Here is a 115,343-nt window from a genome sequence, read left to right on the forward strand (position 1 = left end):
TTGCATGTGTTAAGCCTGCCGCTAGCGTTCATCCTGAGCCAGGATCAAACTCTTCATCGTATATTTTAATATTATATTGCGACGAATACCTATCGGTTCTTTTCGAATCTTAAAAGATTCCATTACTCTTATTCTTTTTGTCTTGAGATCACTCTCAAAACGGCTGTCAATTCAATATGTCTACGAACGTGTATTTCTTTTTTATTCTCGCTTTTCGTTTGTTTCTCAAAGCGGGTGCAAAAGTAGAAAACTTATTTTTAACTGGCAAATCTTTTTTGAAGTTTTTTTTTAGAAATTTTTCATTCCGTTTTCCTCATTTTATTTACCAACCTTTCAATGAACTTTCCCTGTTTTGCGGGGTGCAAATGTAAAAAGCATTTTCAAACTGCGCAAGCTTTTTTGAATCTTTTTTTGAAAATTTCTTCTCTCTTAAAATTCGTTTGCCTGTCAGTATTTCGATGAACGCCTTCGCTGTTGCGGGTGCAAAAGTACACAACAATTCCAGTTAAGCAAGCTTTTTTATTGCCTTTTTTTCTCTTTTTTCAAATCTTTTCCTTAACTCACTGATAACTTATTCTTTACAAATCAACTTTTTTTGACTAGCTGTAAGGATTTTCCTTTTTAGCGTAAGGTTTTGACAATTTCACCAACTTTTTATTTCCTTTTTTACCGAGTTTTTATCCTTTTGGAACGTTTTCTGATTTTTTTACGGCTTTCAAATCATCTTTCCCCTTTTAAACCCTAAACTCATCCTGAAAACAGAAGCCAATAGCCCCGATAGAAGCGAAAATCCTTTTTATGGCGGGGTTCGCCATGAAAAGATTGAAGCGCAGAGCGGGAAATAGCTCCTGAATAACTAAAAAAAACTTCGTCTTCGCTCACCCGACATTCTGGTACTTATATATGATAGTAAAATTTCATACTTATTTTATACAAAAACAATCCTGATAGGATTAAAAACATATCAAACCAGAATTATAAACAACCAATAGAACAGAAAAACTATACATATATATAATAGACTAAACTTGTACTTATATATTGTATGTATTTTTGTAAACGTGTATATTTGCATTCACAAAATTATAAACAATGATCAAGATTACTTTACCCGATGGGTCAATTAGAGAGTTCGCTCAAGGCGTAACTCCAATGGAGGTCGCTAAAAACATTAGCGAAGGTTTTGCACGAAATGTTATTTCTGCATCTTTTAATGGTACAACTATTGAAACCGAAACTCCATTAACGACCGACGGTAATCTTATATTATATACATGGAATGATGCGGAAGGCAAAAAAGCTTTCTGGCATTCAACATCGCACGTCATGGCACAGGCCCTTGAGGAATTATACCCTGGAATTAAACTAACTCTTGGACCTGCAATTGCTAATGGATTCTATTATGATGTAGATTTTGAAGATCAGAAAATCTCTGAAGCTGATTTTAAAAAGATCGAAGATCGTATTCTTGAGATTTCAAGAGGAAAATACGATTTCAAAATGCGTCCTGTAACTAAAGCAGAAGCTTTAGAAATGTATAAGGACAATGTTTACAAAACGGAATTAATTTCCAATCTTGAAGACGGAACAATTACTTTTTGCGATCATGATACTTTTACTGATTTATGTCGTGGCGGACATATTCCGAATACTGGGATTATCAAAGCCGTGAAAATTATGAGTGTTGCCGGTGCTTACTGGAGAGGTGATGAGAAAAACAAGCAGTTAACCCGTGTTTACGGAACGTCCTTCCCTAAACAAAAAGACCTGACTGAATATCTTGAACTACTTGAAGAAGCGAAACGCCGAGATCACCGTAAATTAGGAAAAGAACTGGAATTGTTTTCTTTTTCTCAGAAAGTCGGACAAGGTCTGCCTCTTTGGCTACCGAAAGGTGCTGCGCTTAGAGATCGTTTGGAGCAATTTTTAAAGAGAGCTCAAAAGAAAGCCGGATACGAGCAGGTTGTTACTCCACATATTGGTCAAAAGGAGCTTTATGTAACTTCTGGCCACTATGCAAAATATGGTGCAGATAGTTTTCAGCCAATAAATACTCCTGCAGAAGGTGAAGAGTTCTTACTGAAGCCTATGAACTGCCCTCACCATTGTGAAATATATAATGTAAGACCCTGGTCTTATAAAGATTTACCAAAACGCTATGCTGAATTTGGCACCGTATATAGATATGAACAGTCTGGAGAATTACATGGTTTAACTCGTGTTAGAGGATTTACTCAGGATGACGCACACATTTTCTGTACTCCAGAGCAATTGGATGAAGAATTTAAAAAAGTTATTGACCTTGTATTATATGTATTTGGCTCATTAGGCTTTGAAAACTTCACTGCCCAAATTTCGTTGAGAGATCAGGAAAACAGAGAAAAGTATATTGGTACAGATGAAAACTGGGAGAAAGCTGAAAATGCGATCATCAATGCAGCAAAAGACAAGGGGTTAAATACTGTAGTAGAATATGGAGAGGCAGCTTTTTACGGCCCTAAACTTGACTTTATGGTAAAAGATGCATTAGGAAGACAATGGCAATTGGGGACAATTCAGGTTGACTACAATTTACCTGAGCGCTTTGAGTTAACTTATAAAGGTTCTGATAACGAATTACACAGACCTGTAATGATCCACAGAGCTCCTTTCGGATCCATGGAGCGTTTTATTGCAATTTTACTGGAACACACAGCAGGAAATTTCCCACTTTGGCTAATGCCTGAGCAAGCTATTATCTTGTCTTTGAGCGAGAAATACGAAAATTATGCTAAAAAAGTTTTAGATTTGCTGGAAAATCACGAAATTCGCGCCCTAATTGATAACCGAAATGAAACAATCGGTAAAAAAATTAGAGACGCAGAAATGCAGAAACTACCATTTATGCTAATTGTTGGCGAGGAAGAAGAGAATAACAACACCATATCTATTCGTCGTCACGGACAAGAAGGAAAAGGGAATATTACAGTTACAATTGACGAGTTTGTCAGAATTGTAAACGAAGAAATAAATAAAACATTAAAAGTTTTTACAGTTTAACTTAAATTATAAAGCCATAGCAATAAGAAGCAACAGAGGTTTTCAACCTCGCGTAGAAAAAAAAGATGCACACAGAATAAACAATAATATTCGTGGTGTACAAGAAGTAAGACTGGTAGGTGAAAATATTGAGCCTGGTGTATTTAAATTAGCAGACGCATTACGTTTAGCTGATCAGTTTGAATTGGATCTAGTTGAGATTTCACCAAATGCTGAGCCACCTGTTTGTAAAATCATGGATTACAAGAAATTTGTTTACGAACAAAAGAAGCGTGATAAGGTATTAAAAGCTAAATCATCTCAGGTTGTGGTAAAAGAAATTCGTTTTGGTCCTCAGACTGATGAGCATGATTATGAATTTAAAAGAAAGAATGCCGAGAAGTTCCTAAAAGAAGGTGCTAAATTAAAAGCATTCGTATTCTTTAAAGGGCGTTCAATCATATACAAAGATCAGGGTCAGATTTTATTATTACGTCTTGCTCAAGATTTAGAAGAACATGGTAAAGTGGAAGCTTTGCCTGTTTTGGAAGGAAAGAGAATGATTATGTTCATTGCTCCGAAAAAGAAAAAATAGTCTCAGTTAATAGTTTCTGTATTCAGTTTTTAAAGCTGGAACTATAAACCTGAAGCAAAATATAAGTAAGTAAGAATAAATTAAAAAACTAGGAAAAATGCCTAAAATGAAAACAAAATCTAGCGCTAAGAAACGTTTTAAAGTTACTGGCTCTGGAAAGATTAAAAGAAAGCATGCTTTTAAAAGTCATATCCTGACTAAAAAATCTAAAAAACGTAAATTAGCTTTGACACACTCAGCGCTAGTTCACCAAACAGATATGAAAAGCATTAAACAACAATTAAGAATTATCTAATAATTCTTTAGGTTAAAAAATATTTATATAACCTTGGAGTATGGCCTTTAAGTTCCTTTGATTCGATTCAGGACGCCTGCTACAAAAACACATTAAAATTATGCCAAGATCGGTAAATTCAGTTGCTAAAAGAGCAAGAAGAAAAAAAATAATGAAGCAAGCCAAAGGTTTCTTTGGAAGACGTAAAAACGTTTGGACAGTTGCTAAGAATGCAGTAGAGAAAGCGATGAGCTACGCTTACCGCGATAGAAAACAAAACAAAAGAAATTTCCGTTCATTATGGATTCAACGTATCAACGCTGGTGCCAGATTAGAAGGAATGTCTTACTCTCAATTCATGGGAAAAGTTAAAGCTAACGGAATTGAACTAAACCGTAAAGTTCTTGCAGATTTAGCTATGAACCACCCAGAAGCTTTCAAAGCTATTCTTAATAAAGTAAAATAAAACGTTTTATAAACTCAATTTACAATTACTTACTTATCATAGAAAACCCAATCATTCGATTGGGTTTTTGCTTTTATAATAAATCTGATTTATCTTTAAACGAAATACTCAGAAACCATTAAAATGTTTACAGCTCTTTTAGATCATATACAAAAATTCATAACATTAGATTCTGAAGAAATTGATATTCTGGAATCAGGTCTTACTCTTTCAAAAGTAAAAAAGAAAGAACATTTATTGAAAGAAGGCCAAATTTGCAACACTATATATTTTGTCACAAAAGGATGTGCCAGACAATACATAATCAACCCAAAAGGAACCGAACAAACATTGCAATTTGCAATTGAAAATTGGTGGATAACTGATTACTTAAGCTACCATAATAACACTCCTTCTCATTTTTACATACAAACCGTTGAAAACTGCGAAATTATAGCATTAGAAAAAAAAGACTTAGAAACTCTTTTAATCAAAATTCCTAAACTCGAAAAATATTTTAGAATTGTTTCCCAAAAATCATTTGGAGCTGCTCAAATGCGTATTAAATTCCTTTTCACAATGTCGGCAGAAGAAAGATATAACCATTTCAAAAAGCAACAACCAGATTTCGTACAGCGGGTTCCTCAATATATGCTTGCCTCTTATTTAGATTTTTCTGCAGAATTTATGAGTAAGATCAGAGCCGGTAAAGTCTGACCTGAATTTCTTGAAGCAGTTCAAGTTTTTTAAGGTATACATAACTGACCTTTGTAATGAACTTTTAAAACATATAAAAATGAATTCAAGAATAGTTATTCCTCAAGTTGCCCCAGATGCCTACCAAGCCTTACTGAATCTGGAAAAATACATTTCTACAACTTCATTAACATCAATACATAAAGAACTAATTAAAATTCGTGCTTCACAAGTAAACGGATGTGCTTTTTGTATTAATATGCATACCGCTGATGCGCGAAAATCAGGCGAAACAGAACAGCGTATTTACCTAATCAGTGCGTGGCGAGAAGCTGATGTATTTACAGAGGAAGAAAAAGCAATTTTAGCTTTAACAGAACAAGTAACATTAATCAGCAATCATGTTTCTGATGAAGTTTATCAAAATGCAGCCCGTTTGTTTAACGAAAGATACCTGGCTGAAATCATTCTTACGATCATTACAATAAACTCATGGAACAGATTAGCGATTACAACGGGATTAAGAGCTATTTAATATCCAATTCTAAATTAAAACCAAAAAAGGCTTTTTTCAATTCTATGAAAAAGCCTTTTTATAGTTTTTAAGATTTATTTTACGAGAAAAAATAATTACGTTTTTAATTTTTTCTTTTTCGCAGCAGGAAACAAAACATTATTTAAAATCAAGCGATAACCTGGAGAATTTGGATGCAAATCCAAAACGGTCGGAGGATCTCCAACCTGATGCTGAAAATCTTCCGGATCATGTCCTCCAAAAAAAGTAAACATACCTTTGCCTTTTTCCCCATGAATATATCGTGCTTCGCCATTAAGTTCGCAAACTCCCATTATTAAAACATTAGACTTGATCAACGCTGAATCAAATGAAGTTGTCTGTCCCATGAATCCTTTTACTAATTGGGTATGATTCTGACATAACATACTTGGTATCGGATCCCATTTTGCAGAGTATTCCATTAGAGTAAAATAATCTTTTTCCGGTGTGATTCTCCGTTTTGTGGTCATATCAATGTCCGAAAACTCATACTGCTCCGGTCTTCTTTCAAGAGTAAAATCCTTAAAGGCAAAAGAATTTCCATAGTTTAATTTTGATTGATAATTTGGTTCACTCGCATCTCCATCAAACATTGCTTCACATATATCAACTCCATCTGCTGTTAGAGAAATATCAAAACTATCGGTAGCAGAACACATGGCAAACATAAAACCTCCTCCAATAACAAAATCCCTAATTTTTTTAGCCACAGCTCCTTTTTCCTGTGAAACTTTAGAGTAACCTAATTTCGCAGCTAAGGCTTCTGAATCTTTTTTTTGCTCTATATACCAGGGCGTATTTTTATAAGCAGCATAAAACTTGCCATATTGTCCTGTAAAATCCTCATGATGTAAATGCAGCCAGTCATAAAGCAACAACTGATCACTCAAAACTTCTTCGTCATAAATTGGTGTAAAGGGAATTTCAGCATATGTTAAAACAAGCGTTACAGCATCATCCCATGGTTGTTTCCCTTTTGGGGTATATACAGCAATTTTAGGTGCTTTTTCTAAAATTACTGATTCCATATTTTGTGAAGGACTTGATATTTCATCTAAAATAGAAATTTCTTCACTATCAGAAAGTATTTCAAAACTTACTCCTCGAATCTTACACTCTTTTCGAATTTCATCAGCATCCGGTAACAAAAACGAACCTCCACGATAATTTAAGAGCCAACTGGCCTTATAATCTTTATTCAGACACCAATAAGTTATACCATACGCTTTAAGATGATTTTGTTGTGCAGTTTCATCCATAGGAAGAAGTATGAAAGACGCTTTTGCAGACAATGAGATTAAAAATACTACTATATATATAAAGCATTGTTTCATTTGATAAACTTTTTTTTGTAAAGGTATAAAGGAAGCATCAAAAAGTGTATCGAAATGTATATTATTTGACTTAATCATTATTATTTTTTTACAAAGACCTATGCAAAAACAGGTATAAATACTTACATTCAAAAAAGATATTCTGGTTAAATTTGGCAATTAAACTATAAATTTTTGAAAGGCAATGAAATTTAACAGAACAGATAAGCCACCAAAACAATTAAAGATATTGCAAAAAATAGGTATTTGCTTATTGATTATTACCGTTATTTTATATTATATTCTGTCAATTAAGTTTTTGACAAGTTAATTTAAAGAGTTAAAAGTGCTATTTCGTTTTGAATAGCATATACTACCAATCCGGCAATATTCCTTGATTCGGTTTTAAGTAATAAATTATTCCTATGCCCTTCCACCGTCCTCGGACTTAAAAAAAGTTCTTCGGCAATTTCAGCTGTTGTTTTTTGATTGCAAATAAGTTGAAGTATTTCGATTTCCCTTGGTGATAAAAAACCTGATTCTAAGTTATTGACTCTGGAATTTTTTGAAGGCAGGACGTAATCCTGGATTGTTTTTAAAGTGGTTTCATTGTAAAAAAAACCTTTTTTTGCTACTTCATTAATTGTATTTACTAAATCTTTTGGAGTTGTGTTTTTGACTAAATATGCTACTGCGCCTATCTGAATCATATTTGCGACGAATGATTTCGTATCATAACTGGTTAATGCAATTATTTTAATATCCGGGAAAAATTTCCGAATGACTTTAGTCGTCTCTACACCATTTAAAACAGGCATTTTCAAATCCATGATAACAATATCTGGTTTAGTTTCGTGATTATTAAGATTTGAAATCAATTCTTCTCCATTGGATGCTTCAAAGAGAACCTCAATATTTTCTTCTTTTTCAAGTAAAAAAGAAATTCCCTTTCGAAATAAGACTTCATCATCAACTAAAACTATTTTGATAACATCATCATTCATTTAATTTACATTTTGAGCTTTTAGAATTTCGAAAATACAAAAATTATGTTATACCAACTATTTTGGCTTATTAACAAACACAAATTAAGCATTTACTTAAAATGTAAAAAGAACCTCAATTCCTTTGTTAAGATCTGAACTTATTTTGATATTTCCATTTAAAAAAGATATTCTACTATTTATATTTTTCATACCAAGACCCTTGTGAATTTCAGGGTTATCAGGATTAAATCCTATCCCATTATCTTTGTAAAAGCATTTGCTAATTCCGTCAGCACTATCAAAAGTAATAGAAATTTCAGATGCCTTTCCATGACGCAAAGAATTATTCATTAACTCCTGTAAAATCCTGAAAACGTGCAAATGTTTGTGTTTTTCGTTATCGTCAAAATCAATTTTATTTTGATAGGTAACTTTAACCAATTTACTGCTTTCAAATTCTTCACACAATTCTTCTACACCGGCATGAAGCCCAAATTTATCAAAAACAGGTGGTAATAAATTATGTGCAATTTTTCTTGAATTGTCTAATGCTTTTGCTGTTATATTGATAATATTTGCTGTTATTTCTTTAGTTTCACTTTCCGTTAAATTTGCTGAAGTAAGTAAATAGCTATTTAAAGAAACTACATTTAGCTTTGAACTAATATCATCATGTAAATCCTGGGCTATTCTTTTCCTTTCTTCTTCCTGAGTAATAATAACAGCATGCAATTGCTCTTTTTGATGTGCTAATATTAAATCTTTTTTTTCTAATTCTTTTTGAATAATTTTCTTTCTGGAAAAATAGAAAAAAACAATTAAAGCAACTGCTACAATCATAAAAAAAAGCGAGATGTACAAAATAATTGCGACAACCTCCTTTTCAGAAATAGAATTTACATTCATATTAATTTGTGGTAAATTTTTCGAATAAATCGTATCCAAAGATATTAATTTATTTTACCAAAGAAACACCATGTGATTAGTTGAAAACAAAAAGTCTCTATTAAATTGAAAATTTAACAGAGACATAATGAATTTTCTTATTTAAACAATTATATTAAAAAGGAGGTGAAGGACGTGTACCGTCATAAACATCCACTTCTTCTACTTCTTCTTCATCTCCGCCTTCTCCTGTTCCGGTTTGTTTAGCTGTCAATACGTTTTTTTTAATTTTATTATTTTTATCTAACCCAATTAAAATAGTTGTCACTTTTTCTTGTTGGTTCAATCCCAGAAACACACCAATATTAGCAATATCTTTTGACAGCATTTCTCTAATAATTTCGGCTTCTAAAGTAAAATGGCGAAAGCGTTTTCCTTCGAAAGAAATTGCCTCTTCCACTCCGTCAACAGTATTTAATTTCTGTTGCCATTGTTCAATACCTTTAAAAGCATCTGCTGGAGACCATAAATGTGAATTTAACAACACAGTCTTTTTACTTGTTTTGCTTGCTGATAATTCCTTAATAGCACTTAACTCTGACAAATAATCTGGATTTTTTAGTATTGTAGATTTTACTGACCCTAATTCATTTCCAGACTTATCCACACCTTGCAATGTTATTTGTACTGTGTTATCTGCATATCCCAATACAAAACGCACCTGAGTTATTTCGGGAGCTTCTAATAATGGACGCATTTCTTTGACTGACAGTAGGTACGCCGTGACTAATTTTTGAGAGCCTGCAAATTTAGCATCCAGATTTGCAGACAGCCACTCTGTTTTTTGAGCATTTATTACGGCATTATCCTCTTCCTGATTAGTTTCTTTTTGGCAAGATAGCATCAAACCTATTAATACATAAAAGTAAATCTTCATTCTTTTCATAATACTATATTAATTTATAATTAAACAAAAAATTCAAGACTTGAAAAAGCTTACTTTCCATTCATATAAAATAAATAACTGGTATATCAAAAACAATATAGCATTGAATGTCCAGGAAAGGTATTTTACATCATTACTCAAACTCAAGGTGAGATTTCCCACTAAATATAAAATTGTTGAGCCTAACATAAAAAAAACTACAGCTATGGTAATGTAGTAATAAGTTTTATGTTCAGTAAGCATATTGTAAAAATGTAATAATGCAAATGTTACTATTGACAATGAGGTAATAGTTATTGCGAATAAATTAAATTTGAAGAATTGCTTATAATCAATGAAAAACTGTATACTTAAAATCAACAAAACCAAACATAGACTAATCTTTACTATTTTTTTTTGAGATTTTAATTTTAATATCGACATATAAAATAAACTTAACAAAATCATCTGTCCAATCACAAATATATTGAGTACCAACAAATTATCAAATTTTAAATGATACATAAATTCCATGATAACCTGCATTGTAAATGCAAAAAGCAAATACGAGATAAAAAAAACATTAGTTTTTCTTTTCCGAAAAAAGCTATATGTGTATAAAATCAGATTAATTAATAAGAATAGATAACCTGAATATATTAAAAAATCTATCATTAAATTGAATTATGTATTTTAAAAAGTAGGAGAAGGACGTGTTCCATCGTAAACAACCTCTATTGCAGTTTTAGCACCATCCTGATTTACTGGTGATCCATAAACGTTGATATATTAACCTGTTTCTTTGTCTAATTTTGCTCCGACAAAAAGCAATGTTTTTTCATTTTGATCATTAATACCTATTTAGGCCCTAGCAATACAATTTTTAAACTTTCTCTTAGTATTACTAAGATTTTACCTGACTGTTACTCTCTTCAAGAATAGTATCATCCTCGTATCTTTTTTTCCACTCATTTGCAACTGCTAAAGGGGGAATTAAATTTATCCCGGAAATTTATCATCTGACATAATTTGTGTTTTTTGGTTAAATTATATTAATTATTAGCTAAACTAAGGAATTATTTTATAAAATTAACATAATAATATAAAAAAAACGACAACAAAAACACCTAAAAATACTGTAATACAAATACTTATATCAAATATTTATAAAAAACAGGTATTAATACGCATATCTATTTTTTTATTATAATTTAATTTTGTTAATAAACTATTTAACAAAAAAATACATCAACAAGACTATTCAAAATTTGTGAGTTTTTTGAATTAATGCATTTAATAATTTAACTCATGCAAAGACACAAAAACCCTGCTTCATAACATAAAAAATGGGTTTAATGACATTTAGTTACTAAAAAAATCTTCAACAGCATATTTTTGAAGAATTGAAACACTTAATCTTCCTAAATTATCCTCCATCGATAATTTACATTAAACAGATCAAGGTATCAAGGTAAAAAACATATAATTTATTTTTTAACTATATAACTAAAATCTATGTCTACAGAACCATTTATCGGAGAAATTAAAATTCTTGGTTTTTACTTTGCTCCTAAAGGCTATGCTACCTGCCAGGGTCAAATTTTATCAATAGCTCAAAATACAGCTCTATTTTCTTTATTAGGGACCACTTATGGAGGAAATGGACAAACTACATTTGCTTTACCTGATTTGCAAGGCCGTGCACCAATAGGACAAGGGCAAGGACCTGGCCTTCCTTCATTCGTAATAGGGCAAAAAGCCGGAGTCAACAGTGTTACAATTCTTACTGCGAATATGCCGGCACACGTACACACATTAAATGGTGCTAAAACAAATATTGCGGTGAATACAGCAGCAGCAGATACTAATTCTCCTGAAAGTGCTTATTTAGCTACAAATAACACTACCGCTTTATATTCTGAAGGTCCGGAAAATGGAAAATTCCTAGCTCCGGCATCAATCTCCGGGACAACAGATATTACCGGTCAAACCATACCAATTGATATTACAAATCCTTATTTGACAATTAACTATTCAATTGCCTTGCAAGGTATATTCCCTAGCAGAAATTAAAATAAACATAAAAAGGGAAATTTTCACAATGAAAGTTTCCCTTTTTCATACTTAAAAAATGTATGCAAACAATAGGAATTTTATTAGCCCGTTCAACTTTTTACCATACAATAGGTTTTGACTTATACGAAGGACTACGGCAAAGATTAAAACAATTGGGAAGAAGTGACATTAAAATAGTTACAGAAAACATTGGCTTTGGAGCGGATAAACAACAATGTTATCGAAGTGCTGAAAAACTTTTACTGGAAGAAAATGTCTCATTAGTAATTGCTTATATAGGACATCGTACTGCCCAATTGCTGCGTCCACTTTTCCTTTCTGCAAATAAAATGCTGATTGTTCTGGATGCCGGTGCCAATCTTCCACAAGAATGGTCAGCATCCCCAAATATTTTTTACCATTCACTTCATAATTCTCTGGGTGCCTGGCTTGCCGCAAAACAGGCTGTAAAAGACGGATATAAAAACGGCGGAATGGTTACTGGTTATTATGATGGAGGCTATTTACAAACCTTCAGCATTTCAAAGGGGTTTGAAGGTGCTGGCGGAAAAATTTGCTTCAACCATGCCACTGGTTATAAAAAAGAGGACTTTACAATGTTACCGCTCAAAAGTTTTTTAAAAGAATTTGACAACACAGCACTATTGACATTATTTAGTGGAGACTATATGCAGTGGAATTTTGAAGAAATAAGAGAAACTATAAATAAAAACACTCCTATTTATTTATCTCCTTTTGGCTTTGAAGAAACAATGCTGGAAACAGCAATACATCCCAATACTAAAACCAAAGGTGTTGCAGCATGGGCAAAATCAATTAAAAATGATGAAAATTCATTATTCATAGAAACAATTGAATCTATTGGCAGAACACCGAATTTATTTTCTCTGTTAAGCTGGGAAAGTGCTCAAATTGCTTTAAAAGTCTTAGACCTTTTAAATGCTAACAATAACAACATCCTACTAACAGCCCAAGATTTATATACTTTTGAATTTGACAGCCCAAGGGGGAAAATTAAATTTCATGCCGAAACCAATACTTCAATAGGACAATTATACAACGCAGAAATTATAGCTTCTAATGATGGAAAATGCCAAGTCAGAATAGACGAAGCAATAATAGACACAGCTGAAGAATTTGAGACAATGACTCAGCTTGAACTGGACAACATCTCATCTGCCTGGCACAACAGTTATACATGTATCTAATGGAAAAACAAAAAAAAATAATTGTATTATGTGGAGGAAAATTTGCATTTCAATCATTGCAGGCACTTGCCTATGAAAAATTTTTATGCGGTGTAGGCATCGGTAAAGGAAATAACAGAATAACAGACGCTTTAGAAAGAGAATCACAAGATAACCACATGGCTTTTAAATCATTCCCTGACAAGAAAAGTATCAATGAAATGAGAGCCTGGTTAGATGAAGTCCAGCCTGATTATATTTTCTCTATATCTTTTCCTTTTTTAATTCCTGAAGATGTTTTGTCGTACGGACATGAGAAATTCATCAACTTTCATCCAGGTCCATTGCCGCAATACAGAGGTCCTATGCCAATTTTTGAAGTATTAAAAAATCAGGAAACCCAAACGGCAATTTGTGCACACCTAATGAGCAGCACTTTTGATCAGGGCAATATTATATTTAATGATATTGTTCAAATAGAAAATAAAGACAATTATGGCAGGCTCGCTGTAAAATTAAGTAACCGCATGGCTCATACAGTGTTAAATATGGCTAATATGGTCCAATTTGCAAGTACAATTCCTAATAAACCACAAGAAGAGTCTGAAGCTTACTATTTTGAAAAACCAGATTTTACCGATACTTATATCAATTGGAGAAGAATGGGGGCAGAAGAAATAATATCATTAATCAATGCCTGTAATCCCTGGAATATAGGAGCAGATGCAACTTTTCAGGGAGAACAAGTAAAAATTATAGCCGCTTCAATAGTTGATGAATCTCATAAAAGCAAAACACCAGGAACAATTGTTTCTCTTACCACAGAGAACAGTATAAATATTGCATGTTCTGATGATAAGCAAATTACAATAGAAATAATGAGTACTGATGACGGAATAATTGCTTCAAAACAATTCAACCCGCATCGATATTTAATTGGAGCCTGCTTCAACTGAAACTTAATTGATAAAATAAAATTTTATAAAAACTTTAAATTAATTACACATGAGAAAAAAAATTACTTTACTAATAATGTCATGCCTGTTTTATATGAATGGGTATTCACAGACTCCGTTTTGGAGCGATAGTTTTGAGGACACAGGTTCTCCTACCAGCGGTACCAGAAGTGCACCTTCTGCATTTGCTGTAAATAATAATGGCAGCAGGGTTTTTAATATTGCCAGTAATGCAGATCTTAGCATCGTAGGAGACGCAGCTCAAGGTGTTACATATTCATACATTGGAGCTGACGGAACCAAGTTTTGGGCCGGAGAAGATACGGATAATGGTGTTACACCTGTAACTATTGCTAATGTATTAAAAACAGTAACCTGGACTATTGATATTTCAGGCAAATCCAATATCAAACTGAAAGGTCTTTTCGCTGCAGGTAATACTACGAATACACCCGGCGCATATGAAAACACATCTACATCTGCAACCATTGACTACATGTCAATGCAATACAGTATAAATGGTGGACCAATTCAAGATTTATTGAATTTTTACCCTTTAGCTAATGTATCAAGTCGTTTATATCCTGATGCAGATTTTGACAAAAATGGAGATCCTGCGGCTACACCTCTAAGCAATACATTCACAGAATTTATAGGAAACATTAACGGAACAGGTACTACTTTGACACTATATATGAATATGGCAATGAGTGGTAGTGCTGAAGAAGTAGCAGTAGACAACTTAAGATTAGTTGAAATAGCTTCATGTGTATCTCCAACAGCTTATAATGTTACAGGAACAAATTCATACTGTGCTGGTGGTTCAGGGGTTGCTGTTGGATTATCTAATTCCGAAACCGGAGTTACTTATCAATTAAAAAATGGGACTACAGACATAGGAACTCCTGTTGCAGGAACTGGTTCCTCAATATCATTTGGCAATCAAATAACTGCTGCTACTTACACTGTTGTAGCTACAAGAACAGTTGGAGGCTGTACTAATAATATGAATGGCAGTGCTATAGTTACTATTACATCTCCTCCGGCTGTACCGACTGTATCGACAACTCCGGCTACATGCTCGGCTAACGGAACAGCTTCAATTGCCAACTATTCTGCGTACTTCGGCTGCTTCGGCTTCGGTTATAATTCCACTGCAATTGGCTGCACCGGCTGTACCGACTGTATCGACAACTGCGGCTACATGCTCGGCTAACGGAACAGCTTCGATTACCAACTATTCCGCTTTACTAACTTATACTTCAACTCCGGCTGGGGCAACTGTAGGCACATTAGGTGCTATTAATGGAACGGCTGGAACAGCTTATACTTTCACTGCTACAAATGCTTTGAACTGCACTTCGGCTGCTTCGGCTTCGGTTACAATTCCGCTGCAATTGGCCGCACCGGCTGAACCGACTGTATCGACAACTCCGGCTACATGCTCGGCTAACGGAAGAGCTTTGATTACCAACTATTCAGCTTTACTGACTTATACATCGACTCCGGCTGGGGCAACTGTAGGTGCGTTGGGTGCCATTTCTGGAACCCCAGGAACAGCTTATACTTTCACTGCAACTAATGCTTCAGGATGTACTTCGGCCACGTCGGCTTCGGTTACAATTCCGCTGCAATTGGCCGCACCGGCTGTACCGACTGTATCCACAACTTCGGCTACATGCTCGGCTAACGGAACAGCTTCAATTGCAAACTATTCCGCTTTACTGACTTATACATCGACTCCGGCTGGGGCAACTGTAGGTGCATTAGGTGCCATTTCTGGAACCCCAGGAACAGCTTATACTTTCACTGCAACTAATGCTTCAGGATGTACTTCGGCCACGTCGGCTTCTGTAACTATTGCCCCGAAGCTTCCGATTCCTAGTAATGGAGCAACTCTATCATCTGGTGTTATAACAGCGACCCAAACTGGTGCTTCATACCAATGGATTCAATGTCCTGCCACTATATTAATTGGGGAAAACGGGCAATCATTCACTCCAACAGCTACTGGCTCTTATGCAGTTGTTGTAACTCTAGGAAGTTGTAGTGTTATTTCATCATGTGTACCTGTAAGTAGTTTAGCTAATCCTAATATAGAAGATAAATCTAAATTTGTAATGTATCCAAACCCTAACAAGGGGATTGTAAACATACAAACTGACCATGATAGCGATTTAATCATCACAAATCAATTAGGTCAGACTATTAAAATAGCAAAAGTGACATCTGATGTAATTAATACAATTAATCTTGAGGGTAATGCTGACGGGGTTTATTTTATTACGGAAAAGAAAGGCAGTAAATTAATTACGCACAAATTGATTCTTAAAAAATAATTCAAAAAAGGTTTTTATAAAATTCTTTTAAGCAGAAAGGGAAAAGCATATAACTTTTCCCTTTCTTTTTATATCAATTTTAAATCAAATTTTAAATCAAATTTTAAAACGGCACGTCACTATCATCATCGTCATCATTCAGATTGCTTCCAAAAGCTTCGTTGGCAGATGGTAGATTTTTGGTTATATAATGATTATCATCATGATTCATTTTTGATGGTAAATCATCGTAACTACCTGAAAAGTCATCAAGATTATCAAATTTCCCGAGATGCCCTATAAATTTTAGACGGATGTTTTCGATACCACCATTACGGTGTTTTGCTATCATTATTTCGGCCTGACCAGCTGTTGGCGACGCCTCATCATCATCCCATTCATCAATTTTGTAGTATTCGGGTCTATATAAAAACGAAACGATATCAGCATCCTGCTCAATAGCACCGGATTCACGAAGATCCGATAATAATGGACGTTTACTTGAGCCACGGGTTTCTACAGCACGCGATAACTGTGAAAGTGCAATTACCGGAACGTTGAGTTCTTTTGCCAAAGCCTTTAAGTTTCGGGAAATGGTAGAAATTTCCTGTTCACGATTTCCTCCCCCTTTATTATTTCCTCCTGCAGTCATCAACTGCAAATAATCGATAATGATGATTTTAATACCGTGCTGCGAAGCTAAACGACGGCATTTTGCTCTTAAATCGAAAATAGAAAGCGATGGTGTATCATCAATATACAAAGGTGCTTTTTCTAAGTCCTTTACTTTTGTACTCAACATCGTCCATTCATGAGGCTCCAGTTTGCCTGTACGTAATTTCTCTGATGACAATCCTGTTTCAGATGAAATTAGTCTGGTAATCAACTGAACAGATGCCATCTCCAGAGAGAACAAAGCGACTCCGTGTCCAAACTGAATGGCAATATTTCTGGCCATCGAAAGTACAAACGCCGTTTTTCCCATCGCTGGTCTGGCTGCAATAATAATTAAATCACTGGGCTGCCATCCGGAAGTCAGTTTATCTAAATTGGTAAAACCGGTTTCAACACCACTTAATCCCTCTTTTTTAGAAATTTCTTCAATTTTCTTTTTAGCCTGTAAAACCAAACTTTGTGCAGTTTCAGAACTACGCTTAATGTTTCCCTGAGTTACTTCGTATAGTTTTGATTCGGCCTGATCTAATAAATCAAAAACATCTGTAGTTTCATCATAAGATGCTTCGATAATTTCTGATGAAATTCTAATCAAACTTCTCTGAATAAACTTCTGAAGAATGATACGGGAGTGGAACTCGATATGTGCAGAAGAAGCAATTTTTTGTGTCAGCTGGATCAAATAAAAGTCACCTCCGGCTAATTCTAATTTTCCATTCTTTTTTAACTGACTGGAAACGGTAAGTAGGTCAATTGGCTGTGTTTCTGTAAAAAGCTGAATAATAGCTTCAAAAATATATTTATGTGCATCTTTATAAAATGCATCAGGCTGTAGAATATCAATTACATCATCAACTCCTTTTTTATCAATCATCATAGCACCAAGAACAGCTTCTTCTAAATCAAGTGCCTGCGGTGGGAGTTTTCCTTTTTCTAAATTAATTATTGTCGTTTTATCGACCTTTACAGGGTTTATATTTTTGAAATTTTCCATTTAGCGAAATTAGCGAAATTTAAAAAAATAATACTATCTAGTTATAAGTAATGCTTGTTTATAAATAAATATTTTTTGTTCATAACCAAAAAAAAATCCGAAACTGTAAGGCTTCGGATTTTATATCATGTATTATGAATTTATTCTTTATATTCGCCCATATTACTGTACTTGTCCATTCTCTGGGCAATTAAATCGGCTGTTGATAAGTCTTTCAATTCGTTATATCCTTTTGTGATATATTCTGCTACGGTCTTAAAAGTAGTTTCTCTGTCATAATGCGCTCCACCAAGTGGTTCCGGAATAACATCATCAACCAGCTTTTGTTTTTTCATATCAGATGATGTCAATTTCAAAGCATCAGCAGCACGCTCTTTGTACTCCCAGCTTTTCCATAAAATTGAAGAACACGATTCAGGAGAAATTACAGAATACCATGTATTCTCTAACATATAAACTCTGTCTCCAACGCCAATTCCTAAAGCTCCTCCGGAAGCTCCTTCTCCAACAATGATGGTAATAATTGGCACTTTCAGACGAACCATTTCAAAAATGTTTCTCGCAATAGCTTCTCCCTGACCTCTTTCTTCAGCTTCAAGTCCAGGATAGGCACCCGGGGTATCTACTAAAGTTAAAACCGGAATTCCAAATTTCTCGGCCATTTTCATCAAACGCAAAGCTTTACGGTATCCCTCCGGATTGGCCATACCAAAATTACGGTATTGACGCGTTTTGGTATTAAAACCCTTTTGCTGCCCAACAATCATAAACGACTGACCGTTTATTTTACCAAGTCCGCCAACCATTGCTTTATCATCTTTGAATCCGCGATCTCCATGGAGTTCTAAAAATGTATCTCCGCAAATTGCTCTGATATAATCTAAAGTATAAGGCCTGTTTGGATGCCTCGATAATTGAACACGCTGCCAGGCAGTAAGATTTTTGTATATTTCTTTTTTAGTTTGCTCTAATTTTTTGTTGATTTCCTTGCAGGTAGGTGTTACATCAACATTAGATTCTTTTCCAATTATAACACACTTTTCCAGCTGTTCTTCAAGTTCTTTGATTGGAAGCTCAAAATCTAAATATTCCATGGATTTTTGAATTTTGTTTTTAAATCGAACCGCAAATATAAAAATATTATATGATTGGTGTAAATAATTCACACTAAACTATTGGTGCGTAATTTAAATATTAGTGTTTTTTCTTGTTCTGAGAATGTTTGAAAACGCCATTTAAAATAACTGTTATCACTATTATCAAGGCACCAATATAAAATTCAGTACTCATTTTTTCTTTACCGCCAAGTATAAAATAGGCCAGCACAATTCCGTAAACAGGCTCTAAATTAGTGGTTAACATTACGGTGTAGGGTGTTAATCTCTGCATTACTTTGACAGATGCTGTAAAGGCATAAGCCGTGCAAACTGAAGCTAAAATGAGCAGCAGGATCCAATTATTTAATGAGATGGCAAAAAAATCAGCGGTAAATTTTCCCTGCACCAAAAAATAAAGAGTGATAAAAAAAACACCAGCACCGAATTCATAAAATGTAATAATTGAAGGTTCATGATCTGAGATTAATTTTCCGTTCAATAAAGTAAAAACAACTCCTAAAATAATGGATGCCAAAGCATAATAGACTCCTGTAAGATATTTAATTTCTACCTGCAATATTAAAGCCAGTCCCGCAATAATTATCAGTCCGAAAAAAACTTCATACCATAATATTTTTCTTCCGTAGAAAAGCGGTTCCAACAATGAAGCAAAAAAAGCACCTAATGAAAATATAGAAAGTGTTATTGAAACGTTTGAAACATGTATAGCCTTAAAAAAGAAGATCCAGTGTAAAGCTATTAGTAAACCAACAAAAACTAACTTAAAAAGTTCCTTTACCGGAACCTGAAAAGACTGTTTTTTATAAACTATAAATGCTCCTAAAAAAATTAAGGCAAAAAGCATTCTGTACCAAACCAGATTGTCGGCATCAATGGTAATCAATGCTCCAAGTATAGCCGTAAACCCCCATATGAAAACTATTAAATGAAGATTCAAATAGCTTTTTAAATTATCGTTTCGCATTGCGTAGTAAGTAGATTGCCAGAATTCCAAAAACAATATTCGGGAACCAGACAGCTAAAAAAGGTGAGAAAGTTGATTTTTCGGCAAGGGTGCCAAATATTTTATCGAAAAATACGAATGAAAAAGCAATAGCTATTCCTATAGCCAGATTGACTCCCATTCCGCCGCGTCGCTTCATAGCCGAAACAGCCACAGCAATAATAGTCAGAATAAAAGCAGAAACCGGCACACTGTATTTTTTATAAAGCACTACCAGATAAGTATTGATATTTCCTGAACCTCTTTTGCGTTCTTTATCAATAAAATCAATTAAATCACCTAAAGAAAGCGTTTCTGCAATATAAACAACCGGAGTTAAATCTGCCAGTTCAAACTTGAATTTTACTGGTTTTTCTGGATTTTTTTCGATCACATCATTAAGTTCTCCAACCGTTCTTTTGGTATAATCATACAAAATATAAGTTTTCTTTTTAGGATCCCAGGTAATTCGGCTGGCAGTAATTTTATAAGTAAGCTTGTCTTTTTCAAAATGCTCCAGCGAAAAATTAAATGCCGTTTTAGTTTCTTCATTAAAGCTGTTTACAAAAATAAAATCGTTATCATTAATCTGCCTGTAAACATTGGTATTTTCACCTCGCATAAGCTGCTTACCGTTCCCTTTCAGATAGGTGTACCTAAAATTATTAAAACCTTCGCTGGCAGCAGGAACAATAAAAAACCCCATTAAAAGTACAAAAACCGAAACGATAGAAGCACCAATAATATAAGGCCTTAAAAATCTCGTAAATGAAATCCCTGAACTTAAAATAGCAATAATCTCCGTATTATTTGCAAGTTTGGAAGTAAACCATATTACCGATAAAAACAGAAAAATAGGAAAAAGCGAATTCGCAAAATAAACGGTGAAATTGTAATAATAAATAGCAATTTGGGTAAACGGAATCTTGTTTTCCAGCATTTTATTCACCTTTTCAGAAACGTCAATTACAATTCCGATTGGAATAAATAAAAGAATCATCACCGAAAAAGTGGCTAAATATCTTTTTAAAATGTACTTATCTATTATTGTTAACATAGATTTTGTGTGTTTTTTGTTTCAGGTTTCAAGTTTCACGTTACTTACAGAACCTGAAACTTGGAACTAAAAAAACTTGGAACTCTTTCTTAAAGTCTTTGACTCATATTTTTAACCATCATTTCTTTCCATGGCCTGAAATCACCTGCTAAGATATGTTTTCTGGCTTCTCTAACCAGCCACATGTAAAAACCAAGGTTATGAATCGTTGCAATTTGTTTTCCCAAATATTCGTTGGCTGCAAATAAGTGACGCAAATATGCTTTTGAATATTCTGTATCTACAAAAGTATATCCCATTTCGTCAAGTGGAGAAAAATCAGCTTCCCATTTTTTGTTTTTGATATTGATCGTTCCGTTTGCTGTAAAAAGCATTCCGTTTCTGGCGTTACGTGTTGGCATCACACAATCGAACATATCAATTCCTAACGCAATATTTTCTAATATATTTATCGGAGTTCCAACCCCCATCAAGTAACGTGGTTTGTCTTCCGGAAGAATTTCGCAGACCACTTCTGTCATAGCATACATTTCCTCAGCAGGCTCCCCTACTGACAAACCTCCAATTGCATTTCCCTGCTGACCTGAATTCGCAATATATTCTGCCGACTGACGGCGTAAATCTTTATAAGTACTTCCCTGAACAATCGGAAAAAAAGTTTGCTCATAACCGTATTTGTAAGGCACTTTATCCAAATGATTAATACAGCGGTCTAACCAGCGATGTGTCATGTGCATAGAGCGTTGTGCATATCTGTAATCACAAGGGTACGGCGTACATTCGTCAAAAGCCATAATAATATCAGCGCCAATGGTCCGCTGAATTTCCATTACATTTTCTGGTGTAAAAAAATGGTATGAACCATCGATATGGGATTTAAACTTCACCCCCTCTTCCTTGATTTTTCTATTGGATGAAAGAGAATATACCTGATAACCTCCGGAATCCGTCAAAATATTACGATCCCAATTCATGAATTTATGAAGTCCGCCAGCTTTCTCAAGAATTTCAGTCTGCGGACGCAAGTATAAATGATAGGTATTCCCAAGGATAATATCCGGATTAATTTCTTCCTTAAGCTCACGCTGATGTACCCCTTTTACAGAAGCCACGGTTCCGACAGGCATAAAAATAGGAGTTTCTATAACTCCGTGATCTGTAGTAATACTTCCTGCTCTCGCTTTCGATTGCGGATCTTTTTGTAATAAATCAAACTTCATCTGTTTCTTTTTTCAGGGTGCAAAGATAGGTTAATTTAGAGAATTAGATAATTTGGAAATTAGAAAATTAGATAATGATTAACAACCTGAAGCCACAACCTAAAAAATTTGGAATTTGGAATTTTGCATTTGGAGTTTTAAAATTGCTTTGGGCGCTACCAAAGGATCGGGCTTTCGCTATATTCGCTTTCAAAATACAAAATGTAAAAACTACAAGATTAACCCATTAAACATATAACAATCGGCGATATTCATTTTTTAATTTTAATAATCACAAAAAAATCGAAAATTATTTTTAATTAAATTATAGAAATCATGATAAACGCTGATGAAAAATTAGATCAAATCAAGGATGATCAAATCGAAAAAAACCTTGAAAACATGAATTATGATGCAAACGAAGACATCTACAATCAGGAAGAAAGATTAGAAGATATTGACCCTCAGGATATTTCCGGAGAAAGAATAATCAATAATGACAATCACGAGTGGAAACAAAACAGCGACAAACTCGGCAACGACTTAGACATTCCGGGATCAGAACTTGATGACGAACAAGAAGAAATCGGCTCTGAAGACGAAGAAAACAATTATTACAGTGAAGGCGACACAGAATAAAACCTTAAATTTACTTCAAAATTAAAGTCCCATTGGGGCTTTTTTTGTTTTAATTTTTACCAAAAACAACAAAACAGAAACATCTTCTTTCAAAAATTCAAATCATTTAGCTTATTTTTTTTAAGATTAATAAAAAAAGCATCTGAATATCACAATTGCATCAAACTAAAGCAGAAAATCATTTGTCAGCCCGCAAAATAAAAATTACTTTTGCACCAGTTTAACTTTTATATATAAAATGAAGCCTAACACACAACAATTAAGCGATTTAACGATCCAGGTAAGAAGAGATATTCTTAGAATGGTACATGCTGTCAACTCAGGTCACCCAGGTGGTTCATTAGGTTGCACTGAATTTTTGGTAACTCTATACCAAAATATTATGGAACGTAAAGAAGGTTTTGATATGGACGGAATCGGAGAAGATCTTTTCTTCCTTTCAAATGGTCATATTTCACCTGTATTTTATAGCGTTTTAGCGAGAAGCGGTTATTTCCCTGTTTCAGAGCTTGCTACTTTCAGATTATTAAACTCTCGTTTACAAGGACACCCAACAACTCACGAAGGATTACCAGGAGTTCGTATGGCTTCCGGATCATTAGGACAAGGTTTGTCTGTCGCTCTTGGTGCTGCTCAGGCTAAAAAATTAAATGGTGACAATCATTTGGTTTACACTTTACACGGAGACGGGGAATTACAGGAAGGTCAAAACTGGGAAGCTATCATGTATGCTTCTGCAAAAAATGTTGACAACCTTATCGCAACAGTTGACCTTAACGGAAAACAAATCGACGGAACGACAGACGAGGTTTTAGCAATGGGAAGCTTAAAAGCTAAATTCGAAGCTTTTGACTGGGAAGTTATTGAAATTACCAAAGGAAACGACATCGAATCTATCATTGGCGGAATGAATGAAGCAAAAGCAAGAACAGGAAAAGGAAAACCGGTTTGTGTTTTACTTCATACCGAGATGGGTAATGGTGTAGATTATATGATGTACAGTCATGCATGGCATGGTAAAGCACCTAATGATGCTCAGCTTGCAACTGCTTTAGAACAGAACTATAACACCGGAGGCAATTCAGATTACTAAAATAGCTTTAAGCAGTAAGCAATAAGCTTTAAGCCTATTGCATACAGCGTATTGCATATAGCAAAATATAAAATGAAAAAATATACAAATACAGGAAGTAAAGATACCCGTTCAGGTTTTGGGGCGGGAATGACTGAACTAGGTCAGAAAAACGAAAAAGTCGTAGCCTTATGTGCTGACTTGATTGGATCATTAAAATTTGATGAATTCAAAAAAAATCATCCGGAGCGTTTTTTCCAGATTGGAATTGCAGAAGCTAACATGATCGGAATCGCTGCAGGTTTAACAATTGGAGGGAAAATTCCGTTTACAGGAACTTTCGCCAACTTCTCTACAGGAAGAGTTTACGATCAAATTCGTCAGTCTGTTGCTTATTCTGATAAAAACGTAAAAATCTGTGCTTCTCACGCTGGTTTAACGCTAGGAGAAGACGGTGCTACACACCAAATCTTAGAGGATATCGGATTAATGAAAATGTTACCGGGAATGACTGTAATCAACACTTGTGACTACAATCAAACAAAAGCTGCAACTTTAGCATTGGCAGATCACCACGGTCCTGCGTATTTACGTTTCGGACGTCCGGTTGTACCTAACTTCACACCTGCTGACGAACCATTCGTAATTGGAAAAGCAATTATGTTAAACGAAGGAACTGATGTAACAATTGTTGCAACAGGTCACTTAGTTTGGGAAGCGCTTATTGCTGCCGAAGCACTTGAAGCAAAAGGAATTTCTGCAGAGGTAATCAACATCCACACCATTAAACCTTTGGACGAAGAAGCTATTTTAAAATCAGTAGCTAAAACCAAATGTATTGTGACTGCTGAAGAACACAATTACCTTGGCGGTCTTGGAGAAAGTATTGCTGGTGTATTGGCTTTAAATAATCCTACTCCTCAGGAATTTGTTGCTGTAAAAGACAGTTTCGGTGAATCTGGAACTCCGGAGCAATTAATGGAAAAATACAAATTAAACAATCAGGCGATTGTTGAAGCTGTAGAAAGAGTTATCAAAAGAAAATAATTTTTTTATATTTCTTTTCTTTCTTATAAAAAAAACCTCGAAATTCACATTTCGAGGTTTTTATTTTGGTACGATTTTTTATTTTTTTGTCGTTACCGTAGTAACTTTAGTCGTGTTGTGATCTTTATCAAGATGAATTTTTTTTCTGCCTAGTGTTTCATAATCATATACATTTCTTGTTACACCACCTACCGTTTCAGTTTTAACAAATGCAGGAATACCTTTAGGTTCAGTATTAAAAAATTCATTGGTATTTGGAGTTGCAGGATCATCTACTACATCAAACTTTTCAAAAGGAAAATATTTACTTGGTCCATAATTAACCTCTACACCATCCTCCATCACCCTACCAACTTTTCCGGTTGGTTTTGTAATTTCTAAAAGTGTAGTATAGCCATCACCATCATCATCTGTATCAATAAAATCTGCAAGACCATCGCCATCAGTATCATCAATTAATTCAGCTGGAGGATTTGCATACAATTCTTTATTACGAAAATCATAAACATATCCATCACCATTAATATCTTCGTTAATGTCTAAAATTCCATCCCCATCATGATCCAATCTTTGAATATCATATAATTTAACACTGAAAACTAAAGGCGAATAAGCTTTAATTTCACCTGAACCTCCTGAATAATAAGCTAATCCAGAAGGCAAAAACATAACTCCAGCTCCAAAATCACTATAAGTAATTGTTCCGTCATCATTTACCGGTTCTGCTTTCCCTGCTCTGAGTTTAGGAAAAATTTCTTTCCAGCCATCAATAAGATTAACACCTGCATCCAAATCAAATGTTCTGCCTAAATTATCAGATGTATCAAAGACAGTTCCATCTAATAAGTTCCCTACATAAGCTGCATTAATTCTGTCAAAATTACATGGAGACTCTCCTGTTCCTTCATTTAATACTAAATAATATACCTTATAAGTAATATTATCATTATAAACATCTCTGGTCTGCAAAGGGTATTGTGTTTGAGAAAAGATAGATTCTTGTGTCCCACCGGCAGGAATTTTAGTTATTTTTATATCAAAATCAGCAGTAACTTCTTCAATATAATGTGTTTTTAGATATTTTTCAATGGAATCGTTATCAGCCTCATACTGTTCCTGGTAATCTCTTAAAGGGACAACAACCACCTCATCATCATCATCGTCTTTATTACAAGAAACCAAAGCAGCACCGGCTATCAGTAAAATAAAAAAATATTTAATTTTATTCATTATTGTTAATTTTTTAGGTGCGCAAGATACAATATTGATTTATTTTTGTAAAGAATTTAACTCCGATTTTAGAAAAATTATGCGAATAGATAAATACCTCTGGTGTGTACGATATTACAAGACGAGAAATATGGTTACAGAAGCCTGCAAAAAAAATCAGGTAACAGTAAATGGAGTAGTTTCAAAGCCTTCGAAAGAAGTTTTTCCTACAGACAGAATTACATTCAGAAAAGATCAGATAACATATATAATTACCGTATTGGACATTCCTCAAAACCGTGTTGGTGCCAAACTTGTAGATATTTACCGTAAGGATGAAACACCTGCAGAATCTTTTGAACATTTGGAGATGATTAAACTTTCAAAAGAGCATTACAGAAAAACAGGAACCGGAAGACCAACCAAAAAAGACAGAAGGGATATTGACGATTATGGCAATGAAATTTTCGATGAAGAAGAGGAAAATTAAATTTCCATTTTTTTTAAATTACAAATTACAACTATAAAATTCTCTTCCTTACTTTGGAATTTGAAGATTTAAAATTTCCTTTATAAAATTGGAATTTGGACCCGAGCGACAGCGAATTGGCGAAGCAATTTTTATATTGGAATTTTTAAAATTGTACATTAGCAAAAAAATAAATCATGAGCAACAACATCATCTTAAGCAATCAGGAAATTGAACATAAAATAAAACGCATCGCCTATCAGATTTATGAGACTTTTGTTGATGAAGATGAAGTTGTGATTGCCGGAATAGCCACTAACGGATCTGTTTTCGCCGAAAAAATCGCTTTAGCCTTAAGCAGCATATCTACCCTTAAAATCTCTTTATGCGAAGTTATTGTTGACAAACAAAATCCTCAATTACCTATACAGACTTCTCTAGCTGTATCAGAATACGAAAACAAAGGTTTGGTACTGGTAGATGATGTACTGAATTCAGGAACCACTTTAATTTATGCTGTCCGTCATTTTCTGGACGTTCCTTTAAAGAAATTCAAAACTGCAGTTCTTGTTGACCGAAATCATAAAAAATATCCCGTAAAAGCCGATTTCAAAGGCATCTCGCTTTCTACATCTTTGTTAGAACATGTAAAGGTTGTTTTTGACGAAAACGGAGGCAATTATGCTTCACTAAGCTAATATCTTCAAAATATCCTGAACTGTTTCCTCAACAGTTTTATCATCGACAGAAACTTTATGCTGCGCATGGTTGTAATAAAAGCTTCTGTCGAACAAATGTTTCGCAATAAACTCTCTCATTTCTTCCTCGTCCATATTCGCAATTAACGGACGCTTACTTTTATTATATACTAACCTATTATATAAAGTGTCTATTGAAGCTTTTAAATAAACTGAAACAACATCATCTCTTTTTAATAATTCATGATTATTAGCGTAACATGGTGTTCCGCCACCCAGGCCAATTATACTATTTTCAGAAGACTGAAGTAATTCTAGAAAAATATCGTGTTCTAATTTACGAAAATAGATCTCCCCATACTGTTCAAAAATTTCATTTATGGATAATTCTGCTCTTTTTTCAATGCATTTGTCTAAATCCAGAAACGGAATATGGGTAGTTTTTGATAAACTTTGGGCTATTGTTGACTTTCCGCAGCCCATGTAACCTAATAATATGATTTTTTTCATTTTAATAAAACCTTATAAACTAAGGCGTTGTGAGATTTGGTTAAAAAAAGACAAATTTATAATAAATTTGCTTGCAAATAATAAAATAAACTCCTTATATTTGCACCCGCGTTCAAGAAACATAATGACTCGATAGCTCAGTCGGTAGAGCACATCACTTTTAATGATGGGGTCCTGGGTTCGAGCCCCAGTCGGGTCACAAATTTTGTGATTAACAAATTAAGTTTTTTGAAGCAATGACTCGATAGCTCAGTCGGTAGAGCACATCACTTTTAATGATGGGGTCCTGGGTTCGAGCCCCAGTCGGGTCACAAAAGGTCGGGTATTAAGTTACTCGACCTTTTTTATTTTTCGGCCATGTGGAGAAACGGTAGACTCGCCATCTTGAGGGGGTGGTGCCCGCAAGGGCGTGAGGGTTCAAATCCCTCCATGGTCACTTTTTAATCTTTATTTTAAACTAAACACCTTTATTTACAGGTGTTTTTCTTTTATATATTATTTCAAAATGCGACAATATCCCGACATCTTTGCACGAAAATAAACAAAAACAAATTAATTATTCCAGTCCTTCGTTACAAGAATTAATTGGATATTTATTAAAATCATCTTCATCATAGTTATTTCATTTTCATTATCCAGGATTATAAAAACGTCTTCACTGAATTACTTCTCCCTTTATTCAACTTTTACCTTACCAATTTTGGCACTTCGCAAAACCCTGTTTTAAATATATCTGAACATTTATGCATAGAATGTTCAGCAAACAAGAAAGGGAAAATTATCTGATGAGATTTGGATTCACACTTTTTATTTTGGTTGTTGTCTTACAAATGTATAATATGTTATTTTATCATAGCATCTACTATTATTTACATGGTTCTGATTATAATTTGATTCTTTCTTATTATTAGAAACTAAAAACATACATCTCTTTTTTTTGATAAAAAATCGTAAATCCCTTATACTTCGTGATAAATTTCTAAATCAAAAAATGATTATTCGTAATCCTTCTTTGATAAAAAAAAAACACATACTTTTACCGCCGAAAATAACCGAAAATTACTACATGAGGAAACTTTACTTCTTAAGATTACTTTTTATTTTAATCATTTCTACTGCCTACAGTTATAATCATAACGATAGAAATAATTCTATTCATAAAGATTACAGCAATATTACAGCGCCAGGCGTAGATTTCAGTTTTACCAATGATGGTTCCTGTTCAGGTACTCCTGTAACATTTACCCCAATAGTAACAGGAACTGCTCCTTTCTCTTGCAAATGGGAGTTTGGAGACGGATCAACTTCTACTGAAACGAATCCGAGTCATGTTTTTACGGCAGTTGGCTGCGGAACCCAGAATTTCAGTGTAAAATTGACCGTCAAGGATGCAACTGGTGAAACTTCTGCTACAAAAACTGTTATTGTGAAACAGAAACCCGATTTAAAGTTTACAGACCTGAATGCTCCGGGTTCTAATAAACCTTTTGAAAGATGCGGGGATAATAATTCAAATCCAAAATACACCATTAATGTTGGGAACAGTTCTGCTTCTGCTTCCTGTGTAACATCTTACAATGTTAACTGGGGAGATGGAAGTACGGAAACAAATGTCACTTTTCCAAAAAGCCATGAATACCAAAAATTGGGTTCTTTTAATATGGTAATTACTGCCGTCGGAAGCTGTAATAATTCTGTCACTTATGTAGTTAAAAATTCCAACAACCCAATTGGTGCACTTATCGCTCCCGGAAACACAACTAATTTATGTGTGCCGGTTGACCCAATGGATTTTGCAATTGGCTCATGGGCACTTAACCCTTCAGATACCAGATATGTGGTTGACTATGGCGATGGCACAACTCAAAGTTATACCCAGGCACAACTGGAAAGCTCCGTTTATTACAACAGTCTAAACCCTCAGGCTTCCCGAAATTTCCCTATTCCTCATAAGTTTACAAGAGCTAACTGTCCATCAGGAAATACAGTTACCTTAACCATAACAACATCCTGCGGAAGGACTTATCTTACTGCGGGTCCTATTATTATTTTAGATGTACCGGTAATCAGTTTCAGCGTTCCGTCTGTTGCTTGTGTGAATTCATCTGTATTCTTTAGCAATTCAACTTATGCAGGTTATACAAATGGCTGTAGTACCCAAAATGTTTATACATGGGATTTTGGGGATGGCACAACTTCCAGAGAAGTTAGTCCTTATCACTCTTATGCAGCACCTGGAACTTATAAAGTTACACTCAAAGCTACAACACCATGTGGTGTCGGATTAGATGTTCCTGCACAATATATATGTGTTGAACCTGTATTACAGCCACAATTTACTTTTGGCAATGCCTGTGCTTCAGAAGTAGTTCAGATAACAAACAATACAGATACCAATTTAAGTTGCGGTGTTTCAAGCTTCTATTGGGAAATTACAAATTATTATGAGGCTTTTTGTGGCAAGGAAACATCACCGGGATCAGGAAGAGGGCAATGGAATTTTGCCAACGGAACAAATTCTTACTCTAAAAATCCGGCTTTTAATTTTGTAACTCCTGGTGTTTATACTGTTCGATTGAGAACAATTAATTCCTGTGGAATTTACAACTACAACTCACAGCAAATTCAGGTGAAAAAGAAACCTGTTATTTCTCTAAAACCTATTTCAGATTTTTGTAAATCAGCAACCATCTATCCGGAAGGGATAGTAGAAGAAACATGTTCTCCTCCGTCAGAAATCACTTATTCATGGAGTTTCCCCGGAGGTACACCTTCAACTTCTACATCTCTTAATCCGGGAGCTGTTAATTATACCACAACCGGAAATTATGTAGCAACTTTTAGGGTTACCAATAGCTGCGGAACGACTGAAGTCTCCAGAAATTTCTCTGTAGATATGGTACTTTCGCCAGTTATCACTCCTAAAACAGCTAAAATTTGCAGCGGAAATTCTTTTAATATCACTCCAATTAGCAACGGAACGACTGATAATGTGCCATCGGGAACTACTTATGTATGGTCAACTCCTGTGGTTTCTCCCCCGGGGGCAATAAATGGTGCCACTGCACAATCGACCCCAAGAGCAAGTATCAGCCAGACTTTAATAAATAACACTGCCAGCCCTGCAACGGTGACCTATACCGTATCTCCCATATCCACTTCATGTCCGGGTCCTGATTTTACAGTTACAGTCACGGTAGATCCTTTAATAAATGTGGCAGATACTATTAAAGGCGCTACTTGTTTTGGATCTGCCGACGGTTCTATTTCTATAAATGTAACTGGTGGTATTCCTTTTACAACTGGTAATCCATACCAATTCTCATGGACAGGCCCTAATAATTTTACAAGTACAAGTGAAGATCTTTCTAATTTAAAATCAGGTTACTACAATTTAAGGGTTATTGATAATGGAAATTGTCCCTTTGTAAAAACTTATTATGTTCCTGAACCGGGATTATTCCAGTTTTTCCCAGGCAAAAATGATATAACTTGTTTTGGTTTAAATAACGGATCTATCAATCTATCAACCACAGGAGGAACACAGCCTTATAATTTTGTATGGACAAAAGACGGAAATCCATATCCTGTCAATTCAGGAAATCTAAGCAATCTGGGACAGGGAGTTTATGTCGTAACCGCTACTGAAGCTAACAATTGTAACATTCTTACCGAAACATTTACCATAATCGAACCACCACTACTGGAAGTAAAATGGGAAAGCCAGGTTGATGTTTTATGTTACGGATACAATACCGGTGAAATTAATGTAAGTTCATCAGGAGGAAGACCTGCTCATCGTTACAGCTGGACAGGTCCAAACGGATTTAGAAGTAATCTTCAGAATTTAAAGAACCTTTATGCAGGTACTTATAATTTAACAGTTACGGATAATTCCGGCTGTACTGTACAATTAACAGTTGAAATACTTCAAAACCCTGAAATTAAATTAAACTACTCTGTTACTCATTTAACTTGTTACAGCGTTAGGGACGGAGTTATAAAAATTAATTCTATCACAGGAGGAGTGCCTTTTACAACGGGCGATCCGTATATTATAAAATGGAGCAATTTAGGAACTGGTATGGAACAGTCTAATTTGTCTGCAGGAAACTATTTAATTACTATTACTGACGCCTTAGGATGTCCGAAAGATTTTCCAATAACAGTTAACAATGCGCCGGTTTTTATGATCAATCCGGACTTTCAAAACATTTCCTGTCATGGAGCAAATGATGCTCACATCCGACTTAATCTTGTTGGCGGACAGGCACCTCTTAAACTGGAATGGAGTGATGGCTCTACAGCCGGAATTGAGCGAAACAATCTTGGCCCGGGAAGTTATAAAGTAAAAATTACAGATGCCAAATTATGTGTAATTGAGGCAGAATATATTGTTGTTGATCCGCTTGAATTAGAAATAAGAGGAGATGTCTCAAACCCGCTTGATTGCGTTAAAGCAAATACAGGTGTTATTGACCTTATCGTTACTGGAGGAACTGCACCTTATACTTATACCTGGTCTAACGGTGCAAGAACTGAAGACTTAAGCGAGCTTACTCCAGACAATTACACCGTTACCGTAACAGACTCAAGAGGCTGTAAAAAATCAGATACCTTTAAAATTATCCGATTTGAACAGCTTACACCTACTATTGAAGTTTTAACTGATTTTAATTGCGATACCCGATTTGTAGATCAGACATTCGTAGGACATGTTAAAGGAGGAATTCCGCCATATACTTTAAAATGGTCCGACGGAATAGTTTCAGGTGCTAATGGCGAAATAATGAAAACCGACAATAAAGGATTAATTATTTTTACTGTCACAGATAGTTTTGGATGTACCATGGATGTGTCTCATAATGTCAATAAACCTGTTTTGGGTGTAGCAAATTTTGCTACCAGTTCTTATGGAAAAGAGTTGTTTGACCTTTATGCTATTTACGACCCTGTTAAATTTACAAATCTGGCTACAGGAGATTTCACAAGTACTTCATGGGATTTTGGAGACGGCAATTTTTCTACAGAAACAAGTCCGGAGCACATGTATACAAGAGAAGGTACTTACACAATCAAACAAGTAGTTAATTATCCTTTTGGATGCCAGTATTCTTATGAAACCAGTATTGTTGTAGAAAAAGGATACAAACTCGTTATGCCAAATGCTTTTACGCCAAATAATGACGGAATCAACGATTCATTTGCACCTGTATTTCAGGGTCTTAATAACGTGACTCTGGACATTTATGACACATGGGGAGGTATTATTTATACAGAAACCGGTGTAAACATTCATGGCTGGAGAGGAAAAATTAAAGATCTGGATGCTGAAAACGGCAATTACTATTTTAGAATAACGGCCAAAACCTTCTACAATCATACCATAACTGAAAAAGGATCATTAACATTAATTAAATAAAAGCAACAGATTAAAAAATGAGATTAAAATTACTAGTTGTTATACTGATAACATGTTGTTTTTATACCAAAACAAGAGCACAGGATCCTATTTTTACACAATATTTTTTAGTTCCAGAAACCTTAAACCCAGGTTTTACCGGTTTTATGGAAACTACTTATGCCGGAATTATTCATCGTGAGCAATGGCCTGAATTAGACCTAAGTGTTGACACAGATTATGCCTTCGTGAATACCTGGAGTGATAAACTCAATAGCGGAATTGGCTTAAATATTTTAAATCAAAGAGAAAATGCTTCCAAATATAATTATACACAAGTCAATGCCAATTATGTCTACAAGGTCAGAATAAATGATACATGGACTTTCAGACCGGGTATTGAAGCAGGATTTGGATTAAAGTCATTTGCCTTTGGCAACTTATTACTCGAAGATCAGATTAATATAAACGGACCAAATAATGGAAGTTCAATCGATCCTTTACTGGCAAATGACAAGGTTACTTTTTTTGACGTATCAGCCGGAATGGTTTTTAATACAGATGATCTTTGGATTGGCCTTTCGATGAAACACCTCAACCGACCAAACATTGCTTTGAGTGCAAACGGCAACCTGCCTCTAAACACATTTTTCTCACTAAGCAGCGGGTATGAATTTTTGGTGGCCGATTATATTGATGTATTGTTTTTTCCGTATGAAACCAAAATGTTTTTTACTTCAAACTACATGCAGCAAGGACGATATAACCGATTTGATTTAGGAGCTTCCATCTTATTCGAAAAAATGTTTTTTGGAACCACTTTCGTTACCAATCCTGCTAAAAACGGAATGAACAATGAATTATTAACCTCTGTCAATTTTTTCACAGGTTTGCAGTACGAACATTTACGATTAGGGCTTTCTTATGATCTCAATACAACCAAAATAGGAAGAACAGGAGGCGTTTATGAACTTTCATTAACCTATCAGTTTGATTTGTCACGAAAATGTTTTGGATGCCCGAATTATGGGGATAATTAACGATTAAATTTCGTTTAATATCATAAATCAAAAACCTCTCTGAACTACTTGGAGAGGTTTTTGGTATTTATAAGCGATTCTTTAGCTTTATCTTGAAGCGATGTACTTTATGCTGGCTCCCACAATTCAATTTTGTTGCCCTCCGCATCCATGATATGTAAAAATTTGCCGTAATCATAAGTAGCTATTTCATCCAGTATGGTTACTCCGTTTTCTTTAAGCTGTGTTTCTAAGCCCTCAATATTCTGAACGCGGTAATTGATCATAAAATCTTTTTTGGACGGAGAAAAATATTCATCACCCTTTTTGAAAGGACTCCATTGAAGCGAGTTTATTTCTTCTGGTTTATTGAGATCCCTGGATTCAAAACTGGAAGTACCCCAATCACTCATTTCAAAACCTAAGTTTTTGGCGTACCAGTCTTTTGTTTCCTGAGGATTGTCCGAAAAAAAGAAAATTCCCCCAATTCCTGTGACCTTTGGTATTAAATTATCTACATTACTTTTTTGATCTTCCATATATTTGTTTTGAGTTAGTCAAAATCTGAACTAATATAATCAAAATCAATTTATTATTAGCATTTTTAACCCACCATATCCAGGAACAAAATTCTTTAATGAGTTAGGGATTAATCAATATAACCTTTTGAATACTAAAAAAAAACGGAAATTACTTTTCAGTTATTTCCGTTTTTTCCCTAATTCAAAATTGTTTTTTATTTCAAGATTTTATTTATCTTTTATAAACTGTAATAACGCCAGTCACTTTTTCTTTTAATTTCAACTCTTTGTTAGTAAGATTCATAATATCAGAAGTTGTGCTTAGACTACCAAAAGTTAGAGTCAAATCATTATGAGATCTCACATAAGTTCCTGTTGTTTCAGTTTTGTTGCAATTATCATTATAATCGCCCCTAACTGCAACATTGCTCAATTTTAGTTCTAAATAATCTTTTTCAGTATCACAATCTTGTTCTACATCTGTTAAAACCTCTTGTCCATCAACTATTCCTCCAATCTGGCTTAACTCATATTTTCCCTGAATTGGTACAATTGTTTCCCCTTCGTTATCTTCATTGCTGCAAGATGTAGTTGCGAGTAATCCAAAGCTTAAGGCTAATACGTATAAAAAATTTCTAGTTTTCATGTTTTTTTGTTTTTAAAATTATAATTTGATTTTGTTATTACGAATTTACATTCGATGTAATCCAAATTTGTTTCATAATTTTTAAAATAACTTACATAATTGATATTTTATTAATAAAAACACACTTTTACTTTAATTATTCAAAGAATAAGCCAAAAAAGAACCTTCTGAAAAGAATTCTCAGAAGGTTGCCAGAATTAATTTTTATTGATTTTCCCACCCGATACTTATGTAATTCATTAAAAATGAGAATCTTGTCATTCCTTATTCTTTTTGCCTCTTCTGCAGGTTGAATACGTTTCCGGCCGGATCCTGAATCCAGTGCATATTTTTTGGAATCTCTTCAATTTCGTCGCATGTCTCCACCCCATTCGATTCCAGATAATTTGTCGCTTCTTCTACGTTTGGAACTGTAAGCTGCAGCCAGGTTTCTGAATGGGTATAATTATCTACACAGTCCAACCATATAATATTATGACCGAATTTTACTTCGAATGTCCTTGAAACTGTTGGATTTTCTATAGGCTTTTCTTCAACTTCCAGTTTTAAAACATCTCTGTAAAAAGCAACCGTTTTCTCGAATTTACTTTTTGGAATTTTTATTGCAATGTTAATTCCTGCTTCAAATTTTGGATTCATGGGATTGTTTTTTTTTAACTATTATATTCATTTACAAAACATAACCAATTTCCCAAATGTGTCCAAAAGGATCTATTAGCTTTCCAATTCTCCAGTCTTCTTCTGTAGTCATAGGGCATATTGTAGTGGCGCCAAATTTCAAGGCCTGATCAAAAAGCTTGTCTGCATTTTGGGTTGTAAGAATTAATCGGACAGGACTATTGGATTCAATTTTTGGACTTAAGTTGCCAAATTCCGGTTCTTCATCTCCAATAAAAAATGAGGCATTTTCGATAGCTAATTCAGCACTTATTTTTCCGTTTGAAAATTCATATTTCGTTTTTTCGGTTGCACCAAAAGCAGCAATATAAAAATCAAGAGCCCTTTTACCATCGCTTACTGTCAGGAAAGGTTTGATACTTATTGTAGTATTAAGAGTCATCTTATAATTATTTAATTGTTATTTATTATTTTGGGTAAAACAATTCTGGTGCTCGTTTGCAACGTGTACCTACTTACTTTTAAACCTTAACCAAAGCGTTTGCAACGCGGCTCATTTACCACAATGGCTCAACTGCAACATTACAAAAAACAGTATTATCTTCTTCGTAATTTCTATAACTGCTGTTTACATAATCACGTTCATGAAAAACAACCTCAGCGTCTACAGGATTATAATGTATGTATTTTATTCTCTGTTCTATTTTCCCTAACGTATCCAATATAACAGGATGAAAACTATCCTGCCAAAGTTTATAGTTTTTTGCTCTTCCTGTTGTTATTGCTTCAAAACTAAATTTTCGCAAAAGCCATTCACGTCTGCTTTCAGGATACTCTTTTATAGCTTCAATTAATTTTTTTGAAGTAAATTTTTTAAAATCACGGACAATGTTTTGCAATTCACCATCTGGCGCAGTTACAATTAAATGAATGTGACTACTCATATACACATAAGCGTGAACACTTAGTCCCTTTTCTTTGATACAATAATTTAATGATTCGTCTAAAATATCACAATAAACAGGTCTTATAAATAAATCTACCCAGTCAACTACTGTTATCGTTATAAAAGTGGGAACTGTACTGTCTATTACTTTGTACTTTTCTGACATTGTTTATTGTTTCAGATAATTTTTTCGTTTGTTATGACTGTTTGTTTTTGTTAGCCGCGTTGCAAACGCTACCACTATTCTTTTAATTTAAGTAGGTACTCGTTGCAAACGAGCACCAGATTGATTCAGATATTTTCGCTTGTTATGATTATTTGTTTTAGTAAGCCGCGTTGCAAACGCTAACACTATTCTTTAAGTAGGTACTCGTTGCAAACGAGCACCAGATTGAGCATAGGTTTTTAAATTTCATTTCTGTGAATCTCAGCATATTTTCGATATAAATCACGCATTGGTCCATCCGGATAATTTGAAAACTCACTATCAAGTTTGACCATTAAGTTTTCGGAGTTTTCATCTGCATTGTCAAAAAACCAACTTCCATCCTGAGGTAGCAATTCAATCGCTTGCTTTATAAATTCAGCAGATTTTGTTGCCCCAATTTCTTTTAATGCACCTACTACTTCATTAGCATATTCTGAATAATATTCTTGTAGAAAACTTAAAATAGAGTCAGCTTGTCCTGCATTTTCTATAAGCATACTAAGAAATAAAACTCTTTGAGCATGATTTAAAACAAAAGGTTTAAAATCACATTGCTTACTTAAAATTTCATACAATGCAATTGAAAAATCACTATTATCTAGTAAAAATAAACTTTCGATATCTTTGTTTTTGACAATTTTATTTCGATGACGAATCTGATTTTTTATTTCTTCTGTCATCCAAGGTAAATCCCCGAATTCTTCTGTTTCCATATATTGTTTTTTTGCTGATAGATATATACGGTGCTAAATAGTTACCTTACAAATATCTCTATGTTCTTCAATTCATGTAAATACTCATTACAAACGAGCATTAAATTGGTTTACATTTAGCAAGCTAGTGAATTTACCAAAAATCAAATTAAATGACCTTTTAAAAATTAAACCTAGAAATATGAATCGCATGAGCCCAACAAACATGGTAAGCGGTACTAACATCCCAAAAGCTCCAGGAAAACCAATTTTAAAAGCATTGTAAGAAATACCACCTATTGCAAATATAAGCATTATTGAAATTAACACTTTGAAAGGGTTATTTACTTCTCCCATAACATTAACGTAGCCATCTGAAAATCACCTCTTAATACAGTAAATGCACCAATACCAACCTCGGAGCCTATAATTTCGAAATAGTTTGCATTTATTCGTCCAATAAATTCTTTATTAGTTGATTTAGTTGAAAGACTATCAGATTCTAATGTATTCAACTTCAATAATTCAATACTATTTTCAGAATTATCTGTTAATTCATTTATAATTCATTGTTGGAAATATTTTCATGGAGATTTACTTTAAAATTAAGTATGACTTCATTTATACCTTTCATATAACAACTCCAACCCACCACATTTGGTTTTACTTTGTATCATAAGGTATCATTCAGCTAATATAACAATCTTATTATTACAAATCATTTCAACCACCAAATCATCCACAAAAAAACCTCCCGAAAATTCTAACTTTTCGGGAGGCTCAATCCTACAAAATAAAAAAAATGATATTATTTCCAGCCTCCGCCTAAGTCTTTGTAAACATAAACTGCTGCGTTGAGCTGTTCTTTTTTGGTATCTATCAATTCTAATTTTGATTCTAAAGCGTCACGCTGTGTCATCAAAACTTCGAAATAATCTACTCTTGCCGACTTAAACAAGTCATTCGAAACTTCGATCGATTTATTTAAAGCGTCCACCTGCTGTGATTTTAAATCGTAGCTTTTTTGTAAATTATCAATTTTAGAAAGCTGATTCGAAACTTCCAGATACGCATTCAAAATCGTACGGTCGTAATTGTACAACGCCTGAAGCTGTCTTGCATTAGCACTAGAAAACTCCGCTTTGATAGCATTTCTGTTAATCAGTGGCGCTGCAAGATCTCCTGCAAGCGAGTATAAAATAGATTCCGGAAACGTAAACAAATAAGACGGTTTAAAGGCCTGTACACCAAAAGCTGCCGAAATATCAAGCGAAGGATAGAATTCGGCACGGGCTACTTTTACATCTAATTTGGCTGCAACCAGTTCTAATTCGGCTTGTTTCACATCCGGGCGGTTCATCAGTAACTGAGACGGAATTCCGGAGTTGACTTCTGCAGGCAATAACGTTAAAAAGTTACTGTTGGTTCTCTTCACTTCCTGCGGATATCTTCCCAATAAGAAATTGATTTTATTCTCGTTTTCTTTAATTTTCTGGAGAATATCAAACTCTAAACTTTTTGAAGTCAAAACCTCAGCCTGAAACTTCTGAACGCCAAGTTCTGTAGCCCTGGCAGCCTGTTTCTGAATTTTTACGATGTCTAAAGCATTCGTCTGCAATTCGATCGTTTGTTTTACAATATCCAACTGACTGTCTAAAGCCAATAATTCGTAATATGAATCGGCTACCTCAGCAATTAGGTTGGTAATCACAAAATTTCTTCCTTCTACAGTTGCCAGATAACGATTTACTGCCGCTTTTTTAGAATTTCGCAGTTTTTTCCAGATATCGACTTCCCAATTGGCATAAGCAGCAATGGTAAAATCACCCAGCGGATCCGGAGTTTCTACCCCAGGTTTTATTTCTGTAGTGGCATCACCCGCTCCCTGACTGGTGTAGCGCCCAACTTTTTCTACTCCCGCTCCGGCACGTACACCAACAGACGGAAGTAAAAGTCCTTTTTTAACACGGATTTCATTTTTTGCAATTTCGATTTCCTGCAGTGTAATGTTTAATTCCTGATTGTTTTTTAAGGCTACCTCAATTAAGTCAATTAGATTTTGGTCCTTAAAAAATGTTCTCCACTTCATGGAACCCGTATTAACTGTATCCAGGTTTTTCCCTGTTCCAAAAGATTCCGGAACGGGTGCACTTGCCGTTACTGTCTCGGCTACAGGAGCTTTACAGCCCACTACAGCAAGACAAAGACTTAACGCAATACTATATTGATATGCTTTGAATTTATACATGATTATTGTCAATTTCTTCAGTTAATGAATTTTCTTCTTCATGTTTTACCAGCTTATATTTCTCGGCTATTTTTCCAAAAATGTAATACAGACCCGGAATCACAAATACCCCACAAATAGTTCCGATAAGCATCCCTCCTGCTGCAGCGGTACCAATGGTTCTGTTTCCAATTTTACCCGGACCAGTTGCAAAAGCAAGCGGTAATAATCCGGCGATAAAAGCAAACGAAGTCATCAAAATTGGACGAAAACGAGCTTTTGAACCTTCCATAGCAGCTTCCAAAACTGATTTTCCTGCGGCATGCCTTTGAATGGCAAACTCGACTATCAATACAGCATTTTTACCCAAAAGACCAATAAGCATTACCATCGCAACCTGAGCATAAATGTTGTTTTCTAATCCTGCGAATTTCAATAGAAGGAAAGCTCCGAAAATACCTACCGGTAACGAAAGAATTACAGATAAAGGCAAAATGAAACTTTCGTACTGAGCTGCTAAAACCAGATAAACGAATCCTAAACAGATTAAGAATACCCAAATAGCCTGATTTCCCTGCGCTACCTCATCGGCAGAGATACCTGCCCAGTCAATATCATACCCTCTTGGTAGTTTTTTGGCTGCCACTTCCTGAATTACTTTAATCGCAGTTCCGGAGCTATAACCCGGAGCAGGACCACCACTAATCTCTGTAGAAGTGTACATATTGTGTCTCGTAATTTCTGAAAGACCATACACTTTTTCCAGTTTCATAAAGGCTGAAAATGGCACCATTTCGTCATGATCATTTTTTACATACAATTTCAAAATATCATCCGGCTGGGCTCGATATTCCGGTGCTGCCTGGACGATAACTTTATAGTTGATTCCGTATTTAATAAAACTGATTTCGTAGTTACTACCTACAAGCGTTGATAAAGTGTTCATCGCATTTTCGATAGAAACCCCTTTTTGCTGCGCCAGATCATTATCAACTTTCATCATATACTGAGGGAAACTCGCACTAAAGAAACTGAATACGTTGGTTAATTCAGGACGTTTGTTCAGTTCTTCAACAAATTCTTTATTCACCTCTTCCAATTTTTTAAAATCACTTGTACCCGTTTTATCGAGCAAACGTAGCTCAAATCCTCCCGCTGCTCCATATCCGGGAACTGCCGGCGGCTGGAAAAATTCGATATTGGCTCCCGGAATGTCTTTCGATTTTTCTTCGAGTTCAATCATAATTTCCTGAACGGATTGCTTTCTGTCATTCCAGTCTTTCAGGTTGATCAGACAGGTTCCGGCATTTGCTCCCGTACCTTCTGTCAAAATTTCGTAACCTGCCAGTGAAGAAACTGATTTTACTCCTTCTATACCTTCGGCCACTTTTTGCAATTGCTCGGCAATATTATTGGTTCTTTCCAAAGAGGAGCCCGGAGGTGTCTGGATAATCGCATAAAACATTCCCTGATCCTCATTCGGAATAAATCCGGAAGGAACCGTACTGCTTATTAACCATGTTCCTGCACAAAATCCAAGAAGCGCAACAATGGTTACCACTCTTCTGTTTACAATTTTTGCCAGTACATTTTGGTATTTACCCTGAGCCAGGTTGAACTTATTGTTGAAACCATCGATAAATCGGTTTACCGGAGTTTTCTTCTTCGGCTTACCATGATTATTTTTTAGCATCATCGCACAAAGCGCGGGCGTTAAAGTCAAAGCCACAATACCCGAAAGTATAATTGCCGTTGCCATTGTAATCGAAAACTGTCTGTAGAAAACTCCAACTGGTCCAGACATAAACGCAACCGGAATAAATACTGCCGCCATTAAGAAAGTGATTGCAATAATGGCCCCCGCAATTTCATGCATCGCTTTTTTAGTAGCCTTAAATGGCGACAGATGTTCTTCTTCCATTTTGGCATGGACGGCTTCAATAACTACAATCGCATCATCGACGACGACTCCAATTGCCAATACTAAGGCGAATAAGGTAATTAAGTTTAGTGAAATATCGAAGAAAGTCATGAACACAAATGTTCCCACTAACGAAACCGGTACTGCAATTGCCGGAATAACTGTAGAACGCCAGTCACCCAGAAAAAGGAATACTACCAGTCCTACCAGGATAAAGGCTTCAACCAAAGTGTGAATTACTTTTTCGATAGAGGCATCAAGGAATTTTGAAACGTCATACGAGATTTCATAGTCCATTCCTTTTGGGAATTTGGTTTTAAGTTTTTCCAGTTTGGCTTTTACGTCTTCAATAACCTGATTGGCATTACTTCCAAAAGACTGCTTTAATACAATCGCCGCAGATGGTTTTCCGTTCAGGTTCGAATAAATATCGTACATCGAACTTCCGAATTCAATAGTTGCAATATCTTTTAAACGTAAAAGTTCTCCGTTAGGATTAGACCTTACGACAACATTACCGTATTGTTCTTTGGTTGTAAAACGTCCTGAATATTTCAATACATATTCAAATGCCTGGGAACGCTTACCGGAACTTTCCCCAGTTTTTCCTGGTGAAGCTTCCAGACTTTGGCTGGATAATGCTTCCATCACCTCTTCGGCAGAAATTTTATACGCCAGCATTCGGTCCGGTTTTAACCAGATACGCATCGCATACTCACGTGTTCCTAAAATATCTCCGGATCCAACACCGTTTACCCTTTTCAGTTCTGAAAGTATATTGATATCTGCATAGTTGTAAAGGAACTTCATATCGGTATTTTTATCCGTACTGTAAAGATTCACATACATCAGCATACTTGGAACTTCACGGGTAATCTTCACACCTTCCCTAACAACTAAAGGAGGTAATTTATTGGTTACCGAAGCTACACGGTTCTGAACATTTACAGCAGCCTGATTCGGGTCTGTACCCAGATTGAAGACCAGCTGAATACTGGCTTCACCGTCATTTCCGGCATCTGAGGTCATATATTTCATTCCCGGAACACCATTTAAAGCTCTTTCCAACGGAATAATAACCGACTTAATCATCAATTCTCCATTCGATCCCGGATAATCTACAGTGATATTTACCATTGGCGGAGAAATCGAAGGAAACTGAGTAATCGGTAAATTTAGTACCGATAATATTCCTAAAAAGACAATGATTAGCGATATTACAATCGACAGTACAGGTCTTTGTATAAATTTATTAAACATCTGTTTGTTTGTTTTTAATGATTGGACTAAAGAGAAAGTTTAAAATTTGTTTCAGGTTTCAGGTTTGCTCCACTAATTCACTAAAATCCTCGTGTCGAGTTTCCGTATAAACTTGAAACCTGAAACTTGAAACGAAAAAAACAAAAAAGCTACTCCGCTTTTAATCGTAAATTGTTAATGACCTTTTGCGGAGCGATATAACCGTAATTGATTTTGTCATCTTCTTTTACTTTCTGAACTCCTTCCAATAAAATTTTATCATTTTCAGTAAGTCCGCTGCTGATCACATATAAATCCGGGATATCGCCTGTAATCGTGATTTCTTTTGAACTCACTTTATTGTTTTTGCCCACTATGAATACATATTTTTTATCCTGAATTTCATAGGTCGCTTTTTGCGGAATCACAATAGCATTTTTCAACGGAACAAGCATCTGAACTTTTCCGGTTTCTCCGTTTCTAAGCAGTTTTCCATTGTTGGCAAATCTGGCTCTGAAAGCGATATTTCCGGTTTCATTATCAAATTCACTTTCAATAAGTTCTACCTTACCTTTTTCTTTAAAAATAGCACCATTGGCCAAAAGTAAGTTTATATTATTTCCGGCACGGTCTTTTACGTTCGTCTGATATTGCAGGTATTCCGGTTCAGATACATTAAAATAAGCAAACATCTGGGAGTTGTCAGAAAGGCTTGTCATCAATTCGCCTTCATCAATAAGACTTCCTAATTTTAACGGGATACGGTCGATTGTTCCGTCAAACGGCGCTCTGATTTCTGTAAATGATAAATGCAGTTTTGCCAGTGCCACTTCTGCTTTTGCAGATTGTAATTTTGCCTGAGCAAGACTTAGTTCATTTTTAGAAACGACATTTTTGTCTGCCAGCATTTTGGCATTCAGCACTTCGATTTCTGCTGATTTTTGTTCTGCCTGCGCTTTCAGCAATTCTGCCTGATATATGTTTGGCATAATTCTGAACAATAGCTGACCGGCTTTTACGAACTGACCTTCATCAACATAAATATTTTGTAAAAACCCTTTTTCCTGAGCACGGATTTCGATGTTTCGTACAGAGCGTATCTGCGAAACATACTCTTTGGAAAACGAAGTGTCAATTTTTACAGGATTGGTTACTGTAAATTTTTCTGCTTCCTCTTTTTCTTCTTTTTTAGATGTACAACTGGTTAGGCACACTAAGGCAATTAAGCCTGTGAAAACAATTCTTTTCATGATTTAAGTATGGAAATTAAGCGATTAATGACTGGAATGCAAAGATTCCATTAGAGGTAAAAAGCATCAGTAACCATCGTCAGAACAGAACTGTCCCATGTGAAGAAATAAAAATATACATCACGAGATATGAAATGCTCATAACTCAGGCAACCGATGTATAGGTATTATCAGATTCTTAAAACGCGCTGCGTAATGTAAATAGGATTTGAATAGCCACAGAATGGCACGAAGAATTTGAAATGGCTGTGATAATTAACCGTAATCTGATCCGAAAATGCCAGATACCAATTATCAAGAAGACTGTAATTTGAAGTAAAAACTTTACCGCTTAAATCACTTTTAAGAGCATCGCCGCCCTGAAATTCCTCATCAAGGTCAACGTCTGCTTCTTCAAGGATAGGAGTTCCCTGTTCGTGAGTGATATATTTTATGCGGTGTTTATGCTCGTATGTATGATGAGAATTTTGATGAGTACCGGCATTGATATATTGCCCTCCGCCCAGCAGAAGGAAATTAATGAATACCAGAAATACAATTATTCTTCTCATTTGGTTGCGAAAGTAAGCAAAGAATTGAAACTAAAAAATAAATTTTAATAAGGTTTAACAACTGGAAATAACGAAAACGTTTTCTTTGATTCATTAAAATTCAACTAATCAAATTTTCAGGTTCCATTTGTAAAAAACAGAAGATTTTTTACTTATCATCTACACAAAAGCTTTTAACCTGATTTTAAATATTTTACAAATTTTAAATTAATCACCTATGTCGCTATCGGCAAAAATCAACGTTTAAAAGATGCTTTTTTGTTGTATATTTGCCGATAACGGCATTTTTTAAAATAAATTATGAAGTATATTTCAGTTCGTGAATTCGCTAAAAAATGGAAACTGTCTGAAAGAACAGTACGTCATTATTGCGCTACAGCCAGAATAAAAGGTGCTTTCCTGACTGGTAAAACATGGAATATTCCAGATGATGCTATACTGACTGAAAAAGGAAATAAAAAATTCAGTAATAATATATTGCTCAACCATTTAAAAGAGCAAAAAGACATGAAACTGAAAGGGGGTATTTACCACCGGACTCAGATTGATTTTACTTATAATTCTAATCGTATTGAAGGAAGTAAACTTACGCAGGAGCAAACACGTTTTATTTTTGAAACTAATACAATTGGAGTTTCTAAAGAAAGTGTCAATGTAGACGATATTATTGAAACTTCCAATCATTTTCGTTGTATTGATTTGATTATTGATAAAGCAAAAAGCAAGTTAACAGAAGGTCTTATTAAAGAGTTGCACTTTTTATTGAAGTCAGGCACATCAGATAGCAGAAAAGACTGGTTTAATATTGGGGAGTATAAAAAACTTCCTAATGAAGTCGGGGGCAATGAGACTTGTACTCACAACAAAGTTAACGCAAAAATCAAAGAGCTGCTTTTTAACTATCATAAAAAAGAGAATAAAACTTTTGAAGATATTATTGCCTTCCATCACCAATTTGAAATCATTCATCCCTTTCAGGATGGCAATGGACGCGTAGGAAGATTAATTATGTTTAAAGAATGTCTTGCCAATAATATTGTTCCTTTTATAATTGATGAAGAATTAAAATTATTCTATTACAGGGGATTGCAGGAATGGAATCTTGTTCAGGAATATCTCTTAAATACTTGTCTAACCGCTCAGGATAACTATAAGTCTCTCCTTAATTACTTTGAAATAGAGTTTAAATAATTTTTTCATCATACATTAAATTAATTCTTACTTTTCATTTTTTTAAGCAAAAAGACATACGCTTACAAAAGAAATATTTATATATTCGTTTCATATTAAATTAAACCCCAAATTAGTTTTTATGAAAAACATTTTACTTACTTTATTTTTTATGGCGGCCTCGTCAGTATGGTCGCAATCAGCAAACGATTTTTTCGATAAAGCAATGAAAAAAGCCGAAGCCGGAAACACCAAAGGGGCCATCGCCGACTACACAAAAGCAATCAGCAAGAATCCAAAATTTGTAGAAGCTTATCAAAACAGAGGAGTTGCCAAATTCAAACTGAACGATTTACAGGGAGCTTTGACCGATTTCAACAAAACGCTGGAATTAGATGACTTTAATTCCGGTGCCTATTCAGGAAGAGCAAATGTTAATTACAAATTAATGAATTATCCCGATGTAATAAAGGATTGTACAATGTCAATTAGCATCAATCCGAAAGATTATGTTGCTTATAACCTTAGAGCTCTGGCTTACAACAAATCAGGAGATAAAAAAAATTGCTGCAAAGATTTCTCTAAAGCAATCGAGTTAGGAAGTCAGAGTGCTGTTAAAAACAGGGCTACTTTCTGTAAATAAGCATCCATTACGAACACAAACCTGACAATCTGTAGAGTTTACTTTTTACAGATTGTTTTTTTATTTAAAAACCGCATTAGTTTTAATTTAGCCTACTGAATTAATCCTTATTGCAACAGCGTTTTTTGAACTGAAAGGCTCCAACTCCGCTCTGCCTGACAATCTGTAATTACAATAAAAGATATCCTTACATTTGCACAAAATAAAACCAAATGGCGCTTTTAAGAAAAATAAACCACAATGTACAAACGGATGAAAATTCAGGGTTTGGTGCCAATGCCAACAGTTATGGCGGACGATTTGTAAACAAAAACGGAACCCCGAATATCGAAAAAAGAGGGATGCATTTGTTACGCCGGATCAGCTGGTACCACACCATGATTGATATGCCCAACTGGAAATTCATGCTTATACTGTTTGTTTTTTATATTGTAATCAATTTTGTTTTTGCCGTTCTTTATTATGCAATCGGAATTGAGCATCTGCACGGTATTGCACAATCCCAAAGCATACTGACACAATTTGGTCAGGCCTATTTTTTCAGCGCCCAGACTTTTACAACTGTGGGTTACGGACATATCAGTCCAACAGGATTTTTAACCAGTGCTCTTTCTTCGGCAGAAGCTTTGATCGGACTTTTAAGTTTTGCCATTGCAACAGGCTTATTCTTTGGTAGATTCAGCAAGCCAACCGCTTTCTTAAAATTTTCGCATCATGCATTAATCTCACCTTATGGAAAAGGCAAAGGGCTGATGATTCGGCTTGTTCCTTTCAAAAATACCAATTTTACTGATGCCAAAGCAAAAGTAACACTCGGAATGACCATAGAAGAAAATGGCAAAATGACGAATAAGTTCTATAACCTGGAATTAGAATTAGACAGGATTAATGCCCTTTCACTAAGCTGGACATTAGTTCATCCCATAACCGAAAACAGTCCTTTGTATAACTTTACTGAAGAAGATTTCAACAAAATTCATGGTGAAATTTTAGTATTTATCAGCACTTTCGATGATATGTTCAGCAATACAGTTGCTGCGAGGACTTCGTATACCTTCAAAGAAATTATATATGGAGCAAAATTCAAAACCATGTATAATCCAAGCAAAGATGGTTCCAGAACAATTTTGCACTTAGATTTATTAAACAGCATTGAACCGGTAACTTTCTAAAATCTATCATTTTTATTTTGTTTTAATAAGCAATATCAGATTTTATTCTATTTTTGTTTATCCAATTATAAAAAATGATAAACAACATTAAGACCGTTTTCAGTATAAAAGATCTGGAAAACTTATCCGGAATCAAAGCGCATACCATTCGTATTTGGGAAAAAAGATATAACATTCTTGAACCTATGCGAACAGATACCAATATCAGACTTTATAATCTGACCAGTCTGCAAAAACTGCTCAATATTACACTGCTTCATGAATATGGATACAAAATATCTAAAATAGCGACTTTCCCGGAAGAAAAAATTCCACAGCTGGTACGTGAAATCATTTCCATGAAAAATTCACAGAACTATGCCATCAACTCCTTCAAGATGGCGATGATGAATTTCGATCAGGAACTTTTTTTCAACACCTTTGACTGGCTCATTTCTGAAAAATCATTTCAGCGGGTTTTTAAGGAGCATTTCCTTCCTCTGTTGAAAGAATTAGGACTTTTATGGCAGTCACAAACCATAAGTCCTGCAAATGAACATTTCATGAGCCATCTGATCAAACAAAAAATATTGATTTATACGGAAGGACTTCAAATCATGAAACCTGTAAAAACAGATAAAGTATTTGTACTCTCTTTACCGCTGAACGAAATTCATCAGATAGGATTGCTATATCTTCAATACGAAATTTTACTGCAGGGTTACAAAACCATTTACCTCGGCGAAAGCATGCCAATAGAAAACCTTCAGGATCTTACTAAACATTTCAGTACGATTACTTTTGTTACCTTCATGACTGTACAGCCAGACCGCAGTATTGTGAACCAATATGTAAAAACAATGGAACAGAAATTACTCTTAAAAAACAACGAAATCTGGCTCGTCGGAAAAATGACAGAGCAAATCGAAAGAAAAAACTTATCCGAAAGAACATTTGTTTTTGATTCGATGGAAGAAACAATTAAGAAAATATAATTTTGTTTAAAGTTTTTGTATATTTGTTAAACAAATGAAAAAAACTATTTCCATAATCGGCTCAGGATTCTCTGCTTTGTCTGCTTCATGCTACCTGGCACAACTGGGGCATACCGTAACTATCTACGAAAAGAATGATTCAATTGGAGGAAGGGCAAGACAGTTTAAAAGCAACGGTTTTACCTTCGATATGGGACCAAGCTGGTACTGGATGCCGGATGTTTTCGAACGCTTTTTTCAGGATTTCGGCAAAAAACAATCTGATTATTACGAGCTTATAAAGTTAAATCCTGCTTACCGGGTTTACTTTGGAATTGATGATTTTATCAATATTTACGACAATCTCGAAGCTATAAAATCTGTTTTCGAAAACATTGAAAAAGGAAGTGCGAAAAAACTTCAGGCTTTTATCAATCAGGCCAAAAGCAATTATGATATTGCCATAAAAGATCTGGTATATCGTCCCGGGGTTTCTCCTTTAGAATTGATTACGCCAAAAACAATTTTAAAGCTCAATCAGTTTATTAGCAACGTTAGTTCTGATATACGAAAAGAATTCAAAAACGAAAGATTAATTCAGATTCTGGAATTCCCGGTTTTGTTTCTGGGTGCTAAACCTTCCAAAACCCCTTCTTTTTACAATTTTATGAATTATGCTGATTTCGGATTAGGAACCTGGCATCCCAAAACCGGAATGTTTGATGTCGTTCGCGGTATCAAAAAATTAGCTTTGGAATTAGGAGTAACAATCAAAACCAATTCTGCAATTGAAAAAATAATTGTCGAAAACAAAACGGCAAAAGGAATCGTAATTAACGGAACAGTAATCCATTCTGATATAATTTTAAGCGGAGCTGACTACCAGCATACCGAAACTTTACTCGAAAAAGAGCACCGCGCTTATTCTGACAAATACTGGGAGGGACGTGTTTTTGCACCTTCGTCCCTGCTGTTTTTTGTAGGTTTTGACAAAAAAATAGAAAATATAACCCATCACGCCTTATTCTTTGATGTCGATTTCAATCAGCACGCAGCTGATATTTATGACGAACCAAAATGGCCTGAAGCGCCATTGTTCTATGCTAATTTTCCATCAAAAACAGATTCGACAGCAGCTCCTGACGGAATGGAAACCGGCTTTTTTTTAATTCCGTTAGCACCCGGAATAGATGATAGTGAATTACTTAGGGAAAAATATTTCGAAAAAATAATTAATCGTTTTGAAGAAATCACACAACAAAAAATCAAAAAAAACATTATATTTAAGAGATCATTCTGTAAAAACGACTTTGTAGCTGACTATAATGCCTATAAAGGAAATGCTTACGGAATGGCCAATACCTTATTACAAACCGCTTTTTTGAGACCCAAACTAAAAAGCAAAAAAGTTCGTAACTTATATTTTACAGGACAATTAACTGTTCCTGGTCCGGGGGTTCCGCCTGCTTTAATTTCAGGAAAACTGGTTGCTGAGTTAATTCAAAAATCACTTTAGATCTAAAAAAATGAAATCACTATACGACAACGTTTCTTTCAAATGCAGTAAGCTGGTTACCAAAAACTACAGCACATCTTTTTCTCTTGCCGTACACATGCTCGCGCCTGGGATTCGGGATGCCATTTACAGCATTTATGGCTTTGTGCGTTTTGCAGACGAAATTGTAGATTCTTTTCATGAATATGAGAAAGAGTATCTCATTGATGATTTCGAAAAAGAGTATTACAAGGCAATGCAGTTAGGAATTAGCCTCAACCCTATTCTTAATTCTTTTCAGCATACCGTAAAGCAATTCAATATTACCGACGATCTGATTCAGGCATTTTTAAAAAGTATGAAACTAGACCTCATCAAATCAAATTACAATACTCAAACTGAATATGAAGATTACATTTACGGCTCCGCTGATGTCGTGGGCTTAATGTGCCTTAAAGTTTTTGTGAAGGGAAATAATCAAAAATACGAACAGCTGAAAAATGAAGCGATGCGATTGGGATCTGCTTTCCAAAAAGTGAATTTCCTGCGGGATTTAAAAGATGACAATCTGGTTTTAAACCGAAATTATTTCCCGGGAGTGAATCTGAACTCATTTGATGAAAATGCAAAAACCGCCATCATCAATGAAATTGAGGAAGATTTTAAAGTTGCCTATCAGGGTATTGTAAAGCTGCCAATCGAGGCAAAGTTTGGCGTTTATACCGCTTTTATCTACTACAAAAAACTATTGAAAAAGCTCAAAAACACTCCCTGCTCCGAAATTGGAAATTCCAGAATCCGTGTTTCCAATTATACCAAAGCAGGTCTTTTGGCCCAGTCTTTTGTAACTTACAAATTAAAATTAGTCTAAAATTTATTTTAAAACAAAACAAAAATGATTTCTTTTTTAATCTTTTTAGGTGTTTTTATGTTCATGGAATGTGTTACCTGGCTCACGCACAAGTACATCATGCATGGATTGATGTGGTATTTTCATGCAGATCATCATCAGCCAAAATACGAACATACTTTTGAGCGAAACGATATTTTCTTTGTCATTTTCGCCATTCCGAGTATTATCCTTTTTTATTTTGGGGTTCAGGGCGGCTTCAATTATTTGTTTTTTGTGGCTTGTGGCATCACAACTTATGGTATATGTTATTTTTTGATTCACGATGTTTTGATCCACCAACGTTTTAAATGGTTCAAAAACACTAAAAACAGATACCTTATCGGTCTTCGAAAGGCACATAAAATTCACCATAAACATTTAGGAAAAGAACATGGCGAATGTTTTGGGATGTTATTTGTTCCTTTCAAGTATTATAAAATGTAAAATGATTTGGGCGTTACCCAAGAGTCGGGTTAATCCGTTAAGAGATATTACCGTCATTTCGAGTGTTTGTTTAAAAATGCGATAGCTTTTTTTAAACAAAATGTATCGAGAACCTTGTTATTAAAAGTTTCTCGATACAATTTTTAATCATAAAGCTATCGCATTATTATTAAAAATCACTCGAAGTGACGAATGAAATTTCTTAACTTATGACTTGGAGTCTGGGTTTTCACTCCCTAGCGCAAACGTAAACAAGAACTATTCGCAATATATATTTCATGAAAATCTATAAAACAGAAGCTGTACAGCATCTTAACGCCAGTATTGAAGAATGCTGGGACTTTTTCTCAAGCCCCGAAAACCTTCAAACCATCACACCCAATGATATGAGCTTTGAGATTCAGGATTTTGATGGAAAGCGAATGTATCCCGGACAAATCATAACTTATACTTTAAAACCTTTATTCGGAATTAAAATCAATTGGGTAACCATCATTACTGTTTCTCAGGAAAACCAATATTTCATAGACGAACAGCGCTTTGGCCCTTACGCTTTATGGCATCACAAACACTTTTTTGAACCTGCAGAAAATGGCGGAACTAAAATGACTGACATTGTACATTACGCCATACCATTTGGGTATTTAGGCCGTCTTATGAATAAATTAGTTGTGAATAAAAAAATCAATGGAATTTTTGATTTTCGTCGTACCAAAATCGATGAATTGTTCAATTCAAAATTATAATAACAGATTTTAAGTTTAAACACATTGAAACATGGATTCTCTTTGCGGTTAAAGACGTTTCACTAGCATAAAAACACATAGCTATGTGTTGAGAAATGTGTTTCTCTTTTACACCCTCTTGAAAATCAGAATCTATGTATCTATGTGTTAAAAAATAATCAGTGAAAACTCATATAATGACAAAACAAAAAGTTACTTTTTTCTGGTTCCGACGCGATTTGCGATTAGAAGATAACACCGGATTGTTTCATGCCTTGCAATCTGATTTTCCTGTGATTCCGCTTTTTATATTTGATAATGAAATTCTGGATAATCTTCCAAAAAATGATGCCAGGGTCAGTTTTATTTATGATTCACTTGAGAAGGTAAATAATGAATTGAATGTTTTAGAATCTTCTATTTTAATTAAAAAAGGAAATACCAAAAACATCTGGAAATCCCTTATCGAAGAATTTGATATTCAAAACGTTTTCTTCAACAAAGACTACGAACCTTTTGCAATTAAACGTGATGCATCAATTACTCAATTATTAAAAGAAAACAATATTGAGTCCTTCACCTATAAAGATCATGTGATTTTTGAAGAAAAAGAAATCACAAAAGCCGACGGTCTTCCCTACACGGTTTACACACCGTACAAAAACAAATGGCTGGAGAAATATCATTTTTCAGGCTCAGCACCAGAATATGATACGAAATCCCACTTTTCAAATTTTGCAAAAAATAAGTTCCCTTTTCCGCATCTTTTTGAAATTGGTTTTGAAAGAAGCACTATAAAAGTACAGCCTCATAACCTGACTCAAATTACCAATTACAAAGAAACACGTGATTTTCCGGCTTTAGACAGCACTTCGTATCTTTCTCCGCATTTGCGTTTTGGAACTGTTAGTATTCGGAAATCAGTGAACTGGGCAAACGGAAAAAACCAGACTTTTTTAAGCGAGCTGATCTGGAGGGAGTTTTTCATTCAGATTCTGTTTAGCTTTCCTAATTGTGTCAATCACAATTTCAAATCAGCTTATGACGGTATTCAGTGGCGTAATAACGAAGACGATTTCAAACGCTGGTGTTCCGGAACAACGGGTTATCCAATGGTCGATGCCGGAATGCGTCAGCTCAATGAAACAGGATACATGCACAATCGCGTGCGTATGGTTGTAGCAAGTTTTTTATGCAAACATTTATTAATCAACTGGCAATGGGGCGAAGCTTATTTTGCCGAAAAACTTTTAGACTTTGAATTAGCCTCCAACGTTGGCAACTGGCAATGGGCCGCCGGAACCGGCTGTGATGCTGCTCCGTATTTCAGGGTTTTTAATCCGGAAATTCAGCAAAAGAAATTTGATGAAAAAGGAGCCTACATCCGCAAATGGATTCCAGAATTTGATTTGGGATATAATGAACCAATGATTGACCATGCTTTTGCAAGAGATCGGGCGATTGCGACTTATAAAACAGGCCTAATCAGGTAAACTCAAAAACAGCTAAGTTCAGGCCCAGCTTTCAATTCTAATATTACTGTTCGTATTTGCGGGCATTGAATGTTATAGCTGACAAATACACCTGAATATTGTAAAAGAAAAATTTTGACCGCAGGAATCCTATATCTTACATAATAAGCCTTACTCCTCCAAGTTCAGAAACCCTGTATGAGAATTTATCTCCCGGAGAACCAATAAACATAAAATTTTTAGGAATATCCCATTTAGAAGAAAGTTCATCAATAAGCTCCGGTCCAAAAACACCTTCAATTTCAATGAAATCGATATCTATTTCCGGATAAGCCCTATCCAGCACTTCAAGATCTTTTTTTAAAGCTTCATTACATTCTCCCTGCTTGCGTACATTGACAATTTTGAGTTTTCTGGTAGTTTCGTTATTCTGCACATACTGCATTACTTTATTGAGTATAGCCACATCATCTCCTTTAGTAAAAAAAACAAACTCCTGAGAATATATTTTTCGGTGAATATTTCTAAGATACCTGTTGCTTAGTACAGCAAATGAACGTATAGGCCTGTAAAAGTACTCTACTACACTAAGGCTCAGTCTTATAAGAAAAGAACGGCTCAGCATAATACCAACAGCCAATAGTGACGGTATGAGATATTTTATAAATGTCAGAAAAGCCTCTTTATTCAGTATAACATTGCCTGCAAAGCCTGTTATTATGAAACCAATAGCAATTACCACTACCAGAGCGTTGGCTTTTTCAGGACGTGGCAATTTTTTACGCTTCACTTTTAAGAGCAGATTCCCAATACCAAATAATGCCATAACAGCCAGAAACGAGAAGGTATAAACTCCGGCAAGTGATTCCAGATCGCCCCCTGTAACGATAAATACCGAAATACACAAAATAAGAAAAACAATGATAATCCTGTAGCTCGATCCTTTTTTGTTTTCCTTTAAAAAATAATTAGGCAGCACCCTGTCCAGAGTCATTCTTTTTAAAAGTCCGCATACCCCAACGAAAGAAGTTAAAACAGCACCACAAAGCACAAGCACTGCGTCTATAGATATTAGCCGGGAAAGCCACGCACCACCTGTAACATCGCCCATGTGGGAAAGTAGTGATTCTCTGTGTTCTCCCAGTTCTGCAAATGGTATAATTGAAATCAGCAATAAAGCAATTACAGGGTTAAAGAAACTAACTATGACCCACATATTCCTAAGTGTTTTTCTGAAAACACCTGGTTTCTGCTCTTCTACAAAATTGGCTGAGCTTTCAAACCCGGAAATACCAAGCATTGCCACAGAAAACCCAAGAAAAAGAGTGTATATAATTCCTTTAGGATTTATAGGCATACTCCAGTTAAGGCTAAAGGTATCAAGTCCGTGAGAGAACACAAAGAAAGCTGAAGCACCTACCAGGAGCAGCAATGAAAATAAGTGAATCGAAAAAATCACCACCGCCACTATTGCCGACTCTCCAATACCAATAATTGCCAGAATGGTAAAAATAATCAAAACAACTATTGTTGCCGTCCCTACTGCTAAGCCCTCAAAAATGGTGTGGAGATAGTGCATCGCTTCAGAAGCCGATATCACCGCTGTTGCCATATAAGACAGCACTGTTAGTACAGCTGCAACCGAGGCGATTTTTTTACTTGATGTATTAAGCAGTACATTGTAAGCTCCTCCGTTTAAAGGTAATGCACCAACAACTTCGCCATAAATCTTTCGAAACATATACAATACCAGAGCTACAATAAGCAAAGAAATCCAGGCATACTGGCCCGCAAAACCTATTGTCAGAGCTGAAACATAAAGACATGAGGAAGTGATATCATTGCCACAAATAGCCGTAGCTTTTAATTCATTGAGTTTGTGTACGGGCAATTTTTCCATAGATAAAAAATGTTGAACTGCTAATTTAACCTTTATGATTTAATTATCAAATCCTTAATAAGCTAAATTAGAATAAATTATTAAATGTCTCCAATTATTGGTTTATGCTTTCTAATAATCACTTTAAAGCTTTGTTCTTTAAAAATAAAGCCTTAACTTCGTAAATAACACTACCGGCACCCTAATTTATGCCTTTACTCTGCATGTGCAATTTGTCTTATTATAAATCAATCTCTGATTTGGAGATTTGAAATTCTTATTTCCTACCAAAAGATATATCTCTAAGCTCATGTCAGGCATCAACTCCTAAACCAGGAGCATTTATTTACATAAGCCGGTTATAAACCGAAGAATAAAAACAGATAAATAAAAAATTATGACAGGCATATTAGATTTAACTTTTTTGGGTAACAAATTATATGACTGGTTAATAGCGATTGCCATTATAGTTATTACCTTCATAGTCTTGAGAATCTTTAAATTTGTAATTTTTAAACGGCTGAAAAAATGGGCTGCAAATACAAAAACCAGCTGGGATGAATTTGTATTAGGCATCATAGAGAAAAGTGCGCTGCCCCTATTGCATATAAGTATTGTATATTTTGCTCTCCAGACCCTCAGTTTTGGAGAAAAAGTGACAAATGTGCTGCATGTTGCCTACATGATTATACTTACTTTTTATATCGTTAAAATTATCATTGCCGCTTTTAGAAAATTTGTTTTTTCTTTTATACAACGAGATGAGGACAGCGAGAGCAAAGAAAAACAGGCAGGCGGACTTATTGCTATTGTAAATATTATAATCTGGATACTTGGTGTAGTTTTCCTGATTGATAATATGGGATATAATGTAACCACAATTGTTGCAGGATTAGGTGTGGGAGGAATAGCTATTGCCCTTGCTGCACAGGCTGTTCTTGGAGATCTTTTCAGTTATTTCGTTATATTTTTTGATCGCCCATTTGAGATTGGCGACTTTGTGGTAATTGGAGATGATAACGGAATTATTGAATATATCGGAATAAAGACTACACGTATCCGGACATTAAACGGGGAGCAGCTGATTTGCTCTAATACCGATCTGACCAATTCCAGATTACACAATTTCAAGCGCATGGAGCGAAGGAGAATCGTATTTACTTTAGGCGTAACGTATCAGACAACCGCAAAACAGCTTGCAAGTATCCCTGAAACAGTTAAAGAAATAATTCTTACTGTTAATAAAGTGAGTTATGATCGTGGGCATTTTTCGGGTTTTGGCGATTTTAGCCTTAACTTCGAGTTTGTATATTATGTTGAAGATCCTGAATACAATACCTACATGGACAGCCAGCAAGCTATATATCTTGCTATATTCAGCGCTTTTGAAAAACAGGGCATAGAGTTTGCCTACCCTACACAAACCATACAAATTGATGATCCGCAATCCCTGTTTAATCCCCTGATTCAAAAGCCCGAAGAAACTAATACCGACGACAATTAAAAGACATTCATAGATACCTTTTGTGAAGGGAATCACCACAAAAGCCAGAATATCCATGCCGCTGTAAAAACTCTAATATTTCAAATACTGATCTACTACAATTTTTGCTTTCAGATCAAACATCAGATTATATAGCCCGAAGAAAGTACGGTTCATGTAAATAAAGTGCTTAGAGCCACGATTTCCATTCATTTTTTTGAGGTTGGTATCTTCTGAAAAACGTTTTCCTAATTCGGCGATAGCGTTGAAGAATTTTTCATCCGCAAAATCGAAGGTTTCGTCTTGAAAGGGTTTTGTAAAAAGCGACAATAAATCATGAAACATTGCTGTAAAGTATTCTACTTCAGCAGGTGAATCATCTGGGCGAAGGATCTCTAATTCGAATAATTTATCGTTGAAACGATTTTTATCGGTAATGACATTTTTATTGATGAGCTCAAAATACGGAATATAAAAGTCGTTCGGAATTTGTTTCATGCATCCAAAATCCAGTGCAATCAGTCGGTTTTGATCGTCCACCAGAAAATTTCCCGGATGCGGATCAGCGTGAACTTTACGTAAAACATGAATTTGATACATATAAAAATCCCAGAGCGCCTGCCCTAATTTATTTCCGGTTTCACGATCAAAATCTTTTGCCGTAAACTCAGAAAGGTGGATTCCCGTCATCCAGTCCATCGTAATGATTTTCTCTGATGAAAATTCCGGATAGTAATTCGGAAAAAGAATATTTTCAATTTTACTGCAGGCTTTTACAACTTCTTCGCTCTGTTTTAATTCCAGCAGATAATTGGTTTCTTCAATCAGTTTGTCTTCAACTTCCTTAAAATATTTATCAGAATCTTTTCCCTGCAGGTTAAACATTCGTATCGCAATTGGTTTTACCAAAGCCAGATCAGATGAAATGCTGTTGGCAACTCCCGGGTACTGAATTTTAACCGCCAGTTTTTTATCTCCTTTTTTTGCCAGATGCACCTGCCCTATACTTGCCGCATTAACAGAATTGGCATTGAACTCGTCGAAAATTTCATAAGGGGTTTTGCCAAAATTGCTCTTGAATGTTTTCAAAACCAAAGGAGCCGAAAGCGGCGGAACAGAAAACTGTGACAACGAAAATTTCTCCACATACGCCTGAGGCAAAAAGTTTTTGTCCATGCTGAGCATCTGGGCAACTTTCAGAGCGCTTCCTTTGAGGCTTTTTAGTCCGTCGTAAATGTCTTCGGCATTGTTTTCATTGAGTTTATCACGGGTTAAATCGGGGTTGACTATTTTTTCAGCATAATGTTTTACGTAGTTTACGCCAATTTTAGCCCCTGTCTGAACGAGTTTTCCTGCCCGTTCTATTTTTGACGTTGGTATATAATCGATTGTTTTCATTATTTGCTGTATATTTTTTCTTTAAAGAGAAACTTTCCTAAATCTATCAGATGGTTCATAGGTGCTACATTCATCAATTCAAAAGAAGCATTTACGGATTTTTCTATAAAAATATCTGTTTTTTCAAAAGCAGGAGAAGCATCGTCCATCCAAAATTTTATTGTCATCATCAATTGCAGCCAGGCACTTTCCTTAATGGCTTTCTCCTGGAACTTCTGCAGTTTTTCAACCTCAAGTCTATACTCATCCGTCAGGATTTCAGAAACATATTCTTTGAAACTATCTCTGAGTGCCGTAAGCTGCGTTAGGTTTTTCAAGGGATTTCTGTCTGTTTTTAGTGATTGCAGCACATAGCTTCTGTTGGCTGTCAGGATTTCGAAGAAGGTAAAATAAAAACTCAGCATTTTGTTTTTCATATCATATTCTGAATAGTCAGTGTTTTTATGCAGCAAATCAACTGTGTTGGCAAAAAACAATCTGAAAATTTCTTTTTCCAAACCTTCCAGCGTTCCAAAAAAAGAATAAAATTCTGCCTCTGTAAAATCCTTATCTTTTACAAAATGATAAACCGATTTTGGTTTTTCGCCTTTCTCCAGCACTTCATTCATGTATATGGAAACGATATCTTCTTTACTGATTATCTTATTTTTAGGAGCCATTTCTTTTAAATTTAGAATTGGGCCTAAAGATAAGGAATGTTTGAGTATCTTTACTTAGATGCACGCAAGAGACACTGTTAAATATATTGTAAACTATTATGGCTGCGACTGTACTATTAACCGGAGGAACAGGATTTATTGGGGAATACTTAACGAATATGCTTTTAGCGAATGGTTTTTTGGTCTCTGTTTTAAGCAGATCAAGCCGAAACAACACTGATTATATTACCTATTACAAATGGAATCCGGATCAGGATTACATTGATGAAGAAGCTATCACTTCTGCAGATTATATCATCCATCTGGCAGGCGAAGGAATTGTCGAGAAAAGATGGACGGCCAAACGTAAAAAAGCCATTCTGGAAAGCCGTGTAAAACCTATTGAACTCATTCATTCTGTTTTACAAAAAAAGAACAAATCTCTCAATGCCTTTATTTCTGCTTCGGCAGTTGGGATTTACGGAGCCGAAACTTCTGATGAAATTTGTACGGAAAACAGCCCTGTTGGCAATGACTTTTTAGGCACTACCTGCCAAAAATGGGAAGAAGCGGTAAATAAAATCGAATCCTTAGCTATTAGGTCTGTAAAAATCAGAACCGGAATTGTTTTAGGCAGAAACGAAGGTTTCCTTAAAAAACTGCTGCCCGTTTTTAAAATGGGTTTTGGAACCCTATTAGGAACCGGAAAACAATTTTTGCCCTGGATTCACATTCAGGATTTGTGCGAAATCTATCTAAAAGCCATTCAGGATGAGGAAGTAAATGGCCCTTGCAATGCAGCTGTCTTAGACAATACCACAAACGAAATATTATCTAAAACACTTGCAAACTTGCTCGGCTATTCAATTTGGCTTCCTAAAGTTCCGGCTTTTGTACTCAAAATTGTTCTAGGTGAAATGAGTATTGCAGTATTGAAGGGGAAAAGGGTTTCGCCTGAAAAGATTAAACAATCAGGTTTCAATTTTCAGTTTGAAGATTTAAAAACGGCACTTTCAAACTGTATTTCCTAAATTTACTTTAAGGATAACAGAACTTCCTCGTCATTTCCAATTATACCGCTTAACTCTGTTTTAGCTGTTTTTGCAATTTTAGAAGCTATTCTTTCCGGTATTTCAATATCAAAATCTGAAATGGTAATTGGGAAATCAGACTTGATTTGAATTCCTCCGTAAACTTTTTTAAATAAAGCCTTTACCAGTATGTCCTTTGATTTTCCGCGGATTAATAATTTCCCTTTTATCAGATATTCTTTCTCCGTTTCATCAATGTCTTTTAAGTCGAATTTTGCAATTTTACCCTTAAAAACAGCTTTAGGATACCGATGGCTTTGTACATAATTTTCGTTGAAATGTTCTTCCATCAAATCCAGTTTAAAATGAAAATCCTTCAATAATACAGTACACAATAATGTGCTGGTTTTTGGATCCAGGCTAATCATAACCGACTTATTTATCGCTTTAATTTCTTCAAAACAGGGAACACTGGCCTCAAAGTTTATTATTGCTTTCTCAGTAGTGATTTTTTCCTGGGCAATAATCGAACAGGCGGTAAATAATAAAATTAAAAATACAGTTCTTTTCATAATCGTCAGTATTTAACAATTATGTCATTCGGTTATTAACTTCACAAAACTCAGGTTAAAAAATCGAATGGCGATTCAGTGAAAAATTCCGCAACCTTAAATGATTACACTTAAAGTTACGGAATTTCTGTGATTTTGGCTGAAGATTTTGTGCTAAATATTTGTGAATTTTCAGCAAAAGCTATTCTCCGACTGCTGTACAAATCTCAATCAAAAAGCCATTCAAATCTCTAATATAGGCAACAATCTGCCCCCAGGGTTTCTGTTTAGGTTCTGTAACTAAAACAGCCCCTAAAGAAGTCGCCTTTTGTACCAGCTCACCTACATTTTCTGTTATAAAACCTAATTCAATTGCAAAAGGCTTATCTTCGAGACTGCTTTCGATAAAACCATCGGATAAATTTTCGGAAGCCAGTTTTTTTGAAGCGAATGATATTGTCGTTTCTCCTGTGCTTAACTCACCATAGTCATTTTCAGGAGTAATAAATTTTCTTGAAAAGCCAAATGCAGTTTCATAAAACGCAATCGACTTTTCTACATCTTCTACGTATAAAATTGTATAGCCAAACTTTACCATCTTGTTTTATTTAATGTGTTTATCACTACGAGATAGAAAATTATCCTATTTCGAGCAACACATTATATTTGTCCAGATTCACCAAATCTTCAATCGAGTTCACTTTGGCCTCTCTGGCGTGCTCTTCTATTTCTTTTTTGGTTTCAATCTGTTTGATGCATTTTCTAAAGCGGCGTACTTCATCCAGATTAGTTAAAATTAATCCCGGAACCTGAACGCTTTTGCCTTCTTTATCTTTTGCTACCATAGTAAAATAAGATGAATTACAATGTTTGACAACACCTGTCTGGATATGTTCTGCCTCTACTCTGATACCCACAATCATAGAGCTGCGCCCAACATAATTTACCGAAGCTTTCATCGTAACAAGCTCACCTACTTCAATAGGTTTTAAAAAGTTTACCGTATCTACCGAAGCCGTTACACAATAATTGCCGCAAAATTTTGAAGCACATGCAAAGGCAATCTGATCCAGCAGTTGTAAAATGTAACCTCCGTGAATTTTTCCGCTAAAATTGGTATGCGAAGGAAGCATTAATTCGGAAATACTAATTTTTGATGAAGAAACGGGTTTGAAATCTGTAGTCATTAATCTTGTAATTTATGGTTTTGTTTAGTTTATTTAATTAAAATCAATTTAATAATTGATTTTCATCTGTATTTGAAGCTCTGGAAACAATGTTCTCCGGAAGTGATTTTTTAGCCTTGGCACCCATTTTTCTTAATTTCTCAACACTTGAGATAAGGTTCCCTCTTCCATCTACCAGTTTGTTCATAGCGTTTTCGTATTCAGTTTTGGTATCTTTTATTTTATTGCCTATTCTTAACAAATCAGAAACTAAACCTTCGAATTTATCGTACAATGCCCCTGCCTGACGTGCAATTTCAAAAGCATTTTCCTGTTGTTTCTGATTGGCCCACATACTGTCAATTGTTCGTAAAGTAGCCAGTAAAGTAGTGGGTGTTACAATCACAATATTGCGCACAAAAGCTTTATTGTATAGTTCAGAATCCACGTTTAGGGCAATGGCAAAAGCGGGTTCAACGGGAATGAAAAGCAAAACAAAATCCGGGCTTTCAATTTGGTACAAATCGTGGTAATTTTTGCTTCCGAGCTGTTCGACATGTCTCTTTAAAGAATTGACGTGTTCTTTCAGAAATTCATTTTTTAGGATCTCATCTTCTTCATTGATCCATTTTTCGTAAGCAGTCAGTGAAACTTTAGAATCGACAATCATTTTTTTGCCATCGGGAAGATTAATCACCACATCCGGAAATACACGATTTCCGTCAGCATTTATAAAACTTTGCTGTACTTCGTATTCTCTTCCCTTTTCAAGTCCGGATTTTTCCAGCACACGTTCCAGAACAAGTTCGCCCCAGTTACCCTGCATTTTACTGTCACCCTTGAGAGCTTTCGTCAGATTCAGGGTTTCTTTGCTCATCTGAACATTCATTTCGCTTAAACCTAAAATCTGCTGACGCAGTGCTGCATGGTAATCAATACTCTCCTTATGTGTCTGCTCTACTTTTTGCTCAAAACCCTGAATTTTATCCTGCAAAGGCAACAGGATGTTTTTCATGTTTACGGAATTCTGTTCGGTAAATTTTGCCGACTTTTCTTCAAGGATTTTATTGGCTAAATTTTCGAATTCTTTGGTGAATTTCTGCTGCAGTTCGGTTATTTCGAGTTTCTGTTCTTTATGACGCTCCCATAAATTTTCAAAATCCACCTCTTTTTTTGAAAGCTGAATCGCCAGGCTGTCTTTCTCGTTCCGGATAGTATCTTTTTCTAAACTGATTAAATGAAGCTGTTTTTCAAAATTGTTTTTATCATTTTGAAATTGTTCTTTCTGCAATTGAAATTGTGAATTTGCCGCATTAAGTTTTTCACTTAATCCAACTTTTTCTGATTCAAATTTAGCCGATGACAATATTTTTCCTAAATAAATACCTAAGAATACAGCAATAACAAATACGGACAAAAGTGGCAGAATATCCAACATAACTACGTTAATTTTTACGTAAAAGTACGCAATAATACGTAGTTCTTAATTTTTAAAAATAAAATTTCACGAATTAGTAACCATTCTAAATTAAATAAACAATCCCTTCAATTTTAAAAAAATATTCTTCAACGCAACCATTTTAAAACAATTACATCTATTAAAAATAAACCTAATAATGAAACTCATGAAAAAGTTAATGCTAAGCTTATTTATAGCTTTTGGATTCAGTGCCTGTTCACTTAATGATGATTTGCCACAGGATACTTGTGGAGAATACACGAATGTTCCTTTCACCGGTTTTCCTCTTGACTGTAACTATACCCTTAAAGAGCAGTTTCCAAACCCTGCCGCTTTAATTATAAACAGTCAGGAAAAACTAAATCAGTATTTTACACAACATGCCAATTCATGTACGGTTGCAAGTGATCCAAATATCAATTTTACCAATAATTTTCTGGTTGGAATTTTTTCAGGACAAAAAACAACCACTGGTTATGGCATAAAAATCACTTCTATAGTAGAAAACAATTGCCAGATTATTGTCAATTTTTATGAGCACGGACCGTCAACAGGAGAGGTAACCAATCCTGCAACAACCTATCCTGCTGATTATGTTTTGATTCCAAAGACGACAAAACCTGTCTATTTTAACCGAACTACAGAAAACAAAGACAATATTGTGATTGGAACTTTTTATGGTGAATGCAGTGGTTCAGATTGTCAGCAATTTTATCAGTTAAACGATTATAATACCCTAAAATTCTTAGATGTTGCAAACGGAATTTATGAGTTTGGTCAATATAAAAATACTGCTACAATAAAAAGAGGCGAATACACGTTGTTCCTGAAAAATGTCCCAACTGAAATCTTAAACCTAAAAGGCCAGACCAAAACCTACGGATCTCCAGACTCAGCAGATCAGGGTGGTGTTTATTTTGAATTACACCAAGGTGCCAGTACAACAAAAATCTATATCGACAATACTGATACAGCAGATCAAAGTACAGAAGTGAAAGCTTTCAAGAAGGCAATTAAAGACAAAATTGTACTTTTAAAAATTTAAACCAATCATGACAAAAAAACTGTTTCTTTTCATTGTATTTATCATTTGTACAACGGCTTACCCATTAAAAAATAACACAAAAAAAACCAGTCAGATTACGGATACCTGGATCTGGGTAAAAACGACAGGCGGAGAAAATAACCCTTATGTTGCTACTCCAAAAACAATAGGATTCAATAAAAAAATAGTTTTTACTCCTGACGGAAAAATCATTACCTACAAAGATGATGTCGAAATTCGAAACAGCTTGTATGAAATCAAAAAAGGAATCAGTTTTTTTGATCAGTCTGAGAAAGACCTGATTTCTTTTGAAGGCAAAACATATATCATAGAAAACCTTGACAATCAAAACTTAACAATCATAAGTAATGACTCAGAGGGTACCCGTACTATCTATAAAAAATAGGTTAAGAGTATAAAAAAAGTTATTTTTGCAACAACAAAACTACCCTATTTTTGAAAGACGATTTAGACATATATATTAAACAATGCATACAAAATGACAGAGCAGGACAACTGAAAATTTATCAGTTGTTCTCTCCTGTTTTATATGGTATTTGCTTAAAATATATGAAAAATGAAGATGATGCCAAAGATGTTTTTCAGGAGGCTTTTGTTATTGTTTTTCAAAAAATCCATCAATATAAATTTGAAGGCAGCTTTGAAGGCTGGCTAAAGCGAATCTTTATCAATAAACTCATCGAGACATTAAGCAGGAAAAGAAAGGAAAGCTTCTTTTTGGATGTTTTTGATCCTGATACCGATTTTGTGGAAGAAGAAGAATTAGAAATTGTTCCGATACCGCAGGAAAGATTGTTAGAATATATCAGAGAATTACCAGACCAGTACCGCATGGTTTTTAACTTATATGTTTTTGAAAAAATGAAACACAGGGAAATTGCGGAACAACTCAAAATTTCAGAGGGAACTTCTAAATCCAATTTAAACAGGGCCAAACGAATTTTACAAAAAAGGATTTTGAGCATTAAAAATTTTAAAACAGCATGAAAAAGCAAAAAATAGAAGATATTTTTTCATCAATGGAAAACTTTTCCAGTGTTCCGCCACCTGAATTGTGGAATAAAATTGAAGAAGAACTTGATAAACCTAAAAAGAAAAAGAGAACAATTCTTTGGTGGTCAGCTGCTGCATGTCTGCTATTAGGATTATTGCTCCCTGCTATTGTAAATTTCAGTTCTAATTCAGAAATTGAAAAAACAAATAACGAATCGATTGGAAAAAGCGTTGTTTTTGATGAAAACAAAACCGACTTAAATAAGAATAAAGCAATTTCTGTTGAGAAAAACAATAACGAAGAAAATTCCGGTATTGTTGAAAATCCTTCTCTAGAAAACATAGCAAAGCCATCTGAAAATTCCGGAAATACTAAGAAATACAGAACAACAATTACTCCTATTAATTCTAATAAAAAAATCAATTCAGGAATTTCAAACCAGAATTTTAACATTGTAACAAAAAATACAAATCAGATTGCAGCTGAAAAAACATTCACTACAGGAAAACAAAATTCGTTCAATTCTGTTTCAAATAATCAAATGCCATCTGAAAAGAGAAATGAGAATCAGGCTGTGAAATTCGTTCAATTCTGTTATAAATAATCAAATGCCATCTGAAAAGAGAAATGAGAATCAGGCTGTGGCTGAAAAAAAATTCACTGCAGGAAAACAAAATTCGTTCAATTCTGTTTCAAATAATCAAATGCCATCTGAAAAGAGAAATGAGAATCAGGCTGTGGCTGAAAAAACATACACTGCAGGAATACAAAATTCGTTCAATTCTGTTATAAATAATCAAATGCCATCTGAAAAGAGAAATGAGAATCAGGCTGTGGCTGAAAAAACATACACTGCAGGAAAACAAAATTCGTTCAATTCTGTTTCAAATAATCAATTGCCGAATTCTTTTTGGGAAGACAAATCAGCTTCAAAAAACAATCCTGCTGTGGTTTTAAATTCTTCAAATTCAATTTCAGATCCAAAAACTAATACCCTGGAAAAAGCTTCTGATGAAACAATAACAAAATCAATATTGGCAGAAAACATTCAAAAAAACAACTCAATATCTGTTAGTTCATTGAATAGAGAAGATTCACTTCAATTGGCAGTATTACAAAATTTGGAAAAAGGCATTGTTGAAGTTAAAACTGAAAAAGACAAAGAAACTGAACCTGCATCTGATCCTGAAAAATGGTCTTTGGAAGTTTTTGCGGGAATAGCAAATTCAGAAAACTATAATAACCAAAAAACATTCGGGAATGTAAACGAGTCAAAACAAACAAGTTCATTTGGAGTAAAAACCAATTACAAACTCAATAAAAAATGGGCTGTGAGTTCCGGCTTAAAAATTAATGAATTGGGACAAAGTATTGCTAATGTTTCTTACTATAGCAATAATAATAATACTGCTTCTGCGCCAATAATGAATGAATATTTTAGCCCAAATTCATTTACAAATGGTGTCTCGCCAAGAATAACCAACAATTCAAGCTATGTTTTCGTTTCAAAAAATACCAGTAATGCTTTGAAAAGTGACAATCTTGAAAGCGGGAACATCGATCAGAGTTTAAAGTACATTGAAATGCCTCTTGAGGTTTCTTATTCTCTTTTTAGTAAAAACAAAACGAGTATCAGTTTAAATACAGGTGGCTTCGTAGGAAAATTAATTTCAAACAATATGACCTTAAACGGAAATTCTATAGGTGATAACTTAAATGCCAGTGAATTCGTTTTCGGTTCTTTGCTAAGCAGTACTTTTCAATATCGTATATACAAAAAAACACATGTATTTGTTGAGCCGGGCATGAATTATTACCTCAATCCATTAACCAATCAAACCTTTAATCAATTTCAATGGGCGTTTAATTTTGGTTTGAATGTTTCATTTTAAGTTGCAGCTAAAATGATGAAGCAGTGGAGAGAACCGGAATCAATACCAAATGATTTAATACTTGTAAAAAAACTGGTTTTTGACCGATGTGATTTAGAATGTACTCAGCCTTTACCGGAAGCAGAAAGTAATGAATACAGTGCTTATCGTTTTGAAATCAACGATAAAAAAGTCTGCTACAGAGAAGCTAAAATTACCCCGGCCAAAACAGGACAATTTGTTACTTTGTGGAAACGAAATACGGCTGGAACGATTGAACCTTTTGATTTTTCAGATTTAATCGATTTTGTGATTATCGCTGTCCGAAAAGGAAATAATTTTGGACAATTTATCTTTCCAAAAGCTGTTTTGTTAGAAAAAGGAATTTTTTCCACCTCAGCTAAAGAAGGAAAAAGAGCTACGAGAGTCTATCCGCCATGGGATTTTGCTACCAGCAAACAAGCTCAAAAAACACAGCAATGGCAAATGGATTATTTTTTAGAAATAGCAGAAAATAATCTTAATGCTTCAGGAGCTAAAAAATTATTTAGCATAGAATAGAAAAAAACAGGCAGCCTGAATTAAGCTGCCTGTTTTTTTTTATTTCACTTTTGATTTATTTTTTTATAACCTTTCCTGTAAAAATAACTTTATTATTTTCTGTCAGAGTGTAAATATAGATTCCCGAATGCAAATGACTCACCGGAATTTCTGTCGTACTTATTTCCTGACCCGCTTTTAGATCAATTGAATTTCCGGTCAAACGACCATTGATATCATAAAACCTTAATTTCAGGTTTTTATCTGAATTGGTTTTTACCAAAACATTTATCAAATCTGTTACAGGATTAGGAAATAGTTTTGCTGCGAATCTTTTATTTTCAAAATCAATTGTACTAAGGTCATCATCTTTCAGTTCAAAACGGGCAATTACCGGTCCATGGTCTGAAGTTGTGTTTGTATAGTTGGCAATATCCGTACGCGGATCATAAACGGCGATAGAATTTGGTATATATTCATTTGTTAGCTCATTAGAAACTATAATATGATCCAGAAATCCTCCCGAACTAAGAAAACTGTAAGCACCTGCCTGACTAATCCCCAGGGTAAGTGCATTGTAACGGCTGGCATCATTAACAAAAGCTTCATAAGATGAAGGATTTGGTGTAATAACAGATGCTTTTACATCATCATTAAAATCCCCTAAAATCATGAAATTTGCATTTGGATAATGAACATCCAGACTGTCTTTTAATAATTCGGCATCGTATTTACGCATATTGTATCTTGTGATATCTGTACCGCTGTTTGCACGGGCATGAATATCAATCAGGTTGATTTCTTTTTTAACACCACCAATATTGGTCTCTATCTGAACCAGATAAGGCAGGCGTCCGGATGAAAAGAAACTATCTTCATTTCCACCTGGATAACCCGTCAATGTTACTGTATTAGCACGTACCTCATCATACAAATCCTTAAACATAACACGTGTCTTTTTAACTGTAGTTGTCTGCGTATTATAAAGTACCACTAATTTTTGAGGTGGAAAATTCGGATCCGGTGCATTAAATGAATACGACCATGAAGTCGAAATAGTTTTATCAAATGTTTTACCGTTGATGTTTAATTTCTGAATCAATACATCAATTGATGGATCATCAGACACTTCCTGAACTACATATACGTCTGCATTCAATTTGTTCATTACTTTTGCTACATTCTCGATTTGCAAGGCATCATCTGTTGGACCAAATTCTTCTCCACCAGTATTTTTTACATCAGTGCCAAAAAACTCTAGATTATAAGTTACAACATCAAAAGTATCAGCTTTAGGAATGGAAGATCCTGTAAACAATCCAATTTGTTTATTCAAAGACGTACCGGTAACTGTTAAACTTCCTGAAATAGTTAATTGTTTTACAGCAGGGGCAAATTGCACATACACCGTTTTGTTGTTTGCAGCATCAGCAGCATCAACAACAACGCTTGATTGAAATGATACATTATCTAAAGACAATTTAAAATCTGCCGGTGCGGTAAGTGTGAGATCTCCATAACCCTCTGCCTTTAGAATAAATGACTGACTTGCTGAAACTGAATTTACATTAACGTCACCAAAATCCAAAACCGGATTTGCATCTACATAACCCGCATCATCTGTAATTGCGACATCATCCAGTGACCATTCTGCAGCATTATTGTTACCTCCGGCTGTTGTTTCATACACCCACGCAACATGAGTATTATTAGTCTTATATCCGCTTAAATCTATGTATTGCGATGCTGCATAAGTTCCGGTTACAGTTGGAAATTTACCGTTTAGTGCTATCCAGTTTGCTGTTTCCGGATTGCTTTTCCCGTCATAATCAGTCGAAACCATTAATTTTAACTCAGAACCCGCATAAAATTTACGGGAATAAAAAGACAACAATGCAAATTGATTGAAATTATCTAAACGCAGTCTTGGAGAAATCAGCCAGTCTTTACTTGCTCCGGTATCAGAATATCCGTTCATCAGTACCGCACCGCTTCCGGAATTTACATTCCTTGCAGTCGTTGTATGCGCCCATTTATTCAGGCTGCCCGCTGTATTGTGCTGTGTCCATCCACTGTTAGTCAAAACATTTGCATCATTGAATCCCTGAACATAAGGATTGATTCCAGTACCTGATAAAGAGATATTTTTTGAAGCACCCTTAGTCTCATGCATAATTTGTCCTGAAAAACTGCCGGTAGCTGAAGGCGTAAACCGAACATAAACAGTTAATGCTGCATCTGAAGCAAAAACTGCAGCGGGGTAAATCAAAGAAGAGCCAAACGTCATATTATCTTTCGAAATAGTAAAATCAGCCGGTGCCGTTACTGTTACAGCATCAACAAGGTTTTTTGCCTGAATTTGGTAACTTAAACTTTCAGAATCATAATTTGCTTCCGAAAAACCTAAATCCAGAGAAGAAACTGAGGTGAGCAAAGACGGAACTGCCACATTGAGAGTTGTTGCATCGACTTTATTTACAACTGACTGAATATTTCCATTAGTATCCTCTGATACAGAAAAAACAGAATATGTAGTATTCAGGTTTAGTCCTGTAAAACTTTTTATATATACCTGAGAAGCATCAGTAATATCAAAAAATCCGGATTGCAAAGCAGCTGCTCCTGTTGCATCCTGACCGGCTTTTATCTGAGTAATTGTTGGCTCTGTGCTTCCTCCTGGCAATAGCACATAATAGGTTTTACCAATTTCATTTATTTTATTCGAAAAGTCAAAGCTTTCTGACAAGATATTATCTGCTTTTGGATAACCTGCTTCACTAATCGGAGCAGCAATATCACTTTTGATATCAATGTTGTCAATTGCAAAAGACGGTCGGGATCCACTACCTGATTCCTGTCTTGAAATCCATCTGATCTGAACTACTGGCTGATTATTACATTCTGCCGGCAAAGTGACTTGTATGGTTTTAGGATTTTGTGGCGTCGTATTGCCAGAATCAGTTTGTGTCGTAGTATTATTTCTGTAAGCAGTTTCTAAAATGGATGTAAAAGACGCTGTTGTACCCACTCTGTATTGCAAAACCATTTCATTAATACGTGTATTACTACCCCCGTCATAAGGATTACGGATTGTCATGGCATCATACTTTACCTGTATCGCAGACTGTCCCGTTGCATCAAATGCAAAAGCTATGTTGAGATCTAAAGAGCCATTATTTAGAAAACCAATTTTTTCATTATAATTATGAATATTACCGCTGTTTGTACTTGCAGTGCTGTTAGCAATTAGTGATCTGTCTGTCACTGTAGCATTTGTCGCAAAACCAGATCCGGGAGACCCAGCTGTCCAACCCTGAAATCCAGATGGATAAGTTGTTGAGTTTGCGTCCAGCCCGTCAAAATTTTGAGTATAAGGTAAAGTTTGGGGTGTTGGCATCGTCTGGGCAAAAAGACTTCCTGATAAGCAAAACAAATATAAAAAAGCCATTAAATGTCTAAAGAAGTAAATGTTTTTCATAAGTTTCAAAATAAAGTTTAATACTACAAATCTATGTACATTAAAGTTAAGCGAATATTATAAAAATATGAACTTAAATAACTCATATTTATAAACATTTTATAATAAACAACTGTTTTTAAACAACTTTCATTTAATATTATTAACAAACCAGTCATTAAACAACAAAATTAACATTTTAAACCCCCTTACTCTGTTAAAAAAATATGGCGCATAAAAAAGGCCATCTGAAAAAAAAACAGACAGCCTTCTCTTAAATATTCAAAATAGTTTAAACAGCTGTATAGCCTCCATCTGCAATAATATAACTCCCAGTGGTAAAAGAAGATTTTTCAGAACTTAAAAACACAACCAACTCTGCAATTTCCTCTGAAGTTCCTAAGCGATTCATTGGAGATTTTGCAGCTACGGCATTCATCATATCTTTATTCAAATTGTCTTTTAAAAGGGCTGTTTCGATATATCCTGGTCCAACAGCATTGCAGCGAATATTTTTCTGAGCATATTCAACTGCAATATTTTTAGTCAAACCTACAACTCCATGCTTGCTTGCTGTATAGGCGACACTATTGGGTGCAGCAACCTGTCCGTGAATAGAAGCAATATTCACTATGCTGCCTCCTCCGTTTTTCTCCATTTGCTCTAACTGATAACGACAAGCATAAAAAACACCGCTTAAATTCAAAGCTATTACTTTGTCCCATGCATCCGGTTCGTATTCACCGGTTGGTTTTGCAGGCCCTCCCATTCCGGCGTTGTTAAAGGCAATATCCAGTCGCCCGTATTTTGAAACCGTAACATCAACCATGTGCTTATTATCAATAGCGCTGGACGAATCTCCTTTTACGAAAAAAGCCTCTCCTCCTTTTTCTTTTATAATTTTCACGGTCTCTTCTCCGTGTTCAACGTTGATATCAGATAATACTACTTTTGCTCCCTCTAAGGCGTATGCTTCTGCCACTGCGCGTCCAATTCCTGAACCACCGCCGGAAACATAAGCAACTTTATTTTCTAAAAGTCCCATTTTATATATTTTTTAAATTGATCCTTCTAATTTACGAAGACCTTCCTTGGTAACCTTCGCAAAACCTCAGTTTATCATAATATTAACCTGATATGCTAATCAAATGTTATTTCAGAAAAAAGAGCCTCTAATCTGTAAATTTTTCGTTATTCATTTGTCCTCATCCAATTTCATATTCCCTCTGTCTTCATGGCTTTCGGGATTAGAATTTGGATAACGGTTTGGTGTAACATCAGAATTCCGGTCTTTGTTTTCAACCGTTTTTTTTGCTTCTTCTTCTGTAGAAACACCACGGTTTGAATTTGGATTATCCGGTTTTATATCATCTTTGACTTTTCCAATATCCTCGTTTTCATTTCGGGCTCTTTCTACCACTGTTTTATTCCCGTTTTCATCAGTAACCACTTCTTTTTTCACGTTTGCATCTTCCGATTCTCCGTCATGCGAAATGTTTTTTCCTTTTGATTCGTCTATATCTTTTTGTACTCCGTTTATTTTTTTAGAGCCTAAATCATTCGTTTCCATATTATTGATTTTAAATATTCATCTTATATAATATTACGAATTCTAAATTTTAAAACTAAATGGTTTAACATTGCTTTGGGTTATTACTACATGAGCAAAAACAGAAGCAAAAAAAAAGTCCCACCGAAGCAGGACTTAAGATTTTCATCTACGGCATATAGCCTTATTGTGATAAGATTAAAGATTAGAATAAAATTATCTGTTACAAACATACTAATAATTTTTATCAAAAAACAAGTATAACTACGTGTTTTAGTTATTACAATTATTGTAGATTTATTTTTTTGAACCAAAACAAAATAAACATGACCAAAATACTCGGATTAGATTTAGGAACCAACTCTATTGGGTGGGCTATTGTTAATAAAGATAATAACGAATTTTCACTTGTAGATAAAGGTGTAAGGATATTTTCGGAAGGAGTAAAATCTGAAAAAGGAATTGAAAGTTCCCGTGCGGCTGAGCGAACAGGTTACAGAAGCGCACGAAAAATCAAGTATCGTAGAAAATTAAGAAAATATGAAACTTTAAAAGTACTTTCTGAAAACGGAATGTGTCCACTTTCTGTTGAAGAAGTAAAACTATGGAAAAAATCAGGTTTTAAAGAATATCCACAGAATCCCGAATTTCTAAAATGGTTGCGCACTAACGATGATGAAAACATCAACCCATATTTATTTAGAGATAAAGCCAGTAAACAAAAAGTTTCTTTGTTTGAACTTGGTCGTGCTTTCTATCATATCGCTCAAAGGCGAGGGTTTTTAAGCAATCGGTTAGACCAATCTGCTGAAGGGGTTTTAGAAGAACATTGCCCCGAAATTCAGTCTTTGATTGAAGATTTGAATTCAACTAAAGAAATGACAACTGAATTAAAAGAGTATTTTTTTAATAGAGGAATAATTGACGAAAGTATAAAAGGTGGTTTTGCCCATATTAGTTGTATCCCCACTTAGAACCTTCCCTGCCAAAAATTCAAATGCATTTTTTTTCCCGGTAATTTTCTCCAGCAGCTCTCCCTGATTTCTAATTTTTTCAACAACTGTCTGTTGCCACAACTGCTTTTTCAAAGGAACGGAAGCATTAACCTGATCCTTAAAGATTTCCTGCTGAATGTGATGGCTGTTCAGGTTCAGAAACATTCCGTTGGGAAGATGATTAGTATTGCATACAATCACAGCAGTATTATTTTCAATCAATAAATTCATTGCAGGCAAACTCAGATATATCTCCGGATGATCCAGAACCAAAAAACCAATGTCCTCAATGGGAATGCTGCTCTCCCTAATTTCCGACTTTATTACTAACTGAAGGTTTTTGGTAATAAGAGAAGATTTATTTTCAATCAAAATAGTTCTTTTTATCATAAATCAGCGTGAATTAATTAATGAAAATATTGAAAATCAAATAATTACTAATTTAATGAATTTTATGCAAATAAATTTACCCTCTTTTAATATGCAAAATTACTTAAGCTGAAATAACGTAAATTTGCAAAAAAAATAAACATGCACCGACACTTCGTTCTTTTTAAACCTTACGGCTACCTCAGCCAGTTCATTTATGAATTAAAAAGAAAAAAAAAACTTCTGGGCGAATTATATGATTTCCCCCAAGGTACGATGGCAATCGGAAGGCTCGACGAAGACTCTGAAGGTTTGCTTTTGCTGACTACAGACGGAAACATGAGCGAATTGGTACGAAGTAAAAAAGTAGAAAAGGAATATTACGTTCAGGTTGACGGGATTATTACTCACGAAGCGATCGAGCAGCTTAAAAATGGTGTTGAAATTGGTCTTGATGGCGGAAAATATAAAACAAAACCCTGCAAAGCTTTTATCGTTACTCAAATTCCTGATTTTGGCCCCAGAGCCAAGAAAATAAGGGACGAGCGTCACGGTCCGACATCATGGGCTTCAATTACAGTACGAGAAGGCAAATTCCGTCAGGTACGAAAAATGACGGCAGCAGTTGGTTTTCCTACTTTGAGATTAGTTCGTGTTCGGATAGGAAATGTATATTTGCAAAACTTAAAAGCGGGTGAAGTTCGAGAGGTCGATGAATTTGAGAATTAGACAATGTGGCAATTTGTAAATGAGATAATTCGAAATACCCATAACCAATAACTCATAACCAATAACTCATAACTCATAACTAAAAGATGTTAAACGTTGTTCTTGTAGAACCGGAAATACCAAATAATACCGGAAACATAGGCCGCTTGTGTGTAGGCACAGAAAGCCGTCTTCACTTAATTCACCCTTTTGGATTTGTAATTAATGACAAAAACCTGAAGCGCTCGGGGTTGGATTATTGGGTGCATCTAGATGTAACAGAATATCAAAATGTTGAGGAATGGATACAGCAGATTCCGGATCAGTCACGAGTGTTTTTAATGAGTTCACATTCTGACAAATCGTATTTAGAGAATGAATTTCAGGATGGTGACTGGCTGGTTTTCGGAAAAGAAAGTGTTGGTTTGAGCAAAGAGTTCATGGCTAGATTCGAAAATCACTTGACTATTCCGATGTCACCGCTTATTCGCAGTTTTAATATTGCAAATTCGGTTGCTTTTGTGGTTGGTGAGGCCAAGAGACAGATTGGATTGAAGAAGTAGTTAACTACCCTCCTGCAAGGTTTTTAAAACCTTGTAGGTATATTTTTTCTCGCCCAAATCTAAATTTTAAACCTACAAGGTTTTAAAAACCTTGCAGGAAGAATCGAAATCAATTCACAATAAACTTCCCTTTTTCGGCATCAAAAACAATATGTTCGTCTTTAAACAAAGCATTAAAGCTTCCTTTTGAGATTAAATTACACGGTTCATCCTGTACGACCATTTCGGGTGTCATAATAATCATTTCGTCGCTTAGCTGAATGGCGAGATCGATGTCATGAGTCGAAAACAAAATGCATTTTTGTGTTTCCTGTGTGAGCTTTTTCAGTAATTTGAATAAGGAAACTTTATGCAATAAATCAAGATGTGTGGTGGGTTCGTCAAGAATAATCAGCGGTGTATCCTGCGCCAGTGCCCTTGCAATTAAAACTTTCTGCAATTGCCCGTCGCTGATTTCAAAATGCCTTTTTGAAGCTAAATGTTCGATTTGAGTCAAGGCTAAAGCTTCGTTTACCTTTACAATATCTTCAGGAGTCAAAGTTCCTACCCAATTCGTATATGGCTGACGTCCTAAAGCCACCAGTTCAAATACGGAAAGATTACTTGGAGGCAGTTTTTCGGTTAAAACCAAGCTCAGGTTTTGTGCCAAATCCAATGGTTTATATTTTGAAATACTTTTATCATTCAGATAAACATTTCCTGCCAATGGAGACTGAATTCCGGTAATTGTTCGCAGCAAAGTCGATTTGCCAATCCCGTTTGCACCGATTAAAGCAATAAGTTTTCCTGAATCAAAAGTTAAGTTTAAATCCTGAGCAATGACCACATTTCCTTTCCTGGACTTATAGCCAATACTTAAATTTGAAGTATTCAATATCGTTTTCATTGTGACTTATTGTTTAAACACATAGAGAACATAGTTTTTTTTTCTTTGATAGTTTATTTTTAAAATTTACTTGTAAATTAGCACATAGCTGTTGTCACTAAAACTTTGGCAATAATTTGAAATATTCATTTACAAATGTTTTCTGCCCTTCTTTAAACATATTATGACAATTAAAGTTAATTATAATTCCTTTTGGTGCTTTGGATAATTTCATATAAGTCAGGAGTTGCGCTTCATGAATGGGATTTACTTCAGAAATTGTTTTTAATTCGACAACCAGACAATTTTCTATAAATAAATCACACTTTAGATCTGCTTTCAGTTCTTTATTTTTATAAATCAAAGGTACTTTCATTTCGGTGAGAAAATTTATTTTCCGATGATTTAGTTCCTCCTTTAGACATACAAAAAAGTAAGTTTTACTGTAAATTTCTTTTTCGAACTAAAAGCCATATCACAACCGGAGCACCAATAATAGATGTAATAGCATTTATAGGCAGCGTCACATCAAAACCCGGCATTTGAGAAACTATATCACAGAATAGCACGATAACGGCTCCAAAAAGCAATGTACTCCAAAACAAAATCATATGATTACTGGTTTGAAAAGTTAGTTTTGCAATGTGTGGAACTGCAAGGCCAATAAAAGCAATCGGGCCTGCGAAAGCTGTTATACTTCCGGCTAAAATGCTCGTTGCAAAAATAATGATCAAACGTGCTTTTTTGATATTTAAACCCATGCTTTTTGCATAATTTTCGCCCAGAAGCAAAGCATTCAAAGGCTTAATACTGCCGGCACTCAAAACTAAACCAAAAACAACACTCACAGCTAAAACTGTAATGGATTTCCAGGAAAGGTTTCCAAGATTTCCCAACGACCAGAAAGTAAATTTCTGAAGCTGCTCAGCTGTACTAAAATAGGTTAAAACACTAACGATTGCCGTGGTAAAACTTCCAAACATTAAGCCAACAATCAAGATTGCCATTGTATCTCTTAATCGCTGTGAAACCAATAAAACCAATAACAGAACAAGTGTACTTCCTAAAGTAGAGGCCAAAACAATTCCGTAAGATGACAAAGCTATTATTTTTAGAAATGAGGGTAAAAAACCTGCTCCCAAAATCACAAACGCTACTCCCAAACTTGCACCAGAGCTTAATCCTAAAACATAAGGTCCTGCCAGCGGATTCCTGAATAGCGTCTGCATCAGCAAACCGCTTATAGAAAGTCCCGTTCCAACTAAAACAGCAGTAATTGCTTTTGGCAAACGGTAGTTAATTATAATATACTCCCAGGTTAATTTGCTGGCCTGACCGCCTGTTAAACTTGTATAAACCTCTTTAAACGGAATATTCACGGAACCCAGACTAATGCTCGCAAAAAACATTAAAAGCAGACCTATGGCCAACGTGGCAAATAAAATGGTATTTCGTTTTTTATTGACCAATTTAATTCAGTTTTGTTGCAAAAGTAAACTCATAACCCGGAAGTAAATCCGGATGAAAAATTTTAATATAATCTTTCAGCACCAAATCCGGTCGGCTTGGAGACACTTCATAATAAATAGTCCCGCCGGTAGCACCAAACTTACTTTCTAAACAATACACTGATTTATTAGCAAAAGCATCAAATTCAGCATAATGCGGATTGGCTTTTTGCAATTCGTCTAAGGTTCTAAAGGAGCCTGAGACAATCCAAAAATTAGCTGTTTTGGCTTTATCCAGTACTTTTTCAAAAGATAAGCCCTGGCTTCCGGTTCCTTTTAAATCTGACCACAAATAATTGGTCTTAGCATCTTTCAGAAATTGGGCAACCCAGCTGTTTCCTTTGGCAACATACCATACATCTTCATACATTGATCCGTATAAAACAGTCGATGCCGCAGGTTTATCAGCCACTAATTTTAACGCCTGATTGTAACTGGTTACAATCTTATCGAATAATTCTTTTGCTTTGTCTTCCTTTCCAAATAAAGCACCGTAAAGTTTTATCCATTCGGCTTTTCCGAGTGGGGACTGCTCCATCCAGTCTGCCTGAATCAAGACGCTTAGACCGCTTTTTTTCAGATTGTCCAGCATTGGATTGTTATTATCAACACCAAAAGTCACAATTAAATCCGGTGACAATTCTATTAACTGCTCCATGTTTAGTTTTTCATTCTGACCTACGTTTTTAACCGAACCTTTGTCAATTAAGTCCCTGGTTTTTTCAGAAGAAATATAATCGGTATGCGGGAATCCTGTCAGTTTGTTTTCGACATCCAGCATTTCAAGAAACGGAATATTGGTTGTTGAAGTTACTACAACAGATTCCAGGGGGACTTTAATAGTAGTATAACTGTGCAGGCTGTCAGGCACTTCAGCATCTTTTTCTTTTAAAATATATTTGAAATTCTTATCTGCATTTGGCCATGGATTGGAAACTGTTACTATAGAATATCCTTCATGTTTTACGATAGAAAGTCCAGAAGCATACTCGATACTGTTTTGAGGAATTTCAGATGTTGTAATTGCTTCATTTTCATTTTTTTTACATCCTGTCAGAAGAAAAAATGAGGTAATGAAAATAAATTTGGGAAATAAATGTTTCATAGACTGTTGTATTGTTTCAGATGAATATGGCATCGTTATTGTTGCTAGTGTTGCCGCCTTATCAATAACACAAAGGTAACGCAATTTATATTTTTTTTATTTACCTTTATTCTTACAAATTTAAACAAACCCTTTTTTTCATATATGAATAGTATAAAAACAAAAGTTTGTTCGAGCTGTGAATCCTCTTTTGGCTGTGGAAATATTTCTCCTGAAAATAGCTGCTGGTGCAATGACTTCCCTCCTATTTTTAATCTTTCAGAAGGAGGAGACTGCCTTTGTCCCGGATGCTTTAAAGAAGCATGTGTTGACAAGATTGATGCTTATGTTGAAACGATTACCCCTAAAAAGGCGCTTAAAAATAAAGCTATATCTTTACCAAAAACCGATAAAATAATTGAAGACATTGACTATTATATCGAAAATGGCAATTATGTCTTTAAGACGTGGTTTCATTTAAAAAGAGGAAACTGCTGCGGAAATGCATGCCGCCATTGCCCTTATTAATTTTCTGAAAAAATAAATCTTACTACATTAGCCGAAATTAACCCAGGCACCGATTGCGTTAGGGATAGCAGTGAAAAGCCCGCAGTCTCGTTTTTTCACGAGACGAGGACTTGAAACGAATAGCCCGACCGGAGGGAACGCCCAAAACATTAATATTATACAAATGATTTATTTAATTACCGGTGGTGAACGTTCGGGAAAAAGCAGCTACGCTCAAAATCTGGCTTTACAGCTTTCAGATTCGCCACTATATGTAGCAACGGCGAGAAAATGGGATGATGATTTTCAGAACCGGATTGACCGCCACCAACAGGAGCGTGACGAACGGTGGACCAATATTGAAAAAGAAAAATATTTAAGTGAAATTGATTTTTCAGGTAAAACCGCATTGATTGACTGCGTAACACTTTGGTTAACTAACTTTTTTGTTGATACCAAAAATGATGTTGCCTTATCACTCAAAGAAGCAAAGAGCGAATTTGAAAAAATAGCCCTTCAGCAAAACACCAACCTGATTATTGTTACAAACGAAATTGGTATGGGCGTACATGCAGACACTCACATTGGCAGAAAATTTACCGAGCTTCAGGGCTGGATGAATCAGTTTCTGGCTTCAAATGCAGATGAAGTTGTACTTATGGTTTCAGGGATTCCTGTTAAAATAAAAGGCTAATCAATGACAATGACAATGGCAATGGCAATTTCAAAAATCAATAATTAAAGAAATTTCAAATTTTAAATTCCAAATTCCAAAGCGCTGTCTTAACTTTACATAAATTCAAACATCAGGATTATTGCAATTGATTTTTGCCATTGCAATTGATTTTTGAAATTGTAATTGATTTTTGAAAATGAGCAATCTGGACGACATATTAAAATCACGACGTGATACACGCCACTTTACAGCTGACAAAGTGCCTGATGAGGTAATTGAAAAAGCTTTGCAGGCAGGACATTGGGCGCCCTCTGTGGGGCTGACAGATGCCACGAGATATTACATCATAAAATCGGCAGAAGTAAAAAGTGCTGTTAAAAACCTGTTTTTGGATTATAATAAAAAGGCTGAAGAACTTACGGACAATCCCGAACAAAAAGAACTCTATAAATCCCTGAAACTGGAAGCTATTGATGAAGCGCCAATCGGACTTGTGATTGCTTATGACCGGTCTGTACTGAATCACTTTACGATTGGTACTATTGGAAGTAATGAGGCCGTGAAATTCAGTTCGGTCTGTGCAGCTCAAAATATCTGGCTTTCGCTGACAGAGCAGGGTTACGGAATGGGCTGGGTTTCGATTTTGAATTATTATCAGTTTAAAAAAATACTTGATTTACCTGAAAACATTGAACCTCTTGGTTATTTTTGCATAGGAAAACCGGCAACCAATTACGGTAATCAGCCCATGTTGCAGCAATTGCACTGGAAACAAAAATCAGAAGCTCCGAACTGTACCGAAATTAAAAATGTTATTGAATATCCTGTTTCAGATTTTGTTTTAAAGCCTCAGTCTGAAACTGAAAACCAAACCAATTTCAGCAGCCTTTTACAGGAAAAAATAGATTCTAAAACCAAACCTGTTGGTGCTTTGGGAACATTAGAAACACTGGCTTTTCAAATCGGAAGCGTTTTTAAAACCTTAAACCCAAAAATAATCAACCCGAATATTGTGGTTTTTGCAGCTGACCACGGAATTGCAAATCATGGCATAAGCGCATACCCGCAAGATGTGACCAGACAAATGGTCAGTAATTTTCTGGAAGGCGGCGCTGCGATTAATGTTTTTTGCAAACAGCATGATATCAAACTCTCCATTGTTGATTCGGGTGTCAATTATGATTTCCCAACGAATGCTAAACTGATCAATGCTAAAATCGCCAAAGGAACCCAATCCTTTTTACACGTGCCCGCAATGAGCGAAACCGAATTGCAGTTGTGTTTTGAAAAAGGTAAAGGCATTGTCGAAACTATTGCTCAAAATGGCTCTAACTGTATCGGTTTTGGCGAAATGGGAATTGGAAACACCTCAACAGCTTCAGTCCTCATGAGTATTTTAACTGGTTTTCCTATTGAAGAATGCGTTGGCAAAGGAACCGGAGTTACTGATGAAAAATTGATTCAAAAACAAAACCTGCTCAAAAAAGCAATTGAAAATTATTCCGGTCAAGCCGAATTAATGCCGCAGCTCGCCTATTTTGGAGGTTTTGAAATCATACAAATGGCAAGCGGAATACTGACGGCTTTCGAAAATAAAATGATTATTTTGGTGGATGGTTTTATTTGCAGCGTTGCCTTTTTAATTGCTTTTAAAATAAATCCTGCTATTATTCAAAATGCTGTTTTCTGTCATTGCTCTGCCGAAAAAGCACATCAAAAATTATTGAATTATCTACAGGCAAAACCAATTCTAAATTTAGATTTACGTTTGGGAGAAGGCACGGGCTGTGCTGTTGCTTTTCCAGTTTTAAAATCTGCAGAAGCTTTTTTAAACGAAATGGCGAGTTTTGAAAGTGCCGGAGTTAGCAGGAAATGATCAAACTATTCAAAAAACAATACAACTATTAAAAGGAGAATCTTCATACTGGATTAATAAAAATCAATTAACAAAAGAAAGATTTGAATGGCAAGATGAATATTTTGCTGTTTCCGTTTCAGAATCTATAGTTGATAAAGTTCGTGATTATATTAAAAATCAGGAGGAACATCATAAAAGGAAAACATTTCAGGAAGAATATGATGAGTTTATGATTAAATTTGGATTTCAAAAAAAATCTTAATAAAAAATTTGGCTAAAGCCTTTCTTTGAGCCTAATTTTGTACCTCCAGATAAATCTGGAGGCAATTCAAAAAATATCGACAATATTTCTCAGAAACATCTATAAATCATTATAAATTACAACAAAAAAGAAGTTCAAAAGATATTTTAAAAATACAATTTGAATTGCCAACATCTTTAGATGTTGGGAAGAAATATTGAATCCGAAAAGGGCTTTAGCCAAATTATCCACATTTAAAATGAAAAAAGAACTCCATATATTTTTTACCTGTTTGATGTTTTACACCCGGATTCCATGCCCGAAAAACATCAGTCACGCCCCTGAATATTTAAACAAAGCTACCCGTTATTTTCCTTTGATTGGCTGGATTGTGGGAAGTATTTCATTTCTTGCTTTCTATATTTCTTCTCTTTTTCTTTCTATAGAAACTGCTGTGATTTTAGGAATTATTGCTTCTATATTAACAACAGGTGCTTTTCACGAAGATGGCTTTGCTGATGTGTGTGATGGTTTTGGCGGAGGCTGGACGAAAGAAAAAATCCTGATGATTATGAAAGATAGTGCCATTGGCGCTTATGGTGCTATTGGGCTGGTTTTACTTTTTTTATTGAAATTCAAATTGCTTTCAGAATCTGTTTTACTTTTTTCAAATCACAATTATTTGATTTTCCTGCTGTTCATTTCTGCTCATTCCGTAAGCCGCATCGTAGCAATTTCTATTATTTTCACTCATGAATATTCAAGGGATGATGCTTCAAGTAAAAGCAAACCCATTGCAAACAAGTATAGCTGGAAAGAAGTTTTAGGTTCTTTTTTCTTTGGATTACTTCCTTTATTTGCCCTCTCCTTTTTTCAATATCAAATTCTTTTAGTTCTGATTCCGGTTTTCATAACCCGTTATTTTCTGGCTCGTTATTTTCAAAAATGGATTGACGGCTATACGGGTGATTGTCTCGGTGCAACACAACAGGTTTGCGAAGCGGTTTATTATTTAAGTATTCTTTTATTATGGAAATTTATTTAGTCCGTCATACCGAAACGATCTGTGAAAAAGGAATCTGCTACGGACAATCGGATGTCGATATTGCTGAACCTTTTGATACTGTTTTTAAAAACATTCTTTCCCATTTACCCTCTGAAGCAATAATTTTTTCCAGTCCGCTGAAGCGATGTGTTACTTTAGCCAAATATATTCAGAATAACATCAAAACCATTTCTTACCAAGAAGACAAGCGCCTGATGGAAATGAATTTTGGCGATTGGGAAATGAAAATGTGGAATGACATTCCGCCAGAAGAACTTAATCCGTGGATGGAAGATTTTGTCAATATTAAAGTTTCAAATGGAGAATCTTTTGTTGAATTACACAAAAGGGTTGAGGGTTTCTTAATTGAAAAAAAATCAAACAACATAGATTTTCCTATAATTATCGTCGCTCATGCCGGAATTATCAGAAGTCTTTTATGCCATCATTCTTCTCTGCCATTAAGAGATGCTTTCCACAATAAAGTCGATTTTGGAGAAGTCATCAAAATAGATTTTTAAAACTCCTTTTGTTTAGAATTTCTTTTAAAAAGTAAAACAAATTTGATATTTACATATTTTTAACTTTATCTTTGCAGCCAATTAAGGTTGTGTTTTAATTACCAAAACACATTAAAAGGGAATCAAGTTACTGATTTTAAATTATTTAAAACCAAAAATCTTGAGCTGTACCCGCAACTGTAAGCTTAGTTCTTTAATAAGAATGCTTGTTGTTAGCTACAAAACCACTGTCATATTCATGATGGGAAGGTAAACAACAAGACGCAAGCCAGGAGACCTGCCTTATTAACAAATATCGAACTCTCGGGAAAAAGAGTGTAGAAATTATGATTTTTAAAAAACGATTTCCTTTTTGTTTTCTGCTTTTGTGCCAGATTATTTCGGCGCAGCATGATTCTATTACCAAATTAAAAGAGGTTTTAGTTTCTGATACCAATCTTAAAAAATACTCCAATTCACAATCGGTTTTAAAACTCAGTGATTCAATAATCAATAAAAACGAGACCTTATTAACCGATTTATTAAACTTCAATTCAACCCTTTATTTCAAGGAATATGGTCGTGGAATGCTTTCTACAGTTTCTTTCAGAGGAACAACTTCTTCTCAGACAGCTGTAATCTGGAACGGAATCAACATTAATTCTCAAATGAACGGAAGTACTGATTTTAACACAATTTCAGGCACTGATTATAATTCGGTAAGTATAAAAGCCGGAGGCGGAGGCGTAATTTATGGCAGTGGCGCTATTGGAGGAACAGTACATTTAAATAACGATTTGGACTTTGATAATCGTTTTGATAATAATTTAAAACTGGATTACGGAAGTTTTAATACAATTGGAGTTAATTACAAAACTAATATTTCAAACAAAAAATGGAGTGCGCAGATTGGGCTTTCAAACAACAGCTCTACAAATGATTACAAATACCTGAATAAATATACCTGGAAAGGAGAACAGCGCCGGAACCTCAATGGCGAATACAATATTTTTACAATGAGTGCCAATTTAGGTTACAAACTTAACGCTAAGAACATTCTAAAATTATACAGTCAAACATCCAGCACAGACCGAAATACTTCTTTAATTACAGAAAATGAAACTCCAAGTAAATACATCAATGGTTTCAATAGAAATTTATTAGAATATGATGGTAATTTTGGCAAACTCACGGCAAATCTCAAAACAGGATATATATTTGAAAACTACCAATATTACGCAGATAATTCAACAAACAATTACACTTACGGAAAAACAGAGAGCTTAATTACAAAGGCTGATTTTGGATATACTGTTTTTAAATCAACTCAGATAAACGCAATTGTTGATTATAATAAAACTACAGGAACCGGAACCGGTTTTGGAACCAATACACGGGAAATCAGTTCCGCATCTCTACTCATGAAACAAGATATTTCTGCCAATTGGAAAAATGAATTTGGTATTCGAAAAGAATTTACAGACAATTACAAATCACCTGTTTTATTTTCTTTAGGTTCCTCTTATCAATTTGGGCAGTTATATAATTTGAAATTGAATCTATCACGTAATTTCAGAATACCGACCTTTAATGACTTGTATTGGGAACCAGGGGGAAATCGGAATTTAAAACCTGAAAGTTCCTATCAGGCTGAAATTGGAAACGTATTCACATTCAGTACTATTACACTGACACAGACCTTTTATTACATTAAAATAAAAGATTTGCTACAATGGGTTCCGGGCAATAATGGCATTTGGACTCCGCAAAATACAGACAATGTAAGCAGTTACGGCGCAGAAACTTTGCTTGGATGGAAAAAGCAGTTTGGAAAAAATATTTTTGCCGCTAATGCTACCTATGCGCATACCATTTCTGAAAACATTGACACCAAAAAACAGCTCTTTTTTGTTCCCTTTGATAAAGCGACAGCTTCAGTTTCTTATTCAAGAAATAAAATTTCGGCTTATTATCAATTTTTATATAACGGATTTGTCTATACCAGAGCAGACAACGATCCTGATGAAATTATAAATGACTATATGATATCCAATATTGGAGTCGATTATGATTTTAAATTTTTAGACTCTTTTAAATTAGGCTTTCAGGTGTTGAACTTATTCAACGAAGTTTACGAAAGTCTCGAAAACAGACCTATGCCGGGTCGCAATTTTAATATGTATATAACCTTAAAATTTTAATATAATGAAATTTAGTAAATTGTTTTTAATAGCACTTAGTGCCACTCTATTCGTTTCGTGCTCAAACGATGATGACGATTCAAACGAACCTCAGGGAGCTTATGATAACGGTGTGTTCATTTTGAATGAAGGAAGTTCAGATCAGGGAACTGTTTCTTTTTTAAGTGAAGATTTCAGCGTTTTTACGAAAGATGTTTACACTGAAGCTAATAATGATGACTTACTTGGGAAATACGCACAAAATATTTTCTTTTATGAAGATAATGCTTATATCATTGCGGGAGGTTCAGACGTAATTAATGTGGTTAACAGATATACTTTTAAATTAGTTGATAAAATAGAAACAGGTCTTAAAAATCCAAGATATGGCGTCGTAAAAGACGGAAAAGCGTATGTTACCAACGCAAATTCTTATGCTGCCTGGCAAGCTCCAGCTGATGCCCCTGGTAATACTGACGATTACGTTGCTATTATTGACTTAAAAACCAATAAATACGAATCTAAAATTGATCTGAATGCAACTGGAAATCGTTTGGTTTTGGAAAATGATAAATTATATATTACTGAACCTGTGACAAGCACCAAATTATTAGTAATAAATATTATCTCCAAAAAACTGGAAGCACCAATCGAAATTGGCTCAAATGCCGATTGTATCGAAGAAGAAGATGGTTTTTTATACATTTTAAGAAGTCCTTACACAGACAGAAGCGAAATTGTAAAAGTGAAATTATCTGATAAATCGGTTTCTAAAATTACTTTCCCGGAGACTTTAGACGGAGCCGGTTTTATGGATATCGAAGATGATAAAGTTTATTACACTGTAGGAAGTTCAGTTTATGCAATTAATGCTAATGCTACTACAGCTTCAACCACTCCAATTGTTACTTCTCCTGCAGGTTATACATACGGATTTGCTGTAAATGACAACCGTATTTACATAGCTGACGGAGTTTTCACAAAAGACGGTTCAGCCTATGTTTATGATTTAAGCGGGAACTTACTAAAAGAATTAACAACAGGTGTAGGAACAAACGGTTTTTACTTTAATGACTAAAACTTAAAATGCCCTTTACCAACAAAATTGTAAGGGCATTTTAAAAAACATGAAATGATAAAAAAAATTACTTTTTACTTAATCACTTCATTTATAATTTGTTTTTTTTTTATAATTTGTTTTTTTAGGCTTCCTTAACGGAAGCCTTTTTTTATGCCATCAGAATAAACATTAAATTCTGATTCCAGGAGGAAGTAATTCCTTATATTTTGGATTTTTCCTGAAAAAAGTAGCCACTTTTGGATGAATGGGAACAACCCTGAACTTTTTCTCCGTACTCAATTCCATTATATTTTTGAGCATTGTGTCAATCATGGGCTGATTTTCAAAATTTTCAGGCGTATTGATTTTGGTCAGGAAAATCTTTTTTTCCTGAAATGAATACTCAACGCTTAATAAACCCTCAGCTACTGTGGCTTCAAATTGTCTTGCGAAAGTATTGTCTTTAATTTCCATTACGGCAGGTTCCATATTTATTGTTTTTGGGGTGAATAAAAAATATTAGAATGAATGTGAAATAATTCAGATAAAATCCTGTGACAAAATCATTATCTGTAAAGATTTGGATTGCAAAGATAATCATTTGATTTTCAATACAACACATTTTCTTTAGATAAAAAAATGATTAAGCTTTCACAGATTCATGATTTATCTGAATTAAGTTCCGGGAATTTGCCTTGCATATAAGTAAAAAGAGGTAATTTTATCATATAATTAAAAACTCTCTGGATAATGAGTAAGATTGCTGTTTATTTTATGCCCGGATTAGCTGCCAGTCCAACCATTTTTGAAAGAATTAAATTGGATGAAACCGTTTTTGAAACGTTACTGCTCGAATGGGAAATACCAAATCCAAAAGAGTCATTATCTGATTATGCACTTCGGATCACAAAAAAAATCAAACACGAAAATCCGGTTTTGATCGGCGTTTCTTTCGGGGGAATTTTAGTTCAGGAAATGGCCAGACATATCGACGCCCGAAAAGTGATCATTATTTCGAGTGTTAGAAGTAATGCAGAGTTTCCAAGAAGAATGAAAATCGGAAAAACTACAAAAGCTTATAAACTGATTCCGATGAAATTGATTTTGAATATTGAGAATCTTGCCAAATATTCTTTTTGGGAAAAAGTAAATAAACGTATTAAATTGTATGAGAAGTTTTTGGCTGTCCGTGATTTGAATTATTTGCAATGGGCAGTTGAGTCTGTCATTTTATGGAATCGAAATCAAATTGATGAAAAGGTAATTCATATTCATGGCGATCAGGATGATGTTTTCCCTATAAAATACATCAATAAATGCATTGTTGTAAAAGGCGGCACTCACATTATGATTCTAAACAAATACAAATGGCTGAATGAGAATTTGCCATCTATCATCCTAGAGGATTAAATTTCAATTTAAAAGCTCCAAATTCCAATTCTCTTCTACAAGTAAAATTAGGAGAAAAATCTAAAATAGAAAACAAAAAATCCCAAACTCCATATAAAATTGAAATTTGGGATTTAAAATATTGTAATTTTTGAGAATTTAGATTTTCTTCATTTGTTCCTTCATCATCGAAATCTGCTCTTTCAGCATTCCCTGCTTGTCTAACTTCTTTGCTTCATTTAGTAAATTAGTCGCTTCCAGTTTTCTTCTGCGTGACATGGCAACTCCGGCAAGGTTAAGTTTAGCAACAGCTAAATCCATATCCATAGATAAGCCTAATTCGATTGCTTTTTTGAAATGTTTCTCAGCCTGGTTGATATTAGTCTGGGACAACATAATTCCGTGCAGGTAATTGAAGTATCCTTGTTGTTTTCTTACTAGCGCAGCTTCAGGATTTTTGATATATGCCAGCCATTTTTTAGCCCCTTCAAAGTCTTGTTTTCTTAATTTAAGAAAAGCTAAAAGGATGAATTCATTTTTAAAGTATAAAAAAACCGGAATAGCAGTCAGCAAAATAAGGAAAATTCCATTCCCGATATTACTCTCTGTAAATTGCCAAATGCCAGCGACTACAAGAAGTCCGGCTAAAATAAGTTTAATATTTTTGTGAAACATAACAGGTATATATTTGTGACTGCAAATATAGTAAAATGAATTAAAAATATTTTTATTAAAGTACTTGCCAGAAAAAAAAGTCTTTGTATATTTGCACTCGGTTTTTGAATAACGATATCCAAAACCAAGAAAGAGTTAATTAGATACCATTTTTAAAGATACAAAGCAATGAGCAAAAGAACATTTCAACCATCGAAAAGAAAAAGAAGAAATAAGCACGGATTTATGGACAGAATGGCTTCTGCGAATGGAAGAAAAGTTCTAGCGCGTAGAAGAGCTAAAGGAAGACATAAATTAACTGTTTCTAGCGAACCTAGACACAAAAAATAATGTTTGTATAAACATACATAAGGCGATTACTTTTTTAGTATCGCCTTTTTTTATACCTTGTCGGTAAAATTTTCCCAACATTCTAGTTTATAGCACACTAGAATCGTTTTTAAAATCGTAAATAACTACACAATACATACAAAATGCCTAAAGACACATCAATAAAATCAGTTTTAATTATAGGTTCAGGACCTATTGTTATTGGCCAGGCTTGCGAATTCGATTATGCGGGATCTCAATCTGCACGCTCGATTCGTGAAGAAGGAATTGAAGTTATCTTGATCAACTCAAATCCAGCGACAATTATGACCGACCCCTCAATGGCCGATCATATTTATTTGAAACCATTAACTACAAAATCGATTATTGAAATTCTGAAGGAACATCCACAAATTGATGCTGTTTTACCAACAATGGGTGGTCAGACTGCTTTGAACTTGTGTCTGGAAGCAGATGAAAAAGGAATCTGGCAGGATTTTGGAGTAAAATTAATCGGTGTTGACGTTAACGCCATCAATATCACTGAGGACAGAGAACAGTTTAAACAGCTTTTACAAAAAATAAATGTACCAACAGCACCGGCAAAAACAGCTACTTCTTATTTAGAAGGAAAAGAAATTGCTCAGGAGTTTGGTTTTCCGCTTGTAATTCGTCCTTCGTTTACACTTGGAGGAACCGGAGCAGCTGTGGTTTACAAAAAAGAAGATTTTGATGAGCTTTTGACAAGAGGTCTTGAAGCTTCTCCAATTCATGAAGTTTTGATTGACAAAGCTTTGATGGGATGGAAAGAATACGAATTAGAACTTTTAAGAGATAAAAATGATAACGTTGTAATTATCTGTTCTATCGAAAATATGGATCCAATGGGAATCCATACCGGAGATTCGATTACAGTTGCGCCGGCGATGACATTATCAGATACAACTTTCCAAAAATTACGTGACTACGCTATATTAATGATGAGAAGTATCGGAAACTTTGCGGGAGGATGTAACGTACAATTCGCAGTTTCGCCAGACGAAAAAGAAGATATCGTGGCAATCGAGATCAACCCTCGTGTATCCCGTTCATCTGCTTTAGCATCAAAAGCAACCGGATATCCAATTGCTAAAATTGCTTCTAAACTGGCTTTAGGATATAACTTAGATGAATTACAAAACCAAATTACTAAATCTACTTCGGCTCTTTTTGAACCAACTTTAGATTATGTAATCGTAAAAATACCACGCTGGAACTTTGATAAATTTGAAGGTTCAGACAGAACTTTAGGACTTCAGATGAAATCTGTAGGTGAAGTTATGGGAATCGGACGTTCTTTCCAGGAGGCTCTTCACAAAGCAACTCAGTCTTTAGAGATTAAGAGAAATGGTTTAGGCGCTGACGGAAAAGGATACAAAGATTACGAATTGATTATCGATAAACTGACTTACGCAAGCTGGGATCGTGTTTTTGTAATCTACGATGCAATTGCTATGGGAATTCCGTTGAGCACCATTCACGAAATTACAAGAATCGATATGTGGTTCTTAAAACAATACGAAGATCTTTATATTTTAGAAAAAGAGATCTCAAACTACAAAGTTGCCGATCTTCCTAAAGAACTATTGCTTGAAGCAAAACAAAAAGGATTTGCCGACAGACAATTAGCACACATGATGAATTGTTTAGAAAGTGAAGTTCACACTTTACGTATGGAGCAAAAAATCAACCGTGTGTTTAAATTGGTTGACACCTGTGCGGCTGAATTTAAAGCTCAGACTCCTTACTACTACTCTACTTTTGAAGCTGAAATCGAGAAAGCAAACGGAGAGCGTTTTGTAGATAACGAAAGCATTGTAACAGAGAAAAAGAAAGTAATTGTTTTAGGTTCAGGACCAAACAGAATCGGGCAGGGAATCGAGTTTGATTACTCTTGTGTACACGGCGTTTTGGCCGCTAAAGAATGTGGTTACGAAACAATAATGATCAACTGTAATCCTGAAACAGTTTCTACAGACTTTGATACGGCTGATAAATTATACTTCGAACCGGTTTTCTGGGAACATATTTATGATATCATCCAACATGAAAAACCAGAAGGTGTTATTGTACAGTTAGGTGGTCAGACTGCTTTGAAATTAGCTGAAAAACTTTCTAAATATGGTGTAAAAATCATCGGAACAAGTTTTGATGCGCTTGATTTAGCAGAAGACAGAGGACGTTTCTCTGACTTGTTAACGGAATTACACATTCCTTTCCCAAGATTCGGAATCGCTGAAACGGCTGATGAAGCTTCAAAATTAGCTGATAGTTTAGATTTTCCGCTTTTAATTCGTCCTTCTTATGTATTAGGAGGTCAGGGAATGAAGATTGTAATCAACAAAAAAGAATTAGAAGAACACGTAATCGATTTGTTGAAAGCAATTCCGGGAAATAAATTATTATTAGATCACTACCTAGCCGGTGCAATCGAAGCCGAAGCGGATGCAATTTGTGATGCTGATGGAAATGTTTACATCATCGGGATTATGGAGCACATCGAGCCTTGCGGAGTTCACTCCGGAGACAGTAATGCCACATTGCCTCCTTTCAACTTAGGAGAATTTGTAATGCAGCAAATTAAAGATCACACGCATAAAATTGCGAGAGCTTTAAAAACGGTTGGATTAATCAATATTCAGTTTGCGATTAAAGATGATACGGTTTACATCATCGAGGCAAACCCAAGAGCTTCAAGAACAGTTCCGTTCATTGCGAAAGCTTACGGAGAACCGTATGTAAACTACGCTACAAAAGTAATGTTAGGCCATAATAAAGTAACTGATTTTGATTTCAACCCGCAATTAAACGGTTATGCGATCAAACAGCCGGTTTTCTCTTTCAGCAAATTCCCGAATGTAAACAAAGCATTAGGACCAGAAATGAAATCAACAGGAGAAAGCATCTTGTTTATTGATGACTTAAAAGACGATCAGTTCTACGAATTGTACTCCAGAAGAAAAATGTATTTGAGTAAATAAGCTCAGATCCTATTATAAAAGAAAAGCCCCAATGTGAAAAATTGGGGCTTTTTGTTTGATATATATTTTGCGCATAAGGCGCACAGCTGTGCATCTCTACGATATACTTTGTGTAATTTTGATTTTCTAATAATAAACATATTCATCCAAATTTTCTGTAGAGGCGCACAGCAGTGCGTCTACGTCCAGTATTCAAGATCGTTTTTTAGCTTTGCGCATAAGACGCACTGCTGTGCGCCTCTACAATATGATTTGCAAAAAGGACGAAAAAAAAGCTCCAAATAATTTTGGAACTTTTTCTGATTATAAGTAAGATTGATGATTATTTAATCAATTCCTGCAAAGGTTTTAACTGTTCCATATCAATGTTTGATTCTTTCAATACCGACATCAAAGTCATAACATTATTCGGGTTCATGTTTTTTCCTAAAACACGAACGACTGCAAATCCATTTTCTTTTCTGTTGGCAAAAATCACAAATTCTTCAATATTTTCATCAGTACCAACAAAACTGACAGAAGCGCCATCCTTCCCGGAGCCCACCTTCATTAATTCCTGATATTTTGGATTTTTCAAAATAGCTTTTACTTTTGCCCTTTCTGCTTCAAATTGCACTTGATTTTTATCATTTGCCCTGAAAGCCAGAATATTCATTTTATCAAAAGAATTTAAAGCTTCGCTTTGTTCTGCTGATAATTTTGCTTTATCAACATTTAAAATACCGGGCGAGATATCGAGCGCAATAAAATCTTTATTCTCTGTATTCTCTACAAAATATTTTTGCAGTGAAGGCTCGGAATTACAACTTACTAAAGTTAGCAACACCAAAATGACTGAAGTAAAAACATTGGCTTTCATACTATTTTTTACCTTTTGAAGCCTTTTTTAAATCTGATCCACCCGGAAGCTGCATTTTGTCTGTCAGTACGGATATTTCATTTAAATCGAAGTTCCCCGTTAAAGACAACAGAACAGTATCTTCATTTTTCGCACCATCAATAAACATAAATAATTCTTTTATCTTAGTGTCACTGGCACCGGACTTAACGTAGATTTTTACATTTTTACCACTATCATTGATACGCATCAGCTCTTCTAAACTGGCAGTCCTGATGTATTTATCAGCAGAGAGTTTCATGTCGGCTTCAATTTTTGGGTTTTTGGTAGTAAACACTTTCAAATTATCCAGCTTTTTAATCAGATTCATGTATTGCTGGGTTTCTTTATCAGAAGCATCTACTTTAACCTTACTCATTATGTCAAACATTTTTTTATTTACTATCACAGATGTTACATCGTCCTGACCATCAAATTTATCAAACGCATTTTGTGCATAAAAAGCATGAGTGAAAAAGGCTAAAATTACTGTTAGGATGAAATTTTTCATATTCTATAAATTAAGTTTATTGTTTAAAAATTTTATTTTTAGATTGTTCGTATTCTTTAATATAGTGCACACTTTCAATACCTACATTAACATTGTTTGATAATAAAGCCAAAGCTTTTTGTGTTGCTTTTAAAGCTTCTTCGGGATCATCGTAAGTTCCTAATTCTTTTTGCGAAGCTACTACAGCTGCATTATTTTGTTCGCTAACCAAAAAGTAAGTTCCTATTCCCAGTAAAAGAACAGCTGATGCCGCAATCGATAACCACCCTACTTTAAGTCTCTTAGATTGTAGTGGAACCTCATACGTTGATTTCTGTTCTTTTACCTGAGAGAAATAACCAAAAACTGGTTTATATTGCTCCAAATGCTGCGCAACATCTGACGAAGAAAAGTATTTTCTTAATTCATTTTCTTCAGCAATAGTAGTTTCTCCCTGAAAGTATTTTTCTAATATATTTTCTATTTTATCTAATTCCATAATTGTGTGCATTAAGCATTGATTCTCTAATTTTTTTTCTTGCTCTTGAAAGCGCAACCCTAATAGCCGTTTCATTCATGTTGACAATTTTTGCAATTTCTTCAAATTCATATTGCTCAACATCCCGTAGCTGAATTAATATCTGTAATTGTTCCGGTAATTGACCGATTATTTTTTCTACCCACTCGAGACTATCAGTATCTTCTATTTTTTTATCTAACTGAGGCTGTCGGTCCGTAAAATTATTATGTACGATTTTAAGATTATCTGCTCTTTTGGACTTTAACTGATCCAGACAATAATTTTTTGTCATTGTCATCGCCATCGCTTCGATACTATTATAGGCATGCAAACTGTCTTTTTTGTTCCATAGTTTAACCATTACTTCCTGAGTTGCATCTTCAGCTTCTTCAGTGCTTGTTAATAATCTTTTCGCCAGACGAAAAACTTTGTCTTTAAAAGGATTTATCAATTCTATAAACACATTTTGGTTCATAAATTACATGGTTATTCGTTAGCTTATATAGTCAAGACGAAAGATTATTATTTTTGTTACAAAGAAAAGTTTAAAATAAATATTGTAAAAAAATCTGCACATTTGTAATAGTTAAAACTAAAGATACTATTTTTACGTTTATACTATATTGAAACCCCTATTTTATGAAAACAACAATAAGAAGTCTCGTTTATTTTTTTCTAATTGCATTTAGCCTGCAATCTTGTGATGATAAGGATGATGTTGCCACCCCGAAAGATTTACAAATAAATAATTTTATCTGGAAAGGACTGAATAAAGTCTATTTATGGCAGGCCGATGTTCCAAATTTAGCTGACAACCGTTTTGCCAGTCAGGAAGATTTAGACTCTTTTTTGGAAGGATATTCAAAACCGGAAGATTTATTTAAGGATTTATTGAACAAGCCAGTGAGCAAATACCCTAATGGTGCCATAGATCGTTTTAGCTGGATTGTTGATGACTATACTGTTTTAGAACAGGAATTAAGCGGAATTACAAAAAATTCAGGTATTGATTTCAAATTAAGTTATATACAAGAAGGATCAGACAATTTGGTAGGATACATTCGTTATATAATCCCTAATTCAGACGCTTCAAAAAAGGACATAAAACGCGGGGATTTGTTTACAAAGGTGAACGGTACTCAACTTACAGTTTCAAATTATGAAAAACTGCTACTAACATCAAACAGCTATACTCTGAGTTTGGCTGTAATTAATAACAACAGTCTTGTTGAAACTGGAAAATCAGTCTCACTTACCAAAACTACTTTAGAAGAAAATCCAATATTAATCAACAAGATAATATCATCCGGAAGCCATAAAATAGGTTATTTAATGTATAATGGCTTCTATAATGAATATGACAATGCTTTGAATCAGGCTTTCGCTCAATTAAAATCAGGTGGCGTTACAGATCTGGTTCTGGATTTAAGATATAATGGCGGAGGAGTCGTTCATTCATCAACTTTGCTGGCAAGTATGATTACAGGTCAATTTAAAGGAGAAATATTCTCTCAAAGACAATTTAACCCAAAACAAATGGCACTTATGGATGATGAGGATTTAGAATCATTGAAGGAAAGATTTACTGACAAAACAAATTCAGGAACAGCATTAAACAGTTTAAATTTAAACACAGTATATATTATAACAACAGACAATACGGCTTCTGCCAGCGAATTGGTCATAAACGGATTAAAACCATACATCAATGTAGTTCAAATTGGAGGAACAACTGTAGGTAAAAATGTTGGATCTAATACCATTTACGACTCACCTTCTTTATTGTCTAAAGCGCAGATAAATCCTACTCATAAATATGCGATGCAGCCCCTGACTTTTAAAATCACAAATAAGGATAATTTTGGAGATTACACAGGAGGATTAACCCCCACTTTTACACTAGAAGAAAGAGTTAGTAGTTACGGCATTTTAGGAGATCCGTCTGAACAACTACTGAACCTTGCTATTTCTAAAATTACAGGTTCAGCTGCAAAAAGGATCCAAGTTGACAAAGGACCCGTTTTTCCTTCTTTTACAGACTCAAAATCAATGCGTCGTTTTGGAAAAGAAATGTATGTAGAAAACAATATTAAATAATTCCCAAAACACTAAAACAGCAAAAATAAAATGCCCCAAAAGTTAAATACTATTGGGGCACTTTTTATTTTAAAAGAAACACTTACTACTTCTCAATTTCTCTCATAGAATCCATTTTTTTATGTGCTAAGAAACCTGCCACATCTTCAAAATGCTCTTTTACTCTTTTATTTCCGAACTCAAAAACTTTGGTTGCCAATCCGTCAAGGAAATCACGGTCGTGAGAAACGAGAATCAAAGTTCCGTCGAAATCACGGAGTGCATCTTTGATAATATCTTTAGTCTTCATGTCAAGGTGATTCGAAGGTTCATCCAGAATCAACAAGTTTACTGGCTCCAATAACAATTTTATCATTGCCAGACGGGTTTTTTCACCCCCTGAAAGCACTTTTACTTTTTTGGTAATATCATCTCCCTGAAACATAAATGCTCCCAGGATATTTTTAATTTGAGTACGAATATCGCCAACCGCAATAGCATCAATAGTTTCGAAAATAGTAGCATTTTCATCTAATAATGAAGCTTGATTTTGAGCAAAATAGCCAATTTGAGCATTATGACCAATTTCAACGCTTCCGGAATCAATACCGATTTCTTTCATAATTGCTTTGATCATGGTAGATTTTCCTTCTCCATTTTTTCCAACAAAAGCTACTTTCTGACCACGCTCGATTACAATATTGGCATCTTTAAAAACAACATGATCTCCGTAAGCTTTAGACATATCTTTTACAATAACAGGATATTGACCAGAACGCGCTGCCGGTGGAAACTTTAATCGAAGTGCTGAAGTATCTACCTCATCAACCTGAACAATCTCTAACTTCTCTAACATTTTTACACGAGATTGCACTGCATCTGTTTTAGAAAAAGTTCCTTTAAAACGCTCAATAAAAGCTCTGTTGTCTGCAATCATCTTTTGCTGTTCATCGTATGCTTTTTGCTGGTGAATACGACGATCTTTTCTAAGTTCTAAATAATGAGAATATTTAGCTTTGTAATCGTAGATTCTTCCCATGGTAACTTCGATCGTTCTGTTTGTAATATTATCGACAAACGCTCTGTCATGCGAGATTACAACAACTGCTTTCGCTGAAGTTAACAAAAACTCTTCTAACCACTGAATACTCTCAATATCCATGTGGTTGGTTGGCTCATCCAGCAGAATCAAATCCGGTTTTTGAAGAAGTATTTTAGCCAGTTCAATACGCATTCTCCATCCTCCTGAAAATTCAGAAGTCTGGCGTGTAAAATCTTCACGTTCAAAACCAAGACCCACTAAAATCTTTTCAACTTCTGCTTCGTAATTTACTTCTTCAATAGCATAATATTTCTCGCTTAAATCCGAAACTCTTTCGATCAGTTTCATATACGCATCACTTTCATAATCAGTACGAACGGTTAATTGTTCGTTGATTTCATCAATTTCGGCTTTCATTTTAAAAATCTCACCAAAAGCTTTAGAAGCTTCTTCCATTACAGTCGAACCATCTTTAGTCAATAAATGCTGGGGCAAATAGGCTACGACTGCATCTTTTGGAGTTGAGATACTTCCGGTAGAAGGTTTGCTTTGACCTGCAATTATTTTTAGAAGTGTCGATTTTCCCGCACCATTTTTACCCATAAGGGCTATTTTATCATTTTCATTGATAGCAAAAGAAACATCGCTAAATAATGTAGTCCCACCAAACTGAACCGAAATATCGTTAACTGTAATCATTTTAGATCTTTAGATTTTATACTGCTTAGATGATTCGTTATCTGAGCAAGTGTTTTTTTTTGAAGGTGCAAAGATAGTTTTAATTAAAGAATGTGCCAATTAGATAACTGGATAATTTTTACACTTTGAAAAGATGATAATCAGCATCATAACACCAAAAACTTTAAAAACATAAAACCCGATAAGCCATAAAACTCATCGGGGTTTTTCAAAATTATTTCGTTTACAGACTTCCTAATTCTTTATACTTTCATTACTAACTTCATCCCAGACTGGATTATTAACCCCAATATCTTTTGGGTTAAATTTTGGATCTTTACCTTCTTTTTGTTGCCTTTCATAATCTTTCAGAGCTGCTAAAGCTGGTTTTTGCAAAATTAAAATCGCAATAATATTAAACCAGGCCATTAAACCAACACCTAAATCTCCAATATCCCATGCTAGTTTTGCCGTGTTAACACTTCCGTAAATGATAATAACAACCATAACCACTCTTAAAATCTGATTAGCAACATTAGATTTTAACTTTCTTGTTAGATACGAAACATTTGTTTCGGCAATATAATAATAAGCTATGATGGTAGTAAAAGCAAAGAAAAACAACGCAATTGCCACAAAATAAGAACCAAATCCCGGAAAAACAGTATCCATAGCACTTTGTGTATAACCTGCACCAGGACTAACACCAGAAAGACCACTGTATAAAAACTCAGAAGCTCCTGCAGCACCAAAAGCTGGATTTTGTACATTATAAGTTCCTGTTATCAAAATCATAAATCCCGTAGCAGAACAAACCAAAAGCGTATCGATGTAAACCGAAAATGCCTGTACCAAACCTTGTTTTGTAGGATGCGAAACATTGGCAGCAGCAGCAATATGAGGTGCAGAACCTTGTCCTGCTTCGTTAGAATAAATCCCTCTTTTTACTCCCCACTGAATGGCTAAACCGAAAACAGCACCAAAACCAGCCTCTTGATTAAAAGCACTTTTGAAAATTAATGAAATAATTTCCGGTAATTTATCAAAATCAAGTGCAACAATAATAATAGATCCAAGAATATAACCTGCTGCCATAAAAGGAACAATTAATTCTGTGAATTTAGCAATACGTTTTACTCCACCAAAAACAATTGCAGCAAAAATTACCGCTAAAGCTCCACCAGTAATCCAGGTATTCAAATTAAAAGCTGTATGAAACCCCTCGGCAACAGAATTAGCTTGTACTCCAGGTAACAAAACCCCCATTGCCAGAACAGCTACAATAGCAAAAGCTGTTGCAAACCATTTTACCCCTAAGCCACTTTCTATATAAAATGATGGCCCTCCACGAAGTAATCCTTTATCTTTTTCTTTATAAATCTGAGCCAAAGTAGCCTCAACAAATGCTGTACTTGCTCCTAAAAACGCGACCATCCACATCCAAAACATTGCACCCGGACCACCAAAAGCAATTGCAGTTGCGACTCCCGCAATATTTCCTGTACCTACTCTTCCTGCCAAAGACATTGACAAGGCCTGAAAAGAAGACACTCCTGAATCTGAACTTTCTCCGTCAAATAATAAGCGAAACATTTCTTTGAAATGGCGAACCTGCAAAAAACGAGTCCTTAGTGAAAAATACAATCCTGAACCTAAACACAATGCTATCAATGCATTACTCCACACAATCTCATTTAATGAGGCAACAATTTCTCCCATAAGGTTTATCAGTTTTTTTAAATTATTAAAAATGCAATAAAATCTTTCAAAAATGAAAAATACGGGGTAAAACTATAAAATCAAATGAATAAAAACTAATTCAATTCTACTATAAAGGAAAAAAAACAGTACATTTATCAATAACATCCCCTGTAAAAAGACAACCCTTAACAAATAAACTATTCCTTTTTTTTTAAAACACCCATAAAAAAACAGAGTATCAATGAAAAAGCCTTCCAAATAGGGAAAGCTTTTCAAATTAGTCTAAAATATTTATTACTCTTTTCTCCATTTTTTTGACTCTTCAAAAACATGCAATAAAATAGCTTCTTCTTTTTCATCAAAATCAACATTTCTTCGGCTCATCACTAATTTTGCTGTTTCGAAAGCTTTCTTAGTTACATAAGTAGTAAAGCCCGCTGCACCGCCCCATGAAAAACTTGGAACAAAATTGCGGGGAAAACCCGATCCAAAAATATTAGCACTCACGCCTACTACCGTGCCTGTATTAAACATCGTATTAATCCCACATTTACTGTGATCCCCCATCATTAAACCACAAAACTGAAGTCCTGTTTTAGCAAACCCTTCTGTTTCGTAGCTCCACAACTTCACTTCCTCATAATTATTTTTAAGGTTCGAATTATTACTATCAGCACCAATATTACACCATTCACCCAAAACAGAATCTCCTAAAAACCCATCATGCCCCTTATTTGAATTAGCAAAAAGAACAGCATTCTTAACTTCCCCGCCTATTCTGGATCCCGGCCCAACTGTTGTGGCTCCATATACTTTTGAATTAAGTTTTACTTGTGCATTTTCGCATAAAGCAAATGGACCGCGAATCACGGTTCCTTCCATAATTTCGGTATTCTTACCTATATATATAGGTCCGGTTGAAGCATTTAAGGTAACAAACTCCAGTTTTGCCCCTTCTTCAATAAAAATATTTTCAGGAGAAATAACATTTACACTTTTTGGAATTGGCTGTGATTTTCGATCTTCTGTCAAATATTCAAAATCAGCACGAATGGCAACATCATTTTTGGAGAAAATATCCCAGGTATGTTCAACTGTTAGACAATCATCGTTGTAGTGAATAATTTCATACGAATCAAAATCCACTTCATCCTGATTTTCAGTTGTAAAAAAAGCTATTACATCGTCCCCTTTAAATATAGCCTGATTTTCCTTTAAGTCAGAAATCATTTCAACAAGCGAGTTATTTGGCAGATACGCAGCATTTATCATAACATTTTCCTCCATCTCCACCATCGGAAATTTTTCTGATAAATATTCCTCCGTAATTGTAGTAATCGTAGAACCTAAACGTGCTTCCCATTTTTGACGAATCGTCATGATTCCGATTAAAATATCAGCCACGGGTCTTGTAAAAGTAAAAGGTAATAAAGCATTTCGAACGGGACCGTCAAAAAGAATGTAGTTCATAAATAATAAATTTGGTACTTGTTAAAATCCTGATTTGGTTATCAGGTTCAAAGTTACAAATATTTTATTTGTGTCATTTATGCTGTGGCGGATATAGACTTTTTTTACCGCAAAGTCCGCAAAGTTTTTCTAATGCAAAGTGTTGAAAAAACGCAAAAGTTCGCAAAGCTTTATAAAACTTTGCGAGCCTTGCATAAATCTTAGCGTTTTTAGCGGTTAAATCTTCACATAAAAAAAGCCTCCCAAACTGGAAGGCTTTCTATAAAATAAAAACAGCTATTATTTTTTAGCGTGTTTTGCGTATTTAGTTTTGAACTTGTCGATACGTCCTGCAGTATCAATAAGTTTAGATTTACCAGTATAAAAAGGGTGAGATGTTCTGGAAATCTCCATTTTTACAACTGGATACTCAACTCCGTCAACTTCAATTGTTTCTCTTGTATCTGCAGTAGATTTAGTGATAAAAACATCATCATTTGACATGTCTTTAAATGCAACTAATCTGTAATTTTCCGGGTGGATTCCTTTTTTCATCTTTTTCTTTTATTTATTGTTTCAGAGTATTTTTATTTTGAAGCTTTTTCATGGTTAGAAAAAGGTATAAACAAAGGACACTCTTTTTTGTTTAAAAATTTAATTATTTTTGAGTGTGCAAATTTACAATTCTTTTTTAATAAACAAATACTTAAACTGCTTTTTTTTAGTTAATTTCAAAAAGCTTTTTTTACATTCGATTATAGTGGGAATTGCTATATTTGTGGATTAATTTTAAAACATATAGAAATATGATTAATGAAGTTATAAAGAAGAATGGTATTACTTACGGTGTAATGATTGGAATTGCATCTGCATTAATTACGGCTACAATATATGCAATTGATTTAAACTTATTTACTGAATGGTGGATGGGATTATTAGGTATCGTTATAAGTCTGACGATTTCTATCATTTTACTTTCCAAAACCAAGAAAGAATTAAACGGAGTTTTTCCTTTTAAAGATGCTTTCACTACTTATTTTATAGCAGCAGTAATCGGAATTCTGATCTCTACTACTTTCAATATTGTTCTCTTTAATGTTATCGATCCCTCAGCAAAAGATACTTTAAGCGAATTAATGATCAAATATACTGTAAACATGATGCAGAAATTTGGGTCTCCCGCTTCTGTCATTAACGAAACTATTGAAAAAATGAAACTAAGCAATCCTTATTCAACTATAGAATTACTAAAAGGATCTGTTTTTGCGATAGTAATCAGCGCCGTTTTCGGATTAATTTTCGCCGCATTTTTTAAAAGCAAAACTACACAAGAATAAAAAATAAATGAATTTATCTATACTTATACCGCTTCTAAACGAAGAAGAATCACTACAAGAACTCTATTCGTGGATTATTAAAGTGATGCAATCCAACAATTACTCTTATGAAATCATTTTTGTGGATGACGGTAGTACAGATAATTCATGGAATATTATTGAAAGCTTTTCTAACGAAAATCCGAATGTAAAAGGGATTCGTTTCATGAAAAACTTTGGAAAATCACAGGCCTTACACGCTGGTTTTGCCAAAGCACAGGGCGATGTAATCATTACAATGGACGCCGATTTACAGGACAGTCCTGATGAAATTCCGGGATTGTACGAAATGATTACAGCGCAGAAATATGATTTAGTTTCAGGCTGGAAAAAGAAACGTTATGACTCGGTTATGGCAAAAAACCTGCCTTCGAAATTATTTAACTGGGCTGCCAGGAAGACTTCGGGGGTTAAACTAAATGATTTTAATTGTGGTTTAAAAGCCTATAAAAACGTTGTTGTAAAAAACATTGAAGTTTCAGGCGAAATGCACCGATATATTCCGGTTTTGGCCAAAAATGCCGGGTTTGGAAAAATTGGTGAAAAGGTAGTGATACACCAGGCCAGAAAATATGGCGAAACCAAATTTGGAATGGAACGTTTTATTAACGGATTCCTTGATTTAATTACGATTTGGTTTTTATCACGATTCGGAAAAAGACCGATGCACTTATTTGGTGCCATTGGTTCTTTTATGTTTATCATTGGATTTTTGGCTGCTGGCTACATTGGTGTTTCAAAACTATACCATATGTACACCGGAATGAAATATAGCCTGGTTACAAACAATCCGTGGTTTTACATTGCCCTTACCACAATGATTTTGGGGACACAGCTTTTTTTGGCCGGATTTTTAGGCGAAATTATTTTGCGCACTAAAAGCAACGAAGCCCGATATAAAGTCGCACGGGAGGTTAATTTTTAACGAAATGCCCTAGCCCTGATGGGAACGGCATCCTTTTGTGGAGGGTTTCCCTACAAAAGATATAGTGAACAGCAGGATTAGCTCCGGAAAAATTCCTATCTTTAATTAAACATTTAAAAAATTTAGTTACATGAATATCGCACCTAATATTTTAGACGCCGTAAACGAATGGTTAACACCAACATTTGATAAAGAAACACAAGCTGCTGTTAAGGAATTAATGACCACATCGCCAAAAGAACTTGAAGAAAGTTTTTATAAAAATCTTGAATTTGGAACTGGAGGAATGCGTGGTATTATGGGTATTGGCAACAATCGCATCAACAAATACACACTTGGAAAAAACACACAGGGCCTTTCTGATTACCTCCATGAAGTTTTTCCGAATCAGCAAATAAAAGTGGTAATTGCTTACGACTGCCGCCACAACAGTAACACTCTGGCAAAAGTAGTTGCCGATGTCTTTTCTGCAAACGGAATTCAGGTTTATCTGTTTTCAGATTTACGCCCAACCCCTGAATTATCTTTCGCACTTAAATATTTAGAATGTCAATGCGGAATTGTATTGACTGCTTCGCACAATCCTCCTGAATACAATGGCTACAAAGTATATTGGGAAGACGGAGGACAAATAGTTCCTCCTCAGGATGCGGCTATTATAAAAGTTATCGAAAGCTTAGATTACGATAAAATCAAATTCAACGCAAATGAAAGTCTAATTCAGTATATTGACACTGAAATTGACAAGGCTTTTGTTAAATCCTCTATCGAAAACGCAAGTTTTAATACACCGGCTGAAGCCAAAGACAATCTGCATATTGTTTTTACTTCATTGCACGGAACTTCGATAAAATCAATTCCGGACACTTTGTCTGAAGCAGGTTATAAAAATGTTCATATCGTTCCGGAGCAGGCGGTTCCAGATGGAAATTTCCCTACAGTTAAATCTCCAAATCCTGAAGAGCCGGAAGCACTGACTATGGCTTTGGCTTTAGCTGATAAAACCAATTCGGATATTGTGGTGGGAACTGACCCTGATTGTGACCGTTTAGGTGTTGCTGTTCGTAATGACGACGGCAAAATGATTTTGCTGAACGGAAACCAGACAATGATCCTAATGACCGCTTTTTTATTGGAACAATGGAAAAAAGCAGGAAAAATTAACGGAAAACAATTTGTTGGTTCTACAATTGTTTCTACACCAATGATTATGGAGCTTGCTTCTGCTTATAATGTAGGATTTAAAGTTGGCTTAACAGGTTTTAAATGGATTGCTAAAATGATTAAAGATTTTCCTGAACTTCAATTTATTGGAGGAGGAGAAGAAAGTTTTGGCTATATGGTAGGCGATGCTGTTCGTGATAAAGATGCTGTTGCTGCAACGCTCTTAATTTGCGAAGTTGCTGCTCAGGAAAAAGCAAAAGGGAGCTCTGTGTACAAAGCTTTATTGCAGCTTTATGCTGATTATGGCTTTTATAAAGAACATTTGGTTTCTCTTACCAAAAAGGGAATAGAAGGCTTAGCAGAAATCAATCAGATGATGATTTCTTTACGCGAAAATCCATTAAAAGAAATTGACGGACAAAGAGTAGTGATGATTGAAGATTACAAATCTTCTATCGCTAAAAACTTATTTACAGGAGAAGAAGAACCTATTGATATGCCTAAATCTGATGTTTTAATTTATTATACTGAAGACGGATCTAAAATATGCGCGAGACCAAGCGGAACAGAGCCTAAAATCAAATTTTACATTAGCGTAAAAACCGAATTAGAGAACGTTGAAGATTTCAATAAAACAGAAAAGATTTTAGATCAAAAAATACAAAATATTATTGCAGATATGCAATTGAATTAATATTAATGACAAACCAGCCTGACAAAAATGATAGTCCGGAGCTATTAAATTCAATTGTTGAATTAATAGATCAGACTCGTCACAATGTTGCCAAAACGGTTAATCAGGAATTAACGCTGTTATATTGGAAAATCGGAAAAAGTATAAATGAAGAGATTCTTAAAAATGACAGGGCCGATTATGGCAAGAAACTTATTCTTAACTTAAGTAATGAGCTTTCTAACAAATACGGCAGTGGTTTTAATAAAAGAAACCTACATAGCTTCATAAAGCTAAACAGTGTTCTTCAAGACTTTACAATTGTGCACACACTGTGTGCACAATTGAGTTGGTCTCACATCCGAAACTTAATTTACATCGAAAACAACACAAAACGTGAGTTTTACATTCAGATGAGCATACACGAACGCTGGAGTGTAAGAACTTTACAAGAACGTATTGACAGCATGCTGTTTGAAAGAACCGCTATTAGTCAAAAACCGAAACAAACTATTCTTAATGATTTGGAGTTATTAAAGACTACAAAACAAATCAGTCCTGATTTAACTTTTCGTGATCCTTATTTTTTAGATTTCCTGGGACTTCATGACACTTATTCTGAAAAAGATTTAGAGAGCTCAATTCTCGCACAACTTCAAAACTTCATCACTGAAATGGGCAGCGAATTTGCCTTTCTTGCCCGACAAAAACGAATAATAATTGATGATGAAGACTTCTACATTGATCTTCTTTTTTATCATCGGGGTTTAAGACGTTTAGTTGCCATTGATTTAAAATTGGGAAAATTTAAAGCCAGTTATAAAGGCCAGATGGAACTATATCTTCGGTGGTTAGAGAAAAACGAACAAAAAGAAGGAGAAAACAAACCAATTGGATTAATTTTGTGCAGTGAAAAATCACCAGAACAAATCAATTATTTAATGCTTGATAATGATGAGCAAATCAAAGTTTCGGCTTATTTAACCCAATTACCAGAAAAAAAATTATTACTGGAGAAACTCGAAAGAGCCATCGCAATAGCAGAAAACAATATCCATAAAAATGAGTAATTTCAAAAAAATACTACCTTTTATATACCCTTATAAAAAATACGCCTTCTTAAACATCTTTTTTAATGTTTTGTATGCGCTTTTCAGCACCCTTTCTTTCATGGCATTAATCCCGATGATTCAGGTTCTATTTGACAAAACGAAAAGAAATACTGTCAGACCTGCCTATGAAGGAATCGCACACCTGAAAGAGTATGGAGAGAACTACTTAAGTTATTATATCACCACCAATACAGATCAAAATAATCCCGGTTTTGTACTTTCGGTTATGGTAGCAATTATCATTTCTATCTTTCTATTAAAAAATCTGGCTGATTATCTGGCAATGTTTTTTATTACTTATTTAAGAAATGGTGTTTTGAAAGATATGCGAAATGCGATGTACAAAAAAACACTGGAATTGCCATTGGCTTTCTTTTCTGAGAAACGAAAAGGAGATGTTATTTCGAGAATTTCTGCGGATGTAAACGAGGTTCAGAATTCTTTTTTGGCCATTTTAGAGCTTATAGTAAAAGAACCATTAACCATAATCTTTACCATAGTTGCTATGTTGATTCTTAGTGCCAAACTGACCTTGTTTGTTTTTGTGTTCATTCCGGTTTCAGGATATATCATTTCCTTAATTGGCAAACAGCTCAAAAAGAAATCCAGCAAAGCACAGCAGGAACAAGGCACATTTTTATCTACTATTGAAGAAACTATTGGAGGGTTAAAAGTAGTCAAAGGATACAATGCTGAACATTATTTCAATACTGTGTTTCGAAATTCAACAGACCGTTTTTTTAAATTATCAAACAGTATCGGACATCGTCAGAACTTAGCTTCTCCTGCCAGTGAATTTATGGGAATCATGGTAATTACTATTCTATTATGGTACGGTGGCCAGATGGTTTTGATTGAAAAAACACTGGATGGGGCATCTTTTATTGCTTACATGGGATTAGCTTACAACATTCTTACCCCTGCAAAATCAATTTCAAAAGCATCTTATGCCGTAAAAAGAGGAAATGCAGCTGCTGACCGGGTACTGGAAATCTTGGAACAGGAAAACACAATTGCTTCCAAAGAAAACGCCATTGAAAAAGCAACCTTTGACCACAACATTAATGTTCAAAACATTAATTTCAAATATGAAAATGAAACGGTTTTAAAAGACTTTTCTCTTGAAATCAAAAAAGGCCAGACTGTTGCCTTAGTAGGGCAGTCAGGAAGCGGAAAAAGTACTATTGCGAACCTGCTAACCCGTTTTTACGATGTAAATGACGGCTCAATTTCTATAGACGGAGTAAACATAAAAGAGATGAATCTTCAGTCTCTTAGAAGTTTGATGGGGCTGGTTACCCAGGATAGCATTTTATTCAATGACACAATCAAAGCTAATATTTCCTTAGGAAAATTAGATGCTACAGATGACGAAATCATTGAAGCTTTAAAAATAGCTAATGCTTATGAATTTGTAAAAGAATTGCCTTTGGGCATTTATACTAACATTGGCGACAGCGGAAATAAATTATCCGGAGGACAGAAACAACGTTTGTCTATTGCACGTGCAGTACTTAAAAATCCTCCTATCATGATTCTTGATGAAGCAACATCTGCACTGGATACAGAAAGCGAAAAATTTGTTCAGGTTGCCCTTGAAAACATGATGCAGAACAGAACCTCAATTGTGATCGCACACCGCCTTTCTACGATTCAGAAAGCTGATTTAATTGTTGTAATGCAAAAAGGACGAATTGTAGAACAGGGAACTCATGAAGAATTAATTGCGCACAACGGCACATACAACAAACTGGTAACAATGCAGTCTTTTGAATCTTAAGATTCACGTACAATTACCATTTACACAGATTAAGGAAACATTAAAACTGAGTTTAATTCCCTTAATCTGTTTATTTTTATAACTTTAGGTTAGTTAAAGAAAATCATTTAATTCCCTCGAAATGTATCTTAACAACCCAAACATAAAACTGCCTGACGATCCTGATACCGTTGTCTGGAAATATCTTGATTTATCTAAATTTCTTGATTTACTACTTTCGAAAAAATTATTCATGTCCCGTTCTGACAAATTTGAGGATCAGTATGAAGGAACATTCAGCGAACCAACGTTCGAAGAAATTAAAAAACTTGCCATTGACAATCCTGACTTTTTAAATTATTACAAAACGCATCGGGAAAAAGTAGCAGTGAGCAGCTGGCATATTAACGAATACGAATCGTTTGCAATGTGGCAGATTTTTACACAAAACAGCGAAGGATTAGCCATACAGTCCACAATTGGAAGATTGCAAAAAGCGGTAAATCCTGAGCAAAATTTTGACCAGTATATCGGTGAGGTAAATTATATTGACTACAAAAAAGAATACATTCCGTTTGATAATTCTTTCTTTCCTTTTTTGTTTAAGCGAAAAAGCTTTCAGTACGAACGGGAAGTTCGTATTCTGACAGACACTTCCCAAAGCAATTTAAAACTGAATGAAGGATTAAAAATTAGTGTTGATATCAATCAGCTGATTGAAAAAATATACATTCATCCCAAATCAGAAAACTGGTATAAAAAACTGGTTATTGAATTGGTGGATCGCCTGGGATTTGGATTAGAAATAGAAAAATCAGATCTGGAAAGTGATATTCTTATTTAAGAGACTAAGATTCTGAGACGCTAAGATTCTAAGTTTTTTTATTGTTGACTAAAAGAAAAACCGCATAGAAAATAAAATTTCTACGCGGTTATTTATCTTTTCAAATCTTAGCATCTTAAATTGGTTTGTAGTTTTTTACTTCCCATTTTTTTAAAGCCAGATCGATATAATTATAATGCAAAACATCGTTTTTATCAAACTGCCCATTTTGATTGGTATCTTCAATTGTTCTGAAATAGAGGCGGTTTTTTAATTCAATTATACTCCAGTCAACAAGTTCGTGCAAATCTGTAGATACTTTTGTAAAATTTTCTCCGCTAATATCACTCAGATAGAGGGTTTTGATATCTCCAGTATCTATTTTGCCATCCTTATTTGTATCTGAATCTGTAAGCGTATAAACCATGATTTTATTTTGTGTTTTATCAGCAATTGTTTTCAAATAGGTTGCTGTTAATATCAAAATAGGTTTATCAGACAGTGGCCGTATGGAATCTGAATCTATTTTTTGAAATTTCAAGTTTTGCAGATAACCTGTTATTTCATGTTCACCTAAATTAGAAATAGTAAAACTCACGTCATTTACAGTTGAAGATCCGTAACGGGCTTTTGATCCTTTTTCAAAAACGCGCAAATCTCCAACAGGATGTATAAGATAGTTAGTTCCTTCCATCTGGATTGGCAAATCTGCTATTTCAATTTGTGTTGAATCTGTTTTACTGACACTTACTTTGTTCGAAACATCATAACTCACTTTTGGTTTTTGAACTTCTTCGCGGCAGCTGATGAATGTTGCTGCAATTGCTAAGGCTGTATATTTAAAGTACTTTTTCATCTACAAATTATATTCGATTATCAAATATACTATTTTTGATTGTAATTTTGGTTTTTATTGAATTTTACTAAACTAAAGATGTTTAAAAGTAAAATTCCAAAATACCCCATAAAAATTATCCAGTACTTTTTATAGAGAGTTACAATGTACTGAAACTGTTTTTCTTTCTCCATTTCCAAAAAATACGATTTATTCGCTTCGTAATATCCACAACTAAAATATTTTATTGTTCCTGAAAATTTAGTTGGCTTTGGCATTGAAACTGACAAAACATAAATATCATCTTTATAATGAGTCCATAATTCTACCTTCTCTTCAACTATAAGATTAATAACGCTAATAAATGTATTATAATCTGTTTTTGAATCAAAATGAATTTTAGCTCCATTAATTGTATCGTATTTTCTAACAAGATCCCTAACAAAAAACCTCAACTCCTTGAGTTCTTCAGATTTATCTTGTTTAAAACTAAAGTCTTTATATTTCCTTAAATCCTTAATCCTATATTTCTCAAATTCTTCTTTTGTTGCAACAGAGATATCCAGACAGCCCTCAACTTTAAAAGCATCGGTTTTATAAAAATGATAAAAACAAAACAATGGAATCAAAACCAAAGAAATCATCCCCGGAACATAAAAAATCTTTTTTCTTTTTTTACGTTCTTCTATCATAACCTCGCATTCAGCTTTATATTAAAAACCCTTGAAGTCATATAATTCGGAATCGCATATTGATTTTTAGAATAGGCATCACGCACCCAGGTATTCGTTATAGCATTCTGATTATTAAAAAGATTGAATATTTCCAATCCTAATGACAACTCCTTAAATTTTTTAAACCAGCTTGCTTTTACTGAATTATTCTGATCAATAAAAACTTTTGCAAAACCAACATCAGCTCTTCTGTAATCATTTAGCCTGTTTTGGTATAAATAAGGATCTGAGTAAGAAGGCGAACCTCCCGGCAAACCAGTATTGTAAACTAAATTGAGATATAATTTTATACTTGGGATATTAGGCATATAGTCCTGAAACAACATTGCAAATTTCAGTCTTTGGTCTGTTGGCCTGGCGATAAAACCTTTGTTTTCGTAATTCTCTTCCGTTTTAAGGTACCCGAAACTTATCCAGGATTCTGTTCCGGGAACGAACTCTCCATTCAGCCTGAAATCGACTCCCTGCGCATACGCTTTGGCATTGTTATCTGCCACATATCGAATTCGTACATTGTCAATTGAATAAGTGTTTACATCTGAGAGTGACTTATAATACAATTCTGTTACCCATTTAAACGGACGATTCCACATTTTAAAATTGTAATCGTTACTCAAAACAAAATGCACAGACTGTTGCGCTTTTACATTTGGATTAACTTCTCCATTAAAATCACGAAGTTCACGATAAAACGGAGGCTGATGGTACAATCCTCCCGAAAGCCTGAAAATCATATCCATATCCCAATCAGGTTTTAAGGCAAATTGTGCACGAGGGCTAAAAACTGTCTGATTATTACCTTCTACAGCAGCTCCGGAAACCTGCCAGCTTTGAAAACGTGCTCCAATAGTATACCAGAATTGACTGGGTCCCAAATAAGTCTTGTTACTCCATTGTGCATAACCGGAAAACCGGTTTATATCATTTAAATTGGTTGCACGAATATTTTGATATGGCAAAAGCGGTCCTGTATAAGGCTGATAAGGCTGATTATTTTTAGGAAGATCCAAAATAGGCGGATTTAATGAAAATCCTGCTGAATCAATCATTTCCCATTCAACAATTCTGTCACGTATTGATTCTCTGGTAAATTTTAACCCAAATTCTATCTGGTTATTATCCTTCCATTCCTTAAAACCTTTAATCTCAATATTTGCAATCAAAGCATCCAGATCGTTTCGGGCGTGATTAAGCTGGGTTCCAATTCCTCTTGTAAAATCGACATCATCCGGATTCATATTTCCTTCTTCATCTACATTTCCCAATCGGTATTGTGCCAGAATATCAAAATGTTCCTTCTCAATCGTATGGAATAAAGATCCGATCAATTTAAAAGTAAGTGTCGAAGAAGCTTTATAAGTTGTTTTTATGGCTCCAAAATAGGTATCGTACTGATCCTTTTCCTGACCCTCATAAAAAACAGCCAGTGCCATTGGCTGATCTATCGTACCAAATTTTGTTTCGCGGGTTAAGGGCTGGTATAAATATTTATTTTGCGAAATATTTCCCAAAAAACTCAACTGCCATTTTTGAGAAACATCATAATTTATGTTCGTCTGAATATCGGCAAATGTTGGGGTATAATTGGTCTGTGTATCCTGACTGTTGACCAGCAGACTATTGTTGCGATAACGGACGCCTGTAACTGCAGACCATTTTTTATTTTTAGAAACTGCATCAAAAGAAATGCTTCCGCCAAGAAAACTTGCTTCGAGAGAAGCCCCAAATTGTGTGGGTTTTCTATAACTTATATCTAAAACCGAAGAAAGTTTATCTCCAAATTTTGACTGAAATCCTCCGGCAGAAAAATCAATATTCTGTACCAAATCTGTATTCGTAAAACTTAATCCCTCCTGTTGTCCGGAGCGGATTAAAAATGGACGATAGACTTCTATTTCATTTACGTAAACCAGATTTTCATCATAATTCCCTCCACGAACCGCATATTGCGTACTTAATTCGTTGTTCGAATTCACTCCAGGCAATGTTTTCAGAACATTTTCTATACCGGCATTTGCTCCCGGCATTTTTTTTATGGTACTCTGATCAATAACCGTAATACCCTGAACACGTTTTTTGTTTTTAGAAGACACAAAAACCTCTCCCATCTGTTCTTCAGAAGTGCTCATTACTGGATTAAAAACAAACGTTTCGTAGGGTTTTAGATTTACCGTTAACGTCATCATTTTTAAAGAAATGTGCGTGAAAACCAAAACGACCTTTTTGTTTGATGGCACAAAAATATCAAAGTGTCCTTTAGCATTTGATTTTGCTGCTTTATCTCCCGTAGTAATATTTACATCGGCTACCGGACGGCTCTCACTGTCTAAAATTACCCCTTTCACGCGGGCACTCTGTGCAGATGCAGTATAACCAATCCATAAAAAAAGGAAAAAAAATAGTAATTTAAAATTATTCAAACGCCTGGATTTTATTTTTGTTGACTTCTAAAAAAATGAGTTTCAAAGATAGCAGAATTCCCCACATTATCAACTACTTCAATTTTTAAATCATTAGCGCCTTCAGCGATTATGCTATCATCAAAAGTATGTGTTATTTTTCTCGTTTTATTATCATATTCAAACAAAATCCAGTTTCCATTCAGATATCCGTTGTAAGATTTAACTCCTGATAAAGCATCCCCAATCGTAAACTGAATATTTTTAACACCCGTAATCCATTTATCCTGAATTACCTTATTGATTTTTATAACCGGAGCAATCGTATCCAAAACTAAACCGTACTGACCTAATGTTTTTGATTTTATTGTAAAAACATCATTTTTTCTGGTTGTAGCATTATAAATTTTACTGTTTCCGTTCAATCTTGCAATAAAAAGTTTATCTCTTAGATTTTCTGCATAAGTACTGTCTTTTATAGTAACTGTAAAATTTGAATGAACCGGAACAACATCTTCATGAATATAGATCCGATTATTCTTTACGTCAAAATTCAAATTAAAATCTTCATAAAATGTGTTCGCCGGAAAGAAAACTGACATGTTATCTTTTTCAAAATTCGAATCTTTGTCGTATCGGACAAAATATTTTCCTGTTACAGGCTCTTGATTTATGATTGGTGTTTCTGAGTCATATTCTATCGGAACCGTAACTGAGTTCAAATTTCCAAAATAGTCAGAAACTTCAATTCTGTAACTTGAAGCCAAATTAGGTTCTACAGGAATTACTCCATGAAGCGAATCTGTTTTAATAATACTCAGTGCAAAAGGCGTTTTCATAAACAACTTCTGCACACGCTGACCCGTTTTTTTATATCTTGGATAATCAATAAGGGCATTGATAAAACGCATTTCGTCAAAAGAATAAGTGTTAAACTGATAATTGTATTTAGGATCGCCGTTTAAAAAACCAGTAACATTAAAAACCCCGTTTCTGTTTTTAGAAACATCATCAAAATCGACAGCATTAATCCCAAAACCTATTTTACCGTTCGCTTTTACTTTACCCGCCAGATAGGTTCCGTCTTTTTGAAGTGAAAGATTTAGTAATAAAGGCTGCCTGGACTGATTAACCGTTGTGTTCTCTATCGGATAAACAAATAAACCGGAAATGGTTGGCTTTCTGTTATCTTTTAAATAATTATCAAATCCAAAAAACATAGGATTAATAACAAACTCTGTTTTCGTATCACGAAACTCAAAATGCAGATGCGGCCCTTCAGAAGAACCTGTATTACCCGAAAGCGCAATTAATTCACCTTTCGTAACAGGAAGTTCCTCCGGTTTTGGAAACATTTCGATTTCAAAGGACTTTTCTTTGTAGTGTGTTTTATGAATATAGTCCTGAATTGGGCCAACTGCTGTTTTCAAATGTCCATAAACAGAAGTATAACCATTTGGATGCGTAATATAGATACATTTACCGTTTCCAAAAGTCGAGATTTTTATTCGGGATACATAACCATCAGCAACAGCATATACATTAAGTCCTTCTCTCTGATTGGTTTTTAAATCAAATCCGGCATGAAAGTGATTAGGCCTCAACTCTCCAAAATTCCCTGAAAGCTGCATTGGAATATCCAGGGGTGACCGAAAATAATCTTTAGGATACTGAGTCTGTGCAAAAATAATATTGTAAGCAAATAAAAAAAATAAAGAAAATCTCATGAGTAACATTTTTGCTAAGATAAAAAAATAAGGTGCGAAAACCGAAGATAAAAGGTCCAAAAACACAATTCACTGAATTTCATCACTTTGCTTATTTTTAATGTAAAAAAATCGATAAAAAATTGCATTAATAAAAAGGAATACTAACTTTGTAGGATTAAGTAATGAATAGGATTTATAATGAGTGTAATTGCTGAAATAATTGATACTCTTGAATATAAAGTCGAAAAGCTTTTTGCGAAATC

At 34.8% G+C, this 115,343-nt stretch carries 108 protein-coding genes, 3 tRNA genes, 1 pseudogene and 1 riboswitch (1 of these 113 running past the window's edge); of the genes and pseudogenes, 60 read left to right on the top strand and 52 right to left on the bottom strand.

Features of this window, described 5'->3' with window-relative positions; translation table 11 throughout:
• The first annotated feature begins 1,092 nt into the window (after positions 1-1,092).
• The 6 genes from thrS to GXM17_RS08385 all read left to right on the top strand — a co-directional run bounded on the left by thrS (position 1,093) and on the right by GXM17_RS08385 (position 5,563).
• Positions 1,093-3,039, top strand: a complete 1,947-nt coding sequence (gene thrS, locus GXM17_RS08360; RefSeq protein WP_163398848.1) for a threonine--tRNA ligase — start codon at positions 1,093-1,095, stop codon at positions 3,037-3,039.
• A gap of 22 nt (positions 3,040-3,061) precedes the next feature.
• Positions 3,062-3,613: a translation initiation factor IF-3 gene (gene infC, locus GXM17_RS08365; RefSeq protein WP_163399054.1), complete on the top strand. Its 552-nt coding sequence runs from the start codon at positions 3,062-3,064 to the stop codon at positions 3,611-3,613.
• Between the two features lie 97 nt (positions 3,614-3,710).
• Complete coding sequence (gene rpmI / locus GXM17_RS08370; protein WP_026727505.1) at positions 3,711-3,908, top strand: 50S ribosomal protein L35; 198 nt, start codon at positions 3,711-3,713, stop codon at positions 3,906-3,908.
• Between the two features lie 100 nt (positions 3,909-4,008).
• Positions 4,009-4,353: a 50S ribosomal protein L20 gene (gene rplT, locus GXM17_RS08375; RefSeq protein WP_008464948.1), complete on the top strand. Its 345-nt coding sequence runs from the start codon at positions 4,009-4,011 to the stop codon at positions 4,351-4,353.
• Between the two features lie 123 nt (positions 4,354-4,476).
• Positions 4,477-5,049, top strand: coding sequence for a Crp/Fnr family transcriptional regulator (locus GXM17_RS08380; protein ID WP_163398850.1), 573 nt, complete (start codon positions 4,477-4,479; stop codon positions 5,047-5,049).
• Between the two features lie 79 nt (positions 5,050-5,128).
• Positions 5,129-5,563 carry a carboxymuconolactone decarboxylase family protein gene (locus GXM17_RS08385; RefSeq protein ID WP_163398852.1) on the top strand — a complete coding sequence of 145 codons (435 nt, stop codon included), beginning with the start codon at positions 5,129-5,131 and terminating at the stop codon, positions 5,561-5,563.
• A 95-nt stretch (positions 5,564-5,658) separates the two neighbouring features.
• On the opposite strand, the gene GXM17_RS08390 is transcribed toward GXM17_RS08385, so the two are convergent.
• The 4 genes from GXM17_RS08390 to GXM17_RS08405 all read right to left on the bottom strand — a co-directional run bounded on the left by GXM17_RS08390 (position 5,659) and on the right by GXM17_RS08405 (position 9,714).
• A complete protein-coding gene (locus tag GXM17_RS08390; RefSeq protein ID WP_163398854.1) occupies positions 5,659-6,918 on the bottom strand; it encodes an asparagine synthetase B in 1,260 nt (419 codons plus the stop codon).
• A gap of 311 nt (positions 6,919-7,229) precedes the next feature.
• Positions 7,230-7,901 (bottom strand): response regulator transcription factor, encoded by a 672-nt coding sequence (locus GXM17_RS08395; RefSeq protein WP_163398855.1) that lies wholly within the window; start codon positions 7,899-7,901, stop codon positions 7,230-7,232.
• A 96-nt stretch (positions 7,902-7,997) separates the two neighbouring features.
• Positions 7,998-8,789: a sensor histidine kinase gene (locus GXM17_RS08400; RefSeq protein WP_163398857.1), complete on the bottom strand. Its 792-nt coding sequence runs from the start codon at positions 8,787-8,789 to the stop codon at positions 7,998-8,000.
• 154 nt (positions 8,790-8,943) lie between these two features.
• Positions 8,944-9,714, bottom strand: coding sequence for a hypothetical protein (locus tag GXM17_RS08405; RefSeq protein WP_163398859.1), 771 nt, complete (start codon positions 9,712-9,714; stop codon positions 8,944-8,946).
• A gap of 1,494 nt (positions 9,715-11,208) precedes the next feature.
• Here GXM17_RS08405 and GXM17_RS08410 point away from each other — a divergent pair.
• From GXM17_RS08410 to GXM17_RS08430, 5 genes are all read left to right on the top strand, one after another.
• Positions 11,209-11,766 carry a phage tail protein gene (locus GXM17_RS08410; RefSeq protein WP_163398861.1) on the top strand — a complete coding sequence of 186 codons (558 nt, stop codon included), beginning with the start codon at positions 11,209-11,211 and terminating at the stop codon, positions 11,764-11,766.
• A 62-nt stretch (positions 11,767-11,828) separates the two neighbouring features.
• Positions 11,829-12,977 (top strand): ABC transporter substrate-binding protein, encoded by a 1,149-nt coding sequence (locus tag GXM17_RS08415; RefSeq protein ID WP_163398862.1) that lies wholly within the window; start codon positions 11,829-11,831, stop codon positions 12,975-12,977.
• Entirely contained in the window at positions 12,977-13,912 is a 936-nt protein-coding gene (locus GXM17_RS08420) for a methionyl-tRNA formyltransferase (RefSeq protein ID WP_244307358.1), read from the top strand. Before GXM17_RS08415 ends, GXM17_RS08420 begins: the two co-directional genes overlap by 1 nt.
• 49 nt (positions 13,913-13,961) lie before the next feature.
• On the top strand, positions 13,962-15,128 hold the full coding sequence (locus GXM17_RS08425; protein ID WP_163398863.1) for a hypothetical protein: 1,167 nt from the start codon (positions 13,962-13,964) through the stop codon (positions 15,126-15,128).
• Positions 15,016-16,251 carry a T9SS type A sorting domain-containing protein gene (locus tag GXM17_RS08430; protein WP_163398865.1) on the top strand — a complete coding sequence of 412 codons (1,236 nt, stop codon included), beginning with the start codon at positions 15,016-15,018 and terminating at the stop codon, positions 16,249-16,251. The genes GXM17_RS08425 and GXM17_RS08430 overlap by 113 nt, the downstream gene beginning before the upstream one ends.
• Positions 16,252-16,354: 103 nt before the next feature.
• Here GXM17_RS08430 and dnaB read toward each other — a convergent pair whose 3' ends face one another.
• From dnaB to tgt, 5 genes are all read right to left on the bottom strand, one after another.
• Entirely contained in the window at positions 16,355-17,899 is a 1,545-nt protein-coding gene (dnaB, locus tag GXM17_RS08435) for a replicative DNA helicase (RefSeq protein ID WP_163398866.1), read from the bottom strand.
• A gap of 140 nt (positions 17,900-18,039) precedes the next feature.
• Positions 18,040-18,993 (bottom strand): acetyl-CoA carboxylase carboxyltransferase subunit alpha, encoded by a 954-nt coding sequence (locus GXM17_RS08440; protein WP_163398867.1) that lies wholly within the window; start codon positions 18,991-18,993, stop codon positions 18,040-18,042.
• A 100-nt stretch (positions 18,994-19,093) separates the two neighbouring features.
• On the bottom strand, positions 19,094-19,981 hold the full coding sequence (locus GXM17_RS08445) for a DMT family transporter (protein ID WP_163398869.1): 888 nt from the start codon (positions 19,979-19,981) through the stop codon (positions 19,094-19,096).
• Positions 19,968-21,056: an LptF/LptG family permease gene (locus GXM17_RS08450; protein ID WP_163398871.1), complete on the bottom strand. Its 1,089-nt coding sequence runs from the start codon at positions 21,054-21,056 to the stop codon at positions 19,968-19,970. Before GXM17_RS08450 ends, GXM17_RS08445 begins: the two co-directional genes overlap by 14 nt.
• An 89-nt stretch (positions 21,057-21,145) precedes the next feature.
• Positions 21,146-22,276, bottom strand: a complete 1,131-nt coding sequence (gene tgt / locus GXM17_RS08455; protein ID WP_163398872.1) for a tRNA guanosine(34) transglycosylase Tgt — start codon at positions 22,274-22,276, stop codon at positions 21,146-21,148.
• Positions 22,277-22,591: 315 nt separating this feature from the next.
• Between tgt and GXM17_RS08460 the strand changes: the two genes are divergently transcribed.
• From GXM17_RS08460 to GXM17_RS08470, 3 genes are all read left to right on the top strand, one after another.
• Positions 22,592-22,894 carry a hypothetical protein gene (locus GXM17_RS08460; protein ID WP_163398874.1) on the top strand — a complete coding sequence of 101 codons (303 nt, stop codon included), beginning with the start codon at positions 22,592-22,594 and terminating at the stop codon, positions 22,892-22,894.
• 238 nt (positions 22,895-23,132) lie between these two features.
• Entirely contained in the window at positions 23,133-23,987 is an 855-nt protein-coding gene (locus GXM17_RS08465) for a transketolase (RefSeq protein ID WP_163398875.1), read from the top strand.
• A gap of 72 nt (positions 23,988-24,059) precedes the next feature.
• On the top strand, positions 24,060-25,013 hold the full coding sequence (locus GXM17_RS08470) for a transketolase family protein (RefSeq protein WP_163398876.1): 954 nt from the start codon (positions 24,060-24,062) through the stop codon (positions 25,011-25,013).
• 78 nt (positions 25,014-25,091) lie between these two features.
• On the opposite strand, the gene bamM is transcribed toward GXM17_RS08470, so the two are convergent.
• Positions 25,092-26,243, bottom strand: a complete 1,152-nt coding sequence (gene bamM / locus GXM17_RS08475) for a BamM family beta-barrel-assembly machinery protein (RefSeq protein WP_163398878.1) — start codon at positions 26,241-26,243, stop codon at positions 25,092-25,094.
• Positions 26,244-26,322: 79 nt separating this feature from the next.
• On the opposite strand from bamM, the gene GXM17_RS08480 reads away from it, so the two are divergent.
• Together GXM17_RS08480 and GXM17_RS08485 are read left to right on the top strand one after the other, a co-directional pair.
• Positions 26,323-26,712, top strand: a complete 390-nt coding sequence (locus tag GXM17_RS08480; protein WP_163398879.1) for an RNA-binding S4 domain-containing protein — start codon at positions 26,323-26,325, stop codon at positions 26,710-26,712.
• 176 nt (positions 26,713-26,888) lie between these two features.
• Positions 26,889-27,389 (top strand): phosphoribosyltransferase family protein, encoded by a 501-nt coding sequence (locus GXM17_RS08485; RefSeq protein WP_163398881.1) that lies wholly within the window; start codon positions 26,889-26,891, stop codon positions 27,387-27,389.
• Here the strand turns inward: GXM17_RS08485 and GXM17_RS08490 are convergent.
• A complete protein-coding gene (locus GXM17_RS08490; protein ID WP_163398882.1) occupies positions 27,381-27,899 on the bottom strand; it encodes a shikimate kinase in 519 nt (172 codons plus the stop codon). The two genes, GXM17_RS08485 and GXM17_RS08490, sit on opposite strands and share 9 nt — an antisense overlap.
• Before the next feature lie 126 nt (positions 27,900-28,025).
• Between GXM17_RS08490 and GXM17_RS08495 the strand changes: the two genes are divergently transcribed.
• From GXM17_RS08495 to GXM17_RS08515, 5 genes are all read left to right on the top strand, one after another.
• Positions 28,026-28,098 (top strand) — tRNA-Lys (locus GXM17_RS08495).
• 39 nt (positions 28,099-28,137) lie between these two features.
• Positions 28,138-28,210 (top strand) — tRNA-Lys (locus tag GXM17_RS08500).
• 42 nt (positions 28,211-28,252) lie between these two features.
• Positions 28,253-28,335 (top strand) — tRNA-Leu (locus GXM17_RS08505).
• A 630-nt stretch (positions 28,336-28,965) separates the two neighbouring features.
• A complete protein-coding gene (locus GXM17_RS08510) occupies positions 28,966-33,321 on the top strand; it encodes a PKD domain-containing protein (RefSeq protein WP_163398884.1) in 4,356 nt (1,451 codons plus the stop codon).
• Positions 33,322-33,338: 17 nt separating this feature from the next.
• The gene (locus GXM17_RS08515) at positions 33,339-34,340 is read left to right on the top strand and encodes a PorP/SprF family type IX secretion system membrane protein (protein ID WP_163398886.1); all 1,002 of its coding nucleotides are present in this window, start codon (positions 33,339-33,341) and stop codon (positions 34,338-34,340) included.
• 107 nt (positions 34,341-34,447) lie between these two features.
• On the opposite strand, the gene GXM17_RS08520 is transcribed toward GXM17_RS08515, so the two are convergent.
• From GXM17_RS08520 to GXM17_RS08570, 12 genes are all read right to left on the bottom strand, one after another.
• Positions 34,448-34,858 carry a VOC family protein gene (locus GXM17_RS08520; RefSeq protein WP_163398888.1) on the bottom strand — a complete coding sequence of 137 codons (411 nt, stop codon included), beginning with the start codon at positions 34,856-34,858 and terminating at the stop codon, positions 34,448-34,450.
• 214 nt (positions 34,859-35,072) lie between these two features.
• Positions 35,073-35,486 (bottom strand): lipocalin family protein, encoded by a 414-nt coding sequence (locus GXM17_RS08525; protein WP_163398889.1) that lies wholly within the window; start codon positions 35,484-35,486, stop codon positions 35,073-35,075.
• Positions 35,487-35,750: 264 nt separating this feature from the next.
• Complete coding sequence (locus GXM17_RS08530; RefSeq protein WP_163398891.1) at positions 35,751-36,125, bottom strand: VOC family protein; 375 nt, start codon at positions 36,123-36,125, stop codon at positions 35,751-35,753.
• A 31-nt stretch (positions 36,126-36,156) separates the two neighbouring features.
• Positions 36,157-36,546 carry a VOC family protein gene (locus GXM17_RS08535; protein ID WP_163398892.1) on the bottom strand — a complete coding sequence of 130 codons (390 nt, stop codon included), beginning with the start codon at positions 36,544-36,546 and terminating at the stop codon, positions 36,157-36,159.
• Positions 36,547-36,661: 115 nt separating this feature from the next.
• A complete protein-coding gene (locus tag GXM17_RS08540; RefSeq protein ID WP_163398894.1) occupies positions 36,662-37,216 on the bottom strand; it encodes an REP-associated tyrosine transposase in 555 nt (184 codons plus the stop codon).
• Between the two features lie 239 nt (positions 37,217-37,455).
• Entirely contained in the window at positions 37,456-37,971 is a 516-nt protein-coding gene (locus GXM17_RS08545; protein ID WP_163398896.1) for a DMP19 family protein, read from the bottom strand.
• A gap of 87 nt (positions 37,972-38,058) precedes the next feature.
• A complete protein-coding gene (locus GXM17_RS08550) occupies positions 38,059-38,307 on the bottom strand; it encodes a hypothetical protein (protein ID WP_163398898.1) in 249 nt (82 codons plus the stop codon).
• Positions 38,295-38,471 (bottom strand): hypothetical protein, encoded by a 177-nt coding sequence (locus GXM17_RS21660; protein ID WP_208796428.1) that lies wholly within the window; start codon positions 38,469-38,471, stop codon positions 38,295-38,297. Before GXM17_RS21660 ends, GXM17_RS08550 begins: the two co-directional genes overlap by 13 nt.
• A 287-nt stretch (positions 38,472-38,758) precedes the next feature.
• A complete protein-coding gene (locus tag GXM17_RS08555; protein WP_163398900.1) occupies positions 38,759-40,198 on the bottom strand; it encodes a TolC family protein in 1,440 nt (479 codons plus the stop codon).
• Entirely contained in the window at positions 40,191-43,358 is a 3,168-nt protein-coding gene (locus GXM17_RS08560; protein ID WP_163398901.1) for an efflux RND transporter permease subunit, read from the bottom strand. The genes GXM17_RS08555 and GXM17_RS08560 overlap by 8 nt, the downstream gene beginning before the upstream one ends.
• A gap of 149 nt (positions 43,359-43,507) precedes the next feature.
• Positions 43,508-44,587 (bottom strand): efflux RND transporter periplasmic adaptor subunit, encoded by a 1,080-nt coding sequence (locus GXM17_RS08565; RefSeq protein WP_208796429.1) that lies wholly within the window; start codon positions 44,585-44,587, stop codon positions 43,508-43,510.
• A gap of 170 nt (positions 44,588-44,757) precedes the next feature.
• Positions 44,758-45,138, bottom strand: coding sequence for a hypothetical protein (locus GXM17_RS08570; RefSeq protein WP_163398903.1), 381 nt, complete (start codon positions 45,136-45,138; stop codon positions 44,758-44,760).
• 300 nt (positions 45,139-45,438) lie between these two features.
• Here GXM17_RS08570 and GXM17_RS08575 point away from each other — a divergent pair, with 300 nt between their 5' ends.
• From GXM17_RS08575 to GXM17_RS08615, 9 genes are all read left to right on the top strand, one after another.
• Positions 45,439-46,329: a Fic family protein gene (locus GXM17_RS08575; protein WP_163398904.1), complete on the top strand. Its 891-nt coding sequence runs from the start codon at positions 45,439-45,441 to the stop codon at positions 46,327-46,329.
• 121 nt (positions 46,330-46,450) lie between these two features.
• On the top strand, positions 46,451-46,951 hold the full coding sequence (locus GXM17_RS08580; RefSeq protein ID WP_163398906.1) for a tetratricopeptide repeat protein: 501 nt from the start codon (positions 46,451-46,453) through the stop codon (positions 46,949-46,951).
• Positions 46,952-47,163: 212 nt separating this feature from the next.
• Positions 47,164-48,123 carry an ion channel gene (locus GXM17_RS08585; protein ID WP_163398907.1) on the top strand — a complete coding sequence of 320 codons (960 nt, stop codon included), beginning with the start codon at positions 47,164-47,166 and terminating at the stop codon, positions 48,121-48,123.
• A gap of 74 nt (positions 48,124-48,197) precedes the next feature.
• Positions 48,198-49,097, top strand: a complete 900-nt coding sequence (locus tag GXM17_RS08590) for a MerR family transcriptional regulator (protein ID WP_163398909.1) — start codon at positions 48,198-48,200, stop codon at positions 49,095-49,097.
• Between the two features lie 34 nt (positions 49,098-49,131).
• Positions 49,132-50,592, top strand: a complete 1,461-nt coding sequence (locus tag GXM17_RS08595; protein WP_163398911.1) for a phytoene desaturase family protein — start codon at positions 49,132-49,134, stop codon at positions 50,590-50,592.
• A gap of 10 nt (positions 50,593-50,602) precedes the next feature.
• Positions 50,603-51,442, top strand: a complete 840-nt coding sequence (locus GXM17_RS08600) for a phytoene/squalene synthase family protein (protein WP_163398913.1) — start codon at positions 50,603-50,605, stop codon at positions 51,440-51,442.
• 24 nt (positions 51,443-51,466) lie between these two features.
• Positions 51,467-51,907 (top strand): sterol desaturase family protein, encoded by a 441-nt coding sequence (locus tag GXM17_RS08605; RefSeq protein WP_163398915.1) that lies wholly within the window; start codon positions 51,467-51,469, stop codon positions 51,905-51,907.
• Positions 51,908-52,185: 278 nt separating this feature from the next.
• Positions 52,186-52,653, top strand: coding sequence for an SRPBCC family protein (locus GXM17_RS08610; RefSeq protein WP_163398917.1), 468 nt, complete (start codon positions 52,186-52,188; stop codon positions 52,651-52,653).
• Between the two features lie 176 nt (positions 52,654-52,829).
• The gene (locus GXM17_RS08615) at positions 52,830-54,125 is read left to right on the top strand and encodes a cryptochrome/photolyase family protein (RefSeq protein ID WP_163398919.1); all 1,296 of its coding nucleotides are present in this window, start codon (positions 52,830-52,832) and stop codon (positions 54,123-54,125) included.
• Positions 54,126-54,261: 136 nt separating this feature from the next.
• Here GXM17_RS08615 and GXM17_RS08620 read toward each other — a convergent pair whose 3' ends face one another.
• Positions 54,262-56,004, bottom strand: coding sequence for an APC family permease (locus GXM17_RS08620; RefSeq protein ID WP_163398920.1), 1,743 nt, complete (start codon positions 56,002-56,004; stop codon positions 54,262-54,264).
• A 376-nt stretch (positions 56,005-56,380) separates the two neighbouring features.
• On the opposite strand from GXM17_RS08620, the gene GXM17_RS08625 reads away from it, so the two are divergent.
• A complete protein-coding gene (locus GXM17_RS08625; protein ID WP_163398922.1) occupies positions 56,381-57,487 on the top strand; it encodes a mechanosensitive ion channel family protein in 1,107 nt (368 codons plus the stop codon).
• Between the two features lie 72 nt (positions 57,488-57,559).
• On the opposite strand, the gene GXM17_RS08630 is transcribed toward GXM17_RS08625, so the two are convergent.
• Both GXM17_RS08630 and GXM17_RS08635 read right to left on the bottom strand, forming a co-directional pair.
• Positions 57,560-58,864, bottom strand: a complete 1,305-nt coding sequence (locus GXM17_RS08630; RefSeq protein ID WP_163398924.1) for an ABC1 kinase family protein — start codon at positions 58,862-58,864, stop codon at positions 57,560-57,562.
• The gene (locus GXM17_RS08635; protein ID WP_163398926.1) at positions 58,864-59,523 is read right to left on the bottom strand and encodes a TetR family transcriptional regulator C-terminal domain-containing protein; all 660 of its coding nucleotides are present in this window, start codon (positions 59,521-59,523) and stop codon (positions 58,864-58,866) included. Before GXM17_RS08635 ends, GXM17_RS08630 begins: the two co-directional genes overlap by 1 nt.
• A gap of 98 nt (positions 59,524-59,621) precedes the next feature.
• Between GXM17_RS08635 and GXM17_RS08640 the strand changes: the two genes are divergently transcribed.
• Complete coding sequence (locus GXM17_RS08640) at positions 59,622-60,533, top strand: TIGR01777 family oxidoreductase (RefSeq protein ID WP_163398928.1); 912 nt, start codon at positions 59,622-59,624, stop codon at positions 60,531-60,533.
• 2 nt (positions 60,534-60,535) lie between these two features.
• On the opposite strand, the gene GXM17_RS08645 is transcribed toward GXM17_RS08640, so the two are convergent.
• The 4 genes from GXM17_RS08645 to GXM17_RS08660 form a co-directional block, all read right to left on the bottom strand.
• Positions 60,536-61,105, bottom strand: a complete 570-nt coding sequence (locus GXM17_RS08645; RefSeq protein WP_163398930.1) for a YceI family protein — start codon at positions 61,103-61,105, stop codon at positions 60,536-60,538.
• 181 nt (positions 61,106-61,286) lie between these two features.
• Entirely contained in the window at positions 61,287-61,682 is a 396-nt protein-coding gene (locus GXM17_RS08650; protein ID WP_163398932.1) for a VOC family protein, read from the bottom strand.
• Positions 61,683-61,722: 40 nt separating this feature from the next.
• A complete protein-coding gene (locus tag GXM17_RS08655; RefSeq protein WP_163398934.1) occupies positions 61,723-62,271 on the bottom strand; it encodes an acyl-CoA thioesterase in 549 nt (182 codons plus the stop codon).
• Positions 62,272-62,314: 43 nt separating this feature from the next.
• Complete coding sequence (locus GXM17_RS08660; RefSeq protein WP_163398936.1) at positions 62,315-63,688, bottom strand: DNA recombination protein RmuC; 1,374 nt, start codon at positions 63,686-63,688, stop codon at positions 62,315-62,317.
• 187 nt (positions 63,689-63,875) lie between these two features.
• On the opposite strand from GXM17_RS08660, the gene GXM17_RS08665 reads away from it, so the two are divergent.
• From GXM17_RS08665 to GXM17_RS08690, 6 genes are read left to right on the top strand one after another with little or no spacing between them, the layout of a single operon-like run.
• Entirely contained in the window at positions 63,876-64,754 is an 879-nt protein-coding gene (locus GXM17_RS08665; RefSeq protein ID WP_163398938.1) for a protease complex subunit PrcB family protein, read from the top strand.
• A 7-nt stretch (positions 64,755-64,761) separates the two neighbouring features.
• Positions 64,762-65,160 carry a hypothetical protein gene (locus GXM17_RS08670; RefSeq protein ID WP_163398940.1) on the top strand — a complete coding sequence of 133 codons (399 nt, stop codon included), beginning with the start codon at positions 64,762-64,764 and terminating at the stop codon, positions 65,158-65,160.
• A gap of 50 nt (positions 65,161-65,210) precedes the next feature.
• Entirely contained in the window at positions 65,211-65,762 is a 552-nt protein-coding gene (locus tag GXM17_RS08675) for an RNA polymerase sigma factor (protein WP_163398942.1), read from the top strand.
• The gene (locus GXM17_RS08680) at positions 65,759-66,373 is read left to right on the top strand and encodes a hypothetical protein (RefSeq protein ID WP_163398943.1); all 615 of its coding nucleotides are present in this window, start codon (positions 65,759-65,761) and stop codon (positions 66,371-66,373) included. Before GXM17_RS08675 ends, GXM17_RS08680 begins: the two co-directional genes overlap by 4 nt.
• A gap of 4 nt (positions 66,374-66,377) precedes the next feature.
• On the top strand, positions 66,378-67,661 hold the full coding sequence (locus tag GXM17_RS08685) for a hypothetical protein (protein ID WP_163398944.1): 1,284 nt from the start codon (positions 66,378-66,380) through the stop codon (positions 67,659-67,661).
• A gap of 15 nt (positions 67,662-67,676) precedes the next feature.
• Positions 67,677-68,201 (top strand): MepB family protein, encoded by a 525-nt coding sequence (locus GXM17_RS08690; protein WP_244307359.1) that lies wholly within the window; start codon positions 67,677-67,679, stop codon positions 68,199-68,201.
• 55 nt (positions 68,202-68,256) lie between these two features.
• Here GXM17_RS08690 and GXM17_RS08695 read toward each other — a convergent pair whose 3' ends face one another.
• The 3 genes from GXM17_RS08695 to GXM17_RS08705 form a co-directional block, all read right to left on the bottom strand.
• A complete protein-coding gene (locus tag GXM17_RS08695; RefSeq protein ID WP_163398946.1) occupies positions 68,257-71,658 on the bottom strand; it encodes a T9SS-dependent choice-of-anchor J family protein in 3,402 nt (1,133 codons plus the stop codon).
• 271 nt (positions 71,659-71,929) lie between these two features.
• Positions 71,930-72,682, bottom strand: a complete 753-nt coding sequence (locus GXM17_RS08700) for an SDR family NAD(P)-dependent oxidoreductase (RefSeq protein ID WP_163398947.1) — start codon at positions 72,680-72,682, stop codon at positions 71,930-71,932.
• A gap of 150 nt (positions 72,683-72,832) precedes the next feature.
• Positions 72,833-73,207 carry a hypothetical protein gene (locus tag GXM17_RS08705; protein WP_163398948.1) on the bottom strand — a complete coding sequence of 125 codons (375 nt, stop codon included), beginning with the start codon at positions 73,205-73,207 and terminating at the stop codon, positions 72,833-72,835.
• A gap of 305 nt (positions 73,208-73,512) precedes the next feature.
• On the opposite strand from GXM17_RS08705, the gene cas9 reads away from it, so the two are divergent.
• Complete coding sequence (cas9, locus tag GXM17_RS08710; protein ID WP_244307360.1) at positions 73,513-74,160, top strand: type II CRISPR RNA-guided endonuclease Cas9; 648 nt, start codon at positions 73,513-73,515, stop codon at positions 74,158-74,160.
• Here cas9 and cas1 read toward each other — a convergent pair.
• Positions 74,077-74,571 carry a type II CRISPR-associated endonuclease Cas1 gene (gene cas1 / locus GXM17_RS08715; RefSeq protein ID WP_244307361.1) on the bottom strand — a complete coding sequence of 165 codons (495 nt, stop codon included), beginning with the start codon at positions 74,569-74,571 and terminating at the stop codon, positions 74,077-74,079. The two genes, cas9 and cas1, sit on opposite strands and share 84 nt — an antisense overlap.
• 141 nt (positions 74,572-74,712) lie before the next feature.
• Between cas1 and GXM17_RS08720 the strand changes: the two genes are divergently transcribed.
• Entirely contained in the window at positions 74,713-75,279 is a 567-nt protein-coding gene (locus GXM17_RS08720) for a pseudouridine synthase (RefSeq protein ID WP_163398949.1), read from the top strand.
• Between the two features lie 86 nt (positions 75,280-75,365).
• Entirely contained in the window at positions 75,366-75,821 is a 456-nt protein-coding gene (locus tag GXM17_RS08725; protein ID WP_163398950.1) for a tRNA (cytidine(34)-2'-O)-methyltransferase, read from the top strand.
• A 109-nt stretch (positions 75,822-75,930) separates the two neighbouring features.
• On the opposite strand, the gene GXM17_RS08730 is transcribed toward GXM17_RS08725, so the two are convergent.
• From GXM17_RS08730 to GXM17_RS08745, 4 genes are all read right to left on the bottom strand, one after another.
• Complete coding sequence (locus GXM17_RS08730) at positions 75,931-76,707, bottom strand: ABC transporter ATP-binding protein (protein ID WP_163398951.1); 777 nt, start codon at positions 76,705-76,707, stop codon at positions 75,931-75,933.
• Between the two features lie 97 nt (positions 76,708-76,804).
• The gene (locus GXM17_RS08735) at positions 76,805-77,137 is read right to left on the bottom strand and encodes a GxxExxY protein (protein WP_163399057.1); all 333 of its coding nucleotides are present in this window, start codon (positions 77,135-77,137) and stop codon (positions 76,805-76,807) included.
• Entirely contained in the window at positions 77,127-78,155 is a 1,029-nt protein-coding gene (locus GXM17_RS08740) for an iron ABC transporter permease (RefSeq protein WP_244307363.1), read from the bottom strand. The genes GXM17_RS08735 and GXM17_RS08740 overlap by 11 nt, the downstream gene beginning before the upstream one ends.
• A gap of 1 nt (position 78,156) precedes the next feature.
• Positions 78,157-79,299: an ABC transporter substrate-binding protein gene (locus GXM17_RS08745; protein ID WP_163398952.1), complete on the bottom strand. Its 1,143-nt coding sequence runs from the start codon at positions 79,297-79,299 to the stop codon at positions 78,157-78,159.
• Positions 79,300-79,443: 144 nt separating this feature from the next.
• On the opposite strand from GXM17_RS08745, the gene GXM17_RS08750 reads away from it, so the two are divergent.
• The 8 genes and pseudogenes from GXM17_RS08750 to GXM17_RS08785 all read left to right on the top strand — a co-directional run bounded on the left by GXM17_RS08750 (position 79,444) and on the right by GXM17_RS08785 (position 87,363).
• Complete coding sequence (locus tag GXM17_RS08750) at positions 79,444-79,806, top strand: C1orf53 family protein (protein WP_163398953.1); 363 nt, start codon at positions 79,444-79,446, stop codon at positions 79,804-79,806.
• A gap of 163 nt (positions 79,807-79,969) precedes the next feature.
• Positions 79,970-80,479 carry a bifunctional adenosylcobinamide kinase/adenosylcobinamide-phosphate guanylyltransferase gene (gene cobU / locus GXM17_RS08755; protein WP_163398954.1) on the top strand — a complete coding sequence of 170 codons (510 nt, stop codon included), beginning with the start codon at positions 79,970-79,972 and terminating at the stop codon, positions 80,477-80,479.
• Between the two features lie 178 nt (positions 80,480-80,657).
• Complete coding sequence (gene cobT / locus GXM17_RS08760) at positions 80,658-82,337, top strand: nicotinate-nucleotide--dimethylbenzimidazole phosphoribosyltransferase (protein ID WP_163398955.1); 1,680 nt, start codon at positions 80,658-80,660, stop codon at positions 82,335-82,337.
• Positions 82,330-82,581: pseudogene (locus GXM17_RS08765) on the top strand (transposase); the annotation flags it as partial. The gene cobT and the pseudogene GXM17_RS08765, both read left to right, overlap by 8 nt.
• A 238-nt stretch (positions 82,582-82,819) precedes the next feature.
• On the top strand, positions 82,820-83,605 hold the full coding sequence (locus GXM17_RS08770; protein WP_163398956.1) for an adenosylcobinamide-GDP ribazoletransferase: 786 nt from the start codon (positions 82,820-82,822) through the stop codon (positions 83,603-83,605).
• Positions 83,590-84,126 (top strand): alpha-ribazole phosphatase, encoded by a 537-nt coding sequence (gene cobC, locus GXM17_RS08775; RefSeq protein ID WP_163398957.1) that lies wholly within the window; start codon positions 83,590-83,592, stop codon positions 84,124-84,126. The genes GXM17_RS08770 and cobC overlap by 16 nt, the downstream gene beginning before the upstream one ends.
• A 67-nt stretch (positions 84,127-84,193) precedes the next feature.
• Positions 84,194-84,425: riboswitch (cobalamin riboswitch) on the top strand.
• A gap of 27 nt (positions 84,426-84,452) precedes the next feature.
• The gene (locus GXM17_RS08780; RefSeq protein ID WP_163398958.1) at positions 84,453-86,306 is read left to right on the top strand and encodes a TonB-dependent receptor plug domain-containing protein; all 1,854 of its coding nucleotides are present in this window, start codon (positions 84,453-84,455) and stop codon (positions 86,304-86,306) included.
• A gap of 4 nt (positions 86,307-86,310) precedes the next feature.
• Complete coding sequence (locus GXM17_RS08785; protein WP_163398959.1) at positions 86,311-87,363, top strand: YncE family protein; 1,053 nt, start codon at positions 86,311-86,313, stop codon at positions 87,361-87,363.
• 171 nt (positions 87,364-87,534) lie between these two features.
• On the opposite strand, the gene GXM17_RS08790 is transcribed toward GXM17_RS08785, so the two are convergent.
• Positions 87,535-87,819: a GNAT family N-acetyltransferase gene (locus GXM17_RS08790; RefSeq protein WP_163399059.1), complete on the bottom strand. Its 285-nt coding sequence runs from the start codon at positions 87,817-87,819 to the stop codon at positions 87,535-87,537.
• 276 nt (positions 87,820-88,095) lie between these two features.
• Here GXM17_RS08790 and GXM17_RS08795 point away from each other — a divergent pair, with 276 nt between their 5' ends.
• Positions 88,096-88,755 carry an alpha/beta hydrolase gene (locus GXM17_RS08795; protein ID WP_163398960.1) on the top strand — a complete coding sequence of 220 codons (660 nt, stop codon included), beginning with the start codon at positions 88,096-88,098 and terminating at the stop codon, positions 88,753-88,755.
• A 138-nt stretch (positions 88,756-88,893) separates the two neighbouring features.
• Here the strand turns inward: GXM17_RS08795 and GXM17_RS08800 are convergent, their stop codons facing one another.
• Positions 88,894-89,409, bottom strand: a complete 516-nt coding sequence (locus GXM17_RS08800; RefSeq protein WP_163398961.1) for a DUF2892 domain-containing protein — start codon at positions 89,407-89,409, stop codon at positions 88,894-88,896.
• 168 nt (positions 89,410-89,577) lie between these two features.
• On the opposite strand from GXM17_RS08800, the gene rpmH reads away from it, so the two are divergent.
• Both rpmH and carB read left to right on the top strand, forming a co-directional pair.
• Positions 89,578-89,739 (top strand): 50S ribosomal protein L34, encoded by a 162-nt coding sequence (gene rpmH / locus GXM17_RS08805; RefSeq protein WP_008464848.1) that lies wholly within the window; start codon positions 89,578-89,580, stop codon positions 89,737-89,739.
• Positions 89,740-89,882: 143 nt separating this feature from the next.
• A complete protein-coding gene (gene carB / locus GXM17_RS08810) occupies positions 89,883-92,738 on the top strand; it encodes a carbamoyl-phosphate synthase large subunit (RefSeq protein WP_163398962.1) in 2,856 nt (951 codons plus the stop codon).
• Between the two features lie 322 nt (positions 92,739-93,060).
• On the opposite strand, the gene GXM17_RS08815 is transcribed toward carB, so the two are convergent.
• From GXM17_RS08815 to GXM17_RS08830, 4 genes are read right to left on the bottom strand one after another with little or no spacing between them, the layout of a single operon-like run.
• Positions 93,061-93,597 (bottom strand): DUF4252 domain-containing protein, encoded by a 537-nt coding sequence (locus GXM17_RS08815; RefSeq protein WP_163398963.1) that lies wholly within the window; start codon positions 93,595-93,597, stop codon positions 93,061-93,063.
• A 1-nt stretch (position 93,598) separates the two neighbouring features.
• Positions 93,599-94,126, bottom strand: coding sequence for a DUF4252 domain-containing protein (locus GXM17_RS08820; RefSeq protein WP_163398964.1), 528 nt, complete (start codon positions 94,124-94,126; stop codon positions 93,599-93,601).
• Positions 94,127-94,142: 16 nt separating this feature from the next.
• Positions 94,143-94,604, bottom strand: a complete 462-nt coding sequence (locus GXM17_RS08825) for a hypothetical protein (RefSeq protein ID WP_163398965.1) — start codon at positions 94,602-94,604, stop codon at positions 94,143-94,145.
• Complete coding sequence (locus GXM17_RS08830; RefSeq protein WP_163398966.1) at positions 94,591-95,100, bottom strand: RNA polymerase sigma factor; 510 nt, start codon at positions 95,098-95,100, stop codon at positions 94,591-94,593. Before GXM17_RS08830 ends, GXM17_RS08825 begins: the two co-directional genes overlap by 14 nt.
• Before the next feature lie 164 nt (positions 95,101-95,264).
• Between GXM17_RS08830 and GXM17_RS08835 the strand changes: the two genes are divergently transcribed.
• The gene (locus tag GXM17_RS08835) at positions 95,265-96,722 is read left to right on the top strand and encodes a S41 family peptidase (protein ID WP_163398967.1); all 1,458 of its coding nucleotides are present in this window, start codon (positions 95,265-95,267) and stop codon (positions 96,720-96,722) included.
• Between the two features lie 85 nt (positions 96,723-96,807).
• On the opposite strand, the gene GXM17_RS08840 is transcribed toward GXM17_RS08835, so the two are convergent.
• The 4 genes from GXM17_RS08840 to GXM17_RS08855 form a co-directional block, all read right to left on the bottom strand.
• Positions 96,808-98,442: an ABC-F family ATP-binding cassette domain-containing protein gene (locus GXM17_RS08840; RefSeq protein WP_163398968.1), complete on the bottom strand. Its 1,635-nt coding sequence runs from the start codon at positions 98,440-98,442 to the stop codon at positions 96,808-96,810.
• Positions 98,443-98,676: 234 nt separating this feature from the next.
• The gene (locus GXM17_RS08845; RefSeq protein WP_163398969.1) at positions 98,677-100,140 is read right to left on the bottom strand and encodes an alanine/glycine:cation symporter family protein; all 1,464 of its coding nucleotides are present in this window, start codon (positions 100,138-100,140) and stop codon (positions 98,677-98,679) included.
• Positions 100,141-100,416: 276 nt separating this feature from the next.
• The gene (locus GXM17_RS08850; RefSeq protein WP_163398970.1) at positions 100,417-101,592 is read right to left on the bottom strand and encodes a GlmU family protein; all 1,176 of its coding nucleotides are present in this window, start codon (positions 101,590-101,592) and stop codon (positions 100,417-100,419) included.
• 279 nt (positions 101,593-101,871) lie between these two features.
• Entirely contained in the window at positions 101,872-102,126 is a 255-nt protein-coding gene (locus GXM17_RS08855) for a type B 50S ribosomal protein L31 (RefSeq protein ID WP_031456968.1), read from the bottom strand.
• Positions 102,127-102,377: 251 nt separating this feature from the next.
• Between GXM17_RS08855 and GXM17_RS08860 the strand changes: the two genes are divergently transcribed.
• The 6 genes from GXM17_RS08860 to GXM17_RS08885 all read left to right on the top strand — a co-directional run bounded on the left by GXM17_RS08860 (position 102,378) and on the right by GXM17_RS08885 (position 109,424).
• Positions 102,378-102,908 (top strand): DUF4199 domain-containing protein, encoded by a 531-nt coding sequence (locus GXM17_RS08860; protein ID WP_163398971.1) that lies wholly within the window; start codon positions 102,378-102,380, stop codon positions 102,906-102,908.
• Positions 102,909-102,915: 7 nt separating this feature from the next.
• Positions 102,916-103,872, top strand: a complete 957-nt coding sequence (locus GXM17_RS08865; protein ID WP_163398972.1) for a glycosyltransferase family 2 protein — start codon at positions 102,916-102,918, stop codon at positions 103,870-103,872.
• 130 nt (positions 103,873-104,002) lie between these two features.
• Positions 104,003-105,730, top strand: a complete 1,728-nt coding sequence (locus GXM17_RS08870) for a phospho-sugar mutase (RefSeq protein WP_163398973.1) — start codon at positions 104,003-104,005, stop codon at positions 105,728-105,730.
• A 5-nt stretch (positions 105,731-105,735) separates the two neighbouring features.
• A complete protein-coding gene (locus GXM17_RS08875) occupies positions 105,736-106,779 on the top strand; it encodes a PDDEXK nuclease domain-containing protein (protein ID WP_163398974.1) in 1,044 nt (347 codons plus the stop codon).
• Entirely contained in the window at positions 106,772-108,601 is a 1,830-nt protein-coding gene (locus GXM17_RS08880) for an ABC transporter ATP-binding protein (protein ID WP_163398975.1), read from the top strand. The genes GXM17_RS08875 and GXM17_RS08880 overlap by 8 nt, the downstream gene beginning before the upstream one ends.
• A 121-nt stretch (positions 108,602-108,722) precedes the next feature.
• A complete protein-coding gene (locus GXM17_RS08885; protein WP_163398976.1) occupies positions 108,723-109,424 on the top strand; it encodes a DUF2971 domain-containing protein in 702 nt (233 codons plus the stop codon).
• Between the two features lie 115 nt (positions 109,425-109,539).
• Here the strand turns inward: GXM17_RS08885 and GXM17_RS08890 are convergent, their stop codons facing one another.
• Genes GXM17_RS08890 through GXM17_RS08905 form a run of 4 tightly spaced genes read right to left on the bottom strand, consistent with a single transcriptional unit; the run spans position 109,540 to position 115,098 of the window.
• Entirely contained in the window at positions 109,540-110,259 is a 720-nt protein-coding gene (locus tag GXM17_RS08890) for a hypothetical protein (protein ID WP_163398977.1), read from the bottom strand.
• Positions 110,260-110,288: 29 nt separating this feature from the next.
• Positions 110,289-110,930, bottom strand: coding sequence for a hypothetical protein (locus tag GXM17_RS08895; protein ID WP_163398978.1), 642 nt, complete (start codon positions 110,928-110,930; stop codon positions 110,289-110,291).
• A complete protein-coding gene (locus tag GXM17_RS08900; RefSeq protein ID WP_163398979.1) occupies positions 110,927-113,392 on the bottom strand; it encodes a TonB-dependent receptor in 2,466 nt (821 codons plus the stop codon). The genes GXM17_RS08895 and GXM17_RS08900 overlap by 4 nt, the downstream gene beginning before the upstream one ends.
• 11 nt (positions 113,393-113,403) lie before the next feature.
• Positions 113,404-115,098 (bottom strand): M23 family metallopeptidase, encoded by a 1,695-nt coding sequence (locus GXM17_RS08905; RefSeq protein ID WP_163398980.1) that lies wholly within the window; start codon positions 115,096-115,098, stop codon positions 113,404-113,406.
• Between the two features lie 180 nt (positions 115,099-115,278).
• Between GXM17_RS08905 and GXM17_RS08910 the strand changes: the two genes are divergently transcribed.
• Positions 115,279-115,343, top strand: partial view of a hypothetical protein gene (locus GXM17_RS08910; RefSeq protein ID WP_163398981.1) — the beginning only. The gene runs 226 nt beyond the window's last position; only the first 65 of its 291 coding nucleotides appear in the window; its start codon is at positions 115,279-115,281; the stop codon falls past the right edge of the window.

This window comes from Flavobacterium fluviatile (genome assembly GCF_010645065.1).
Classification (GTDB): Bacteria; Bacteroidota; Bacteroidia; order Flavobacteriales; family Flavobacteriaceae; genus Flavobacterium; species Flavobacterium fluviatile.

Bases quoted from the DNA above. Each gene is read 5' to 3' on its own strand.
- GXM17_RS08510 (WP_163398884.1), top strand. From the start codon at position 28,966: ATGAGGAAACTTTACTTCTTAAGATTACTTTTTATTTTAATCATTTCT.
- GXM17_RS08840 (WP_163398968.1), bottom strand. From the start codon at position 98,442: ATGATTACAGTTAACGATATTTCGGTTCAGTTTGGTGGGACTACATTA.
- GXM17_RS08855 (WP_031456968.1), bottom strand. From the start codon at position 102,126: ATGAAAAAAGGAATCCACCCGGAAAATTACAGATTAGTTGCATTTAAA.
- GXM17_RS08485 (WP_163398881.1), top strand. From the start codon at position 26,889: ATGAGCAACAACATCATCTTAAGCAATCAGGAAATTGAACATAAAATA.
- GXM17_RS08730 (WP_163398951.1), bottom strand. From the start codon at position 76,707: ATGAAAACGATATTGAATACTTCAAATTTAAGTATTGGCTATAAGTCC.
- GXM17_RS08400 (WP_163398857.1), bottom strand. From the start codon at position 8,789: ATGAATGTAAATTCTATTTCTGAAAAGGAGGTTGTCGCAATTATTTTG.
- GXM17_RS08820 (WP_163398964.1), bottom strand. From the start codon at position 94,126: ATGAAAAATTTCATCCTAACAGTAATTTTAGCCTTTTTCACTCATGCT.
- GXM17_RS08690 (WP_244307359.1), top strand. From the start codon at position 67,677: ATGAAGCAGTGGAGAGAACCGGAATCAATACCAAATGATTTAATACTT.
- cas1 (WP_244307361.1), bottom strand. From the start codon at position 74,571: ATGATAAAAAGAACTATTTTGATTGAAAATAAATCTTCTCTTATTACC.
- GXM17_RS08870 (WP_163398973.1), top strand. From the start codon at position 104,003: ATGAATATCGCACCTAATATTTTAGACGCCGTAAACGAATGGTTAACA.
- GXM17_RS08465 (WP_163398875.1), top strand. From the start codon at position 23,133: ATGAAGCCTAACACACAACAATTAAGCGATTTAACGATCCAGGTAAGA.
- GXM17_RS08415 (WP_163398862.1), top strand. From the start codon at position 11,829: ATGCAAACAATAGGAATTTTATTAGCCCGTTCAACTTTTTACCATACA.
- GXM17_RS08725 (WP_163398950.1), top strand. From the start codon at position 75,366: ATGTTAAACGTTGTTCTTGTAGAACCGGAAATACCAAATAATACCGGA.
- GXM17_RS08405 (WP_163398859.1), bottom strand. From the start codon at position 9,714: ATGAAAAGAATGAAGATTTACTTTTATGTATTAATAGGTTTGATGCTA.
- GXM17_RS08700 (WP_163398947.1), bottom strand. From the start codon at position 72,682: ATGGGACTTTTAGAAAATAAAGTTGCTTATGTTTCCGGCGGTGGTTCA.
- GXM17_RS08640 (WP_163398928.1), top strand. From the start codon at position 59,622: ATGGCTGCGACTGTACTATTAACCGGAGGAACAGGATTTATTGGGGAA.
- dnaB (WP_163398866.1), bottom strand. From the start codon at position 17,899: ATGGAAAATTTCAAAAATATAAACCCTGTAAAGGTCGATAAAACGACA.
- GXM17_RS08540 (WP_163398894.1), bottom strand. From the start codon at position 37,216: ATGTCAGAAAAGTACAAAGTAATAGACAGTACAGTTCCCACTTTTATA.
- GXM17_RS08585 (WP_163398907.1), top strand. From the start codon at position 47,164: ATGGCGCTTTTAAGAAAAATAAACCACAATGTACAAACGGATGAAAAT.
- GXM17_RS08905 (WP_163398980.1), bottom strand. From the start codon at position 115,098: ATGAGATTTTCTTTATTTTTTTTATTTGCTTACAATATTATTTTTGCA.
- GXM17_RS08420 (WP_244307358.1), top strand. From the start codon at position 12,977: ATGGAAAAACAAAAAAAAATAATTGTATTATGTGGAGGAAAATTTGCA.
- GXM17_RS08770 (WP_163398956.1), top strand. From the start codon at position 82,820: ATGAAAAAAGAACTCCATATATTTTTTACCTGTTTGATGTTTTACACC.
- GXM17_RS08890 (WP_163398977.1), bottom strand. From the start codon at position 110,259: ATGAAAAAGTACTTTAAATATACAGCCTTAGCAATTGCAGCAACATTC.
- GXM17_RS08600 (WP_163398913.1), top strand. From the start codon at position 50,603: ATGAAATCACTATACGACAACGTTTCTTTCAAATGCAGTAAGCTGGTT.
- GXM17_RS08625 (WP_163398922.1), top strand. From the start codon at position 56,381: ATGACAGGCATATTAGATTTAACTTTTTTGGGTAACAAATTATATGAC.
- GXM17_RS08830 (WP_163398966.1), bottom strand. From the start codon at position 95,100: ATGAACCAAAATGTGTTTATAGAATTGATAAATCCTTTTAAAGACAAA.
- GXM17_RS08845 (WP_163398969.1), bottom strand. From the start codon at position 100,140: ATGGGAGAAATTGTTGCCTCATTAAATGAGATTGTGTGGAGTAATGCA.
- GXM17_RS08525 (WP_163398889.1), bottom strand. From the start codon at position 35,486: ATGAAAACTAGAAATTTTTTATACGTATTAGCCTTAAGCTTTGGATTA.
- GXM17_RS08530 (WP_163398891.1), bottom strand. From the start codon at position 36,125: ATGAATCCAAAATTTGAAGCAGGAATTAACATTGCAATAAAAATTCCA.
- GXM17_RS08880 (WP_163398975.1), top strand. From the start codon at position 106,772: ATGAGTAATTTCAAAAAAATACTACCTTTTATATACCCTTATAAAAAA.
- rpmH (WP_008464848.1), top strand. From the start codon at position 89,578: ATGAGCAAAAGAACATTTCAACCATCGAAAAGAAAAAGAAGAAATAAG.
- rpmI (WP_026727505.1), top strand. From the start codon at position 3,711: ATGCCTAAAATGAAAACAAAATCTAGCGCTAAGAAACGTTTTAAAGTT.
- GXM17_RS08380 (WP_163398850.1), top strand. From the start codon at position 4,477: ATGTTTACAGCTCTTTTAGATCATATACAAAAATTCATAACATTAGAT.
- GXM17_RS08720 (WP_163398949.1), top strand. From the start codon at position 74,713: ATGCACCGACACTTCGTTCTTTTTAAACCTTACGGCTACCTCAGCCAG.
- GXM17_RS08815 (WP_163398963.1), bottom strand. From the start codon at position 93,597: ATGAAAGCCAATGTTTTTACTTCAGTCATTTTGGTGTTGCTAACTTTA.
- GXM17_RS08620 (WP_163398920.1), bottom strand. From the start codon at position 56,004: ATGGAAAAATTGCCCGTACACAAACTCAATGAATTAAAAGCTACGGCT.
- cas9 (WP_244307360.1), top strand. From the start codon at position 73,513: ATGACCAAAATACTCGGATTAGATTTAGGAACCAACTCTATTGGGTGG.
- GXM17_RS08535 (WP_163398892.1), bottom strand. From the start codon at position 36,546: ATGACTCTTAATACTACAATAAGTATCAAACCTTTCCTGACAGTAAGC.
- GXM17_RS08685 (WP_163398944.1), top strand. From the start codon at position 66,378: ATGCCATCTGAAAAGAGAAATGAGAATCAGGCTGTGGCTGAAAAAAAA.
- GXM17_RS08780 (WP_163398958.1), top strand. From the start codon at position 84,453: ATGATTTTTAAAAAACGATTTCCTTTTTGTTTTCTGCTTTTGTGCCAG.
- GXM17_RS08460 (WP_163398874.1), top strand. From the start codon at position 22,592: ATGATAAACGCTGATGAAAAATTAGATCAAATCAAGGATGATCAAATC.
- GXM17_RS08555 (WP_163398900.1), bottom strand. From the start codon at position 40,198: ATGTATAAATTCAAAGCATATCAATATAGTATTGCGTTAAGTCTTTGT.
- GXM17_RS08580 (WP_163398906.1), top strand. From the start codon at position 46,451: ATGAAAAACATTTTACTTACTTTATTTTTTATGGCGGCCTCGTCAGTA.
- GXM17_RS08515 (WP_163398886.1), top strand. From the start codon at position 33,339: ATGAGATTAAAATTACTAGTTGTTATACTGATAACATGTTGTTTTTAT.
- GXM17_RS08595 (WP_163398911.1), top strand. From the start codon at position 49,132: ATGAAAAAAACTATTTCCATAATCGGCTCAGGATTCTCTGCTTTGTCT.
- GXM17_RS08605 (WP_163398915.1), top strand. From the start codon at position 51,467: ATGATTTCTTTTTTAATCTTTTTAGGTGTTTTTATGTTCATGGAATGT.
- GXM17_RS08665 (WP_163398938.1), top strand. From the start codon at position 63,876: ATGAAAAAGTTAATGCTAAGCTTATTTATAGCTTTTGGATTCAGTGCC.
- GXM17_RS08590 (WP_163398909.1), top strand. From the start codon at position 48,198: ATGATAAACAACATTAAGACCGTTTTCAGTATAAAAGATCTGGAAAAC.
- GXM17_RS08615 (WP_163398919.1), top strand. From the start codon at position 52,830: ATGACAAAACAAAAAGTTACTTTTTTCTGGTTCCGACGCGATTTGCGA.
- GXM17_RS08695 (WP_163398946.1), bottom strand. From the start codon at position 71,658: ATGAAAAACATTTACTTCTTTAGACATTTAATGGCTTTTTTATATTTG.
- GXM17_RS08660 (WP_163398936.1), bottom strand. From the start codon at position 63,688: ATGTTGGATATTCTGCCACTTTTGTCCGTATTTGTTATTGCTGTATTC.
- GXM17_RS08790 (WP_163399059.1), bottom strand. From the start codon at position 87,819: ATGGAAATTAAAGACAATACTTTCGCAAGACAATTTGAAGCCACAGTA.
- GXM17_RS08635 (WP_163398926.1), bottom strand. From the start codon at position 59,523: ATGGCTCCTAAAAATAAGATAATCAGTAAAGAAGATATCGTTTCCATA.
- GXM17_RS08680 (WP_163398943.1), top strand. From the start codon at position 65,759: ATGAAAAAGCAAAAAATAGAAGATATTTTTTCATCAATGGAAAACTTT.
- GXM17_RS08655 (WP_163398934.1), bottom strand. From the start codon at position 62,271: ATGACTACAGATTTCAAACCCGTTTCTTCATCAAAAATTAGTATTTCC.
- GXM17_RS08630 (WP_163398924.1), bottom strand. From the start codon at position 58,864: ATGAAAACAATCGATTATATACCAACGTCAAAAATAGAACGGGCAGGA.
- GXM17_RS08750 (WP_163398953.1), top strand. From the start codon at position 79,444: ATGAATAGTATAAAAACAAAAGTTTGTTCGAGCTGTGAATCCTCTTTT.
- GXM17_RS08425 (WP_163398863.1), top strand. From the start codon at position 13,962: ATGAGAAAAAAAATTACTTTACTAATAATGTCATGCCTGTTTTATATG.
- GXM17_RS08885 (WP_163398976.1), top strand. From the start codon at position 108,723: ATGTATCTTAACAACCCAAACATAAAACTGCCTGACGATCCTGATACC.
- GXM17_RS08745 (WP_163398952.1), bottom strand. From the start codon at position 79,299: ATGAAACATTTATTTCCCAAATTTATTTTCATTACCTCATTTTTTCTT.
- GXM17_RS08440 (WP_163398867.1), bottom strand. From the start codon at position 18,993: ATGGAATATTTAGATTTTGAGCTTCCAATCAAAGAACTTGAAGAACAG.
- GXM17_RS08575 (WP_163398904.1), top strand. From the start codon at position 45,439: ATGAAGTATATTTCAGTTCGTGAATTCGCTAAAAAATGGAAACTGTCT.
- bamM (WP_163398878.1), bottom strand. From the start codon at position 26,243: ATGAATAAAATTAAATATTTTTTTATTTTACTGATAGCCGGTGCTGCT.
- carB (WP_163398962.1), top strand. From the start codon at position 89,883: ATGCCTAAAGACACATCAATAAAATCAGTTTTAATTATAGGTTCAGGA.
- GXM17_RS08490 (WP_163398882.1), bottom strand. From the start codon at position 27,899: ATGAAAAAAATCATATTATTAGGTTACATGGGCTGCGGAAAGTCAACA.
- thrS (WP_163398848.1), top strand. From the start codon at position 1,093: ATGATCAAGATTACTTTACCCGATGGGTCAATTAGAGAGTTCGCTCAA.
- GXM17_RS08670 (WP_163398940.1), top strand. From the start codon at position 64,762: ATGACAAAAAAACTGTTTCTTTTCATTGTATTTATCATTTGTACAACG.
- GXM17_RS08835 (WP_163398967.1), top strand. From the start codon at position 95,265: ATGAAAACAACAATAAGAAGTCTCGTTTATTTTTTTCTAATTGCATTT.
- GXM17_RS08565 (WP_208796429.1), bottom strand. From the start codon at position 44,587: ATGAAAAGAATTGTTTTCACAGGCTTAATTGCCTTAGTGTGCCTAACC.
- GXM17_RS08875 (WP_163398974.1), top strand. From the start codon at position 105,736: ATGACAAACCAGCCTGACAAAAATGATAGTCCGGAGCTATTAAATTCA.
- GXM17_RS08645 (WP_163398930.1), bottom strand. From the start codon at position 61,105: ATGAAAAGAACTGTATTTTTAATTTTATTATTTACCGCCTGTTCGATT.
- GXM17_RS08895 (WP_163398978.1), bottom strand. From the start codon at position 110,930: ATGATAGAAGAACGTAAAAAAAGAAAAAAGATTTTTTATGTTCCGGGG.
- GXM17_RS08545 (WP_163398896.1), bottom strand. From the start codon at position 37,971: ATGGAAACAGAAGAATTCGGGGATTTACCTTGGATGACAGAAGAAATA.
- GXM17_RS08390 (WP_163398854.1), bottom strand. From the start codon at position 6,918: ATGAAACAATGCTTTATATATATAGTAGTATTTTTAATCTCATTGTCT.
- cobC (WP_163398957.1), top strand. From the start codon at position 83,590: ATGGAAATTTATTTAGTCCGTCATACCGAAACGATCTGTGAAAAAGGA.
- GXM17_RS08800 (WP_163398961.1), bottom strand. From the start codon at position 89,409: ATGTTTCACAAAAATATTAAACTTATTTTAGCCGGACTTCTTGTAGTC.
- cobT (WP_163398955.1), top strand. From the start codon at position 80,658: ATGAGCAATCTGGACGACATATTAAAATCACGACGTGATACACGCCAC.
- GXM17_RS08385 (WP_163398852.1), top strand. From the start codon at position 5,129: ATGAATTCAAGAATAGTTATTCCTCAAGTTGCCCCAGATGCCTACCAA.
- GXM17_RS08395 (WP_163398855.1), bottom strand. From the start codon at position 7,901: ATGAATGATGATGTTATCAAAATAGTTTTAGTTGATGATGAAGTCTTA.
- GXM17_RS08785 (WP_163398959.1), top strand. From the start codon at position 86,311: ATGAAATTTAGTAAATTGTTTTTAATAGCACTTAGTGCCACTCTATTC.
- GXM17_RS08570 (WP_163398903.1), bottom strand. From the start codon at position 45,138: ATGAGAAGAATAATTGTATTTCTGGTATTCATTAATTTCCTTCTGCTG.
- GXM17_RS08520 (WP_163398888.1), bottom strand. From the start codon at position 34,858: ATGGAAGATCAAAAAAGTAATGTAGATAATTTAATACCAAAGGTCACA.
- GXM17_RS08445 (WP_163398869.1), bottom strand. From the start codon at position 19,981: ATGCGAAACGATAATTTAAAAAGCTATTTGAATCTTCATTTAATAGTT.
- GXM17_RS08470 (WP_163398876.1), top strand. From the start codon at position 24,060: ATGAAAAAATATACAAATACAGGAAGTAAAGATACCCGTTCAGGTTTT.
- GXM17_RS08705 (WP_163398948.1), bottom strand. From the start codon at position 73,207: ATGGAAACGAATGATTTAGGCTCTAAAAAAATAAACGGAGTACAAAAA.
- cobU (WP_163398954.1), top strand. From the start codon at position 79,970: ATGATTTATTTAATTACCGGTGGTGAACGTTCGGGAAAAAGCAGCTAC.
- GXM17_RS08850 (WP_163398970.1), bottom strand. From the start codon at position 101,592: ATGAACTACATTCTTTTTGACGGTCCCGTTCGAAATGCTTTATTACCT.
- GXM17_RS08560 (WP_163398901.1), bottom strand. From the start codon at position 43,358: ATGTTTAATAAATTTATACAAAGACCTGTACTGTCGATTGTAATATCG.
- GXM17_RS08860 (WP_163398971.1), top strand. From the start codon at position 102,378: ATGATTAATGAAGTTATAAAGAAGAATGGTATTACTTACGGTGTAATG.
- GXM17_RS08410 (WP_163398861.1), top strand. From the start codon at position 11,209: ATGTCTACAGAACCATTTATCGGAGAAATTAAAATTCTTGGTTTTTAC.
- GXM17_RS08865 (WP_163398972.1), top strand. From the start codon at position 102,916: ATGAATTTATCTATACTTATACCGCTTCTAAACGAAGAAGAATCACTA.
- GXM17_RS08825 (WP_163398965.1), bottom strand. From the start codon at position 94,604: ATGGAATTAGATAAAATAGAAAATATATTAGAAAAATACTTTCAGGGA.
- GXM17_RS08450 (WP_163398871.1), bottom strand. From the start codon at position 21,056: ATGTTAACAATAATAGATAAGTACATTTTAAAAAGATATTTAGCCACT.
- GXM17_RS08795 (WP_163398960.1), top strand. From the start codon at position 88,096: ATGAGTAAGATTGCTGTTTATTTTATGCCCGGATTAGCTGCCAGTCCA.
- GXM17_RS08550 (WP_163398898.1), bottom strand. From the start codon at position 38,307: ATGGGAGAAGTAAATAACCCTTTCAAAGTGTTAATTTCAATAATGCTT.
- tgt (WP_163398872.1), bottom strand. From the start codon at position 22,276: ATGAAGTTTGATTTATTACAAAAAGATCCGCAATCGAAAGCGAGAGCA.
- GXM17_RS08480 (WP_163398879.1), top strand. From the start codon at position 26,323: ATGCGAATAGATAAATACCTCTGGTGTGTACGATATTACAAGACGAGA.
- rplT (WP_008464948.1), top strand. From the start codon at position 4,009: ATGCCAAGATCGGTAAATTCAGTTGCTAAAAGAGCAAGAAGAAAAAAA.
- GXM17_RS08650 (WP_163398932.1), bottom strand. From the start codon at position 61,682: ATGGTAAAGTTTGGCTATACAATTTTATACGTAGAAGATGTAGAAAAG.
- GXM17_RS08610 (WP_163398917.1), top strand. From the start codon at position 52,186: ATGAAAATCTATAAAACAGAAGCTGTACAGCATCTTAACGCCAGTATT.